Source organism: Rathayibacter sp. CAU 1779, assembly GCF_054551755.1.
In genome coordinates, this window is the sequence record NZ_JBTOLK010000001.1 from 2,271,360 (window position 1) to 2,365,691 (window position 94,332).

Sequence of the window (94,332 nt, forward strand, 5' to 3'; positions counted from 1 at the left end):
GTCGCACCTGAAACGCCGCGGCTGGATCCGGATCGCCGCGTGAAGGTACGAGTATGCACGTGGGCGCATCGGCTCAGACGGAGGGACGGGTCCGCCTCGTGTCTGTCGATCGCCGATCGACCGGGTCAGACCCCGTACTCGGCGTTGTAGCGCTCGAGAACCGAGGAGATGTCCGAGTCCAGGGCGAGGACCCCGCCCTCCAGGTACAGTCCGCGCTTGCAGAAGCGGCGCAGGTCCTTCTCGTTGTGCGACACGAAGAACAGGGTGCGCCCCTGGGCGAGCATCTCCTCGATGCGGCGGTAGCACTTCTCGCGGAAGCCCTTGTCGCCGACGGCCAGCACTTCGTCGACGATGAGGATCGGCTCGTCGAGCTGGGTGATCACGGAGAACGCGATCCGCACCTTCATGCCGCTGGACAGGTGCTTGTACGGGGTGTCCAGGAAGTTGCCGATGTCCGCGAAGTCGATGATCTCGTCGAACCGTTCGTCGATCTGATGCCTCGACATGCCGTGCAGACCCGCGGTCAGATACACGTTGTCCCGCACGCTGAGGTCGTCGACGAATCCGCCCGTGATCTCGATCAGGGGCGCCGTGCCGGCCTTCACGTCCACGGATCCCTCGTCGGCCAGGATGACGCCGGCGACGAGCTTGAGCAGCGTGGACTTGCCCTGGCCGTTGCGTCCGACGACACCGATGGCCTCTCCGGCGTTGACCGTGAACGAGACGTGGCGCAGGGCCCAGAACTCGTCCGGCTTGCTGCGTCGCTGACGGGACGAGAACAGGTCCTTGAAGCTGCGGCGGGACCGGCGATTCCGTTTGAAGCGGATGCCGACATCCTTCACCTCGATCATCGCGGTCGTCGTCAGGGTGTCGGTCATCACATCTCCTTCAGCACGCTGCGGATCGTGCGCGAGTACACGAGCCAGCCGATGACCAGGAAGATCAGGCTGCCCAGCGCGGAGACGAGCACCAGGTTCCAGTGCAGGTCAGCAGGGAAGAACCCGGAACGGTACAGGCCGAAGAGTCCCACGAGTGGATTCGCATCGATGAAGTAGCGGAAGATGCTCCCCTTCGGTACTTCGTTCACCGGATACAGAACGGCCGACGCGTAGAAGAGGAGTCGGAGCAGCAACTTCACGGCGCGTTCGAGGTCCTTGAAGAACACCACCAGAGGAGCGACGATGAGGCCGATTCCCACCAACAGCACCGCCGTGATGACGATGGCGATCGGATAGAAGACGAGCTGCCAGTGCACGTGCGCGCCGCTGAAGATGACGAAGAGCGCCAGCACGGGCAGCGAGAGCGCGAACTCGATGCCCTTGCTGAGCACGATGCGGTTGATCCAGATCGTGCGCGGGATGGCAGTGGAGCGGATCAGCTTCGCCTCGCGACTGAACGCACGCGTGAAGTCCGAGACGGCGCCATTGAACCACGTCCAGGGAAGCAGCCCCGCCAGAAGGAAGACGATGTAAGGCGACTCGCCGGCCGACTTGCCCCGGTCGAAGACCACCACGAAGACGAGGTAGTAGATGCCCGCCATGAGCAGCGGATCCAGGATGGACCACACGTACCCGAGCACGTTCGTCGTGTACCGCACGTGCAGGTCGCGCTTCGTCAGCAGCCAGAGCGAGTGACGATAGCGCGCAAACGGTGTGCGCTGAGCCGGGCGCACGTCGGCGTAGGTGGTCACCCGTCGATCGTACCGGCGCGCTGCTGAGCATCCGCCGCCTCGGTCGAGCGCACAGATGAGCTCAGAGACACGGATGCCGCCGACCGAACCCGGCCGACGGCATCCGTCACGCTGTCGCTGGCGTCACACGAAGAGGTTCGCGCGCTCCAGGTCTTCGGCGAAGTCGATCTCGACCGCGTAGAGGTCGGAGATGTCGATCGGCTCGACGAGCATGCCGTCGTTCTGGATGGCCAGCTCGATGCCGCGCTCGAAATACTCCTGGTCGTCGACGCGCTGCAGGTGGTAGAGCAGCGCGGCCTTGTCGCGGCTCGACACGTAGTTGATGCCGACCGCCTCGCCGAGGCCGCCCTTGACCGTCTTGGAGAGCTTCTCGATGTAACCCTCTGCGCCGGTCGTGTACTTGACCTCCTCGTCGGAGACCTTCGCGGTGTTGACCGTCACGAACGACTGGTCGCGTGCGACGGCCTCAGCGGCGCGCACCAGGAGACCCGGATCGAAGACCACGTCGCCGTTCATCCAGAGCACTCCGCCGTTGCCGCTCGACTTCAGGGCGCGCATCAGGCTCTTCGACGTGTTCGTCTGGTCGTACTGCTCGTTGTAGACGAAGGATGCGTCGGGGAAGGCCTCGACGATGTGCTCGAGCTTGTAGCCGACGACGATGGTGACCTTGACCTTGGGTCCGAACGCCGCGTGGATGTTGTCGAACTGCTGCTGCATGATCGTTCGACCGTCGCTCAGTTCGGTCAGCGGCTTCGGCAACGAGCGTCCGAGGCGGCTACCCATGCCGGCCGCGAGGATCACGACCTGGGGTGCGTTGGTCACGTTTCGTCTCCTGTCATTCGTGCGCATAGTCGACCTCCAGAGGTTGAACTGTGTGACTTGTGGATGACTGGATCCACGGCGAATCAGGTTCCATTGCCTGCGCCGACGATCTCTGTTCACCGAAGTGTCACTGATGCGTATATGCAATGACACCGCGTTGTGCCGTCTTCGATTTTAGGCGAGAACGAACCCCGAATGCGGGACGTTGCCGTTTCGTGATCGTTTTATGGGAGCTCTCTTAGGGTCGGATCGGGTAGGAACGGCCTCTTTCCGGCGGAATCGATGACTCGGCTGAGCTTTCCGCCGGCGGCGCACTGCACAGAACGTGTAGTCCGTGAGAGGGATGTGCCCAGGCGGCTTGGTAGGTTAGCGTAAAGAATTCGATGGCTCCGATGGGGGAGGGTGCCGCGTCGGCTCTCGCAGGCGTGATCATCCGCCTTCCGTCGATGTCATAGGTGAAGCGGGTCGGGCCGCGGTCACGCGACTCGAGTGCTTCGAGGGAACCGGTAACGGGGGTATGGCGCGTGCACGATGACCCGCAGGAATCGGTCGCCGGAGGGGCACAGATGGTGAGCGGGAGCGGGCGCACCGGCGTCACGACGGATGCGGATGAGCCGACGGCCCGAACGCGTGGCACGGCAACGGGCGCCCGCAGACAGGGTCGCGTGCGCGTCACGGGAGCGGCGGCCAACAGGTCGGTCGTCGCGGAGGCCGATGCTGCCGAGCCCGGTTCGCTCGTGGCCGCGACGGGTGTGCGGGGCTCAGGAAGCACGACCAGAGTTCGCGCGTCGAAGGGCACGGGTGTGGTCAGCGGCGCGGTCGGCGACGACGTCCGGAGCGGTGCAGCGAGCGGAGCGGATGCCGTGGCATCCGCATCCGCATCGGCGCCGACCGGCTGGGCCAAGACATCCGCTCGGCTCGCCGCGCCGACACAGGCCGCAGCAGCTTCCGGTGCTGTCGTCGAGCCCGCTGCGGCACCGGCCGGTACGGGCACGAAGGAGTCCACGCGAGGTCGGATGGACACGGATCTGAGCACAACGCAACCGGGCAACGGCGAGACGACCGGAACGACCGAGGTCGACACGGATCCGCTGCCCGAACCGGCATCCAGAGTCGACGAGAACACCGGATCCCGTCAGCGGATCACGCTGTTCGGCCGCCGCCGCAAGGCAGCTCTCGCCGCATCCGCCGTGGCGATCGAGACGCCGGCGGATGACGACCAGGGGTCGGATCTGCTTGCCGAACTGGTGCGGGAGACCGAGGCCGCGACGCCGGTCGCGACGCCGGAGCTCACGCCGCCGCCCTTGGGCGGGGGAGACGACGTGCCCGAGTGGGTGATCGAGCAGATCTACGAATCCGACGAGAGGGATGCCGCCCTGGCCGGAGCCGACGCGATGCTCCTGGAGGAGACGGCCGATCGTTCGACGCTCACTCGCGAGACCGACGACCGGCGCGGAGCGGTCGACCAGCCCGACGCGACGCCCGCGCAACCGCGTGCCCGTCGCGCTGCCGAGACGCGGGCGTTCCCACCGGCGAGGCCCGCTCCGACGTCCGCCGCGCCGGTCGTGCTCGCCGTCAACGGTCTGCACAAGCGCTACGGCGACGTCGTCGCCGTGGACGGCGTGCACCTGACAGTGCGCGCCGGATCGCTGTACGGCATCGTCGGACCGAACGGCGCGGGAAAGACGACGACCCTCTCGATCGTCACGGGTCTCCTCCGACCCGATTCCGGCGCGGTCATCGTGAACGGCGTGGATGCCCGCAAGCGCCCGCGCGACGCGAAGCGCGCCATCGGTGTGCTGCCCGACCACCTGCGTACGTTCGATCGGCTCACCGGCGCGCAACTCCTCTATTACGCCGGTACGCTCCGCGGGCTCGACGCGTCGACGACGCGCAGACGCTCGGCCGACCTCGCGGCAGCCTTCGGCATCGAGGATGCGATGGGTCGCCTCGTCGCCGACTACTCGGCAGGCATGACCAAGAAGGTCTCCCTCGCGGCAGCGATGATCCATTCGCCGCGCCTGCTTGTGCTCGACGAGCCGTTCGAGGGTGTCGACCCGGTCTCGTCCGCGACCGTGACCGGCATCCTGCAACGGTATGTGGACGCCGGCGGAACGGTTCTGCTGTCCAGCCACAGCATGGACCTCGTGCAACGCGTGTGCGACAGTGTCGCGATCATCGTGGGCGGGGTCGTGCTGGACGCTGGTCCCGTCGACCAGGTGCGCGGCGACAAGTCGCTCGAAGATCACTTCATCGAACTCGCGGGCGGCCGCAAGGCCGTGGAGGGGCTCGAATGGTTGCACAGTTTCTCCGACTGAGGCTCGCCGCGCTGGGCAGCGGGTTCCGGCGCGGCGGGTGGCACGGGTTCGGTCTCGTCGTGGGGATCCTGTACACGGTCGCGGCGACGGGCGTGGTGTGCTGGGTGCTGGCATTCGCCCGCACGGCCAGCGACACGGAGCTCGTCCGTGACATCGTGGTGATCGCCGGCGGATTCGTCGCGCTGTGCTTCCTCGTGGTTCCGCTCTTCGGACGCCACGACGGCACGTTCGACCCGCGCTCGTACGCCATCCTCGGCGTCGAGCCTCGCCGGGTGGCGCTGGGACTGGGCGTTGCGTCCCTGTTGTCCCTTCCGGCCGCGGTGCTCGCGGTGTGCGCCGTGTTCACGGTCGTGACGTGGTCCGCGCATCCGGGGGCCGCGGTGCTCGCGGTGCTCGCCGCGGTCGTCGCGGTGCCGACCTGGGTGCTGGCGGCGCGACTGACGGCATCCCTCGCCTCCTTCGCCCTGTCGACGCGTCGGGCGCGCGAGTTCAGCGCGACCATCGCCGTGCTCGTGATCGTCATGCTCTCGCCGCTGGCCTTCTTTCTCGCGACCCTGAACTGGGCGCGCGACGGGCTCCGCGTCGTGCACAGCGCCGCCGACTGGGTGAGCTGGACGCCGCTCGGTGCCGTCTGGGCCGTCGGCGGCGATGCGGCGACCGGACACTGGGGGACAGCCGTCGCCAAGCTGATCATCGCCATCGTCACGGCCGCCGTGATCGGATTCGCCTGGCGCGGGCTCTGCGCCCACATGATGGTGACGCCCGATCGCCAGGTGACCACGAAGGCGTACGTCGGCCTCGGCTGGTTCGGCAGGATGCCCGCCCGTCCGGTCGGCGCCATCGCCGCTCGCAGCCTGACCTACTGGGGCCGAGACTCGAGGTACTGGGTGCAGCTCGTGCTCGTGCCGTTGTTCCCGATCGTCATGGTGGCCGCGCTGCTGGTCTCGGGCGCCGTCTCTCCGCATGATGTCGCGCTCATCCCGCTGCCGGTGATCTGCCTGTTCATCGGATGGGTGGCGCACAACGACGTGGCGTACGACGGCACGGCAGTGTGGCTGCACATCGCCTCGGGAACGGGCGGACTCTCGGATCGCCTCGGACGCCTCGCACCGGTCGTCGGGCTCGCCGTCCCCGTCGTCGCGGTGGGCAGCATCCTGACGGTGTTGGCGTACGGAAGCTGGGCGGTGCTCCCGGCGATCACCGGGGTGAGCGTGTGCCTGGTGCTCACCGGGCTGGGACTCTCCAGCGTGTCATCCGCTCTCGCCCCGTACTCGGCTCCGCGACCGGGGGACAGCGCGTTCGCGCATCCGCAGCACACCGGCGGCGGGGCGGCGTTCGCACAGTTCATCAGCCTGCTCCTCACCGCGGTGTTCGCCGGCGTGCCGATCGCGATGATGGTGCTCGGGGTGCTGGTTGATCCCGAATGGTTCACCAGGGCGCTGTGGACCGGGCTCGGGATCGGCGTGATCGTGTTCGTGGGCGGCGTCTGGCTGGGAGCCGCGACGTTCAACCGGCGTGGACCGGAGCTCATGGCGTTCGCGCTGCGGAACGCCTGATCACGTACCTGGGACGGGCCGAAGTCCGGCTGGTGCAGCTTGGCTAGACTGGGCGGATGGTCGACAACAGCATCGCAGAGCCTGGCGGCCCGGGCGCCGCGCCCGAGGGCGGCGGTGTCGCCACGCTCGATCGTGAACTCGAGGAGCTGCTCCAGAACGAGCAGATGGAACCGGGGGATCACGAGCGTTTCTCGCACTACGTGCGCAAGGAGCAGATCCTGGAATCCGCCGTCACCGGCAAGCCCGTGATCGCACTCTGCGGCAAGAAGTGGACGCCGAACCGCGACCCGCAGAAGTTTCCGGTCTGCCCCGAATGCAAGAAGATCTACGAGGGTCTCAGCGACGAATAGCCCGAAGCGACGCACCGCCTGAACGGGTGAGACAGCCTCCCGTCGGACGACTTCCCCGACCGGGTCGCCCGACGGTGAGTGGATCGCCCGGTGGCGATGGGCGGGGCACCTTCGAGTTGGCGCGAGCCTAGACGAACTCGGTCGGCAGTGCGGGCTCCCCGCGTCCCAGGCGGAACGCCGACTCCGGGAGTTCCTCGCTCACGATGGCATGGTGGCGTCGAGCCGCCTCGACACCCGCGGCACCGAGGTGCGACGCGATCGCTGCACCGCCGGTCATGAGCGGCACATGCAGCGGACGTCCGGCCGGAACGACACCGGGCCCCTGAACGACGTGGATCTCCTCCGCCACGGCCACCCCGACGTTGTTGATCGCGCGAACCGGAACTTTCGTGCCGCCGATGGATGCCTTCCCCGCGGATGCCTTCGCGACGGGAACCCAGGTCCCCGCGGCGTCCTTGCGTGCGACGAGCTTGTAGACCATGCCGGCCGTCGGGGCGCCGGACCCGGTCACCAGTGAGGTGCCGACGCCGTACGAGTCGACGGGAGAGGCTCGAAGGGCGGCGATGGCGAACTCGTCCAGGTCGTTCGTGACGGTGATCTTCGTGTTCGTGGCGCCCAGCGAATCCAACTGAGCCCGCACGGATGCGACGAGCACGGGCAGGTCGCCGGAGTCCAGCCGCACGGCGCCGAGGTCTGTGCCTGCGACGCGCACGGCCGTCTCGATCGCCTTGTGCACGTCGTACGTGTCGACCAGGAGGGTTGTGCCGGGGCCGAGCGAGCGTACCTGCGCGCGGAAGGCATCCTCTTCGCTGTCGTGGAGCAGTGTGAACGCGTGCGCCGCCGTTCCCATCGTCGGGATGCCCCACGTGCGGCCCGCCTCGAGGTTCGACGTGGCGCCGAACCCTGCGATGTACGCGGCGCGAGCTGCGGCGATCGCCGCCTCCTCGTGCGCGCGACGTGAGCCCATCTCGGCGAGCGGACGCCCTGCCGCTGCTGAGACCATGCGCGCTGCGGCTCCCGCGATGGCCGAATCGTGGTTCAGCACGCTGAGGGCGAGCGTCTCCAGCAGCACCCCTTCGCCGAACGGCGCGTCCACGACGAGCACGGGGGATCCGGGGAAGTAGAGTTCGCCCTCGCGGTAGCCGCGGATGGTGCCGTTGAAGCGGAAATCGGCCAGCCAGTCCAGCGTCTCGTCGCGGACCACGCGGTTCTCCCGCAGCCACGTGAGTTCGGCGTCGCCGAACCGGAAGCGTTCGATGAGCTCGAGCAGCCGGCCGATGCCGGCGACCACGCCAAAGCGGCGTCCGCCGGGGAGCGACCGAGCAAAGACCTCGAAGACGCATTCGCGGTCGTGCGTGCCGGAGAGCATGGCGGCGTCGAGCATCGTGAGCTCGTAACGGTCCGTGAGAAGCGCGGATGAGGGGCGCTCGCGTGGTGGCGTCACGGAGATCAGCCTACGGCGTGAGAGTCGATGCCCGTCGGGTCGCATCGTAGGCTGGATCACCGTGACAGACGCGCCGATCGGCATCTTCGACTCCGGGGTGGGCGGCCTCACGGTGGCCCGCGCCGTGCGAGACCAGCTCCCGAACGAGTCCATCCTGTACGTCGGCGACACCGCGAACTCTCCCTACGGCCCGAAGCCGATCGCACAGGTGCGCGGCCTGGCGCTGGAGGCGCTCGACTTCCTCGTGGAGCAGGGCGTGAAGATGCTCGTCATCGCCTGCAACACGGCATCCTCCGCCATGCTGCGCGATGCCCGCGAGCGGTACGACGTACCTGTGGTGGAGGTCATCCAGCCCGCGGTGCGCACCGCTGTGGCGACGACGCGCACGGGACGTGTCGGTGTGATCGGCACGGTGGGCACGGTCAACTCACGCGCCTACGAGGACGCCTTCGCGGCAGCACCCGACCTGAAGCTGTTCACCCAGGCGTGCCCGCGCTTCGTCGAATTCGTGGAGAGCGGCATCACGAGCGGCCCTGAGCTGCTGGACGTCGCCGCCGGCTACCTGAGGCCACTGCAGGAGGCGCGTGTCGACACCCTCGTGCTCGGCTGCACGCACTACCCGTTCCTCAAGGGTGCGATCTCCTACGTGATGGGGGAAGGCGTGTCCCTCGTCTCCAGCGATGTGGAGACGGCCAACGACGTGTACCGGGTGCTGGTGTCCCAGGGCCTCGAGCGGACGGCGACCCACGAACCCAGCCTCCGCTACGAGACCACAGGGGCGGATACCGAGGGGTTCCGCCGCCTCGCGCACCGCATGCTCGGCGCGGACGTGCCCGCGGTGGACGTGGTGCGCACCGGGACGATCGACCTGAGCGAGCTGCGCGGACTCTAGGGATTGTCAGACACACCCTGACTTTCGCTTGTGCTGAGTCTTGCGCCGCCGACGGCACCTGGCACGGCTGGAAGCCGGCGGATCCGTCACCAACCCGGGCGATCAGCTGACGGGCGCTCGATAGGGTGGAGCGGTGAGCGAGATCATCCGTGCCGACGGCAGAACACCCGACCAGCTGCGACCGATCACCATCGAGCGGGGGTGGAGCGAGCAGGCGGAGGGGAGCGCCCTCATCTCGTTCGGTCGCACGCGGGTGCTGTGCACGGCATCCTTCACGAACGGCGTTCCGCGCTGGCTCGCCGGCAAGGGCAAGGGGTGGGTCACCGCGGAGTACTCGATGCTGCCGCGCTCGACCAACGAGCGAACCGACCGCGAGTCGGTGAAGGGCCGCATCGGCGGGCGCACGCACGAGATCAGCAGGCTCATCGGCCGCAGTCTGCGCGCGGTCGTCGACACCAAGGCGCTGGGTGAGAACACGATAGTGCTCGACTGCGACGTGCTCCAGGCGGACGGCGGAACCCGTACCGCCGCGATCACCGGCGCGTACGTCGCTCTGGCCGATGCTCTGGCCTGGGGCAAGGAGCACAAGTTCATCGGGCAGCGGGCGACGCCGCTGATCGACAGCGTGTCAGCGGTATCGGTGGGCATCATCGACGGCGAGCCCATGCTCGACCTGGCATACGTCGAGGATGTGCGTGCCGAGACCGACATGAACGTCGTCATGACCGGTCGCGGGCTGTTCGTCGAGGTGCAGGGCACGGCAGAGGGTGCGCCGTTCGATCGCCGCGAGCTGGGATCGCTGCTCGACCTGGCGGAGAGCGGATGCCGCGACCTCGCCGCGCTGCAGGGCAAGGCTCTCAGCCCCGACGCCGACACCAGCGCATCGTGACGGACTCTCGCGTTCGCGTGGTGCTGGCCACGCACAACCACCACAAGCTCGAGGAGTTCGCGGCGATCATCGCAGAGCGGATGCCGCAGGTGGAGCTCGTCGAGTACGACGGTCCCGAGCCGGTGGAAGACGGCGTGACCTTCGCGGAGAACGCGCTCATCAAGGCCAGGGTGGCCGCCGAGCACACCGGTCTGGTCGCCCTCGCCGACGACTCCGGCATCGGCGTCGACGTGCTGGGCGGGGCGCCCGGCGTCTTCTCGGCGCGCTGGAGCGGCAGGCACGGCGACGACGCAGGAAACCTCGATCTTCTGCTCGCGCAGCTCGGCGACGTGCCTGACGAGCATCGCGGTGCCTGGTACACGTGCGCCATCGCGCTCGTTCGCCCCTCCGCTGCAGGAATCGCGGGGGAAGAGCGTACGGTGCAGGGCGAGTGGCCGGGATCCCTCGTCCGCACTCCCCGCGGCACGAACGGTTTCGGGTATGACCCCGCCTTCGTGCCGACCGGATCAACGCTGACCGCCGCGGAGCTCGATCCCGCCGTCAAGAACGCCGACAGCCATCGCGCCCGGGCCTTCCGCGCGATGGTCCCCGTGCTGGAAGAGCTCATCTCCGCCTAGCGCGAGCAGGCACGGGCCACGTGTCATCCTCGAGGACAGCTCGTGCGGGCATGGCGCGCCGCGCGCCCCCGGACCTACCGTTGAGGTGACATGTCCCACAGCCACGATCACGACCACGGAGCCCACGGAGCCGGCAGGAGACGCCTGCTCGCCGTGATCGGCATCGTGCTCGGTGTCTTCGTGCTGGAAGTCGCGGGCGCCATACTCAGCGGATCGCTCGCTCTGCTCGCCGACGCCGGGCACCTCGTGAGCGACCTCGTCGGCCTGCTGGTGGCGCTGGCGGCCGCGACGGTGGCGGCGCGTCCGGCGACGGATCGACAGACCTTCGGCTTCCAGCGGGTCGAGGTCTTCGGGGCGCTGGTCAACTCGCTCATCCTGATCGGGGTGGCGGTGACGGTCGCCGTCGGCGCCGTGTTCCGGTTCACGGGCGGGCATCCGCACGTGCAGGGCGGCTGGATGCTCGTGGTCGCCGGGGTGGGCCTCGTCGGGAATGTCGCGGGGCTGCTGATCCTGCGCGGCGGGGCCAAGGCATCCATCAACATGCGCGGCGCCTACCTGGAGGTGCTGGGCGACACGCTCGGCTCGCTGGCGACGATCGCCGCGGCGATCGTGATCCTGACCACGGGATTCGCCTCTGCCGACGCGATCGCCTCTCTCGTGATCGCTGCGCTCATCGTGCCGCGTGCCTTCTCGTTGCTGCGGGATGTGGTGCGGGTGCTCAGCGAGTCAGCGCCGGAGTCGACCGATGTGAAGGAGATCCGTCGCCACATCCTCGGCACGGACGGCGTGGTGGACGTGCACGACGTGCACGTATGGGCGATCACGTCGGGAGCGCCGGTCTTCTCGGCTCACGTCGTGGTCGCACCCGAAGTCTTCGCCGGCGGGCGGACGGGGGCGCTGCTCGACGAGCTGGGCGGATGCCTCAACCACCATTTCGACGTCGCCCACTCCACCTTCCAGCTCGAGCCAGCCGAGCATGCCGCCCACGAGGGCGACACGCACAGATGATCCGAGGGCATCGCGCCCGTGCGCTGCAGGGTGGGGTGCCGCATCGCGGGCTGTGCGTTGCCGCAGGCGTTCGCGAAGGCCGGCTCAGTCGCTGCCGGAGGACGACGCCGTGTCGGTGCCGTGCCGTGCGCCGCCGAGGATGGTCGGCTCCGTGGCGAGGCGCTCTGTGGCATCCTTGGCGTCCTCGGCATCCCTGGATGCCGATTCCGGATCGGACGCTTCGACTTTGGCGCGGGCGCGGGCCTTGCGCAGTCCGAGAAAGTAGTGGATGAGCGCAGGGACGACCGTGACCAGCACGGCGAGGATCAGGATGAGGTCGATGTACTTCTCGACGAAGTTCGCGACCGGCGTGATGAAGCCGATCAGGTACGCGAAGAACGTGAGTCCGCCGCCCCAGAGCACGGCGCCGATCGCGTTGTACAGCGAGTAGCGGCGATAGCTCATGTGGCCGACGCCGGCGGCGACCGGCGCGAACGTGCGCACGACGGGGACGAAGCGGGCGAGGATGACGGCGAGGGGCCCGAATCGCTCGAAGAACGAGTTCGTGCGTCTCACGTTCTCGATGCTGAAGAGTCCTGTCTCTTTGCGCTCGAATATGGCCGGACCGGCCTTATGGCCGATGAGATAGCCGACTTCGCCTCCGAGGAACGCGGCGATGGCGATGAACAGGCAGACCCACCAGATCTGCAGGCCGAACACCAGGTCGGTCGCCGTCAGGATGCCGCTGATCACCAGGAGCGTGTCTCCGGGCAGGATGAACCCGACGAGCAGACCGGTTTCAGCGAAGATGATGGCGCACACGACAAGCAGGGCCCACGGACCGACGGAGTTGATGATCACGCTGGGGTCGAGCCAGGGGATGAGTGCGGTGTGGAACACGGTTCTCCTGTCGTCGGCGACCGCGAGCAAGGCGGCTGCCGGTCGTCGGCGGCGAATGCTGAGGAATGTGTGTGTGCAGGGTCAGCGTCGATGACGCGTTTGCAGTGAAGTCTAGCCAGCGGACGGTCTGCGAACCCGGGTGTTAACCCTACGATCCGAGCCTGAACGCGGCGCTGTAAGAAGCGGATAAGGAAGTGCGGGAGAGGGGACTTGAACCCCCACGCTCGAAAGCACAGGAACCTAAATCCTGCGTGTCTGCCAGTTTCACCACTCCCGCGAGGGCGCAATCAGCATAGTCGCCGCTCAGGGCGCCTAAGGGGCTGCGATCCGCAGCTCGGCGGAGACGCAGACGGAGGCGTGACCTGCAGCTCGGCGGAGACGCAGACCCGATGCAGATCCGGAAGTCGGGTGTGTGGATAACTTCGGTGCGGAAAGCCGTGCGCCCTGCATCATGACGGCATGACCGATCCCGTGCGCCTCATCGCCGACCGCGTACGAGACAGGGTGAGACGGGACGGCGTCGACCTCACGGGCGACGCATCGCGCGCCGCTGCGTACACCCACGACGAGGTGCGCCGGTACACCGAGCGAGCGCTCGGCGGATCGATGCCGCTCGTCGCCGACGAGCGACGTGCCGAGCGTGACGTCCTCGCGTCGCTCACGGGTCTTGGCCAACTGCAGCCCTACCTCGACGACCCGACGGTCGAGGAAATCTGGCTGAATGCGCCCGACCGCATCTTCGTCGCGCGTAACGGGCGCTCCGAGCTCGTCGACCTCGCGCTCACCGGTGACCAGGTGCGCGACCTCGTCGAGCGGATGCTGCAGGCATCCGGCAGACGCGTGGACGTCTCCTCTCCTTTCGTCGACGCCTCGCTGCCGGACGGATCCCGGCTGCACGTGGTGATCCCGGACGTGACGCGCGCGCACTGGGCCGTGAACATTCGCAAGTTCTCACGTCGCATACGCGATCTGGGGAGGCTCGTCGCGCTCGGATCGTTGTCCCGCCAGGCCGCCGAATTCTTGCGGATGTGCGTGCTCGCGAATCAGAACATCCTCGTCGCCGGTGCCACCCAGAGCGGGAAGACCACCCTGCTCGGAGCACTCCTCGCGTCGGTGCGGCCGGGGGAGCGGATCGTCACCGTTGAGGAGACGTTCGAATTGGATCTGGCCGCGGTCGACGTGGTCGCGATGCAGTGCAGGCAGCCCTCGCTTGAAGGGTCGGGAGAGATCACCCTCCGTCGCCTCATCAAGGAGGCACTGCGGATGCGTCCCGATCGTCTCGTCGTGGGCGAGGTCCGCGAAGCGGAGAGCCTCGACCTGCTGCTGGCTCTGAACTCCGGGCTGCCAGGTGCGTGCTCGATTCATGCGAACAGTGCACGCGAGGCCTTGTCGAAGCTCGCCACGTTGCCCCTGCTGGCCGGCCAGAACATCGACTCGGGGTTCGTCGTGCCGACCGTTGCGGCGTGCGTCGACATCGTGGTGTTCTGCGCGCTCGAGCGGGACGGCAGCCGGCGGATCACGGAGATCCTCGCCGTCACCGGGGCCGTGATGGGCGGGGTGATCGAGGCGAGCCCGGTGTTCGCGATGCGAGGCGGAGAGCTCGTCGCGACCGGCGGATACCCGGCCAAACGAGGCAAGTTCGAGGCTGCCGGCCTCGATCCGGCGCTGGTGCTCGCCCGATGATCGCCGGCATCGCACTCGGCGGAGCACTCGGAGTCGGCCTCCTGCTCGCGGCCTCGCCGTTCCTCTGGCCTCTGAGATCGCGGCGTCTCCGGACGGGCAAGGGCGATCGCCTTCGGCGCAAGCTCATCCTGGCGGGGATGCCGCGCCTTTCGCCCACAGGATTCGTCCTCAGCTGCGTGCTCGTCGCCGTCGTCTTCTTCTGCGTGGCGCAAGCCGTCTTCGGTCTCCTGGTGCTGTCCGCGGCGCTTGCCGCAGTCGGCGGATGGCTGCCCTGGAGTCTCGTCTCGTGGCGTGCAGCACAGCGCACCCGCGCTCACCGGACGATGTGGCCCGACGTCGTCGATCACCTCGTCTCCGCCGTGCGATCCGGGCTCGCACTCCCGGAGGGCGTCGCGGAACTCGCACGGACGGCGCCGGAGTCCACGCGCGCGGCCTTCGTCGCGTTCGAACGGGACTACCGCGCGAGCGGGGTCTTCGCGCCGGCCGCCGACAGGTTGAAGGCGGCACTGGCAGACCCGGTCGCGGACCGCATCATCGAGACGCTGAAGATGGCACGCGAGGTGGGCGGCGGCGAGCTCGTCTCCGTGCTGAAGGCGCTGGGCGCATCGTTGCGGGAGGATGCGGCAGCGCGTGCCGAGATCGAGGCGCGCCAATCCTGGACGGTCGGCGCCGCGCGGCTGGGCGTCGCGGCACCCTGGATCGTGCTCGGGCTGCTCGCCACCCGTCCGGAGGCGGCGCTCGCCTACAACAGTCCGATCGGCGCCGTCGTCATCGTCGGCGGACTCGTCGTGTCCCTCGTGGCGTACCGGATGATGCTGTCCATCGGACGGCTGCCGGAGGAGCGGCGGTGGTTCCGATGACGGCTCTCGCCGTGCTGTGCGGAGTTGCGCTCGGCCTCGGCCTGTGGTCGCTGATCGCCTTGCTGCCGCGGATGAGCCGCCCGCGCCTCGCCGACCGTGTTGCGCCCTACCTGATGGACGTGTCCGACGCCGCACGCACCTACAGCGAACGACGGACGGTGCAGCCGTTGCCGGTTCTGGGCTCGGTCTTCGCGCCGCTCGTCGGCGCGGTGCGCAGTGCTGCCGCGCGGACTCTCGGCGGGACGGCCGCCGTCGCGTCGCGATTGCGCCAGTCCGCGAGCCCGCTCACCGTCGAGGAGTTCCGCCTCCGGCAGGTCGCGTGGGCGCTCGGCGGCCTCGTCGGGGGCATCGGCCTCGCCGCGCTCGGGGCCGCGGCCCAGCCTCTCTCGCCCGTGGTGGTGATCGCCACGCCCGCTGTGCTTGCGACCCTCGGGTTCCTTGTGCCGGACCAGCTCCTGACCAGAAGCATCCGGCGCCGTCTGGCACGGATGGCGGAAGAGCTCCCGACGGTCCTCGAACTGATGACGCTGTCGCTGAGCGCGGGAGAGGGCATCCTCGACGCTCTGCGACGGGTCGCTCGTGTCGGATGCGGCGAACTCGCCGGGGAACTGGGGCGGGTGGTCGCTGAAACCGGCATGGGCGTGCCCTTGGCGACGGCGCTCGCCCGGGTGAGCGCGGACATCCGTCTGCCGCAGTTCACCCGATGCGTCGACGCCATCGGATCCGCTTTGGAACGCGGATCCCCGGTGGTCGAGGTGCTGCGTGCACAGGCGACGGATGCGCGCGAGGCCGCCAAGCGGGACCTGCTCGAGCAGGCGGGCAAGAAGGAGATCGGGATGCTGGTTCCCTTGGTGTTCGCAATCCTTCCCGTCACCGTGCTCTTCGCCGTGTTCCCCGGTCTCGTGGTGCTTGAGTCGGGGTTCTGAAGCAGGCAGACACGGCGGATGGAGACACGAATGAGCGGCGACAGGCGCGACCGCAGAACAGAGGCGACCGCACGACGAGGCGACTGTGTGACGGAGATGCCGCCCGGCCGAAGCGCCCGCACGGTGGAAGCCCCCGAACAACAAAAGCGCCGGGCGACACAGGCACACGACCGATCACACGCACCAGGCGAGAAGGATGAGGAGAGTCGCATGACCACTTCACGGAGGAGGCGTCCGCTCGGGCAACCGGGACGCGGCGTCTGGTCCACGGCGCTGGACGATCGGGGCGACGTCCCAGGCTGGGTCTTGATCACGCTCATGACGGCAGGCTTGGTCATCATCCTCTGGGGTGTGGCGGGACCCGCACTGAGCAACGTGTTCCAGCAGGCCATCGACCGTGTGACCTCGTTCTGAGATGATCCGCTGGCACGATGACCGCGGGTCGGCCCCTGCCGAGTTCGCGATGGTGGCCGCGCTGCTCACCGTGCTCACTCTCGCCGTGCTCCAGCTCGGCCTGGCGCTCCTCGTGCGCAACACGCTCATCGATGCAGCGGCGGAAGGGGCGCACGTGGCCGCGCTCGCCGACAACACGCTCGCGGACGGGCGCGAGCGCACGCGATCGCTGATCGGGACCGCGGTCGGCAACGGATACGCGGGCGACGTGACGGCGACGTACGGCTCCTATCTCGGGGCCCCGGCGGTCATCGTCACCGTGCGTGCGCCGCTTCCGCTGGCCGGCCTGTTCGGCCCGGAACGCGTACTGGAGGTGTCGGGTCATGCGCCGGTCGAAGTGGCTCCTTGAACGCGTGTCATTCGCGGCCGAACGTGGATCCGCCTCGCTCGAGTTCGTCACGGCTGGGCTCATCCTTCTCGTGCCGACGGTGTACCTCGTGGTCGCGCTGGCGGGCATCCAGGGCGCGCAACTGGCTGCAGCAGGTGCCGCACGCCAGGCGGCACGCGTGTACGTGCAGGCCGACAACGAGACGGATGCCGCGGCATCCGCATCCTCCGCCGTCGCGTTCGCGCTCGCCGACTTCGGTCTGACCGTCGATCAGGCGCACGTCGATATGGTCTGCACGCCGCGTCCGGATGCCTGCCTGACCCGGCTCGGAACCGTGACGGTGACCGTCCGCGTGCGAGCGGCCCTCCCGCTCGTTCCCGACGTTCTCGACCTGCGACGGGAAGCGGCCGTCTCGGTCGAGGGTGCCAGCACGCAGCGCGTCTCGCGGCTCTGGAACGCACGATGAGCCTCCGAGCTCGGTTCGCCTCGGCGCTCCGCGATGAGCGTGGTTCGACGATGCCGCTGGTCATCTTCTTCGCGTTCCTCTGCCTCGCGGTCGTGCTGCTGGCGAGTGCGGCGACATCGTTGTACCTCGAACGCGAGAGGCTCTTCGCCGTGGCCGACGGAGCGGCGCTGGCGGGTGCCGAATCGTACGACCTGGACGACGTTGCGGTGGTGGACGGTCGTCCCCGACCGACTCTCCGGTCGACGGAGGTGAGCGACGCGGTCGGCGACTACCTGGCCTCCGCAGCGGCACGCGGATTCGACGAGCTGGTGGTCGAACAGGCGTCCACCGAGGACGGCAGGAGCGCGACGGTGCGGCTGTCGGCGGTGTGGCATCCTCCCGTCGTCTCCGTGCTGGTGCCCGCTGGGCTCCGTTTCTCCGTCACGTCCACAGCGCGCAGCGTGTTTCGATAGCGCTCGCGTTGCCCGATGGGCCGGCGTGTTCCGATCAGGCTCACGCTGTCCGACGGACCAGCCTGTACCGATGGACCAGCGCGCTTCGACAGGGCCGACGTGCCCCGTGGGACGGTCTGCTCCGATATGCGGTGGCGGTCGCCGAGTACAGGCGATCAGTGCACGTTTCGGCTGCGCCGGATCGCGAAGAGCACGCCGCCCGCGCACGCCGCCAGGAGCGCCGCCACACCGACCGTGACGAGCGCAGAGCCGATCGCCGCCGGGATGCCGGAAGCGCCGTCGTTGCCGTCATCCGGTGAAGCGGCTGCCGGAGTCGGCTGAGACGAATGCTGGGCTCCGGCGCTCGGCGCCGCGGATCCCGTCGATGTGGCATCCGGCGCAGGAGTGCCGGATCCCGCGGGAGCCGGCGCACGACAGTTCGGCACCTGGTAGGAGACGATGCGGTCCGGGTCGGTCACCAGGGCACCGCCGCCGTCGTAGCCGTGATCGGGGGCGCGGGGTCCGCATCCGCCGAAATAGTCGCCGATGGTGGCGTTCACCGTGCCGCCGGAGTGTGCGTCGACGTCGACGGCAGCCTTCATCACGCCGTCGAACGAGGTGCCGATCACCGTGACGGCGTCGCTGATGCTGCCGGCCAGGATCCGCACGCCGACGCCGAAGTGGGCGAGGTTCGAGTCCTCGACATCGACGACGGACGATGGTCCGGCCGTCGCGCTCAGTTCGACGGCCGGACCGGATCCGCCTCCGCCGGCTTCCGACCCGAGTCGAGCGATCTCCGCACCCCTGGTGCCGCTGACGAGCACGGCCGGTCCGGTCAGACCCGACACCAGGGTGCCGGTGACGACGCTGTCAGTGGAGGACAAGAGGCTCACCGCGGTGCCAGTCTGGGAGAAGGTGCTGGAGTCGAGCACCGGTGCGGCGGTGTGCTCGATGACGACTCCGGAGTCGTCATCCTGGAACGTGTTGCCGAACATGGTGAGCCCGTCCGCGCCCGTCGCCCACACACCGGCGGACGGTCCCGTCGCAGAGTGGTTGCCGAGGAGGGCGTTGCCCTGGAGGTAGGCATCCTGTGCGCCGTCCAGCAGGATTCCGCGGGCGCACTGCAACACCGAGGAGTCGACGACGCGCACGTGCCGCCCCGTGACGTCGATGCCGCGTGTGTCGCCCGCCGCGCCGTTGCAGGTCGCCCCGACGGCGTTGATCGTGACGTTGTCCGCCGTGACGATCAGCGCGGACCCTCGTGGGGACGCGACCACCGTCGCCTGGAGCGACTCCAGCGTGAGCGATTTGTCAACGCGGATGGGACCGCGATATGTGCCGGGCTGCAGGGAGACCGTGTCGCCCGGCCGTGCGCCCGCGATGGCGGCGTTCACGTCATCGCCGGGATGCACGGTGATCGTGCTGGGCGCAGCAGCGAATGCGTCCGTCGTCGGTGCGAACAGCAGCGCAAGTGCGACGATCGTCCCGCTCGCCGCCACGACCGCACGCCCGCGCGCGAACCGCACTGTCCGCATCCGTCAGCCTCCTGGCCCACTCGATTCCAGCATCCTCTTCGTGCCCCGGCACGACAACGGTGGAGGGGTGGGCTCGGCGGCGCGACAAGGGTGGAGAGGAGGGCTCTGCGGCAGGACAACGGTGGAGAGGTGGTTGCGTGCGGAGCGACATCGGTCGCGACGAGTGAGGTGCCGGGTGGGCGGTGACGGATCGACGGCGAAGATCGCGAGCCGGCATGCCCGGTGATGGGCGCCGCCCCGGTCAGTCGCTGACGACCGCGCGTCGCTTCGGGATGTAGCGCGGAGCGAAGCGGAGCAGCATCCCGGCGCCGACGAGACCGAGAACGCCCATGGAGACGGATGCCACTCCCAGCGAGAACAGCGCCGTGATGCCCGACACGAGAAGCGGCGCCCCCGCCTGTCCGGCATCGTTCGTGAAGCGCCACGCGCCGAGGAACGGAGCCGGATCCCTGCGCGGCGCGAGGTCCGCGCCCAGTGTCATCAGGATGCCGCTGCCCACCCCGTTCGTCACGGCCATCGCGATGGCGACCACCGTGAACCAGGTCTGATCCACGACGAACGCGAGCGCGATATGCGTGATGCTCAGCCCCAGCATGGAGGGGAGCGCGGACCAGAGCCGGCCGAACCGGTCCATGATCTGACCGGACGTGTAGAAGAGGGCGAAGTCGACGGCACCGGCGATGCCGATGATGAGTGCCGTGTTCGTCGCGGGAAGACCGATCGCCACCGCAGCCAACGGCAGGATCACAGTGCGTGAGGACCTCAATGCGGAGATGAGCGCAGCGCAGGTTCCCATCCGCAGCAGAACGTCACGGTTGCGCCAGATGGTGCGGAAGAGGCCCTCCGTGCGCTCCTTCGCCTCGACGCGGCCGGCATCCGGAACAGCGCTCGCCTTCGTCGTCGCCGGCCCCTTCTCCACCATCGCCACGCCGCTCGGCGCGATCTTCTCCGTCGGGTCGGGGACGACGAGCAGCACGATCGTGGCGGCCACGCACATCACGATGTGCACCCAGAACACGGCGTGCGCGTTGCCGAAGATGGCGATGACGGCCGCGCTGAGGAAGGGTCCCACGAACCATCCGCCGCGGAAGACGCCGCCGAGCGTCGACAGCGCGCGCGCCCGGTAGCGGATCGGAACGTATCCGGTCATGAAGGCATGCCGCGCGAGAGCGAACACGCTCGTCGCGAGACCGATGAGGAAGACGCCGATGGTGAGCAGAACATCCCCCTGCGCGAGGAGGCACACGACGAGTCCGACGATGCAGAGCAGGGCGGACCCGATCATCGACCGACGCTCACCGAACCTCGAGACGATCCAGCCGCTCGGGATGTCACCGACCATCTCGCCGACCATGATCATGCCGCCGATGAACCCGGCGAGAGCGAGCCCGGCGCCGAGGTTGTGGGCGAGCACCGGGATGATCGGGATGACGGCACCTTCGCCGATCGAGAAGAGTGCGGTCGGCAGGAACGCGGCGAGCGCGATGTCACGGATGCTGAAGTTCGCGTCGCTCACGGTCATATCCCTTCCAGCCTAGGTGGTATACCAGGTGGCTCCGGACGGAGCTCGCACGTGGCCGCACGGATGATCCGCCCGAACACGGCCTAGGCTTGTGCGGTCATGATCGAACTGGACTTGAGCTCGCAGATCGCGGATGTGCGCGCGACTTTCGCAGAAATCCGTGCCGTCGTCGACGTCGAGCGTCTGCGCGCCGATATCGAACGTCTCAGCGAGGAGGCAGGCGTCCCCGACCTCTGGGACGACCCCGAGAAGGCTCAGAAGGTGACGAGTGCGCTCAGTCACCGCCAGACGGAGCTCACCAAGCTGACGAACATCGAGCAGCGCATCGACGATCTCGAGGTGCTCGTCGAGCTGGCGAACTCCGAGGGCGACGACGAATCCGCCGACGAGGCTCGCAACGAGCTTCAGGAACTGCAGAAGACGGTCGGCGAGCTCGAGGTGCAGACACTCCTCGACGGCGAGTACGACGAGCGTCCCGCCGTGGTCACGATCCGTGCGGGCGCCGGCGGCGTCGACGCGGCCGATTTCGCGGAGATGCTGCTGCGCATGTACCTGCGGTGGGCGGAGCAGCACGGGTACCCGGTGCAGGTCATGGACACGAGCTACGCGGAGGAAGCCGGCATCAAGTCCGCGACCTTCGAGGTGGATGCTCCCTACGCCTTCGGAACGCTCTCCGTCGAGGCCGGAACGCATCGACTGGTGCGCATGAGCCCGTTCAACTCGGCCGGAAAGCGGCAGACGTCGTTCGCCGCCGTCGAGGTGATCCCGCTCATGGAGGAGGCACAGGAGGTCGACGTTCCGGAGACGGATATCCGCGTCGACGTGTTCCGCTCGTCCGGTCCGGGCGGACAGTCCGTCAACACGACGGACTCCGCGGTGCGCATCACCCACCTTCCGACCGGGATCGTGGTGTCGATGCAGAACGAGAAGTCCCAGATCCAGAATCGCGCGGCCGCCATGCGCGTTCTGCAATCTCGCCTCTTGCTGCTGCAGCGCGAAGCGGAGGCTGCCGCGAAGAAGGAACTCGCCGGCAACATCACCGCCAGCTGGGGAGACCAGATGCGGTCGTACGTGCTTGCGCCGTATCAGATGGTCAAGGATCTGCGCACCGATCACGAGGTCAACAACCCGCAGGCCGTGTTCGACGGCGACCTCGACGGCTTCATCGCCGCCGGCATCCGGTGGCGCAAGCAGAAGCCCGAGGACTGAGACCCGGTTTCGGTTCCACGTGCGAGACCGACCACCGCGACGGCGGTCGGCGCTGGGCCTCCATCGCCGGTTCCGGCGCGCCGCGGGCGGCGTGACGGCCGTGCCGAGAGGGAGCGTCGCGGCAGAGGTCAGAAATGACCTCCGCTCTGAGCTCCAGCGCCCGGGTGAGTCGCTCGGTCGCATCCGTGGGGCGTGTGTTTAGGCTGGGCGGGTCATGATCCGATTCGAGCACGTCAGCAAGAGCTACAAGGGAACCCCCCGCCCGGCCCTCGACGACATCACGACCGAGATTCTCCGCGGAGAATTCGTGTTCGTGGTGGGCGCGTCCGGATCGGGGAAGTCGACCTTCCTTCGATTGATCCTGCGCGAGGAGAAGGTGACGCGTGGCAAGTTGCACGTGCTCGGCCAAGACCTCAGCACCATCTCGAACCGCAAGGTCCCCTATTTCCGTCGGAATGTGGGCGTGGTCTTCCAGGACTTCCGTCTTCTCACGAACAAGACGGTCTTCGACAACGTGGCCTTCACGCTGAAGGTCATCGGCAAGTCGAAGGGATTCATCCACGAGGCCGTGCCCGACGTGCTGGCCATGGTGGGGCTCGCCGAGAAGGCAGGGCGCTTCCCGCACGAGCTCTCCGGCGGCGAGCAGCAGCGCGTCGCCATCGCGCGCGCCGTGGTGAACAAACCGCAGATCCTGCTCGCGGATGAGCCGACGGGCAACCTCGACCCGGCAACGAGCGCAGGCATCACCGCCGTCCTGGAGCGCATCAACGCCGCAGGCACGACGGTGCTGATGGCCACGCACGAGGCCGGACTCGTGGATCAGATGCAGAAGCGCGTCATCGAGCTCGTCGACGGCAAGCTGGTGCGCGACGAGCGACACGGCGGCTACGGCTTCACGGCAGCGACCCCCGTGCCGGACCCTCACGAGGAGACCTCGGAGATACCCGAAGGCTATGGGCTCCCCGACGCGGGGGCTGTGCAGCCCGCTGCAGCCGCGACAGCGGCAGCGTCAGCCGCGAAGCCGAAGAAGCGACGTGGTGCCAAGTCCGCTCGCACCGCGACACGATCAGCGGATGCCACAGCCACCGCGAACAGCGCTGCTCCCGTCCCCGAGACGGCGTCCACCGAGACGTCCGCCGTGGCTGTGGCGGTGGGTGCCGCCGCGGTTTCCGCCCTGGCGGCGGACGGCAAGGGAGCCGCGGCGAACGCGGTCGCGCCCGGAGCGATTCCCGCTCGTGAATCATCGGTCGCTGTATCGCCGGTCGGCGCCACTCCGACCGGGGCGGTCACCGTCACCGGGCAACCCACGGCATACGTCCAACAGACACCCGCGAACACCGGACCAGTCGACGACGCCGACGAGCCGGCCGATGCTGCCGCGTCCGATGCCGGAACGTCCGCTCCGCACACGGATGCCGTGGTGCGCGAGCCGGTGGCGGTGTCGTCGCGAGGCGCGGCATCCGCTCCGGTGGAATCGGTCGTCGATCTCGACGGGCACTTCGCGAACCCGCCGACCGCACCCGTGCGCCGGCCGGACTCGAGCGATGTCGCCGAGCTGACCCTCGCCGAGCGTCTCGGCCTGCGAGCGCCAGGAAGGCACGACCACGACGACGACTCCAACCAGGATGTGGGACCCGTTTCATGAGATTCGCACTCGTCCTCTCCGAAGCAGGAAGCGGTCTGCGGCGCAACCTGTCCATGGTCATCTCGGTCGTGCTCGTGACGTTCATCTCGCTCACGTTCGTGGGCACGGCGATCCTCATGCAGATGCAGATCGGCCAGATGAAGAACTACTGGTACGACCGTGCGCAGGTGGCCGTCTACATGTGCACCGAGACGGACAACACCGCCACCTGCCAGGGGCAGGACGCGACTGCCGAGCAGATCGCCGCGGTGAAGGCGAAACTGGGGTCGCCGGCGCTTGCACCCTTCATCGACAAGTTCTACTTCGAGAACCACCAGCAGGCGTATGCGGACTTCAAGAAGCAGTTCAAGGGCAACCCCGTCGCCGACTACGTGACCCCCGAGCTGCTGAACCAGACGTTCTGGATCAAGCTGAAGAACCAGCAGCAGTCCGACGTGATCGCGCAGAGCCTGAGCGGCGTGGCCGGAGTGCAGGGCGTGACGGATCAGCGCAGCTACCTGGATCAGATCTTCCGCATCCTCAACGCCGCAAGCCTCACGGCCATCGCGATCGCCGCGGTGATGCTCGTCGCGGCCGCACTGCTGATCGCCACGACCATCCGGCTCTCCGCGTTCTCGCGAAGACGGGAGCTGGGCATCATGAGGCTCGTCGGGGCGTCGAACGGGTTCATCCAGACCCCGTTCGTGCTGGAGGGGATGCTCGCAGCCCTGATCGGGTCGTTGCTGTCCGTCGGTGCCGTGTTCGCCATCGTGTGGTTCTTCGTGCACGGATACCTCGCCCAGAAGATGCAGCTGACATCCTTCGTCGGCCTGGACAGCGCCTGGATCGTGGCGCCGATCCTCGTGGTGGTCGGGATAGGACTGGCCGCGCTCGCGTCGAATGTGGCGATCACGCGCTACCTGAAGGTCTGACCCGGGTCGGCGGCATCCGTCGTGTTGACGGATGCGCGAAGCGACCCGTGAACGGTGTGCGCCGCGCTATGCTGGTGGGCTGCTGTGTCCTGCCGGGGCGTGGCATCCGTCCCGCCGCATGATACAGCGGCGACGATCGGCCGACGAGGAGAACGAACCATGCCCAGGGAACGTGGTCAGAAGGTGGTGGCGACGAATCGCCGCGCCCGCCACGACTACCTCATCGAGGACACGTATGAGGCGGGGCTCGTGCTCACCGGCACCGAGGTGAAGTCACTGCGCGAGGGACGTGCGTCGCTCGTGGACGGCTACGCGTTCATCGACGGGGGAGAGGCGTGGCTCGATGCCGTGTACATCCCCGAGTACCTCGACGGCACGTGGAACAATCACGCGCCGCGCCGCAAGCGCAAGCTGCTGCTGCACAAGCAGCAGATCGTGAAGATCGCCAACAAGATCAAGGACGGCGGCTACACGCTGATCCCGCTGCAGCTCTACTTCGCCGACGGTCGGGCCAAGGTGGAGATCGGTGTCGCGAAGGGCAAGCGCGAGTACGACAAGCGCCAGGCGCTCCGCGAACGTCAGGACAAGCGCGAGGCGGACCGTGCAATGGCCGGCAGGAACCACCTCGGCGAGTAGGGCCTCAGCCGGCGGACCTGCCGAACGCGCCGATGCTGAGCGCCGCGACAAGGCGTTCCTGAGTCTCGCCGAGCCACCAGTACAGCGCGCGATCCAGGTCGTGCTCGGCTCCTGCGAGGCCATCGTCGCCGTCGTGCTCGATCGCCAGACGATCCGCGAGCAGGAGCCGCAGATCCGTCACGTTGCGCAGCAGTGCGTGCACACCCGCATCGTCGAAGGTCACCGTGCGTGCCTGCGGGCCGCGCAGCAGTGAACCGGATGACGCGGGCTCGGCGTTCGTGAATGCATCCATAACACCGCGCGCACCGCCGCTCTTCGACGTGACGAGGTCGACGTCGGTGAGGGAATGGAACTCGGCGCTGGCCTCATCGTCGTCGCGATAGGCGTCAGGGAAGAGCGGGGACGGCACGACGGCGCCGTCGGCGACGGATCGGAGGCGATCGGCGAGCGTGCCGAGCAGATCCGCCTCCATGCGGGTGAGCGCGATGAACTCGTCGCTCGACAGCGTGACGGCGATCCGGCCGTCGCGAGTGCGGCGGATGCGGGTCACGACTCGGCCCGGTCGACACTCGCCGAGAGGCCGAATCCGTGCATGGCGTGCACATGCGCCTCCATCGTCTCGCGTGCGCCCGTCGCGACGATGGCGCGGCCCTCGTGATGCACCTGGAGCATGAGCCTGGTGGCCTTCTCCTGGCTGAACCCGAAGTAGCTGCGGAACACGTACACCACGTACGACATGAGGTTCACCGGATCGTTCCACACGACGGCGCGCCACGGAGTGTCGAGGCTGTGCCGAGGCGTGAGGTCGAGGTCTTCCTCGGTGCGCTCGATCGTCGCCGGGTCGCTGATTGCGGATGCCACCCCTCCAGGTTCGCACATCCGGGCATGACATGACGGTGGTCTGTGTTGTACTCTAAAAGACCGCCGCTGCGGCGGACGTTCCTTCAGAACTCAACAGCGCGACAACAACCCGCCCATGGGGATGATCGGTTTCGACATCGTCTGCGAGATTACGAGAAGCGGGTCGAGGATGCAGGGTTATCTCGTTAACGATCTCTGCAAAAAATAAGTGCCAATTCCAACAGCACTGTCTCCGCTAAGGCCCAGGTCGCTCTCGCGGCCTAGTCGTTCTTAGCGACTTGAGAGACCGTCAGCCCGGGAATGCTCTCTACCCGGATCCTGGCGTCAGCTAGAGAGATTGCTTCTACGAATCGTCATGGGACGTAGAGGGACTCCAACCGTGACTGGGTTCGTCGGATCAGCTGCCAATGGCAAGTTCCGGAACCGAGCAAAGCGTCTTCATTGGATACGCCCGTAGAAGGCGTATGACCACAGCGATGGACGGGGGTTCAATTCCCCCCATCTCCACACGATTGAGGGTTGAGGCGCGCACGCGCCGAAAGCAACCTGGGTTGTTGTCGCGAACTGTCGAGTTCGACGTGAAACGGATGAAGGCCGCCCTCAGGGGCGGCCTTCATCCGTTTCGGCACATTCATGGTCACCTCTACGTGCCGGTCGACGTCGGATCTGCTGCCGCGGATCGACCGCGCCGCACCCGGAGGGGTTCCATGCGGCGTGCGTTCGAGTAGAACGGAAGGACACGCCCCGGCGGCCGGTCCCCGGGATGCGAACCGACGCCGACGGGAGGTGCGCAGTGCAGGACGCCGTGGTGGTCGGATCCGGACCGAACGGGCTTGCGGCAGCCGTCACGCTCGCCCGTGCGGGCCTCGAGGTCACCGTGCTCGAGGGTGCCGACCACATCGGAGGCGGCAGTTCGTCCGCGGAGCTCACGCTTCCTGGCGTCGTGCACGACGTGTGCTCCGCGGTGCATCCGATGGCGCTGGCGAGCGAGTTCTTCCGCCGGTTCGAGCTGGGGCGCCGCATCGAGCTGCTCGTTCCGGAGATCTCGTACGGGCATCCGCTCGATGGCGGTCGCGCCGCGATCGCCTACCGCGACCTGGAGCGCACAGCGCTCGAGCTCGGCCCGGACGGGATCGCGTGGCGGCGGCTGTTCGCGCCGGTGGTCCGGGATGGCGGGGCTGCGCTGGGGGAGACCATCGGGGGATCCCTCTTACGGATGCCGCGGCATCCGCTCACGCTCGCCCGCTTCGGGCTGCGCGCGCTCCGGCACGGCACCCGCCTGTGGGACGGCGTCTTCGACGACGTCGCCGCTGCCGCGTTGCTCACCGGTGTGTTCGCGCACACGATCCAGCGGATGCCCGCCCTGGGTACCGCAGCGGCCGGGCTCGCCCTCGCTGCGTTCGCCCATGCCGGCGGATGGCCGATTCCGCGCGGCGGCAGCGGCGCGATCGCGAAGGCCATGGCCGACGACCTCGCCGCGCACGGCGGACGCATCGAGACCGGCGTCTGGGTGAGCGGTCTCGATGAGCTGCCGCCGGCCCGCGTGACGCTCCTCGATGTCACCCCGCGCGCCTTCCTGCAGCTCGCGGGCGACCGGATGACGGGATCCGGACCGTATCGTCGGTTCCGCTACGGCAACGCGGCGGCGAAGGCGGACTTCGTGCTGTCCGAGCCCGTTCCGTGGGCCAACGAGGAGCTGCGCAGCGCGGTGACGGTGCACGTCGGCGGCCCGCGCGAGGCGTTGGTGCACGCGGAGGCGGCGGTGGCGGCGGGCAGCCGAGCGCGTGATCCTTACGTTCTCACCGCCCAGCCGACGCTGTTGGATCCGGATCGTGCCCCCGGCCGCCACGTCCTCTGGGCGTATACGCACGTGCCCGCCGGATCCGCCGTGGATCCGCGGGAGGCGATCGTGGAGCGCATCGAACGCTTCGCGCCGGGATTCCGCGACACGATCGTCGCGAGCAGCGGGCAGAGCGCGCAGGAGCTCGACAGACGCAATCCGAACGATGTCGCCGGCGACATCGCGTCGGGCGCCGTCACGTTCGGGCAGCTGATCGCCCGGCCGACGTTCGGACCTCATCCGTGGCAGACGCCGGTGCGCGGGGTCTACCTGTGCTCGGCGTCGACGGTGCCGGGTCCCGGAGTACACGGGCTTGCAGGCTGGAACGCTGCGCTGCGCGCGCTGCAGCACGAATTCGGCATCACGAAGGAGCCCGATCTCTCACTCGGCGCGTGACCGCGTCTCCACTCGTCCGCCCGGTTCTCACGCACACGCGCCGACCACGCGGCATGAACGGAGGGTGGCGCACCCCCATCCGGCGTGCTCGGCTGTCCGTTCGTGTCGCGTGTGAACGCCGCAGGCGACATCAAGGGACAGTGGAGTCAGGGAGTGGCGTGCGGGAGCGTGCGGGAGCGTGCGGGAGGGGGTTCGGGAGCGGGCAGCTTGGCCTGCGGGAAGCGGCGCCGGAGCGGGGCCGGATCAGTGCGCCTCGAGCGCCTTCGCGCAGTCGATGCAGAGCTCCGCGTAGGGCCGTGCGCGCAGCCTGGCAACGCCGATGGGCTTGCCGCAGTTCTGGCAGACGCCGTAGGTGCCGGCCTCGATGCGAGTCAGCGCGTGGTCGACTTCCGTGAGTTCGACGTCGAGCTCGTCGTGCAGACCGGTCAGCTGCGACCACGTCGCGGCCATGGTCGGACCCTCCGGGTCGTGCTCGTCGTCCGCCTGCCCGCCCGAACGCGCCTCTCGTGCGTCGCTCAGCGATTCGTCCAGGCGCCCCTGTCTGGCCAGCACTTCTCGCCGACGCGCATCGAGCGCATCGTGGAATTCGCGTCGCTGAGCATCCGTCAGGCTTCGTCGCACAGAAGGCACCCGCCGATAGTACGACTAAGTGCGTCCGGATGCCGTCAGCACGATCAGCGCGCCGTTCAGCCCGACGATGGCCGCCACGGTCACGATTCCCGCGATCCTGAGCGGCGTGCGGTTTGCGAAGACGCCCATGGTGGAGCGTCGCGACGTGAACCAGACGAGCGGGATCACGGCGAACGGGATGCCGACGCTGAGCACCACCTGACTGATCACGAGCGCCCACGTGGGGTCGAGCCCGAGCCCGAGCACGATGAGCGCCGGTGCGAGCGTGACAGCCCGCCGCACCAGCAGCGGGACGCGCACGTGCAGCAGGCCGGACATCACCGACGCCCCGGCGTAGCAGCCGACGGAGGTCGAGGCGAGGCCCGACGCCAGAAGGCCGATCCCGAAGACCACGCCGATCGCGGGCCCAAGTGCCTGGGTGATGGCCTGGTGAGCGCCCTCGATCGTGTCGGTGCCGTCTGCACCGGAGAGGCTCGCGGCGGCGAGGAGCAGCATCGCGATGTTCACCGATCCGGCGATGATCAGAGCGAAGATCACATCCCAGCGGTTCGCGCGCAACAGGTGACGCACCCGCGCCGGATCCTCGGATGCTCCGTGCCGGTCGAGCGCGAGTGCCGAGTGCAGGTAGACGGCGTGGGGCATGACCGTGGCGCCGAGCATGCTGGCAGCGAGCAGCACGGAACGGGATCCCTCGAACCGGGGAACGATGCCGGCGACGGCAGCACCCCAGTCGACCGGACTCACGGTGAGGGCTGCGACGAATCCGATGGTGATGACCGCGAGCAGCCCCATCATGACGAACTCGAAGGTGCGCTGCCCGCGGCGGGACTGGATCGCCAGCAGCGCCATCGAGACAACGCCGACGATGACCCCGCCTGCGAGGAGCGGCACGCCGAACAGGATCTGCAGGGCGATGGCCCCGCCGATCACCTCGGCCATGTCTGTCGCGGCGGCGATGAGCTCCGCCTGCGCCCAGTAGAGCAGTCGGCCCGTGCGCGGCATCCGATCGCCCAACAATTCGGGGAGGCTGCGGCCCGTGACGAGGCCGAGCTTGGCGGAGAGGTACTGCACGATCACGGCCATGATGTTCGCGGCGACGAGCACCCACACCAGCAGGTACTGGAACTGCGCCCCGGCCGTGAGGTTCGCAGCGACATTGCCGGGGTCGACGTAGGCGATGGCGGCGACGAAGGCCGGCCCGATCAGCCAGAGCAGGCGTCGCTCCGGCGCCTTGCCGGGCGCGAGCGTGCCCGTGCCCTCGTCCGTTGTGGATTCCCGAGTCATGCCGTCCTGCCGCCGTGATGGACCATCGAAGGGTGGGTCCTCCTGAAAAGTTAGTCCCATCTAACTTTCTCTGTATAGCAGGCTGAACGCGGGATGGCGGCCACGGCATCCGCATGGCACGGCAAAGGGGCGGAGCCCGAAGGCTCCGCCCCTCATCCGCGCCCGTGTCGCCCAGTCGGTCGGCGGCGACGGTCGGTGCGTTCCGGTCAGTAGCGGCCGGTCAGCGCCTTGCTCTTGATGGCATCGAACTCGCCCTGCGAGATCGCGCCCTGGTCGAGGAGCTCCTTCGCCTTGGCGATGTCACTGGCCGGGTTGGCTGACGCCTGCGGTCTGTACGAGTCGTCCTCAGGCACGACGCCGCGACGTCGTTGCGCTCGCTCGGCCATTCCGCGCCCGCGGGCGATCACGTAGACGAGCGCGGTGAGGAAGGGCACGAAGATCAGGAAGATGATCCACAGGGCCTTCCACCAACCGTTCAGCGACTGGTCGGCGAAGAGATCGAACAGGATGTAGAAGACGGCCACGAGGTAGGCCGCGAAGAGAAGGATGTCGATGAACATCCAGACGAAATTCGCGAAAGACATGTGTGTGTTCCCGTCTGTCAGGCGAGGATCTTGGCCTTGAGCGAGTCGTACTCAGCTTGGGTGATCGTGCCGGCGTCCAGAAGCGCCTTCGCCTTGGCGATCTCATCGGCGGGCGACGCCCCTGCAACCTGCTTGATGTACTGGTCCGTCGCCTGCTGCACCTGTCGCTGTTCCTTGGCGCTGCGCTCCGCCATGCCGCGGCCGCGCGCGATGAGGTAGACGAGTGCGGTGAGGAAGGGCACGAAGATCAGGAAGATGATCCACAGGGCCTTCCACCAGCCGTTCAGCTTGTGATCGCGGAACAGGTCCGCGACGATCGCGAACAGTGCGAACAGGTACGCGATGAACGCGAAACTCCAGAAAATGACCCAGAGCACGTTCCAGAAATTGTCCCAGAAACTCATGCGGGTTCCTCCCCTCATGCGCCGTCGGGCGCGGCACGGATGCGATCGCGAGGCTTGCGATCGCACCCCAAGCTAGGCCAGGCGATCCGTGCGAGGCACACCCAGTCCGGGTGAAGTCGTGGCCGCGATGGCGTGCGAATCCCCGGGCCACCCGGATAGGGTGGCCTTGTTCATGCTCCGGGGGGAAATTGCATGTCAACAGTGGGATCACGATCGGCCCGGTCCGAAGCCGCAGGTCAAGCCAAGCGCGGCCGAGAGGCGCTTGTCGAGCGATCCGCCATTCCGGTGGAAGCGGTCTTCGAGATCGCCAGGACGCGACTCGACGAACCGATCGAGCAATTGCTTCGCGGCACGCACACCGCGGTCGCCCTGTGGGCGGCTGCGGGCGCAGGCAAGAGCGTGCTCATGGCACGCTGGGCGCGCATCCTTCGGGATCGTGGCGAGACGGTGCGCTGGGTGCAGGGCATCGCCCTTCCCGACGTGCTGTCCGAGGCGCGCGCTGCCAGGCAGCGGATCGTGCTCTTCGTGGACGACGCTCACCTGCTGACCTCCGCCCGAGCCAAGGCGGCGCTCTCCGCGCTCCTCGAAGAGGAGTCGGACACCGTGCGCATCGTCGTGGCCGGTCGGTACCAGCCGGTGACGGGACTGGCGTTCCTGCAGGCATCCGGTCGGCTCCTCGAGGTGCGCACCGAGGACCTCGCCTTCACACGTGACGATGTGCTCATGCTGGCTGACCGACACGGAATCGAGCTGACACCGGAGGTAGCCTCGGCGCTTGCCGCACGGACGGGCGGCTGGGCGACGGCGATCACGCTCGCCATGCCGTGGCTCACCAGGAGCGCCGACCCGAACGCCTCCGTCGGCGAGTTCAGCGGAGACGACGGAGCCGTGGCCGACTTCCTCATGTCCGAGGTGCTCGCCGGCTTCGACGAGGAGACGCGTCGCGTGCTCACGTCCGTGGCGGTCAGCGCATACGTCCCGGCAGATCTGGCGGCGTTGCTCTCGGGATCTTCTGACGTTGCCGCGGTGCTCCATCGTGTTGCAGCGACGAACGCGTTGCTGACAGAGGACGCGCAGGGCTTCCGGTTCCATCCGGTGCTTCTGGCCTTCCTCGGCGCGGAGGCACGCCGGATCAGCAGGCACGCGGCATCGGAGGCGCACGCGAAGGCCGCCGATTGGTTCGCTGCGCACGAACGTCCTGCGGATGCCGTACAGCAGGCGATCGACTCTGCCGACCTCGGCGTTCTGACGGACATGCTCTCCCGTGTCGGGCTCGAGTTGGCGCTCGAGGGCCGCAGCAAGCTGATCGCGTCGGCGCTCGCGCGCTACACAACGGAAGACAGCGAGCCGCTCGTCGCCCTGGTGCTCCGCCTGCTGCTGGATGCGCCGACGTTCGCGGACCCGCGGCGTGCGCACCACCTTCTGGCGCTCGCCGATCGTGCTGTCACCGCGACCGCCCCGGCCTCGACCGCGGACGCCTGGGTCGTCGCCCTGGATGCCGTGCGCTGCTTCGTGGAGGTGAGGGACAGGCGGTCGTTCGCCGGCGCATCCCGGCTGGCGGATGTGCTCGCCGCCGAACAACGGGGAGCGAACCTCGGTCTCGATCTCTTGTGTGCCACGGCCGAGGGATGGCTGCTCGCCCGCATCGGGGAGACGTCACGAGCCCACACCGTCATGCGTGATGTGCGCGTCTCGGCGCACCGCGCCGGACTGGGCTGGCTGTTCCTCGTGGCGAGCGAGCTGTCCATCGCCATCCTGAGCGACCTCGGACGCTGGGACGAAGCCGTCGAGTTGGAAGACCGGCTCGTTCAGGCCGCTGATCGCTTCACGGCCGCGCCCCGCGACAGGGTGCGGCGCCGAGTCGAGGTGGTCGCAGCCACCCGCCGCTACCTGCGCTGCGTGGAAGGCGACCCGCTCTCGTTGCACGATGTGATGGCATCCGATCCGCTCGGTCTCGATCCCGAATTGAGCACGACCGCGCGCGTGCTCGAGCTGCTGCCCGCGCTCGACACGACTCAGAACCCGCGCCGGGCCCTCGACGACGTCGAGCGGCTGATGCGCGAGACGGGCGTCTACGTACCGCGGACGCTCGCGCTCGTCGCACCGCGGATGATCTCCGCCCGACTCGGGCTGGACGGGCGGGCCAGGGCGCGGGAGACCGCTGAGCTCGTCTTCTCCGTGCTCGGGCCGAACAGCCTCGAAGCGGCGATCGCGCGGTTCGTGCTGAGCTCGCCGCTGCGTAACACGGAACCGGCTGCCCGGCAGCTTGAGGAAGCGGCCTCGGGGGAGAAGGCGTGGCATCCGGCGTCGTTCGTCACGGCGGCACTGCTGCTCGCTCGCTCGGCGGAAGAGAACGGACGCAGCGCGGAGGCGGATGCACTGACCGTGCGTGCCGTCGAGCTCGCCGTGCGCTACCGCCTGGAGCGTCCGTTCCTCGCCCCGGCCCTCGACGGCGTCGGCCTGATCTCGCGGCGACTCGGACGCTTCGGCCATCTTGAGGAGGACGCCAGGAGGATCCTCGCTCGCGCGCCGTCGAGCGCGCGGAACACGAACTCCGACGCGCTCGTGATCGAATCGCTCACGGCGAAAGAGCGGGACATTCTGTTGGAACTGCCGGTGCACCAGTCGGTGGCGGAGATCGCGCAGCGGCACTCGTTGAGCGTGAACACCGTCAAGACGCACCTGCGGAACATCTACCAGAAGCTCGGGGTCTCGGACCGCAGCGAGGCGGTCGCCACGGCGCAGCGGCTGGGCTTGATCTGACCCGCGAGAGCGCATGAATCCTGGTGCGAGAGCGCACGAAACCGGATGCGAGAGTGCACGCTTTGGAGCGCGAGAATGCACGATTCCATGGCCGACGTGCAGCGGATGGAACGGGTCGGATCGAATCACCCGCGGTAGGTGACGCGTCGGACGACGCCCCGTACGACCCTTGAAATGCGGTCGAGGGAGGGTGCGGAATGAAGCGTTACGAGATCCGCCTTCCCTATCCGTTCTCCGAACGCCTCGCCGCCGCGTTCCCCGAGATGGAAGCGGTGCAGATCGCCCCTTCGACGACGATTCTGGTCGGGACTCTGCGTGACCAGAGCGAGCTGCACGGACTGCTGGCACGCATCGCCGACATGGGGCTGGAGATCCTCGAGGTGCGTCAGGACAACTGAGCGCTGCCCGTCGGCGTAGCGGACGACCCGCTCGGTGTGCATCTGCCCACGATCAGTCGGACGGTCGCGCACTTTCGGGAGGAGACTCGTGCACCTTCGAGTGGAGGATCGGGCACCTTCGGGAGGAAAGTCGGGCACTCTCGGCGCGGGGAGGGGAGTACGCGGGCGCGTGGTGCAGTGCGGGTCAGAACTGGCCGATGCCCTTGCCGATCACCACGACACCGATCACGAACATCAGAACGGCCATGATCGTGGCGTTGTTGTCGGTGAGCCAGCCGCGCAGGGTCTCCAGAGGTCCGCTCATCTGCTTGGAGGCAGTGAGGTAGGCGACGACGGGGATCAGGATCGAGCACGCCGCGATCAGCACGAAGACCACGATCACGATGACGATCTGCCACACGGCGATTCCGGACGAGCCGATGGCGAGCCCGGCGCTCACGGCGAGCAGGAGGTTCTTCGGGTTGACGGCCGACAGCAGGATGCCGAGCACGAATCCGCGCATGGCCGTCATGGTATCGATCGCCTTCATCCAGGCGGGAAGCTTCGGTTCCTCGCCCAACTTGGGTCGACTCCGCCACTGCCGGATTCCGATCAGGAGCAGCAGCGCACCGAGCACGATGTCGATCACGCCAACGATCGGATGCGTCGCATCCGGGTCGCTCGCCGGAAGAATCGACGACAGAGCAGTGAACACGATGACTGCGACAGTGATGCCCACCACCCAGCCCAGCAGGAAGCCGATTCCCGTGCTCTTCGCCTTCGGGGAGAGCAGCAGGAGGATGGCGGCGATCATCGGAACGGGACTGATCGCGATGCCGATCGCGAGGGGCAGGGTGCTTCCGATGACGGGTCCCATGGCAGCCTCCGATCGGCGGTCCGACTCAGTAGACGCTAATCGCGCTCTCAGCAGACGCGGTCCTCCGTTTCGGGTGATAGACACGAGCCGGCTCAGGGGTCGGAGGGGCGATCGTTAGCTTTGAGCACCGACGGAGGGGGTTCGATGTCGTGGTGGCGTAGTCGCAAGACGGAGACCGCTCCGAAGGAGCCCGCGGTCGACGACCAGGAGCTACGGCCCGCCCCGGCGCTCCCGCGTGCCGACGCCATCCTGCTCGGGCTTGCCGGCGGCGTCGTCACCGCGGTCGGCATGTACTGGCTGCGCGGATTCCTCGCCCCGGTGCTGCTCGCGCTGATCCTGACCGTGTGCGTCCATCCGCTCCGCCGCGCGCTGGAGAAGCGGGGCGTGTCGCGTGGCCTGGCGACAGGATCGGTGATCGCGACCGTCTTCGTGCTGCTCGCGGCGTTCGTCACAGCCCTCATCGTGGCCCTCGCACAGTTCGCCGCGCTGCTCCCGCAATTCGCCCCGCAGCTCGAGGAGATCGGCAAGACGATCGGATCCTGGCTCAAGTCCGTCGGATTCGATCAGGCGCAGGTGCAGGCGGTGGTCTCGGGATTCGATCCGTCGCGGCTCATCGGTGCGGTGGGCGGGATCCTCGGCAGCGTCGCGAACATCACGTTCGGGCTCGTCGTGATTCTCACCTGTCTCATCCTGATGGCCGTCGACGCCAGCGCGCTGTCCGCGATCTCGAAGCAGGTGGCGACTCACCGTCCGAACCTCGTGGCGGCGATGTCGGGATTCGCCGTCGGGGTGCGCAAGTACATGGTGGCGACGACGGGCCTCGGCATCGCCCAGGGTCTCCTCAACTGGGCCGCCCTCGCGATCATGCAGGTGCCGGGCGCGTTCCTCTGGGGAATGCTGTCGTTCCTCTGCAGCTTCATCCCGAACATCGGGTACTTCATCGCGATCATCCCGCCCCTCGTCTTCGGACTGCTCACCGGCGGCTGGGGCGTGTTCATCGCGATCATCGTCGTGTACGGCGTGATCAACTCCGTGGTGCAGTCGATCATCCAGCCCCGCGTCGTCGGCAACGCGGTCGCGCTCAGCCAGACCATCACGTTCGTCTCCGTGCTGTTCTGGGCGGTCGTGATCGGCCCGATCGGCGCGATCCTGGCGGTGCCGCTCACGCTGCTCGTGCGCACCATCCTCATCGACTCCGACCCCCGGGCACGGTGGTGGCGGCCCATCATCGGCGACCTGCGTGACACGCAGCCGTACATCGCCGAGGAGACGGCTGCGCTGAAGCGCAGCAGGCAGGAGGCCAAGGCGATCAAGCGCGGCAAGGCGCCCACCGCGTCCGCGTCCGAGAGCTCCACGGATGCGTGACCCGGCCGAGAACACCGCCTCGCGTTCTGCCCGCGGCGGCTTCGGGCCGGGAGCCCGCGTGGTGCTGGTGCTGGCAGCATCCGGTGTCGCGATCGTGTGCCTGTGGCTCGGACGCGACCTGATCGCTCCCGCCCTGACCGCGCTCGTCATCGTGGTGGCGGTGCATCCGGTGCGCCGCGGCCTCGATCGTGCGGGAGCCCCGCGCTGGGTGGGCACGACGGCCGTGATCGCCGTCGCGTACGCCGCGCTCATCGTGATCGGCGGCATGATCGTCTTCGCCGCCGTGCAGTTCGGTCACCTGGTGGGCGATCAGAGCGCCGCGCTCGGATCGGCCACAGCCTCGTTCGAGTCGTTCCTGGAGTCCATCGGCGTCGACGCGCACTCGACCTCGGGCATCGCAACGGCCGTCGATCCGAAGGCGCTTGCCACCGTGGCGGCCGGGATCGTCCACGCCGTCTTCTCGACAGCCCTCGCGTTCTTCTTCGTGCTCGCCTACCTCATCTTCATGGCGGCCGACGGATCACGCGTCTCCGAACTGCGAGACGAGTTCGGTGACAGGCACGGTCCGCTGCTCGACGCGCTCGGCGGGTGGGCGCACGGCGTGCGGGCGTACTTCGTGGTCAACTCCGTCTTCGGTGTCGTCGTCGCGCTGCTCGACGGCGTGGTGCTTTGGGCGCTCGGCGTTCCCGGCGTTCCGATTTGGATCGTGCTCGCCTTCGTGACGAACTACGTGCCGAACATCGGCTTCGTCATCGGCATGATCCCGCCGACGGTGCTCGCGCTCATCGCGGGCGGGTGGCCGCAAGCGCTCGGCGTGATCGTGGCGTACTGCGTCATCAATGTCGTGCTGCAGGAGCTCGTTCAGCCGCGCTTCGTCTCCACCACGGTCTCCCTCGGCCTGACCCTGACCTTCTTCTCGGTGCTGTTCTGGACCGTCGTGCTCGGCGCTGTCGGCGCCATCCTGGCCATCCCGATGACACTGCTGACCCGAGCGCTCGTCGTGGAGATCGATCCGGATGCGCGGTGGTCGCGGTGGATAACGGGCGACCGGCGACGCGCATCCGGGTGAGGTGCAGCGCGTGGCGCAGCATGGCGTCGCACTAATCGGGTGATTGGGCCGCAGGCAGGGCGGGGGCGGGACATCCGCTCTTAGCGTGAGCTGTGCGACGCGGGCTGCATTGCGTCGTGACACCGAGCGATCCATGCACTGGGGAGGATGCGGATGCCACGGGAATTCAGGGGCGACATCAAGCTCGACGTTCGGGACTCGACGGCCGACTGGCCCGCGTTCCTCTCGGACCAGGCGCCCACGGGGTCGCCGAACGTGTTGGTCGTGCTCTACGACGACACCGGGCAGGCCGCATGGTCGCCCTACGGGGGTCGCATCAACATGCCCACGATGGACCGTCTTGCGAAGAACGGACTCACCTACGCGCAATGGCACACGACGGCGTTGTGCTCGCCCACGCGGTCGACGTTCCTGACCGGACGCAATCACCATGCGAACGGGTTCGCATCCATCTCGGAGTCCTCGACCGGCTTCCCGGGCTACAACTCGCACATCCCGCCGACGAACGCGACGATGGCGAACGTGCTGCGGGATGCAGGCTGGTCGACGTTCTGGGTCGGCAAGAACCACAACGTGCCGATCGACGAGTGGACGGCTGGCGCGAACAAGAAGAACTGGCCGCTCGCGCAGGGCTACGACCGTTTCTACGGATTCGTCGGCGGCGAGACGAACAACTGGTATCCGTCGCTCGCCGAGGACAACCATTACATCGATCAGCCGTACCTGCCTGAGGACGGTTACCACCTGTCGAAGGACCTCGCCGACCAGGCGCTCAAGATGATCCGCGACGTCAAGCAGACCGAGCCGGATCGTCCCTGGTACCTCTGGTTCTGCCCCGGCGCGAACCACGCGCCGCACCACGCGCCCCAGGAGTACATCGACAAGTACAAGGGCGTGTTCGACGACGGATACGAGGCCTATCGCGAGTGGGTGCTTCCGCGGATGACCGAACGCGGCATCCTGCCGGAGGGCACCGAGCTCACCGAGCTGAACCCGATGCCGCCTGGGACGTTCAGCGAGACGGATCTCGTGCGGCCCTGGGCCGAGCTGAACGACGAGGAGAAGGCGATGTTCTGCCGTATGGCGGAGGTGTACGCCGGCTTCAGCGAGTACACCGATGCGCAGGTGGGTCGGATCATCGACTACCTCGAGGAATCGGGCCAGCTCGAGAACACTCTGGTGATCTATGCGGCGGACAACGGGGCATCCGGTGAGGGATCGCCGAACGGGTCGGTCAACGAGGGCAAGATCTTCGGTGGCTACCCGGATGACGAGGCCGAGAACCTGCGCATGGTCGACAAACTCGGCTCGCCGGAGACGTACAACCACTATCCGACCGGATGGGCCGCAGCCTTTTCCACCCCGTACCGCATGTTCAAGCGATACGTGTATCAGGGCGGCATCAGCGACCCGTTGGTCATCTCGTGGCCGGCGGGCATCAAGGCTCGCGGCGAGGTCCGCACTCAGTACCACCACTCGACAGACATTGTCGCGACCATCCTCGACGTGTGCGGAGTGGAGATGCCCGAGGAGTACAACGGCGTGAAGCAGCGTCCACTCGACGGGGTGTCGATGCGTTACAGCTTCGACTCGCCGGAGGCCGCCACGACGAAGCCCGTGCAGTACTACGAGATGTTCGGCAACCGCGGCATCTGGCAGGACGGCTGGAAGGCTGTCACCGAGCACGGTCCGGTGAGCGGCATGAGCGGCTTCGACCACGACACGTGGCAGCTGTTCCACACCGATGTCGATCGGTCGGAAGCGCATGACGTGGCCGACCAGTATCCCGAGAAGGTCGAAGAGCTGAAGGAGCTCTGGTTGTCGGAGGCGAAGCGCAACGACGTTCTGCCCTTGAACGACCTGCAGATCATCGGCAACCCGAAGGACTTCGAGACCTTCGTCGCCATGGAGTTCCACCAGCCGGCACCGCCGTCCGGACAGTTCATCTACTACCCGGGTACCAGCGAGGTTCCCGAGCGCAGTGCCGCGAACGTGCACGGCGGCTCGTACAAGATCGCCGCGGAGGTCGAGTTCACGCCCGACACGCAGGGTGTGATCTTCGCGCACGGCTCGCGGTTCGGCGGGCACGCACTCGTGGTCAAGGACGGTCAGGTGCACTACGTGTACAACTTCCTGGGCATCCCGCCGGAGGATCACGTCTCCGCACAGGTCCCGACATCGGGCAAGCACATCATCGGTGTGGAGTTCGTGAAGGAGGGCATCGGCCAGTACCGCGAGCCGAAGGGTCCGGTGAAGCTGTACATCGACGATCAGCAGGTGGGAGAGAAGCAGATCCGCACTGTGCTCGGGCACTTCTCGCTCTGCGGCGAGGGGCTCACGATCGGTCGTGACAGCGCCGACCCGGTGTCGGACCTGTACGGCTACGGGTTCGATTTCTCCGGGGGCACCATCGAACGCGTCGTCTTCGACATCGCGGATGACGCGTACGTCGACCTGGAGGCACATCTCGCGGCGGCGATGGCGCGCGACTGAGCCTTGTGCCGATGGCGCCGCCCTCGCGAGAGATCCGCGCGGACGGCGCCATCGCCGTATTCAGACCACTGCACCGAGGAGGATGGCGTGACCGAACTCGAATCATGGCGTGACGGGGACACCAAGAGGCGGATCGTCGAATTCGTCGAGAACGTGAGCACGGGCGACAACGCGGTGCCCGTCGAGCAGCGCATCGCCGTCTTCGACAACGACGGGACCCTGTGGACCGAGAAGCCCATGCCGACGCAGCTCATCTATGTGGTACAGCAATGGCGCAAGCAGGCCGATGCGGATCCGTCGTTGGCGCAGAAGCAGCCATACAAGGCCGCAGTGACCGGTGACCTCGGCTGGCTGGGCGGTGCCATCGACAAGCACTACGCAGGCGACGACGACGACCTCCGTCTCATCATCGCCGCCGTGGCCGGCGTCTCTTCCGATGCCAGCGTCGAGGAGTACGCGACGTCGGTGGGCGAGTTCTACGCCACGCAGAAGCATCCGATCCTTGGCACCTCGTTCGCGGATACCGTGTACCGGCCGATGGTCGAGCTGTTGCGCTACCTCGAGGCGCACGGATTCACCGTGTACATCGTCTCCGGCGGCGAACGCGACTTCATGCGCCCCATGACGCAGGAGTACTACGGGATCCCGCCGGAACGCGTCGTGGGAACCGCACTCGGCCTCAGCTATGACGAGGATTCGTCCGACGTGCGCTACACAGCGGCGCTCGACTTCTTCGATGACGGTCCGCAGAAGCCCGTGCGCATCTGGTCGCGGATCGGCCGCCGTCCCCTGCTGGCGGGCGGCAATTCGAACGGCGACATGCAGATGCTCGACTTCGCCCGCGCGAACGGCGGGCTGGCACTGCTTGTGCACCACGACGACGACTCGGGCCGCGGCGACGCGCCGTACGACAAAGGGGCCGAGAACGCGCTGGCCGGAGCGTCTGCTCGCGGCTACACGGTCGTGAGCGTGAAGGACGACTGGTCGACGGTATTCCCCGTTCCGAAGCAACGAGCATGACGTCGCTCGCCCGACCGCGCTCGACCACCGGCCGTTGGCTGTTGCCGACGCTGGCCGGATATCGCCCTGGCAACCTGGGATGGGATGTCCTCGCCGGCCTGTCCGCCGGTGCCGTCGTCATCCCCCAGGCGATGGCGTACGCCACGATCGCGAACCTGCCGGTGCAGGTCGGGCTCTACACCTGCATGGTGCCGATGCTGGTGTACGCCATGCTCGGCGGCTCACGGGCGATGAGCGTGTCGACCACCTCGACCATCGCCACGCTCACCGCCACGACGCTCGTCTCGGCCGGCGTGGCGGCGTCCACCAAGGACCCCATCTCCGATCTCTGCATGCTCACGCTGCTCGTCGGCGCCATCCTGCTTTTCGCGCGGCTGCTGCGTCTCGGCTCCGTCGTGGAGGCCATCAACAAGCCGACCATCATCGGCGTGCAGGTCGGCGTGGGGGCGACGGTCGCTGTAGGCCAGCTGCCGAAGCTGCTCGGCGAGACAGGGAACGTGAGCGGCCACGGGTTCATCCGCTCGATCATCGCCGTCGTCGAGGCGGTCCCGCACGCCAACTTGCCCACGATCATCCTCTCGGCGGCCTCGGTCGCCGTGCTCTTTCTGCTGAAGTATTTCGCGAAGCGGGTGCCAGGGCCGCTCATCGTGGTGGCCGCAGGCATCCTGCTGGCCGCATTCACACCGCTGACGGATGCCGGTGTCAAGCTCATCGCCCAGGTGCCGTACGGCGTTCCCCTGCCGACGCTGCCGTCGTTCACGCACATCGTCGGACTCATCCCCGGCGCGTTGGCCATCGCCGTGATGGCGTTCCTGGAGTCGACGGCCGTCGCGCGCGGCATCAGGGAACCGGGAGAACCGCAGATCGACTCCAATCGGGAACTCCTCGCCACGGCGGTCGCGAACGTGGCCGGCGCGTTCTTCCAGGCCATGCCGGCGGCAGGCGGGTTCTCGCAGAGCGCAGTGAACAAGAACGCGGGCGCGCGATCGCAGGTGTCCGGCCTCGTGACGCTGGTGCTGGCCATCCTCGTCGCCGTGCTGCTCGCGCCCGTGCTCAGCCTGCTGCCCCAGGCCACGCTCGCCTCGCTCGTGTTCGTGGCGGTGGTCGGTCTGATCGACGTGAGGGCACTCATCCGATTGGCCACGCTCAGCAGGCGGGACTTCTGGATAGCCATCGTCGTCGCGGCCCTCGGCCTGAGCGCCGGACTGCTCATCGCTGTCGCGGCGGGGATCGTCATCACGTTCGCCCTCGTCATCCGCGAGCTCAACAGGGTCAACGTCGTGCAGCGTGAGAAGCGCGGCGAGGTGTTGGCGCTCGCGGTGGAGAGTGCGGTGTACACGGTCAACGTGCTGGAGACCGAGAACCGCGTTCTCGCGCTCACGGCCGCCGCCCAACCCGTGCGTGCGGTCGTGCTCGGGCTCGGCCGGATGCGCATCACGACAGCGACCGTCCTGGACGGGCTCGAGGATCTCGACCGCGAGCTCGACGGGGTCGGCGTGCGTCTCCTGCTCGCGCACGTGCAGCCGGGAGCAAGGGAGCTGCTCGAGAAGACGGCGTGGTTCACGGGGCTCCTCAATGAAGGACGCGTCTACGACACGATCAGGGATGCTCTCGAGCATGGCGGCGAGACCCTGAGACCCGAGTCGGTCCCGGGGACAACGGGCGAGGGCGCGGATCCGGGTTCGGAACGGCCGACGGAATCGCGACCAGAGCCCCATTCCGAGGCAGGCCAGGAACCGCCGACAGAGTCGCGATCAGAACCACCGCTAGAACCGCCGTCAGAACCGCCGTCAGAACCGCCATCAGGGACGTCCTCCGAATCGCGCCCTGAGCCGCGCCACAGGCGCTGACGTCCGAAGGGCCGATGGGTCGTCTCGCACTCCGCCTACGCCGGAGGCGGGACCTCCGTCGTCACTCGGCGAAGAACAGGATCTGCTCCCGCGTGTACTCCCGACCGGGATGCGCGTCCCGCAGATGCTCCCGAGTCGCCTCGACGACCTCGTCCTCGCTCTCGCCCTCGAGAACGGCTCCGCATGGGCAGACGACCTGCATTCTTCTCTCCTCGCGTCTCGTGAGTGCGGTGCACCCGGTGCGCATCGCCTGCTCGGCAACAACGGATGCCGCGCTCGGCGACCGTCATACCCTCAGCATCGGCGGAACGCAGGCGACCATCATGCGCCACCGGACGCCTGAAGGCCCACAACGGCGCTCTCGACGACTCGCCCGCCGCGGTCGTAGTCGCTCAGCGTGAATCCCGGCTGCTCCGCTTCGCGCACGGTGAGCCCAGGACTCCCCGCAAGCAGGCGCCTGGCGATCATGTGGTCGCCCGGTCGGTTGACGGTCTCGACCGCGACGAGTCTGTCGTCCCTGAAGCACAGCACAGCCTTCTGCCCGGCATCCACGGCGGAAAGGTCCACCAGCCGGTCATAACCCTGGGAGAGGCCGGCGATCTGCAGTTTGTACTCGCCCTGGTCCGACCAGAACCACGGCAGTGCACCGTAGTCGTCGGCTTTGCCCATCAGACGCGCTGCGACATGTCTGGCATGGTCGGCGGCGTTCTGCACCGATTCGAGCCGGATCGGAACCCCGCCAAGGTGTCGGCAGGGAAAGCTCACGGCGTCGCCGACGGCCGAGATGTGCGGATCCGCGGTGACGAGCTTCGCGTCCACTCGGATGCCGTTTTCCACCTCCAGCCCTGCGGCCTCGGCCAGGGCGGTGTTGGGAACGACGCCGATTCCGGTCACGACGATGTCGGCATCCAGGGTGCGGCCGTCGCCCGTGGTGACGCCGGTGACCCGGCCGCCCGATCCGTCGATGCTCGTCAGGCCCTGCCCGAAGTCGAAGCGCACGCCGCGGCGCTCGTGAGCGACCCGGAAGAACTCCGCTGTGGCATCCGTGAGCGCTCTGCCCATCGGCCGGTCGGCGAGTTCGAAGACGTGTACCGTGGCCCCGAGGGCTGCGGCCACGGAGGTGAACTCCAGGCCGATGAATCCCGCGCCGACGACGATCACGTTGCTGCCGGGATGCAATCGCGCGGCCAGGGAGTCCGCGTCGGCCTTGGTGCGCATCCCGGTCACGCCGTCGAGGTCGCTGCCCGTGAGCTGCAGGTTCCTGTTGCGTGCTCCGGTGGCCAGCACCAGGTGGTCATAGGTCAGTTCGGCTCCCGACGCGGACGTCACGGTGTGAGACGCCCGTTCGATGCCGACCGCGGCGTCGTGCAGAAGAGTCACGCGCTGATCCTCGTACCAGCGTTCCTGTCGGTGGGCAAGGCGCCGCTCGTCCAGCGTGCCCAGCAGGTAGCCCTTCGACAACGGCGGACGTTGGTAGGGGAGTTCCGCCTCGTCGCTGAGGAGTGTGATGGAGCCGTCGAATCCGTGTTGCCGAAGGGACGCAGCCGTCTGGTAGCCGGCCTGCCCGGCGCCGATGATGACCACGTTCGAGATCGACACGCGACCCTCCTCCTTTGCTGCGAGGAGCAATGCGGAGGGCGATCGTCGCCACCGTGTCGCTGCTCGAAGCTCGTTGCTCGAAGTCCGTTGCCGAACCGGTGGCGGCGCCCTCGCCTCGTCTTCATCGACGGTGGCGGCTGCCACGACTATTACTAGAACATACCTCTAGAATTGCGCTCCGACAACGGTTGGTCATCGGGATGGGTGTCGGTGAAAACCGGCAGCCGGGTGCCGTCGATTCCGGATGCGGCTACCCTCGCTTGTCAGGGAACGTGAGCGCCCGCACGGCTCGCGCCCATGCAGGGTGTCTCGGCCGGAGCGGGTGCTCGGGCACGAGGGTGTTCCAGCACGAGAGGGGGCCGGCAATGGCCGAGGAGACCACATCCCACGCGCGTGCGCCGTGGAAGTGGGGCAGAACCGGGGTGACCCAGAAGGTGCTCCTCGGCGCGGCCCTCGAACTCTTCGTGGAGCGCGGCTACGCCAAGACCAGCGTGGATGACATCGTGCAGCGCGCCAGCTCGAGCACCGGTAGCTTCTACCACCATTTCGGCGACAAGAGCGGCATCTACCTGGCGCTCTGGGACGACTGGATGGACCACCAGGAGGAGGCGGTCTCCAAGGCGATCCTCGACGCGCGCGGGCAGGGCGAGACGGACACGTTGCAGCTCTTCAAGGCCGGTGCCAAGGGGTTCCTCGTCGCCAGCTGGAAGCAGCGCAGGACGGGCCGGCTGTTCAGCATCCAGGACGGCCCGCCCGGATTCGACGTCACAAGTCGCGTACGCCGTGACGAGTGGTTGGAGCAGAACACGCTGTTCCTGCACGCCTCCAGCGATCCGATCGCCCGCCTGACGGTCTCCGTCATGACCGCCGTCGTCGCGGAGGCGAGCCGCGAGGTGATGGCGAGCAAGAACCGGCAGGCGGCCGACGGGGTGATCGAGGCGACTCTGGCGATGATCGAGCGTCTGGGACTCGACGGCATGAGCGTGGACGACGACACCTACCGGTGATGCTGCAACCGGGCAGGCATGGCGTGTCTCGTCGCTTCGCATCGATGGTGCAGAATTCCTGGCGCTTGGTGCCGCTTCCGTCGCCGGAATCGGCACCAAGCGCCAGGAAATCGTCGCAGGTGAGGCGCCGGGCGACGACGAGGCGGGGTGCCACTGAACGTCGGGCGAGTGTGGCGGCTAGCGCGCGTTCAGCACGATGCGGCCTGGCACCCCGCCAGCCTTCAGCCTGGTGAGGCTCTCTTCGACGACAGCTGCCGACAGCTCCGCGCTCGTGATCGGCGGATGGGGGAGCGCGCCGCGCTTGGCGATGTCCACCAGCTCGCGCAGGTCGTCGAGGGTGCCGACATAGCTGCCCTCGATGGTCATCGCGCGCAACGGCAGGAGCGCGGTCGGGACCAGAAGGTCGCCGCCGAAGAGGCCGACCTGCACCATGCGTCCCCCCTTGCGCACGATGGCGAATCCGACGGGTGCGGTGCTCGAGCTGTTCACGAAATCGATGACGGCCGCGACCTGTCCGCCCGCGGTTGCCATGATGGTGCCGGGCAGATTCTCGGAATCGGCCGACACGGCATCCGTGGCTCCCAGCTCGCCGGCGAGCTCCAGGTTGCGCTGTTGAAGGTCGACGGCGATGATCCGTTCGTGGCCGAGCGCGCGGAGAGCGGCGATCGCCATGAGACCGACGCCTCCGGCCCCGATCACCACGACGGGTGCGGCGGGGTCGCCGGGCAGCACCTTGCGTGCTGCGCTGAACGAGGTCAGGCCGGAGCACGCGAGCGTCGCAGCCCATGCCTCGTCCAGACCTTCGATGTCGACGAGATAGCGCTCGTGCGGTACGAGGATGGTGTCCGCATATCCACCGTGTGCATCGATGCCGAGCGCTCGCGGCGACGCGCACAGATTCTCGCGCCCGGCCTGACACTCGGCGCAGGTGCCGTCGCCGATCCACGGGTAGACGAGGCGGTGGTCGCCCACCTGCACGTCGTGCACGTCTGGACCGATCGCCTCGACCACGCCAACGGTCTCGTGTCCCATGACCACGGGGTAGGTCATGCCTTCCCCCATGTCCAGGTGACCGGCTCGGCCGAGGTCGAAGTATCCGTCTCGCAGGTGCACGTCGCTGTGACACACGCCGGAATGGATGACCTTCAGCCGCACCTGCGACCCCTCGGGCTCAGGGGTGGGCAGCTCGACATCGACGATCGAGCGGTCCTGAGGGCTCAGGACGGCGAATGCATGCATGAAACCTTCTCTTTCGTGGCTGGAGACGCTCGTTCGTGACGAGGCGGCGCTTTCGTGGCTGGGTGGTGCGGCGGATATGAACGCGGGTCAGTTGCGGCGCGGGATGACGACGCGCATCTCGTCGTACCCCTTCACGAAGTTGTTGAAGCTGAATGTGGGCTCGTCGACAACGACGATCTCGGGGAACCGGGCGAGGATCTCTTCCCAGATGATCCGCAGCTGGAGCTCCGCGAGCCGGTTGCCGAGGCACCGGTGGATGCCGAACCCGAAGGACAGGTGCTGCCTGGGGTTTTTGCGGTCGACGATGTAGTCGTTCGGGTTCTCGACCTTGTCCTCGTCGCGATTGCCGGAGACATACCAAAGCGCAACGCGGTCTCCGCGGCGGATGAGCTTGCCGCCGACCTCCACGTCCCGCGTCGCCCGACGCATCATGTGCGTGAGCGGTGTCTGCCAACGGATCGTCTCCGAGACCATGGACGGGATCAGCGCCGGGTTCGCGCGCAGCTTGTCGTATTGCTCCGGCCACTTGTTCAAGGCGTAGACCGATCCGGTGATCGTGTTGCGCGTCGTGTCGTTGCCGCCGACCAGCAGCACCACGCCGTCACCGAAGAGCTCGGCGAAGGTGAAGTCCTTGGCGTGCGGGCTGTGCGCGAGCAGCGAGATGAAGTCGACGCGCGGCTCGTGCGAGACACGATCCTGGAACATGGCGAGGAATGCGTCGGTGAACTCGGAGATGACTGCCGATTTCTCCTCGTCGGTCTTCACCGGCCGGTCGGGGCCGGGCACCATGGTCATCACGTCCGACCAGAACGTGAGCTGGCGGCGATCCTCCTGCGGGTAGTCGAAGAGCGTGGCCAGTGTCATGGCGGTGAGGTCCTTCGACACCCTGTCCACCCAGTCGAACTCCTCGCCGATGGGCAGTGCGTCGAGGATGGCACCAGCCCGCTCCCTGATCAGCGGCTCGAGCGACTTGAGCGTGGCGGGCGCGACGCCGTCGGAGACCGCGCCGCGATGGATCTCGTGATCGGGCGGATCCATGCTGAGCAGCGATCGGATGGAGCGCTGCTCGCCCTCGTCGGCGGCATCCATGGGCTCCGGTCCTGACTCGTCGTCGTCGGCCAGGACCCTGCGACCGCGGTGCGGCGATGGCTCGTCGGTCTCGGATCCGGGGTGCAGCACGATGCCGGCATCGGCAGAGAACGTCTCGTGGTCCGTGTCGGCGGCGACGATGTCGTCCCATTTCGTCAGCGACCAGTAGTCGCCCTGCTCACTGAACTCGGCGGCGGTGAAGTGCACAGGGTCCTCGTTGCGGAGCCGCTCGAATTTCCACCACATCTCCTGTACGCGGAACGAAGCGGGATCGCCGGGATCCAGTTCGTTCAGCGGCAGCGAATAGATGCGCTCGCGCGCGGCGAGCTGCTCGTCGGTGAGGCCGGCAGTGGGGTTGGGCACTGCGATTGTCATAGCTCACATCCGTTCTGGCGTTGCGTAGTTGGCTCGGAGTGCGACGGGCATCGCGAGGCAGGGCACCCGCGCGACGCGCGGCGATCAGCTGTCGACGACCTCGACGATCAGGCCGTCCATGGCGTCGTCCACGATGATCTGGCACGACAGCCGGCTGGCGTCGGTGACGTCGAAGGCGTTGTTGAGCATGGCCTCCTCGGTGGGATTGCGCTGCCCCGTGACCTCACGCCATTGCGGTTCGACATGCACGTGGCACGTCGCGCACTGCGCTTCGCCGCCGCAGTCCCCATAGATGCCGGGGATGGACTCGTTGACGGCCACTTCCATGAGCTTCCAGCCGACCTCGGCCTCCACCGCTCGTTCCGTGCCGTCCTGCAGGACGAAGGTGACGCTCGCCATCGTCGCTCCTCTCACCGTTGAGACGAGGCCACCACGCGTTGTCGCGACGTAGATGAACGAGTGGCTTCGTAAGAATTCCTAGAATGTACCTCTAGAATTGCGCTCTGACAAGGGTCGGCGGGCGGCTCGGACGCTCTCGATCGCCCCGCGTGAGCGCCCCGTTCTGTTGACAGCAGAGCACCGCGAATCGTCCCGTCGGACGGACCCGTGTGCCGGCGGATTCGGCTGACGATCTGCGACTGCGCCGTGGCCGTGCCGGTAGTGGAATCGCCGCAGCGAAGCGCAGGGAAGTACCGCGGCTCGCGCTCACAAGAGCTCAGGCGAGGACCGACGCGTGCCCGGCGGGCGCAGCCGGATGAACGGTTACGCCGCCGGGGTCAGCGGCCGAGCAGCTGAAGCAACTCGTCGTGGACGGCGCCATTGGTCGCGACCGCGCTGCCGTCCCAGAGCGCCGGACCGCCGCCGGCAGCGGTCAGGCGACCCCCCGCCTCCTGCACGATCGGGATGAGCGCCGCGATGTCGTAGGGGTGCAGCCGGAATTCGGCGACCACCTCGATGAGGCCCTCCGCGAGCAGCGTGTACGCCCAGACATCCCCGTACGCCCGGTCGCGCCACACCGTGCGAGTCAGCTCGATGAGGTGGTCGAGGTGCCCAGCGTGATCCCACTGCTGGATGCTCTGGTAGCTGATCGCGGCATCCGCGAGCCTCCGGATGCCGGACACCCGTAGCCGTGACGGCTGGCCGCCGCCCTCCGACATCCAGGCGCCTTCTCCGGTCGACGCCCACCACCGCTTGCCGAGCGCCGGTGAACTTGCGACGCCGACGACAGGTTCTCCGTCGACGACCAACGCGATGAGCGTGCCCCACATGGGCAGACCGCGTTCGAAGCTGTGCGTGCCGTCGATCGGATCGATGATCCAGATGCGGTGAGCCGATCGCCCGTCCTCGCCGGATGTCCCGTATTCCTCGCCGAGCACCGCGTCGTCGGGACGCTCGGCCGTCAGGAGCTCGCGGATGGCGCGCTCGACTGCCTGGTCGGCATCCGTGACGTGGGTGCGGTCCGGCTTCGTGGTGATGTGCAGGTCGTTCGCGCGGAAACGCGTGCCGGAGATGGCGTCGGCGGCGTCGGCGAGACGCAGGGCGAGGGCGAGATCGGCGGCGTGATCGGTCACCTGCGCAAGCCTAGCGAGGCCCGCGACGCCGTCGTGCGCGTCGCGGAAAGAGGATGACGTGATCCGGGTGACCGCGTGATATTTCCGGCCGACCCGCGATCCCGATCGCAACACATATCCATATGGGTATATGATCGTTCCATGGCACGGGCAGCGACGACCTCGGACGTCTTCAACGCGATCGCCGAGCCGCGGCGTCGCGACATCCTCGTCCTGCTGCGCGATGGCGAACGACCGGTCACCGAGCTGGCGCAGGACCTGGGGATGCCGCAACCCGGCGTCTCGAAGCACCTTCGGGTGCTGAGGGAGGTCGGGCTGGTGCGTGATCGCAAGGCGGGCAAGCAACGCGTGTACGGACTCGATGCAGGAGGCCTCCGGACCGTGCATGAGTGGACCGGGGGATTCGAGCGGTTCTGGAACGAGAGCTTCGACCGGCTGGATGCCTACGTGCGAGACCTCGAGCGGCAACGACGGGAGAGTGGCGAATGAATCACACGGAACGCGCGGCACCGACATCCGCGACGTCCGACAGGGAGATCGTGATCTCGAGACGGATAGCCGCTGCGCGCGAGCTCGTGTTCGAAGCGTTCACCGACGTGCGGCACTTGTCGCAGTGGTGGGGGCCGGCGGGATTCACCACGACAACGCGATCCTTCGAGTTCCGGGTCGGAGGCGAGTGGATCTTCGTGCAGCACGGGCCGGACGGCACGGACTACCCGGAGTGGATCCTCTGGACCGAGATCGCGGACCCGGAGCGCATCACGATGCTGCACGGCGAGTTCCGCGATGACCCGGACGCCTTCGAGTCCGTCCTGACGTTCGAGACCGACGGAGCAGGGACGCACCTTCAGATGCGCACCGTGTTCCCCACCAAGCAGCTTCGCGACGAGGCGGCGGAGCAGTTCCGCGCCATCGAGGCCGGGCAGCAGACGCTGGACAAGCTGGCCGCATACATCACCGAGACCCTGTTGAAAGAAGGCGATGCCTGATGGCCGGCACAGTGTTCTTCTCCGTTTCGATGTCGCTCGACGGCTTCATCGCACCCGAATCCCCCGAGGAGCTGATGGGGCAGCAGTGGATGGAGCTGCAGCACTGGATCTTCCCCACGAGGTTCATGCGCGAGAGTCTGCAGCTCGGAGCGGGAGGCGACGAAGGTCTCGACAACGACGTCGCCAGAGCGACGTTCGAACGCACGGGCGCGAGCATCATGGGCAAGCGCATGTTCGACGCGGGCGAGCACGCGTGGCCCGACGAGGCACCGTTCCACACGCCGGTCTTCGTCGTGACGCACGAGCGGCGGGATCCGTGGGTGCGGCCGGGCGGGACCACGTTCCACTTCGTGGGGGACGGCATCCGGTCCGCGCTCGATCGGGCCCGTGACGCCGCAGGGGACCGGGATGTGCGGGTCTCCGGCGGTGGCGCGACCATCGTGGAATACCTGAACGCCGGCCTGGTCGACGAGTTCTCGGTCGCGTTGTCGCCGGTGCTGTTCGGATCAGGGATCCGGCTCTTCGAGAATGTGGACGCAGGACGGATCGCCCTGGAGCAGGTCAGCTCAGAGGCGTCCGCGAGGGCGACGCATCTGACGTACCGGGTGCGCAAGCGGTAGCCGGAAGCGTCTCGAGCGGCAGTCGTGGCGTCCTCGTCCGAGTCATCCACATCGCCCTTCGTGCGAGCTTCGTCCACAGGCAGTACCTTCGGCGGACGATTCCCGACATCCCAGGGAACAATGTCGTTGACGAGACTGGCGGAAGGACGACGGTGGCGGAAGAACAGGCGAGCAGGCCGTGGGACGAAGCCGCGTACCGGCAGCTCTTCGATGCCTTGTACGAGGGCCTCGACGACGAGGAGCTGAGCGAACGGCTCGGCCGGACCGCTTCGGCAGTGTCATCCGTGTGCAGCAGGCTGCTGACGACCCTCAGGGCGATGGATCCGGAAGCGGAGCTTCCCGGCAAAGGGCTCGACGGACTACGGGCACTCATCTCCGGTGAGTCGGAGCAGGACTGGGTGCCGCTGGCCCGCGAGATGCACAAGCGCGCCGGCCGGGTGTTCTGGGGTGCCGAGGAAGACGCCGTGCTGGCTGCAGCGTGGACAAGCGGACGGGAGACGCTCACCGGCGTCGCCTCGCAGCTCGGCACAGGCGACGGCGCCGTCCTCGCTCGCCTCGTCTGGCTCGGCCTCGCCCGCGATCGAGACGACGCGATCCAGCACCTCGGCGTCGACGCCGGATCTCTGATCGATGTGCGCCGACGACTCGCCGCCGGCGACGCGGTGGAGCAGTGGGTGCTCACGCTCACCGAGCCGGCGGGCACGACCGTTCACGTCTCCCTCCACCATGCCGAAGCGGATGCGCGAGCCGCCATCGAGCGAGAAGCCCCGCGCGCGCTGAAGCGCGGAGCACTGGAATCCGTGCGCTGGAACCTCGCGTGCCGAGTGATGGGATGGAGCAGCGACGACGCTGTCGAGACCGGCGTGGTCCAGCAGGTGGTCGAATGAGGCGTGGTTTCCTGCCCACGGGCACGGCCGTTTGGTATCCCGCGAAAACCATGGATCCCTTGGTCGGAATGACTTCCGACCAAGGGATCCGGTTGTGGTGCACCCCCAGGGACTTGAACCCTGAACCCACTGATTAAGAGTCAGTTGCTCTGCCGATTGAGCTAGAGGTGCGTGATCCGGCGTTCCCAGGGAACTTCCGAACCGAGGCTCAACGATAGCATCCACTTTGCGGTCAGGTCGAATCGACCCGGGGCTCCGGGCGTGCCGTGAGGTGCACTCGCCGCACGCTCTAGGCCGCGGGCCTCGTCGCGATCAGCAGCCGCGTCGGAAACCAAGGCCCGGTCCACCACATGCGCCAGCCGAGGCCGCGGTTCACCGCCACCGCGAGCCCGGCATCCGACACGACGGTGACGTATTCGCGCACCTTCTCGATGTCCACGATCACCAGCCGCCCTCCCGGCTTGAGCACCCGCACGGCCTCGAGCACCGCGGTGCGGCGCCCGTCGGCCGTGCGGACGTTGTGGATCGCGAGACTCGCCGTCACGAGGTCGAACGAAGCGGCAGGGTAGGGGAGCGCGGTCATGTCACCCGTGTCGAGGGAGATGCGAGCATCCACGCCGTTCGCCTGCGCGTTGCGCTGCGCGGCCTCGGCCGAATTGCCGGACTGGTCGACGCTGCGCCACAGGTCGATCCCGGTCACGCGACCGTTCGGCAACCGCTCGGCGAGCAGCACCGAGACGGTCGCATGCCCGCATCCCAGGTCGAGCACCTGCTCATCCCCGCGCAGGTGCAGCGCGGTGATCACGCGCCGCCACACCTCGAATTTGCCGACGAGCGTGGAACGAAGGTAGAAGAATGTGCCAACCGCGGCGATCACCGCGAGCACCGCGAAGTACACGGGCAGCCAGGCCGCGGCGCCGATCACCGCGAACACGACCGCGGCGATCGGCGACACAACGGTGGCGATGCCCCACCCCCAGGGCACTCCGGGTGCGTCGATCCCGTAGTTCCCTGCCGGTCGTGCAGACATCGGCGTCCCCTCTCAGACCACGCTGAGCTCCGCCTCGTGTCGCAGCACACGAGCGGCAGCCATCACGGCCGCCGCGGTCGAGTCGGGCACCGAGCGGCCGCGTCCGGCGATCCATCGAGGGCCGCCGGCACCGCGGAATTCCACCAGAGTAACGGCATCTGCGTCGTTTCCCGCCGCCACGGACGTCTGCACCAGGGACAGCACATCGAGCCGGATGCCCCGCGTGGCCAGCGCCTGCGCGATCGCCTCCACCGGTTCCCCACCCACGTGCTCACTGACGTGCTCGGCTCCGTCCACGTGCAGCGTCACGCGCATGCACGCGACGTTCCTACTGTCGGCGAGGGCCTCCTCGATGACATCGAGGGCGACCAGCTCGAGCGCCGCGGAAGCATCGGCGTCCTGCAGGTAGGCGTCCTGGAACAGCCGCCACAGCTGCTCCGCCGTCACCTCGTCGCCCGTGTCGTCTGCGTGCTGCTGCACGTGCCGCGCGAAGTCGATCTGCATGCGGCGAGGCAGTGAGAGGCCGTACTCGGTCTCGAGCAGGTACGCGATGCCACCCTTGCCGCTCTGCGAGTTCACGCGGATGACGGCGTCGTAGCTTCGTCCGATATCCGCGGGGTCGATCGGCAGATAGGGCACACGCCAGTCGAGCTCGGACTCGGGCACACCGGTGGCGGAAGCCCGCGCGCGGTGCTCAGCGAAACCCTTGCGGATGGCATCCTGATGCGTCCCGCTGAAGGCCGTGTGCACGAGGTCGCCGACGTACGGATGACGGTCGTGCACGGGCATCCGGGTACAGTGCTCGACGGTGCGGCGGATCTCGTCGATGTCGCCGAAGTCGATCATCGGATCGATGCCCTGCGCGTGCAGGTTGAGCGCGAGCGTGGCGATGTCGACGTTGCCGGTGCGCTCGCCGTTGCCGAAGACGCAACCCTCGACGCGCTGCGCACCGGCCAGCACGGCCAGTTCGGCGCACGCGATCCCGGTGCCCCGGTCGTTGTGCGGATGCACAGACAGGATCACCGCGTCCCGTCGCGCGAGATTCAGGTGCATGTACTCGATCTGGTCGGCGTACACGTTGGGTGTGGCGACCTCGACCGTGGCGGGCAGGTTGAGGATGACCGGACGCTGCGGCGTCGCATCCCAGAAGTGCGTGATCTCGTCGCACACCTCCAGCACGTAGTCGGGCTCGGTGAGGTTGAACACCTCGGGCGAGAACTCGTACCTCACGTTGGGCGCGTCTCCGGTGAGTCGGAGGATGTCAGCAGCGCCGCCCAGGATCACCCGCTTGAGCGCCTGGCGATCCTGACCGAGCACCACGCCACGCCACGTCGGTGCCGTCGCCGTGTACATGTGGATGACGACCGGATTCGGGATGCCCTGCACAGACTCGACGGTGCGCGTGATCAGCTCACGACGTGCCGGCGTGAAGACGACGATGGTGACGTCGTCGGGAGCGATCGGCTCGCCGGCCTCGGCCGTGTCGGCGATGAGCCGCACGAAGTCGAAGTCTGTCTGCGAGGCGGATGGATAGCCCACCTCGATCTCCTTGTACCCCATGGCGACGAGCAGCTCGAAGAACCGTCGCTTGCGGGCGGAGTCCATGGGCTCGGAGAGCGCCTGGTTGCCGTCGCGCAGGTCGACCGGGACCCAGAGCGGCGCTCGTTCGAGGCGGCGCGACGGCCATTCACGTTGCGTGAGGGGAACCGGGACGCGGTCGTAGACGTGCGTGTAGCGATGCGACGGCATCTGGGAGCGACGCTGTCGATTCCACGGCGCCGCGTCGGCGGGCACGGGACCGGAGGGCGTGGAGATGGTGGGAAAAGTGGTGCCGGACATGATCGTTGATCCTTTTCAGATGGTCGGATCGACCGGCACGCCGGGCCCCCACGACGGGAGGCCGGTCGCAGATCAGGCCCCGTCGTGGCGACGAAGGAGGAGGAGCCCGAAGCGCAGCATCCCTCGACCGTAGCAGCGCGGATGCCCGCGGTCGAGCGATTCGTGTGCCTCGGCACCATCCACCGCAGTCGTCACAAGCGGCGGTGGTAACGTTCCACGCCGTGCCAGAACTGAACCTCGACCCGAGTTCCACCGCGCTGCTGATCATGGATCTGCAGCCCTCCATCACCCAGAGCCTGCCCGACGCCGAGGCGTTCATCGGGCGCCTTCTCTCCGCGCGGGCAGCGGCCCGCGATGCCGGGCTCACCATCGCGTACGTTCGGGTCGCGCTCACGGGAGACGAGGCGGCCGAGGTGCCGGAGACCAACGTGCGGTTCCACGCCGCCGGCGCATCCGGGCGGATGGATGCCGACGCCCCGCACACCCAGGTCGACCCGCGGATCGCCCCCGCGGACGGCGAGCTCGTCGTGCGCAAGCGCCGAGTGGGCGCGATCGGCACGACGGATCTCGATGCCCAGCTGCGCGAGCGGGGGATCGACACGCTGGTACTGACCGGGATCGCAACGAGCGGCGTGGTGCTCAGCACCTTGCGCGACGCAGCGGATCGTGACTATCGCCTGGTCGTGCTCGAAGACGGCTGCTTCGACTCGGACGACGAGGTGCATCGGGTGCTCACGCAGAAGGTCTTCCCGAAGCAGGCGACTGTCGTGACTGTTGCGGACTTCGTCGCGTCGTTGCAGGGCTGAGCCCCAAGCTCAGTGCGTCAGGCCGCGTCAACGCCCAGCAGACGGCCGACCAGGTAGGTGGCGGCAACGGCTACCGCACCGAAAAGGAGCTGTCGGAGTGCGCCGCGCCACCACGCCTTGCCTGTGAAGTAGGCGGCGAGGCCGCCGGCGACGATGAGGCCGAGCCCGCCGATCGCGAGCCCGAGCCAGAGTTCGGACGATCCGAAGAGGAACGACAGCAGCGGAACGATCGCGCCGATCGAGAACATCACGAACGACGAGATCCCGGCGATCCAGGGCGACGGCTTGGCATCCGGATCGATGCCGAGCTCATGCGTGACGTGCACGCGAAGGGCGCGATCGGGGTTGTCGTGCACCTCTGCCGCGGCTTTCGCCGCCGTCTCCTCCGACATGCCCATGTCGCGGAACGTGACAGAGAGCTCCTGCATCTCGCCGACCGGATTGCGGTCGAGGGCGCTGCGCTCGACCGCGGCCTCCTTGTCGACCTGCTCGTTCTGCGTGGTCACCGAGGCGTATTCGCCGAGCGCCATCGAGAATGCACCGGCGACGAGCCCTGCGAGCCCGGCGAGGATGATCGTGCCGCGCGGAGCACCCGCCGCGCCGATGCCGGCGATCAGGGCGATGTTCGTGACGAGCCCGTCCATCGCGCCGAAGACCGCGGCGCGCAGCCATCCGCCCGACACGTCGGAGTGCCGGTGGTCGTAGTCGTGCGGGTCGCGATACGCGGGGACGACAGGGGAATCGGGCACCGAGATATCTTAGTCGGCGCGCCTGTTCAGGGCACAGGAGGCGACGCGGTCCACGCGCCGGTGGTCAGTCGTCGTCCTGTCCGAGCTGCCGGGAGGGGGATCCGCCACCGACCAGGGCTTCGCCATACCCCTCGGCGCGTGCGATCGCATCGGCCGCCCGGACGAGCGCCAGGTGTGAGAGCGCCTGCGGAGTGTTCCCGGCCTGCCTGCCCGACACGGGGGAGTACTCCTCGCTGATGAGCCCGACATCGTTGGCGATGCCGCACAGACGCTGCATGAGCTCGTGGGCGGCGTCGATGCGTCCGGAGCGGGCGTACTGCTCGACGAGCCAGAACGAGCACGCGAGGAACGGATACTCGCCGGCCGGCAGGCCGTCGACGTCGGCGCTCGAGCGGTAGCGCATCAGGAAGCCGTGGTTCAGGAGATCCTGCTCGATCGCGCGGACGGTTCCGAGCATCCGCGGATCGTCCGGCGCCACGAATCCCACCTGTGTCAGCTGCAGCAGGGAGGCGTCGACCTCGGCCGTCTGGAAGTGCTGGGTGAAGGTGTTGCGTCTGGGGTCGTATCCGTGGCGCTCGATCTCGCGGCGCAGCGACAGGCGTCGCCGGCGCCACTCGTCCACCGGACCGTCGAGGCCGAATTCCTCCGCTCCGCGGACGGCGCGGTCGTACGCGGCCCACACCATCACCCTGGAGTGCGTAAAGTCGCGTGCCGGGCCCCGGATCTCCCAGATCCCCTGGTCGGGACGACGTCCCACCTGATCCAGTCGCGTCATCAGTGCGCGCTGCAGCGACCAGGAGAAGGCGTTCTCTTCGAGGCCTACCAGCCTTGCGTCGTGGAGGGCGATCATCACCTCGCCGATCACGTCGGCCTGGAACTGCTTCGCTGCCGCGTTCCCGACACGCACGGGGGAGGCGCCGTGGTAACCGGGCAGCGAGTCGATCTCGTACTCCGGCAGGAACCGCTCGCCCGCGAGTCCGTACATGATCTGCACGTCGGCCGGGTCGCCGGCGATCGCCCGCAGCAGCCACCATCGCCAGTGGTCGACCTCTTCCTTGTAGCCGTGCGCGAGGAGCGCGCTCAGCGTCTGCGAGGCATCCCGCAGCCACACGTAGCGGTAGTCCCAGTTGCGCGTGCCGCCGAAGTGTTCGGGCAAAGAGGTCGTCGCAGCGGCCGCGACACCGCCGGTGTCCGCGTGGGTGAGGGCACGCAGCACGAGCAGCGAGCGCAGCACCTCCGACGAATACGATCCGCGATGTGTGAAAGTCGAGGCCCAGTCGTTCCACCACTTCTCCGTCGCGCGGATGCCGACGCTCCCGCTCACCGGCGCCGGCAGCGGTTTGTGAGACGGGTACCACGCGAGCGAGTGGTCGATCGTCTCGCCCTCGTGCACGGTGAAGACCGCCTCGTGCGCGTGATCGGATGCCGTGAGCTCGACACCGCGAATGACCAGCGCATCCGGACCGGCGACGGCCTGCAGCGTGTGGGTCGCATCGTGCAGCTGCTGCACCCACGGCACCGTCGAGGCGTAGCTGAACCTCATGCGCAGGTCCACGTGCAGTTCGACGGATCCGGAGACGCAGCGGATGCGCCGCACGATGTTCGCGGTGTGGTCGCTGCGCGGCATCGCATCGACGACTTCGACGACACCGGTGGGAGTCGTCCACGTCGTGACCAGTACGAACGATTCGCCCTGATAGTGGCGCTCGGCGGTCGCTTCGGGATCCGTCGGAGCCAGCAGCCAGCGCCCGTGATCCTCCGTGCCCAGCAGAGCGCCGAAGATGGATGCGGAGTCGTAGCGCGGCATGCACAACCAGTCGATGCTTCCGTCCTTGCCGACGAGAGCGCCGGTATAACAGTCGCTGATGAGTGCATAGTCCTCGATCGCCAACGCCATTCCGTCATCCTCGCAGGTAGCGTGGGGAACATGGCTGAGGCAGTTCAGACTCTGATCATCCTCGGGGCGAGCGGAGATCTCACCGCTCGCCTTCTTCTCCCCGCGCTCGGGCAGCTGCTCACGCACGAGGAGAACCGCCGGGTCACTCTGCTGGGTGCCGGCTCGCAGAAGTGGACCGCCGCCCATTGGCGGCACATCGTGCGCACCTCCTTCGCGACCGAGAAGGCGTCCGGTCCTGCTGTCGAGGAGCTGCTCGCCTCGACGCGCTACGTGACGACGGACGTCACCAAGCCGGACGACCTGAAGGCACTGCTCGACGAGGCGGAGGGCACTCCCGCCTTGTACTTCGCGTTGCCGCCGGCGGTCACCAAGGAGGTGTGCGCCGCGCTGACGAAGGTGGAGCTGCCGGACGGCATCCGTCTGGCGCTGGAGAAGCCGTTCGGAACGGATGTCCGCAATGCGTCAGCCCTGAACCGCCGCCTGGCCGCCCTGGTCCCCGAGGACCAGGTGCACCGCATCGACCACTTCCTGGGCAACTCGACGGTGCAGAACCTGTTCGGGCTGAGGTTCGCGAATCGGATCTTCGAGCCGCTCTGGAACGCAGAGCACGTGGCGAGGGTCGACATCGTGTTCGACGAACAGCTCGGGCTCGAGTCGCGCGCCGGCTACTACGACCACGCAGGGGCACTCGTGGACATGATCCAGAGCCACCTGCTGCAGGTGCTGGCAGTCACGGCGATGGAGCCGCCTGCGACCATGAGCGCCGCGGACCTCCGCGACTCCAAGGGACTCGTGCTCCGCGCCACGAAGGTGTGGGGCGACGACGCCGTCGCGTCGAGTCATCGCGGACGGTACACGAAGGGCAGGATCGACGGACGGATCCTGCCGTCCTACGTGGACGAGGAGGGCGTGGATCCCGAGTTGGAGACCGAGACCCTCGCCCAGGTGACCTTCACCGTCGACAACTGGCGCTGGGCGGGCGTCCCCTTTACGCTGCGGTCGGGGAAGGCGATCGGCACGGTGCGGCACGAGATCGTGATCACGTTCCGCGACGCGCAACGCCTGCCGACGGGACTGCGCGGGGCGGCGCATCCGACCAGGCTGCGGATCAAGCTGGGGCCAGACGAGATGGTCCTCGAGCTCAACACCAACGGTCCTGGCAACCCGAAGTACCTCTCGCGCAGCGACATGCACGTCGACTTCGGCCCTGGCGGCCTGCTCGCGTACGGCGAGGTGCTGGCCGGCCTGCTCGACGGCGATCCATCGCTCTCGGTGCGCGGCGACACCGCCGTGGAGTGCTGGCGGATCGTCGCACCGGTGCTCGGCGCCTGGCGTGCCGGCGACGTGCCGCTCGACGACTACGCGGCAGGTTCCGAGGGGCCGGAGAGCTGGCCGGCCATCCCGTGACCTGCTGATCCGGTGATGTCAGTCGAGCGCGGGAAGCCGCTGGATCGTGGCACAACGCCGGACTGCGGCGAGCCGTTTGGCCGCGAGATGTCGGTGGCGAGCGGGAGGCTGTCGGAGTGCTGCTGAACGAGCTCGTCGCGGTGGCCGGCGAGGTCGCCGCCACGCGATCGCGCCTGGCCAAGGTGGATGCCCTGGCCGGTCTGCTGAGGCGGCTCGCGCCCGACGAGGTCGTGCCGGCTGTCGGCCTCCTGCTCGGTTCGCCGCGCCAGGGCAGGCTCGGTGTGGGGTGGCGGTCCGTCTCCGGCATCATGGGCGATCCTGCCGGCGCACCGTCACTGACCGTTGCGAGCGTCGACGGGTCGCTCGACCGGCTCGCCGCCGCGGAGGGCAGCGGATCGGCGGCCCTCCGCACCGCGGTGCTCCGCGAGCTGATGCGCGAGGCGACTGCCGACGAACAGGACTTCATCGTGCGGGCACTGCTGGGGGAGATGCGCACAGGCGCGCTCGAAGGGGTGCTCATCGACTCCGTCGCGAAGGCGGCGGATGCGCCCGGCGAGGTGGTCCGACGGGCGGTGATGCTGTCGGGCGACCTCGGTGCCACAGCGGCGCTGGCGCTCTCCGGGGGCGTGAGCGCGCTCGAGCGGGTCGGGCTCGAGGTCGGCAGGCCTGTGCGCCCGATGCTCGCCGCGTCCGCCGCGACGGTGTCGGAGGCACTGGGGACGACCGGCGAGGCATCCGTCGAGTACAAGCTGGACGGCGCACGCATCCAGGTGCACCGCCACGGCGACGACGTCGGCGTGTACACGCGCAGCCTCGCGGACATCACCCACCGGGTGCCAGAGGTGGTGGAGGCGGTTCGCGGGCTGTCCGTGCGCGAGGTCATCCTCGACGGCGAGACCCTCACGCTCGACGAGGAAGGGGCACCGCGTCCGTTCCAGGAGACGATGTCCCGATTCGGAGCGGATGCCGCACGCGAGTCGCTGCTGAAACCGCGCTTTTTCGACGTGCTCCATCTCGACGGCCGCAACCTGCTCGACGAGCCGCTCTCGGTCCGCCGTCCGCTCCTGGAGCGCATCGCTCCCGGACTCGTCGTGCCTGGCGTGGTCACGGATGACGTAACCGAGGCGGAGGCCCTGTCGGACGAAGCACTGGCTGCCGGACACGAGGGCGTGGTCGTCAAGGCGATCGGATCGCCGTACACGGCGGGGCGCCGTGGGTCCGGCTGGGTGAAGGTGAAGCCCGTTCACACCTATGACCTCGTGGTGCTCGCGTGCGAGTGGGGATCCGGACGCCGACAAGGGTGGCTGTCCAACCTGCACCTGGGGGCCCTGGATCCGCTCGGCGAGTTCGGTGAGCCCGGCGGCTTCGTCATGGTGGGCAAGACCTTCAAGGGTCTGACCGACGAACTGCTCCGGTGGCAGACCGAGACGTTCCAACAGATCGCGGTGCGACGCACGGCGGGCACGGTGTGGGTCGAGCCGGTGATCGTGGTGGAGATCGCGATCGACGGGGTGCAGGCGTCCTCGCGGTATCCGGGTGGGGTTGCGCTGCGGTTCGCCAGGGTCAAACGGTATCGCGACGACAAGACCGCGACGGAGGCGGACACGATCCAGACGCTGCGCGCACTGCTGCGCACCTGAGATGGGCCTGCGTCAGGGGGCGAATCGATCCGGGGAAGCCGACCGTCGATCGGATCAGCGGACCCGGTCAGTCGACCGGATCGACGACGAGCGCCCTCGGCCAGGAAGCCAGGTCAGCGGACGAGCTCGCGGTTCGCGTGCTGGATGGCGATCGGACCGGTGACCGGGCGCTTGAGGTCTGTCCACACGGTGATCGGCGCCGGCTCCCATTGCAGGGCGATCGCGTCCTCGTCCAGCACCGCGTCGTCGTCGGCCTCCGGCTCGTCGGTGCGGTGGGCGGGAGCGTGCTCCGGATCGACGGCCGACTCGACCGCCGTGACGTCTTCGGGAGAGGGCGTCGGCGCGACATCCGCTCCGGAATCGAGCGTGGTCTCCGACGACGCCGAGGCTGCGGTCTCGACGTCGGCCGGTGCCGATGCGGTCGACGGGTGCGAACCGGTGACGAGAGGGGTGGCGCCCGTGCGGGTGGGAACCGTCAGCTGTTCGCCTGCCTCGAGCTGCAGCTGCGCGCTGCGCAGTGCCGCGGTGACGTCGAGCGCCACCTGGTGCGCGAGCACGGTGCGGAAGAGTTCGTCGGTGTCATCCTCGGTGCGTCGGCGAACGACCCACTCGCCGCCTTCGCCTATCGCCGCTGCGATGCGGGTGTGCACGAGTTCGAAGATCTGCTCGTCGGCGAGACGGGGGAGGACGACCACGGCAGGTGCAGCCGGGAGCGTGGGGGCCGCCGGCGCTGCGGCATGCCTCCGACGACCGAACATGATGGGACTCCTTCGTGCGTGCGGGCGTGCCACGCCCTCACAGTGTGGCGGATGCCCGGCTCGAGATCCAAAGGACACGCCGCCCTCGGACGAGGGGTAGCGCGAGCGAGCGTCGTAGGGGGCCTGCGGAGGCCGACGTCGACGGATGGGCTAGAAGTCCGCGTCTCTCTCGATCGTCTCGAGTTCCTTCGACCGGTCGTGCACCGACGTGATCGCCACGGCGAGGGACAGCGCCCATCCGGCCCAGGCCAGCAGGAGTCGCCAGTCTCGCGGGCCGTTCCGTGTCGCCTGGATCACGGCGATCACGCCGAGCGCCGTGCTGACGACACTCCAATTGAGCAGGTACTTGCGCATGCCGCCCCCTCCGGTTCGTCTTCACCGTACACAGGGATACGCGTGTGTGCGCGTGCGAACCCGAGCGTGCGCGCCAGACGCTCGGCGCGCTCGCCGTCGCCGCGGCCGTGCGACGCCACCTCGGCGACGACGGAGCCGTGCCAGTCGCGCTCGGCGAGCATTCGCAGCACCGCCTCCACGGGTTGAGTACCGTCGCCAGGCACGAGGTGCTCGTCGAACACGCCGCCGTCGAAGACCGACGTTGTCCCGTCGCAGAGGTGCACGTGGCGGAGCCGGTCATCGAGCCGGCGCGCGAGCTCGAGGCCGTCCCTGCCGGCGAGAGCCGCGTGCGAGAAGTCGAGGGTGGCCGAGTCGCAATCGATCGTCACCGGATCCCAGCCAGGCGAGTACACGGCACGCCTGCGGCCGGCCACGTTCCACGGGAACATGTTCTCGACCGCGAGGTCCACACCCGTCCTGTCGCCGAGCTCGCGGATCACCGTCGTGAACGAACGGGCGTAGTCCCCCTGCCACCGGAACGGCGGATGCACCACGACTGTCGGGGCCCCCACCTCCTGTGCGAGGCGGGCCGATCTCTCGAGCTTGTGCACGTGGTCCAGCCCCCAGACAAGCTGGGTGAAGAACAGCACGGGAGCGTGGATCGACAGGATCGGCACACTGTAGCGGGCGGACAGCGCACGAAGGGCGCCGGCATCCCTCGTGCCGGGGTCGCGCGTGACCATGATCTCGATGCCGTCGAAGCCGAGCCGGGCGGCGGTCTCGAACGCGGTCCGCGTGCCGTGCGGGTAGACGCAGGAGGTGCTCATACCGATCGCGATCATCGTCTGCGACGCTAGGCGGCGAGCGTGAACATGCGGTGTCGTCATGTGACCCTCCGCCCATGACTCCGATGGCCGGCTGGTAACGTGAGGAGACGTCGAGCACGCACCCCCTCAGGAGGCGGTCATTCTGCCGAAACAAGAGCGCGACGGGTCCGCATCCCGCGGCAACGACCCGCATCCTCCGTCCGATTCCCGGCAGTTCGATCTCGTGATCGTGTCCAACAGGCTCCCGGTCGATCACGTGTCGGGCGAGGGCACGGATGCCGTCTGGCGTCCCTCTCCCGGCGGCCTCGTCGCGGCACTCGAGCCCGTCATGAAGCGCGAGGACGGCGTCTGGATCGGCTGGGTCGGCATCCCCGATGCGCACTTCGAGCCGTTCAGGGCCGACGGCATCGACATCCTCCCCGTGTCGCTCAGCGCACAGGACGTCGAGTACTACTACGAGGGGTTCTCGAACGACACGCTCTGGCCGCTGTACCACGACGTCATCGCCCCTCCGAGCTTCCACCGCGAGTGGTGGGACTCGTACGTGCAGGTGAACCGCCGGTTCGCGGATGCCGCCATCGCGAGCGCAGCACCCGGCGCTGTCGTCTGGGTCCACGACTACCAGTTGCAGCTCGTGCCGAAGATGCTGCGGGATGCCCGGCCCGACCTCGTGATCGGATTCTTCAACCACATTCCGTTCCCGGCATACGGCATCTACGCGCAGCTGCCGTGGCGCAAGCAGGTCGTCGAGGGCCTGCTGGGTGCCGACGTGATCGGATTCCAGCGTCTGGCGGATGCCGGGAACTTCGCCCGCGCCGTGCGCCGGTTGCTCGGGTACGAGACGCGCGGGTCGATCATCGACGTCCCGCTGGCGGACGGCGAAGCCGTCGGCCACCGCCACGTCAAGACGAACCGTCGCGGCACACGCGTGCGCACCGTGCTGGCGAAGCAGTTCCCCATCTCGATCGATGCTCAGCATTACCAGGAGCTCGCGTCGCGCCCTGACATCCGGGCGCGGGCCAAGCAGATCCGCGAGGAGCTGGGCAATCCGACCACGATCATGCTCGGGGTCGACCGGCTCGACTACACCAAGGGCATCCGGCACCGCCTCAAGGCGTACGGGGAGCTGCTGCGAGACAAGTCGGTCGACGTCGACGATCTCACTCTCGTTCAGGTGGCCAGCCCGTCGCGCGAGCGCGTCGAGACGTACAAGCAGTTGCGCGACGAGGTGGAGCTCACGGTGAGCCGCATCAACGGCGACTACTCCACCATCAGCCACACGGCGATCAGCTACCTGCACCAGGGCTATCCGCGCGAAGAGATGGTGGCGCTCTACCTGGCCGCCGACGTCATGCTCGTCACGGCTCTGCGCGACGGCATGAACCTCGTCGCCAAGGAGTACGTCGCCAGCCGCATCGACAACGACGGCGTGCTCGTGCTGAGCGAGTTCACCGGCGCGTCCGACGAGCTCAAACAGGCATTGCTGGTGAATCCGCACGACATCGAGGGGCTGAAGGAGGCCATGCTGCGTGCCGTTGCCATGCCGTCGCGCGAACGCAGCCGTCGCATGCGCACCCTTCGCAAACGCGTGCTGACACACGATGTGCAGCGCTGGTCTGCCACGTTCTTCGATGCACTCACGCACGTGGCGAACGACGACGATTTCGGCACTCACGAAAGGCCGGCCGCCGGGTCTGTGCAAGGTCCGCAGGAACGGCCGGACTCCGCGCCACGAGACGACGCGGCGTTCGATAACCGATGAGCGCCGGCGACTCCTCCCTTGCCGGGGATCTGACGGATGCCGTCGGCCGGCTCGCACAGACGCCGCGGCTCCTCGTCGCACTCGACTTCGACGGCACGGTGAGCCCCCTCGTCGACAACCCGGCAGACTCGCGAGTGCTCCCAGCGGCGCGCAGCGCACTCGACGCACTCGAACGGCTGGAAGACACCTGGGTCGCCTTCGTCTCTGGGCGTCCGCTGGCCGGGCTGGTCCGCGTGACGGAGGCCGACGACTCGGCACTCCTGATCGCCTCGCACGGAGTCGAGGTGCGTCTGAGCGGTGGCGCGGTGGATGTCGGGCTCACCGACGAGGAACGCTCCCGTCTCGATGCGCTCGCCGCCGAACTCGAGCGCATCGTGGCCGGCACGCCGGGCTCCAAGGTCGAGCACAAACCGGTCGGACTCGGCCTGCACACGCGGGGCCTTCCCGCGGATGCCGCTCGCGCGGCCGCAGCGGATGCGCGTGCAGCCGCCGACGCCGTCGGAGGGGGATTCCTCGAGCGGGCGGGCAAGGACATCCTGGAGTTCGCGGTGCGCGACGCCACCAAGGGCGACGGCATCGAGCGGCTGCGCGAGCACGTCGGCGCGACGGGAGTCCTCTACGCCGGTGACGACGTGACAGACGAGGACGGCTTCGCGGTCCTCGGGCCCGATGATGTCGCTGTGAAGGTCGGGCCGGGGGAGACCCGCGCGGCCTTCCGCGTCGCGGACCCGGATGCCGTGGCCGACCTGCTGCAGCTCCTCGCCGCGCAACGGGCGAAGGGCTGAACGCGCGGCCTGGAGGGGCAGTGCGCGCCGAAGCATGTTCGGGACGGGGCGTCGCAAAACGTCGCAGCGTAGGCTCGGCGACAGGGTGTCGTCAAGTTGGCGACATGGTGTCGCATAGCCGGAGGTCCCGTGCCCAAGATCGATGCACCGACGGTGGCCGAGCACAGGGCACGCATGCAGGACCGCCTCGTGACGGCGGCCGATGAGATCCTGCAGTCCGGCGAACCCGATCGGCTGACGGCGAGTGCGGTGAGCAAGGCAGCAGGCATCGCCCGCAACAGCATCTATCGGTACGTGGACAGCATCGAGGACCTCCGCGCGCTGGTCGTCGCGCGGCATCTGCCCGACTGGATGGCCGCCGTCCGGAAGGCCACGGACGAGGCGCCGGACCCTGCAGCACGCGTCGCCGCGTGGGTGCGTGCGAACCTGCGGCTGGCATCCGGCACCGCGCACGGCTGGCTGATGGGGGCGGCCCGTTCGGCGCCGGCACCCGAGCGCACGCAGAAGATGGACGCTGCGCACGACGAGCTGCGGGAATCCATTCTGGCCGCGTGCGTCGAGGCGCTGGACGGCGATGTCGCCCGTGGCCGGGTGGCGGCATCCGTCGTCTTCGCGATCGTGGACGCCGGGTTCCGCAGCCTGGACAGAGGCGCGGATCTGACGCTCGTCGAGGCGGCGGCGGTGGGCGCGGCATCCGGCGTCCTGAACGGCCTGCGCTGAACGGCCTGCGCTGAACGGCCTGCGCTGAACGGCCTGCGCAGAACGGGCGGCGCTGACCAGGCGGCGCTGAACGGGCCGCGCCAACGGACAGCGGATCTGCCGACGGCCCCGCTCCCACCTCGCCGCGGCCGTCCGACGCCGCACGACGACTTCACGGTTCACCGCACGAGTCGGCGGCTCGCCGGACCTGGTACTGAGGGCACCAAGCATCCGTCGGGAGCGGGTACAGCGCGGTCCTAGACTCGAGGGCATGCCAGAGATCGACATCAAACCGCGCAGCCGCGTCGTCACCGACGGGATCGAAGCCACCACCAGCCGCGGGATGCTCCGGGCTGTCGGCATGGGCGACGAGGACTGGGACAAGCCCCAGATCGGCATCGCGAGCTCGTGGAACGAGATCACGCCCTGCAACCTCTCCCTCGACCGGCTCGCCCAGGCGGCGAAGGAGGGCGTGCACTCCGGCGGCGGATACCCGCTCGAGTTCGGCACCGTCTCGGTCTCCGACGGCATCTCCATGGGCCACGAGGGCATGCACTTCTCACTCGTCTCCCGTGAGGTCATCTGCGACTCCGTCGAAACCGTGATGATGGCCGAGCGGCTGGACGGATCCGTGCTGCTCGCCGGCTGCGACAAGTCGATCCCCGGCATGCTCATGGCCGCGGCTCGGCTCGATCTGGCATCCGTCTTCCTGTACGCCGGTTCGATCGCTCCCGGATGGGTCAAGCTCAGCGACGGCACCGAGAAGGACGTCACGATCATCGACTCGTTCGAGGCGGTCGGTGCCTGCAAGGCCGGCACCATGAGCCTCGAGGATCTCAAGCGCATCGAGTGCGCGATCGCCCCTGGCGAGGGCGCCTGCGGTGGCATGTACACGGCGAACACCATGGCGTCCGTCGCCGAAGCGCTCGGCATGAGCTACCCGGGATCCGCTGCGCCGCCCTCGGCCGACCGTCGCCGCGACTACTACGCCCACCGCTCGGGCGAGGCCGTCGTCAACATGCTGCGCACGGGGCTCACCGCACGCGACATCCTCACCAAGAAGGCGTTCGAGAACGCCATCACCGTCGCCATGGCGCTCGGCGGCTCGACCAACGTCGTGCTGCACCTGCTGGCGATCGCCAGCGAGGCCGAGGTCGAGCTCACGCTCGACGACTTCAACCGCATCGGCGACAAGGTGCCGCACATCGCGGACATGAAGCCGTTCGGCAAGTACGTGATGAACGACGTCGACCGGCACGGCGGCATCCCGGTGCTGATGAAGGCGCTGCTCGACGCCGGGCTGCTGCACGGCGACTGCATCACCGTGACCGGCAAGACCGTTGCGGAAAACCTCGCCGAGATCAACCCCGAGCCGCTCGACGGCGAGGTGCTGCACACGCTCGACAACCCGCTGCACCCGACAGGTGGTCTCACCATCCTCAAGGGCTCCTTCGCTCCCGACGGCGCGGTCGTGAAGACGGCCGGTTTCGACGCAGCGGTCTTCGAGGGCCCGGCCCGCGTGTTCGAGCGGGAGCGGGAGGCCATGGATGCGCTGACCCGCGGCGAGATCGATCACGGCGACGTCGTGGTGATCCGCTACGAGGGACCGAAGGGCGGCCCCGGCATGCGCGAGATGCTCGCGATCACCGCCGCCATCAAGGGCGCGGGCCTCGGCAAGGATGTACTACTCTTGACAGACGGACGATTCTCAGGCGGCACAACCGGCCTGTGCATCGGCCACATAGCACCCGAAGCAGTGGACGCTGGTCCCATTGCATTCGTGCGCGATGGTGATCTGATACGGGTCGATATCGCTGCTCGCTCGCTCGACCTACTTGTCGACGAGTCCGAGCTGGCCTCCCGCCGGGAAGGCTGGGAGCCTCTTCCTCCGCGCTATACCCGTGGCGTTCTCGCGAAGTACTCCAAGCTCGTGCACTCCGCTGCGGAGGGCGCGGTCACGGGGTAACTCGCGTCTCATCAGTTCCTCATCGACGCATTCGAAGGAAAATCGTCCCCCATGACAACGGATCCCAGAGCCGTGCCGGCTTCGGCAGCGCGTGCTGCCGGGGCCGATGGCACTTCGGCCACGCCAGCCAATCCACACAGATCAGACCTCATCACCGGGTCGGCCGCCATCCTGCGGTCCCTCGCCCACCTCGGCGTCAAGGATGTCTTCGGCATCCCGGGCGGCGCCGTCATCCCGTTCTACGACGAGCTCATGGCTCAGGACGCCATCAGGCACATCCTGGTGCGCCATGAACAGGGCGCCGGCCACGCCGCCGAGGGCTACGCAACGGCGAGCCGCGGCGTCGGCGTCGCCATCGCCACCTCCGGTCCCGGCGCAACCAACCTCGTCACGGCAATCGCCGACGCGCACATGGACTCGGTGCCCACCCTGTTCATCACCGGGCAGGTGTTCTCGACCCTCATGGGGACGGACGCCTTCCAGGAGGCCGACATCGTCGGCATCACCATGCCCATCACGAAGCACTCCTTCCTCGTGAGGGATGCCGCGGACATCCCGTCCACGATCGCCGCCGCGTACCACATCGCCTCGACCGGCCGCCCCGGTCCGGTGCTCGTGGACGTGACCAAGGACGCGCAGCAGAACCTCATGGAGTTCTCCTGGCCGCCTGTCGTCGACCTGCCCGGCTACCGCCCGGTGACCAAGGCGCACGGCAAGCAGGTGCACGCTGCGGCACGACTCCTCGCGGAGGCGTCGAAGCCGGTGCTGTACGTCGGTGGCGGGGTCGTGCGGGCGCAGGCATCCGACGAGCTCCTCGTGCTGGCGGAGACGACGGGGGCTCCCGTCGTGACCACGCTGATGGCACGCGGCGCTTTCCCGGACTCCAACAAGCAGCACCTCGGCATGCCGGGCATGCACGGCACTGTCGCGGCCGTGCTGGCGCTGCAGGATGCCGACCTCATCGTCTCGCTCGGTGCACGCTTCGACGACCGGGTGACCGGCAAGGTGTCGGAGTTCGCGCCGCACGCGAAGATCGTGCACGTCGACGTCGACCCGGCCGAGATCTCCAAGATCAGGCACGCCGACGTTCCGATCGTCGGCGATGCCAAGGACGTCATCGCCGATCTGACCAATGCCTACGAGCACGAGGTCGCCGAGGTCGGTGCTCCCGATCTGAGCGACTGGTGGGCAAGGCTCGACGGGCTGCGCACTGAGTTTCCGCTCGGCTACACGCCGACCAGCGATGGGCTGCTGTCGCCGCAGGCGATCATCCAGCGCATCGGGGAGCTCACCGGACCGGAAGGCGTGTACGTCGCCGGCGTCGGACAGCACCAGATGTGGACCGCGCAGTTCATCAAGTACGAGCGGCCGAATGCGTTCCTCAACTCGGGTGGCGCGGGCACGATGGGATACGCCGTGCCGGCGGCCATGGGCGCGAAGGTGTCGCAGCCGGACCGCGTCGTGTGGGCGATCGACGGCGACGGATGCTTCCAGATGACCAATCAGGAGCTCGCCACCTGCACGATCAACGACATCCCGATCAAGGTCGCGATCATCAACAACTCGTCGCTCGGCATGGTGCGTCAGTGGCAGACGCTGTTCTACGACGGCCGCCACTCGTTCACCGACCTCAACACCGGGCACGAGACGGCGATGATCCCCGACTTCCTCAAGCTGGCGGAGGCATACGGTGCCCTTGGCATCCGCGTCACCAAAGAGGAGGAGATCGACGACGCCATCAAGCTCGCGCTGGAGACGAACGACCGGCCGGTCGTCATCGACTTCATCGTCAGTCGTGACGCGATGGTGTGGCCGATGGTCCCGCAGGGGGTCAGCAACTCGAACGTGCAGTACGCCAAGGACAACGCACCGACCTGGGGAGAGGAGTAAACCATGTCGACACACGTGCTGTCGCTGCTCGTCGAAGACAAGGCGGGTCTGCTCACCAGGGTCGCCGGGCTGTTCTCGCGGCGCGGGTTCAACATCTCCTCGCTCGCCGTCGGCGTGAGCGAGGTGCCGGGGCTGTCGCGCATCACCGTCGTGGTGGACGTCGAGGATGCCCCGCTCGAGCAGGTCACCAAGCAGCTGAACAAGCTCATCAACGTGATCAAGATCGTCGAGCTGGACCCCGACCAGTCCGTGCAACGCGAGCACCTGCTCATCAAGGTGCGCGTGGACCACACCACCCGCTCGCAGGTGCTGGAGGCGGTGAACCTGTTCCGCGCTCGCGTCGTCGATGTGGCGACGGATGCCCTCGTGATCGAGGTGACGGGAGACACCGGCAAGACCGAGGCGCTGCTGCGGGTTCTGGAGCCCTACGGCATCAAGGAGATGGCCCAGTCCGGACTGCTCGCCATCGGCCGCGGATCGAAATCCATCACGGACCGCGTCTTCAAGAACTGACAACCTCGCTCACCGCGCCATGAGCCTGTCGAAAGGCCGGGAGCACACCACCAACGGACCCTTCGACAAGCTCAGGGGACGATTCACAAGGAGAGAAACACAGCTATGGCTGAGATCTACTACGACAACGATGCTGATCTGACGATCATCCAGGGCAAGAAGGTCCTCGTCGTCGGCTACGGCTCGCAGGGTCACGCCCACGCGCAGAACCTGCGCGACTCGGGCGTCGAGGTGCGCATCGGTCTGCAGGAGGGCTCGAAGTCCACGCAGCGCGCACAGGAGGCCGGCTTCCAGGTCGTCTCGCCCGCCGAGGGCACATCGTGGGCCGACGTCATCGTCATCCTCGCGCCCGACCAGGTTCAGCGTCACCTCTACGCGAACGACATCGCGCCGAACATCTCGGACGGCAAGGCGCTCGTCTTCGGACACGGCTTCAACATCCGCTTCGGCTACATCAAGGCGCCGGAGGGCGTCGACGTCGTCATGGTCGCCCCGAAGGGTCCCGGCCACACCGTGCGCCGCGAGTACGTCGCCGGCCGTGGCGTTCCGGTGATCGTCGCCGTCGAGAACGACGCGACGGGCACCGCATGGCAGCTCGCCCTGAGCTACGCGAAGGGCATCGGCGGCCTGCGTGCCGGCGGCATCAAGACCACGTTCACCGAAGAGACCGAGACCGACCTCTTCGGTGAGCAGGCCGTGCTGTGCGGTGGCGTTTCGCACCTCATCCAGGCCGGTTTCGAGACGCTGACCAACGCCGGCTACCAGCCGGAGATCGCGTACTTCGAGGTGCTCCACGAGATGAAGCTCATCGTGGACCTCATCTGGGAGGGCGGCATCTCCAAGATGCGCTGGAGCGTCTCCGACACGGCCGAGTACGGCGACTACGTCTCCGGCCCGCGCGTCATCGACGAGGGCACGAAGGAGCGCATGCGGGGCATCCTCGCGGACATCCAGTCCGGCGCCTTCGCGGAGCGCTTCATCGCCGACCAGGATGCCGGCGCTCCGGAGTTCCTCGCCGACCGCAAGGCGGGCGAAGAGCACCCGATCGAGTCGACCGGTCGCGAACTGCGCAAGCTCTTCGCGTGGAACTCGTCGGATGACGACGACTACGTGGACGGCGAAGTAGCTCGCTAGCTCGTACTTCGCCATCCACGTAGTCGCGGGCGACTGTGCTTATTGGGCGCCGTCCCCTGGCCGGCGCCGTGTGGATGGCGAAGTAGCTCGCTAGCCACTGGCGAGACCCTCAAGACACCGCCGGTCGGACCGTGCGTCGCAGTGCGACGCCGTCCGACCGGCGGTGTTCTCGTGCGTCACGGATCGGCGACGGATCGCGTGCCCTTCGGGGGTCGTCGCGCAGAAGTGCAGACACGGGGAATTCACCCGATTGTCCCTTGTTCGGGGGGCGTCGCTGTGGTCGCATGAGGTCTCATGAGCGAATCCTCAGGACCCAACGACCACACCCACTACAACGAACCGTCACCGCGCTGGTGCTCCTGCGCCGTGCCCGATGAGCCGCCGCAGAAGCACGGCATCTCCCGACGCGGCCTGATCACCGGCGCATCCGCGACGGCCGTGCTCACGGCGGCAGGATGGCCGGGCATCGCCCAGGCAACGCAGCCGGGCAAGCACGACAAGTCCGTGACCATCACGATCATGGGCACGTCGGACATCCACTCCAACGCGATCAACTGGGACTACTACCAGGACGCAGCATTCAGCGATGCCCAGGGCGACGTCGTCGGGCTTGCGCGCGTGTCCAGCGTGGTGAAACAGATCCGCAAGAGCCGCGGTCGGGACAACACGCTGCTGTTCGACGCGGGGGACATCATCCAGGGAACCCCCCTCGGGTTCTACTACGCCACGGTCGAGCCGACCACCAAGACCGGCGCCATCCACCCGATGGCGATCCAGATGAACGCGCTCGACTACGACGCGGTCGTGCTGGGCAATCACGAGTTCAACTACGGTCTCGACTTCCTCGACCACTGGGTATCGCAGATGCACGCGCCGGTGCTCGCGGCCAACGCCGTGCACCCGGGGACGAAGATCCCGAAGTACAAGCCGTACGTGATCAAGACGATGAAGTTCAAGGGAAAGCCGCCGCTACGCGTCGGCGTGCTCGGCCTGACCAACCCGGGCGTCGTCATCTGGGACAAGGCGAACGTGAGCGGCAAGCTGGACGTGCTCGATGTGATCGAGACGGCGAAGAGCTGGGTTCCCCGGATCCGTCGCGACGGCGCGGACGTCGTCGTCGTCAGCGTGCACGCCGGCGACAGCGGCCTGTCGTCCTACTCGGGGGATCTCCCCGTTGAGAACGCCGCGGCCCTGCTCGCCGAACAGGTGCCCGGCATCGACGCCATCCTGTTCGGCCACGCGCACATCGACGTGCCGCAGCGATTCGTGACCAACAGCACGACCGGCAAACAGGTGGTGATGAGCGAGCCGAAGTGCTGGGGCGAGCGACTCAGCGTCTTCGATCTGACGGTCGAGTTCGAGCGGGGCCGGTGGAGTGTGTCGTCCGGATCCGCGACGACGATCAACACCAACACCGTCGAAGACGACCCCGCGATGGTCGCGCTCGTGGGGCCGCAGCACGACGCCGTGGTGAAGTACGTCAACACGGCGGTCGCGACCTCCACGGAGGAGATGTCGGCAGCCGAGGCGTGCTGGAAGGACACGGCGATCCTCGACTACATCAACGTCGTGCAGACCGCCAAGGTCACCGAGGCGATCGCCGGCACCTCGTACGCGAACCTGCCTGTCGTGTCGATCGCCGCTCCGTTCAACCGGGCGGCCACGTTCCCGGCCGGATCCGTGACGATCAAGGATGTCGCAGGTCTCTACATCTACGACAACACGCTGCTCGCCTCGGTGCTCACCGGCGCACAGGTCAAGGACTACCTCGAGTACTCCGCGCACTACTACGACCAGGTGGCGGCGGATGCTGCCGTGGATCCGGCGTCGTGGACCAACAACCACGACCTGCCGGACTACAACTACGACCAGTTCTCCGGTGTCGACTACGACGTGGACATCGCACAACCGGAGGGATCCCGCATCACCTCGCTCACGTTCAACGGAAGCGCAGTGACAGACGATCAGCAGTTCGTCGTCGCCGTGAACAACTACCGGCAGTCGGGCGGCGGCGGATTCCCGCACATCGCCGACGCCCCCGTCGTGTACAACGCGCAGGTGGCGATCCGCGAGGCGATCGTGTCATACGCCACCGAGCAGGGCACCATCGATCCGGCAACGTTCCACGTGGAGAACTGGAGACTGGTGCGCGACGGCGTGCCCGTCTTCTGATCCGTCCCATGACCCTGACGGGCGGCGCGAGACCTCCTGGCCTTCGTCAGCCGTCCGTCGGGGTCATGTCGTACACGACCCACTCGACGGATGCCACGCTGTCGTAGAGCGCGCGAGCCCGCGTGTTCGTCTCGGCGGTGATCCAGCGCACCTTCGTCGATCCCTGCGCATCGGCGAGCCTGCCGACGGCATCGAGGAGTGCGCGTCCGACGCCTCTGCCGCGCACCGCAGGATCCGCGAACAGGTCGTCGAGGAAGAGCCCCGTCGAGGCGGTGCTCGGTCGGACGAAGGTGCGAACGTGTGCGAGACCGACGGGACGATCGGTGTCGTCGACCGCCACGAGTCCGCGCACCTCGTGGTCGGCATCCGTCAGCCAACCCCACACGGTGGACAGCACCGCATCGTCCGGGGCGAGTTCGTAGAAGTCGCGGTATCCGGCGAACAGCTCCCGCCAGCGCTGCTGATCCCGTGGTTCGACGCCGCGCACGGTCCAGGTGCTCATGCCACACCGCCTTCCTGCGAGGTGAATCCCGTGCGCCAGCTCGCGAACCTCGGTTTCCACCCTCGGCTGCGCGCGAGCGTGTTGGAGACGGGGCGTCCCGGTGGGAGATCCCTCGGGATGACGGGTGCAGGTGCGCCGACGGCGGCGGCGAACACCGGCATCCAGTCCTCTGCGCGCGCCGGCTCGTCGTCGACGATGTTGACCACGCCGCGCGGCCAGTGGAGCGCGAGAACGGTCGCGGATGCTGCATCCGCCACGTGCACGAAGTCCACTACCTGCGCCATCGGCCGCAGCGTTCCTTCGCGAGCTGCCACGGCATCCATCGCGCCGCGGGCGCGCCAGGTGCCGGGACCGTAGAACTGCCCGTAGCGCAGCACGACGCCGTTCGTCAGCTCGAGCACGGCGGCCTCGAGTTCCGGAACGCCGGGCGTCACGCCCGGGCGGTACGGGTCCGACTCGGTGGCGAGCGTCTCGCCGTCCGGCACGATCCAGCTGATGCTCTGCGCGACCATGCGGTCGACGCCGTGCCGGCGCGCGGCATCCACCAGCGCGCGCGTTCCCTCGACGCGCACGCGTGCGTTCGCCGCAAGGTCGTACCGCGAGAGATCCGTGAGCTCATGGATGACGGCATCTGGTCGGGCAGCGAGGAAGGCCGCCTCCACGGAGGCGTCGTCGTACGCGTCCATGACGAGCGGATGCCCGCCGGCCTCGGCGATGACTGTCGCCTTCTCCGCCGAGCGGCTGGTCGCCCACACCTCGTGCCCGGCAGTGACCTGGGCGGGCGTCAGCTGTCGGCCGATGGCGCCGGCACCGCCGGCGAGCAGGATGCGCATGTCTCTGTCGTCTCCTCGATCGGTCAGGGTGCACTCGTTCGCACCTCACCAAGACAAGCGGCGAGGCCGCGAGCGGTACCAGGCCAATCGTCGCGGAGACGAATGGGCCGCCTGCTCATGTGCGCGAAGGGCACCCGCACGCCCACTATCCTTGAGGTGACCTCGCTCCGATGGCCGTGGCGTGCGGGCGCATCAGCCCACGCCTCCCCACCACTCGTTCCTATTCGAAGGGTCCCTTCCGTGTCGAAACCGGTCGTCCTGATCGCCGAAGAACTGTCGCCAGCCACCGTCGAGGCCCTGGGACCCGACTTCGAGATCCGCAACGTGGACGGCACCGACCGTCCGGCACTGCTGGAGGCGCTGTCCGACGCGGACGCCGTACTCATCCGCTCCGCGACGAAGATCGACGGGGAAGCGATCGCCGCGGCACCCAAGCTCAAGGTCGTCGCGCGCGCAGGCGTCGGCCTGGACAACGTCGACATCAAGGCATCCACCGAAGCCGGCGTCATGGTGGTCAATGCGCCGACCTCGAACATCATCTCGGCGGCCGAGCTCACGATCGGCCACATCCTGTCGCTCGCCCGCCACATCCCGGCGGGCAATGCGTCGCTGAGCGCAGGGGAGTGGAAGCGCTCGAAGTACACCGGAACCGAGCTGTACGAGAAGACCATCGGCATCATCGGCCTCGGCCGCATCGGCGCCCTCATCACGGCGCGCCTGCAGGCCTTCGGCACGCAGATCATCGCCTATGACCCCTACGTCACCTCCGCTCGTGCGCAGCAGCTGGGCGTGCAGCTGGTCACGCTCGACGAGCTGCTGCAGCAGGCGGACTTCGTCACCATCCACATGCCGAAGACGCCGGAGACGCTCGGCATGATCGGCGACGACCAGTTCGCGCTCATGAAGAAGAGCGCCTACATCGTCAACGTCGCCCGCGGAGGTCTGATCGACGAGGACGCGCTTCACCGCGCCCTCACGACGGGCACCATCGCCGGCGCGGGGCTCGACGTGTTCGTGAGTGAACCGCCCCTCGAGTCGCCGCTCATCACGCTCGACAACGTGGTCGTCACGCCGCACCTGGGCGCCTCGACCGCCGAGGCACAGGAGAAGGCCGGCGTCTCGGTCGCGCGGTCCGTGCGTCTCGCCCTGTCTGGCGAGCTCGTGCCCGATGCCGTGAACGTCGCGGGCGGTGTCATCGATCCCTACGTGCGCCCCGGCATCCCGCTGCTCGAGAAGCTCGGTCAGGTGTTCAGCGGACTGGCAAGGAACAGCCCGATCACGAGCGTCGACGTGGAGATCCGCGGCGAGCTCGTCGACTACGACGTCAGCGTGCTCAAGCTCGCTGCGCTGAAGGGCATCTTCACCAACATCGTCAGCGAGAACGTCTCGTACGTGAACGCGCCGCTGCTGGCCGAGCAGCGCGGCATCGAGGTGCGCCTGCTGACGGATGCCGCCAGCGAGGACTACCGCAACGTCCTGACCCTGCGCGGCGCGCTCGCCGACGGATCCCAGGTCTCGGTCGCCGGAACGCTCACGGGCCCGAAGCAGATCGAGAAGATCGTGGGCGTGAACGGATACGACGTCGAGGTTCCGCTCGCAGAGCACCTGATCGTCATGGTGTACGACGACCGTCCGGGGATCGTCGCGGTGTACGGCCGCGAGTTCGGCGAGGCCGGCATCAACATCGCCGGCATGCAGATCGCCCGCACCACAGCTGGCGGCAAGGCGCTGAGCGTGCTGACGGTCGACTCGCCGGTGCCGGACGGCATCCTCGAGTCGGTGCGCTCCGCGATCGACGCCGACGTGATGCAGGCCATCGACATCACCGAGTCGTAGACCGATCACCGCCGAAGGACCGAGGGTGGACATGGCAGAGGAACGCCGCTTCGCGCAGGTCGACGTGTTCGGCGCGGAGGCCATTCTCGGGAATCCGGTCGCCGTGGTGGTCGACGCTGAGGGGCTCACGGATGCCGAGATGGCGAGGTTCGCCCGCTGGACGAACCTCTCCGAGACGACCTTCCTGCTGCCGCCGACCGATCCGGCCGCGGATTACCGCCTGCGCATCTTCACGCCGGGTGGTGAGCTGCCGTTCGCCGGGCATCCGACGCTCGGCAGTGCGCACGCCTGGCTGCGTTCGGGCGGCGTGCCGCGTTCGCCGGATGCCGTGGTGCAGGAGTGCGGCGTCGGTCTCGTCCAGCTGCGCACCGACGGCGATCGGCTCGCGTTCGCCGCTCCGCCGCTCGTGCGCTCGGGCGCGGTCGACGAGGAGACGACGGCGCGCGCCGCACGAAGCCTGCGCATCCGAGACGACGAGGTGCTCGCCGCTGAGTGGGTCGACAGCGGCCCCGGCTGGCTGGTCGTGCTTCTTCGCTCGGCGGAAGAGGTGCTCGCGCTGCAGCCCGACTTCGGGCTGATGAAGGGCCTGAAGGTCGGAGCCGTCGCGCCGCAATCCGACGACCACGACGCGGACTTCGAGGTGCGCGCCTTCGTGCCCGACTTCGGCATCCCAGAGGATCCGGTCACGGGAAGTCTGAACGCTGGGCTCGCGATGTGGCTCATCGGATCCGGACGCGCTCCCGACAGCTACGTCGCCTCCCAGGGGACCGCCCTCGGTCGGAGCGGCCGCGTCCACGTGGAGAGGCTCGGCGACGCGATCTGGATCGGCGGGGCCACGCGTACGATCGTCGAGGGAACCGTCACGCTCTGACGCGACGGCGAAGGGGCGGCGCGGGCGGGGCATCCGCCATTTCGTGGTGACGATTTCGCGGCGCCGGCCGTCGACGCTCGGACTCAGTCCTGTTCGTCTCGTCGCGTCGAGTCGATCTTCTGTCCGGTCCTCGGGTCGATCGTGGTGCTGCGGGTGACCTTGGACGTGCGTTTGCGCGTCATCAGCACGATCCCGAGGATCGTCACGACGACTCCGGCGACCAGCAGGATCCAGCCCACCATGTGGAGGTCGATCCAACTGGGACTGACGTTGATCGCGAACGCCAGGATGGCGCCCACGACGATCAGGAAGATTCCGCCACCGAGACTCACGACTTTCCCCTTTCGTCGTTCGTCACAGCCTACGTTGAGGCTCCGGCGCTGGAGGTGGCGCGCGGCGAGTGCGGGGGAGTAGCTCCCCGCGCCGGATCGGGCGACTGAGGAGGATTCGACGCCCGAGAGGGATCAGCGAGCAAGCCTGTCACGTACGAGATGACCGCATCCAGGTCCTTTTCACCGATGCTGTCGCCGCCCTCTCGAAGCACGGAGTTGAAGTAGAGGCCGTCCGAGACGAGGGCGATGACCCTGGCGAGCACCGGATCCGGCACGGACTCGCGCACGACGCCGAGCCAGGCATCCTGCATCTGCCGCAGCGCGGTGCGGACACGTTGGTCTTGTCCGCCCGCGAGCGCGAAGCAGGCCATCGCGCTCCGCTCGAGCGGCGTGCCCGAGGAGACCGAGGTGCGCAGCAGGTATTCGATCGGGCCGGTCGAGGCGGAACGGATGTCGTCGACATCCTGCTCCACAAGCGCATGCAGCCGTTCGACGAGGCCGGCGACCAGCGCGTCCTTCGACGCGAAGTGGTAGAGCAGGCCGCCCTTGGAGACGTCGGCGCGCGCGGCGACGGCATCCAGCGTCGCAGCACGTTCACCCTCGGTCGTGAGGATGGCCTCGAACGCGTCGAGGATGCGCTCACGGGTTCTCTCACGCACGCTCATGACGACCTCCACTGCCCAGGAAATGCTCGGCTTCCTCGTTTAGTGTACCGGCTGGACGGTAAAGAAACCTGGGTGCAGAAGAAACCCGGACGCGACGCAGAGGGGAGACGACGCGATGACGACCATGACCACCGAGGTGCGCACGCCTGCGCGCCGTGCGGGCGCCAGGCAGTGGGCGGCGCTCGCCGTGCTCATGCTTCCGGTTCTGCTGGTGTCGATCGACAACACCGTGCTCAACTTCGCGCTGCCTGCCATCTCCACCGCGCTGGAGCCCAGCGGCGTCGCCCTGCTCTGGATCATCGACGTGTACCCGCTGGTGCTCGCAGGGCTGCTGGTGGCGATGGGATCCCTCGCGGACAGGATCGGCCGCCGCAAGCTCCTCATGATCGGGTCGATCGGATTCGCCCTGGTCTCGGTGCTCGCAGCCTTCGCGCCCACCGCCGGCTTGCTCATCGCCGCACGGGCCCTGCTCGGATTCTTCGGCGCCATGCTCATGCCGTCCACGATGTCGCTGCTGCGCTCGATCTTCACGGATCGCGATCAGCGCCGGCTCGCGATCGCGATCTGGTCGGCCGGGTTCGCCGCCGGATCGGCGCTCGGTCCGATCGTCGGCGGTCTGCTGCTTGCGCATCTGTGGTGGGGGTCGGTGTTCCTGATCGCCCTGCCACTGCTCATTCCGATGCTGATCCTGCTGCCGGTCCTCGTGCCCGAGTCGCGGGATCCGCATCCGGGTCCGGTGGACGTCGTGAGCATCGTGCTTGCGCTGGGCACGATGGCCCCGCTCGTGTACGGCGTCAAGACGCTGGCGACGGAGGGGATCGGCATCCCGGGGATCGTCGCCGTGCTGCTGGGCGCGCTCTGCGGCTGGATGTTCGTTCGTCGTCAACTGCGGCGACCGAACCCGATGCTCGATGTGCGTCTGTTCACGCGTCCCGCATTCAGCGGAGCGGTGCTGGTGAATCTGCTCAGCGTGGTCGCGCTCGTCGGCGGGCTCTTCTTCGTCTCGCAGCACCTGCAGCTCGTGCTGGGACAGGATCCGGTGCAGGCGGGCCTCACCCTCCTCCCCGGGCTCATCACGATGATCGTCGCCGGACTCGCCGTCGTGCCGATCGCGCGGCGCGTGCGGCCGAGCATCGTCATCCCGGTCGCCCTCGCGTTCTCCGTGTTCGGCTACGGCTTCGTGGCAGTGATGGCCCACAACCTGACGGTGCCGGCGTTCATGGTCGCGTTCGTCGCGCTCGGGATCGGGATCGGCGCCGCGGAGACCGTCTCCAACGAGCTGATCATCGCCACGGCGCCTGCGGAGAAGGCAGGAGCCGCATCGGCCGTTTCGGAGACCGCCTACGAGCTCGGCGCCGTGCTCGGCACGGCCATCCTCGGCACGATCATCACGGTGTTCTACCGGACGTCGATCGTGCTGCCCGACGGGCTGAGCGCCTCCCAGGCGGATGCCGCGAGCCAGACGATCGGCGGCGCGGCGGCCGTGGCCGAGCAGCTGCCCGCCGCGCAGGGACAGGCGCTGATGGCCTCGGCCGGCGCCGCGTTCGACAGCGGCGTCACGGTGACGGCAGCTATCGGAGCGGGCCTCGTCGTGCTGGCTGCCGTCATCGCGGCGGTCAGCCTGCGGCGCGAGCGGGCGCACTGAGTCCGGTCGTCGAATTCGGGGGCTACGCCCGCTGACGCGGCTCATGGGTTCAATCGGGCTGGCCCCGCGAGCGCGAGCTCGCGCGTCCAACGCTCAATCGCCTCTAGGCTTGGTATCCCACCCGAATCACGTTGTAGGAGCGCCATGTCATCGGTCGTCAAGCTCGCCGTCATCCCCGGCGACGGCATCGGTCCCGAGGTCGTCGCGGAAGCCGTCAAGGTTCTCGACGCCGCCACCGACCCCGCCGAGGTGATCTTCGACACGACGTACTTCGAGCTCGGTGCCGCCCGGTACCTGGCGACCGGCGACACCCTGACGGACGAGGACCTGGCGTCGATCGCCGGGCATGACGCCATCCTGCTGGGCGCCGTAGGCGGCAAGCCGGGCGATCCGCGCCTGGCAGGCGCGAACATCGAGCGCGGACTGCTGCTGAAGCTGCGGTTCGCGCTCGACCAGTACGTGAACCTGCGTCCGACGACGATCCTGCCCGGCGTGACAAGCCCGCTGGCCGATCCGGGATCCGTGGACTTCGTCGTCGTCCGCGAGGGCACCGAGGGACCGTACGTGGGCAACGGCGGCGCGATCCGCGTCGGCACGCCGCACGAGATCGCCAACGAGGTCTCCGTGAACACGGCGTTCGGGGTCGAGCGCGTCGTCCGCTACGCGTTCGAGAAGGCGCAGCAGCGCCGCAAGAAGCTCACGCTCGTGCACAAGACGAACGTGCTGGTGCACGCCGGGGGTCTCTGGAAGCGGATCGTTGACGAGGTGGCGGCCGAGCATCCGGATGTCGAAGTGGACTACCTGCACGTGGATGCCGTGACCATCTTCCTCGTCACCGACCCTGCTAGATTCGATGTCATCGTCACGGACAACCTCTTCGGCGACATCCTGACCGATCTCGCGGCCGCGATCAGCGGCGGCATCGGTCTCGCGGCATCCGGCAACATCAACCCGGACGGCGCGTTCCCGAGCATGTTCGAGCCGGTGCACGGCTCGGCGCCCGACATCGCCGGGGAGGGCAAGGCAGACCCCACCGCCGCCATCCTCTCCGTTGCGCTGCTGCTCGACCACCTGGGCTTCACGGATGCCGCCCACCGCGTGCGCGCGGCCGTCACCTCCGACCTCGCCGAGAGGTCGAGCGGAGACGGGCGACCGCGCACGACGAGCGAGATCGGCGACGCGATCGCCGCCCGCGTGTCCGCGTAGCAGGCGCAGAGACGTAACCTTTTTCACAGGCGCGATGCCACGCATCCGCCACCTTTCGCCAAAGGGGTAGCAATGACCATTCCGCTCACGGATATCTCCAACCCGCCCGCCACGGATCGCGCACTGCTCTGGCAGATCACGCGCAACGCGGATCCGGTTGCCGAGGCCGAGCGCGAGGCCATTCTGGCGAACCCGGGCTTCGGCCAGAAGTTCACCGACCACATGGTGGACATCTGCTGGTCGGAGAAGGGCGGCTGGCACCGGCCGCGCGTGAGCCCGTACGGCCCGATCCAGCTGGATCCGGCCGCCGCCGTGCTGCACTACGCGCAGGAGGTGTTCGAGGGGCTCAAGGCGTACCGTCACGCGGACGGCTCGATCCACACCTTCCGTCCGGACCAGAACGCGGCGCGGCTGCAGCGGTCGGCGCGCCGGCTGGCGTTGCCCGAGCTGCCGACCGACTACTTCGTGGAGTCCATCAGGCAGCTCATCGCCGTCGACGGCGCGTGGGTTCCGGGAGCGGCCGAGACGAGCCTGTACCTGCGTCCGTTCCTGTTCGCCAAGGAGGCGTTCCTCGGCGTCCGCGCGGCCAAGAAGGTGGCCTACTACCTCATCGCCAGCCCGGCCGGCGCGTACTTCGCACACGGTGTGCAGCCGGTGAGCATCGCGCTGACGCAGAGCTACGCCCGCGCAGGCAAGGGCGGCACGGGCGCGGCCAAGACGGGCGGCAACTACGCATCGAGCCTGCTTCCGCAGGCAGAGGCGTACGAGAAGGGCTGCGAGCAGGTGCTCTACCTCGACGGGGAGTACCTCGAGGAGCTCGGCGGCATGAACATCGTGCTCGTGCGCCGCGACGGATCCCTCGTCACACCGGAATCGGACTCGATCCTCGAGGGCATCACGCTGAAGTCGATCCTGCAGCTGGCGGAGGACCGCGGACTCGGCATCGAGCAGCGGCCGGTGACGATCACGGAGTGGCGCGCCGGGGCGGCATCCGGCGAGATCGTCGGCGCGTTCGCCTGCGGGACCGCTGCCGTTCTCGTGCCGATCGGACGCCTCATCGCCGACGACTTCGAGATCGTGCACGAGGGGCCAGAGTCGTCGGAGCTGGCGTTGTCGCTGCGCGAGGAGCTCACGGACATCCAGTACGGGCGCCGCGAGGACCGACACGGCTGGCTGGTCCGTCTCGACGCCGAGACCCCGGCCGCATAGTCGTGAAGATCGCGCGCTTCAGCCACGACGGATCGATCGCGTTCGGCATCCTCGACGAAGACGACCGCGAGTGGGTCGTGCTCTCCGGAGATCCGATGTACGCGGGGTTCGACACGACAGGCGAGCGGGTGAAGCTGACGGATGCCACACTTCTGGCACCGGTTCTCCCGCGTTCCAAGGTGATCGGCATCGGACGCAACTACCGCGACCACGCCGAGGAGATGGGATCCGAGCCGCCGGCGGCACCCCTGATGTTCCTCAAGCCGAACACCTCGGTGATCGGACCGGATGACGCGATCGTGCTCCCTCCGCAGTCCGAGCGCGTGGAGCACGAGGGCGAATTGGTGGTCGTGATCGGACGCATCGCGAAGGACGTCTCGGTCGAGAACGCCCTCGACTACGTGTTCGGCTACACGGTCGGCAACGACGTGACGGCGCGCGACCTGCAGCGCGCGGACGGGCAGTGGGCGCGCGGCAAGGGATTCGACACGTTCGCACCGCTGGGCCCCGTGATCGAGACCGAGTTCGACGTGGCCTCCGCCACGATCGAGACGCGGGTGAACGGGGAGGTGCGCCAGTCGGGACGTACGGCGGATCTCATCCACGGCATCCCAGAGCTCGTCGCGTACGCGTCCAGCGTCTGGACGCTGCTGCCGGGTGACGTCATCATGACCGGCACACCGGCCGGCGTCGGACCGCTCGTGGCCGGCGACCGCGTCGACGTGTCGATCAGCGGTCTCGGCACCCTGTCGAACCCGGTGCGCGCCAAGGGCTGATCCGGACCGGGCGTTGGCGCCGTGCGGCCGTAGACTTCCGCCATGTCTGACGGCTGGGGGGACTTCTTCGTTGCGGTGGCCGGTGCTTCCGCGGCGTTGGCGGGTCTGATCATCGTGGCGATGAGTGTGACGATCAAGGAGATCCTGGCGTCGCGCACCCTCCCGTCGCGGGCCGCGGCGACCGTGAGTGCGCTGGTGCTGATCCTCGTGCTCGCCGTGGTGGGCCTCATCCCGCATCAGTCTGACACGGCACTCGGCATCGAGATCGTGGTCGCGAGCGTCATCGGGCTGGCCCCGCCGCTGCTCATGTCGCAGCGAGTGCTCACCGACACGACGTACCACGCCGCCGTCGCGACCCGGGTGTTCCGGGTCGCCGTGGGGCTGCTTCCCGTGCTGCTCGCGTTGCTCGGTGGCGTGCTGGTGACCGCGGGGGCGTCATCCGGACTCTTCGTGGTCGCTGCCGCCATCGCCCTCGTGTTCGTGACGTCCATGCTCAACGCGTGGGTGCTGCTGGTCGAGATCCAACGCTGATCGACCTGTGACGGGAGCGGGAAGAGGTCGTGGGTTCAAGCCCCGTCACTCACTCAGCGCCCGAGCGCCCGGAGCGCTCGCTCGACATCGGCGTCGTCGTTCCATACGTGGAAAGCCACGCGGGCTCGGCCCGCACGACCCGAGGCCACCATCCCGGCGGCCGTGAGCCGTGCGAGCGCGTCGCCGTCGTGATCTTCCCAGGTGACGATGGCGCTGCCGCGCGCCGGAACGCCGAGCCCGTCGGCCAGCGCATCCGCAAGCGCGACGTCGTGGTCGTGGACCGCGCGGATGTCGGTGCTCGCGAACACCCGCAGCGCGGGCGCGCCCACGTGCATCGCCTGCCACGCCGGCGACACGTCGAAGCGCCGTGCGGATGCCGCCAGCGGCGCGGACGGTCCATAGCAGGACACCCACGGATCCTCGCCTGCGTACCAGCCCGCGTTGACCGGGATGAGGTCCTCCGCGAAGTCGGGGGAGACGGCCATGAAGCAGACGCCGCGCGGCGAGCACAGCCACTTGTAGGTGTGGCAGATCATGGCATCCGCGGTCCACGCCTCCAGCGGAAGCCAGCCGGCGGCCTGCGTCACGTCGCACAGCACGCGGGCTCCGACCTCGTCTGCAGCGGCGCGGATGCCACGTGCGTCGGCGATCGCGCCCGTCGCGGACTGCACGAGCGAGTACACGACAACCCAGGTGTCCTCGGCGATCGATTCGGCGAGGGCGGACAGCGGAACGTGTCGCACCCGCACGCCGCGGCGCTCGTGCTGCAGGAACGGGAAGACGACGGAGCTGAAGTCGCCGTCGACGCAGAGCACCTCGGCGCCGTCGGGCACCGAGGAGGCCACCATGCCGGCAAAGACCGAGGTCTGCGATCCGATCGCGACGCGGGCCGGGTCGACTCCGGCGATGCGGGCGAAGTCGGCGCGCGATGACGTGACGGCGTGGTCGTAGTGCGCGGGGCTCGCCTCACCGCGCTGCCAGAGCTCCAGATCGGCTCGGGCTGCGGCGACGGACGCCGCAGGCGGAAGGCCTCCGGTGCAGGCCGCGAGATAGCCGACGCCGATTCCGGCGAACTCGTCGCGCAGTCGCGTGAGCCCCGCGTTGGCGGACCTCGCCGCGGCGGATGTCGTGCCGTCGACGGTGCGGGCCGATGCCGATGCCGATGGAGCTGGGGACGGGGGAGCGAGATTCACCCCACCAGCCTGCGCGCGGCACCGGTATTCGACAATCGCAGGTGTTCGATGCATCGCATAACGGGCGCTTATGATTGCGGCGTGACACTGCAGCAGGATCCGAACCCGTCGCTCGAACTCGACGCGCACACGCTGCGCATCGTGCGCGCCATCGTCGAGCACGGCTCGATCACGGCCGCGGCCGCTGCCCTCGGATACAGCCAGCCCGCCGTCAGCCAGCATCTGCGCCGCACGGAGGCCAGGATCGGGATGCCCCTCGTGGCGCGATCCGGACGCGGAGTGCGCCTCACCGAGGCGGGCCGCGTGCTGGCACGTCACGCCCGCACGATCACGACGGCGCTGGATGCGGCCGCCGGCGAGCTCGCCGAGCTGTCCGGACTGCGTGCGGGCCGCGTGCGGCTCGCCGCCTTCCCGACGGCGTCGTCCACGCTGGTGCCGCAGGTGTTGCGCCAGCTGGCGGCGGCGCATCCGGGAATCGGCATCACCTACCTCGAGGCGGAGCCGCCGGAGGCGGTCGAGGCGGTGCGGGCACAGCAGGCGGACCTCGCGATCACGTTCAGCTATCCGGGCGACCGGGTGGACCCGCACGGCGAGAGCGCCCGCGGCCTCGTGGTGATCCCGCTGTGGGAGGACGAGATGATGGTCGCGGTACCGGCCGGGCATCCCGCCGCGAAAGGCAGGCGCGTCGACCTGGAGTCGCTGAGCGGGGAGAACTGGATCGCCGGATGCCAGCGGTGCCGCGGCCACCTGCTCCAGCTCGCCGAGACATCCGGTTTCCAGCCGTCGATCTCGTACGAGACGGACAACTTCACCGCCGTTCTCGGCATGGTCTCGGCGGGGCTGGGCGTCGCGATCCTGCCGTCGCTGGCACTCGCACTCTCGAACGTGCCGTCGGATGTCGCCATCCTGCCGACCGCGAACCGTGACCGGCGCACGATCAACCTGGTCGCGGCGCAGGGCAGCGACCAGATTCCCGCCATTGCGGCGACCGCCGCGGCCGTTGTCGAGCTCGATGGTGCCGCGTGGTCGCTGCGGCCGGCATCCTGACGCCGTCGCTCGGCATCCGCTGCCTGAGCATCGCCGCCTGAACATCGCTGCCTGAACGTCGCCGCCTGAGCCGCTGTTGTCCGAGCCCTCACCGAAAGACTCGACCGCCGCCCCGTAGAATCGAGGGCGATGTCCGAGACCTCTGCACCGGCCGCGTATCCGTTCACCACCGCAACCGGAAGCGACGTTCGCGTGCGCTTCTGCCCCTCGCCCACCGGCACACCGCACGTGGGCCTCATCCGCACGGCGCTGTTCAACTGGGCGTACGCCCGGCACAACGGCGGCAAGCTGATCTTCCGCATCGAAGACACGGATGCCGCGCGCGACTCCGAGGAGAGCTACGAGCAGCTGCTCGACGCGCTGTCCTGGCTCAACATCGACTGGGACGAGGGCGTCGTCAAGGGCGGCCCGGACGGCCCGTACCGGCAGTCGCAGCGCTCCGAGATCTATGCGGCCGTGCTCGACCGGCTGATCGATTCCGGACACGTCTACGAGAGCTACTCGACTCCCGAGGAGATCGAGGCGCGCAACGAGGCGGCCGGCCGTCCCAAGCAGCACGGATACGACAACGGCGACCGCGACACCACCCAGGAGCAGCGGGAGGCGTACCGCACCGAGGGCCGTCAGCCAGCACTGCGGCTTCGTGTCCCCGACGAGGCGCTCGACTTCGACGACCTGGTGCGCGGTCCCATCACGTTCCCCGCCGGATCCTTCAGCGACTTCGTGGTCGTGCGCCCCAACGGCCAGCCGCTCTACACGTTCGTCAACCCGATCGACGATGCGCTCATGCGGATCACGCACGTGCTGCGCGGGGAGGACATCCTGCCCTCCACTCCGCGCCAGATCGCCCTGTACCGGGCGCTGATCGACGTCGGGATGACGGACTTCGTGCCCCGCTTCGGACACCTGCCCTCCGTGCTCGGCGACGGCAACAAGAAACTGTCCAAGCGGGATCCGCAGTCCAACCTGTTCCACCACCGCGACCGCGGCTTCATCCCCGAGGGCCTCGACAACTACCTCGCCTTGCTCGGCTGGGGATACTCGCACGACCGCGACGTGTTCTCGCTCGATGAGATGGTCGAGAAGTTCGATGTTGCCGACGTGAATCCGAATCCGGCGCGCTTCGACCAGAAGAAGGCGGAGGCGATCAACGCCGACCACATCCGCCTGCTGGACACCGCGGACTTCGCACAGCGCACGGTGCCGTATCTCGTGCGGGCGGGCATCCTGTCCGAGCCGCTGACCGACGAGCAGCGCTCGATCCTGGATGCCGCAGCCCCGCTCGTGCAGGAGCGCGTGCAGCTCCTCGGCGAGACGCCCGGCATGCTGGGCTTCCTCTTCACGGATGCCGCGGCGCTGCACTACGACGACGACGCGCTCGGCACGCTCCCGGAGAACGCCGAGGAGGTGCTCGCCTCCTCGATCGAGGCCCTCGACCACCTTGCAGAGCACCTGTGGCAGCACGAGGCCATCGAGGTCACGCTGCGCGCCGCCCTAATCGAGGTGCTCGGTCTCAAGCCGCGCGTGGCCTTCGGCCCGCTGCGCGTCGCGATCTCCGGACGCCGCGTGTCGCCGCCGCTGTTCGAGTCGATGGAGATCCTGGGCAAGGCGGAGTCGCTGGCGCGACTGCGGCGGCTGCGGGAGCACGTCGCCGCGGCGTGAGCGTTGAGTTCCGGTCTCGAGTCGCGCGCGCTAAGCCTGGGCGCCGAGCCTCGAGGGGCGAGTCCAGACCGCTCAGTCCAGGCCGCTGAGTCCCGATTCCTGGTGGTCCACGCCGTGAGACCTGCCGAAAATCGGAGTTGCGGCACGGCGCGCCGTCTTGCAGCCCTGACACGCTGGACGCAGCGCCCGAACTCCGATTTCCGGCACGACGCGCGTCACGAGGCGACACCGCACGCAGCAGGCTCGTTGCGTGAGACGGCGCGCCCGGGACGGACGCTCCCGTTTTGGATCCGCTCGATCGGTCCGGTAAAGTAGTCACTCGTGCCGCTTACCGCGGTGCAGACCCAGGGCTCGCCCCGGGCATCGGCAATACGCCGGTGGGGTATGGTGTAATTGGCAACACGGCTGATTCTGGTTCAGTTGTTCTTGGTTCGAGTCCAGGTACCCCAGCAACGAGATCGTTGAGAATCCGCGGCTAAACAGCCCATTCGCAACATTGACCAATCGGCCTGTTTCCGGGCAGGTCACCACTTTGGTCACCAGATTGCCCCTCACACCGGCGTCGGTCCGCCTGACCTGCGGGCTGCTGCCGGTCGTCTCCGGCCAGGCACGGCTGCGCCGGAACGGCCTCGTGCACCTGCCCGGCATGAACGAGCAGAGAGCCGCCGAGCCGGTCTTCCTCACCAGCCGCCAGGTCGCCGACCTCCTGCGCGTGCCGCTGCGCACCGTCGAGGACTGGCGGCTCACTCGCAGCGGGCCGCCGTGGCTGAAACTTGGCCGCCACGTCCGCTACGAGCAGGCTGCGCTCCTCGCCTGGGTCCGGGAGCACCAGCATGGCTAGGACCGCGATCCGCGCCGGCGAGCTCGGCACCGTCCAGATCACCCGTCTCGCCCGCGGCCGCTACCGCGCCCGGGCACGTACCAGAGACGACGCCGGGGAACTCCACCAGATCGTCGCCGTCGCCGCCACCGAGGAGTCCGCCCGCCTTGCACTGAAGCGCAAGGCCGAGATCCTCAGCAGCACGCTGCTGGCCGGTCTCACCCCGGACAGCACCATCGCCGAGGCCGCGGCCGCCTGGCTCCAGCAGATCCACGCTCGCGCGATCGCCGGGTCGCTCTCGTTCTCCACCTACGAGTCCTACGAGACCACCGCGCGATGCTTGCTCGTGCCCCGGTGCGGCGGGATCACCCTGGACGCGCTCACGGTCGGCCGCTGTGACCGGATCATCCAGGCCATCCTGCTCGGCAGATCCGTCTCCGCAGTCCGCCGCGCCCGCGCCGTCCTCGGCCTCATCTGCGGCTACGCCGTGCGACGACGCCATCCCCTTCAACCCCGTCCGCGACGTCCAGCGCCTTCCCCTGCCGGAGAAGAAGACCTCCATCCTCACCTCCGCCCAGATCGCCGGCAGATCTCTTGTGGTCACTGTTCGGGGTTGTAGTCGCCTCCGTACCAGGGGTGGTCAGTGAAGATGTCGCGCACGGGTTCTCGTTCCCCTTGGGGGCGTGGGTGGTGTGAACAGTCAGAATCCTTCGGCAGTCATGGCCCACCCGGGTGGCAGCTCGGCGCCGGTGTTGACGGCGTGGACGAGGTGCGCGATCGCCGCGAGCAGGCCGCCGTTGGAGGGAAGGTAGAGGGGGAGGAATCCGGGGCGTTGCGGGTTGTGCCCGTTGGTCAGGTAGTGGTTCTTGGGAGTGTCGCGCAACAGGTGGGCCAGGGCGCGGTCGATGCAGCCGAGACGAGACGCGGTCATCGACATGACGGGGTAGTCCCATCCCCACGTGGATTGGAAGTCCCAATGCTGTTCAACCTCGGTGAGGGTGTCAGCCATGGTCGAGGCATCGATAGCGGGGGTGGGGGGCAACCAGCCGTGGGCCATCAGCATCGAGGGGTGGTCTTCACGGATGAGGTAGGGCGGTTCGGAGACGGCTGCGTATGTGCCGTCGACCGTTCGGGTCGGTGGTCGCATGTGCTCTGCGACATCTCGCCACCGGCGGTTCTCCGCCAGACCAGCCAGCCGCCGCCACTGGTTGGCGGTGTTGAGTGCCCACGCCCAGTAGGCGAGTTCGAAAGTGGGATTGGCAGTCCTGGCGCGGTCGGGGAAGTAGCTTTCCTGTGCGGGGACGAGGGGTGGAGGAAGTTCGAACCCGTCGGGGCCGTCGGCCACGAAGTCTGCCATGAAGTCCGCGGTGGCGTCCACCAGGGGCAGGTGCTGGCGAACGAACGTCGTGTCGCGTCCGGATGATCGGATCAGCTCGAGCAGGTAGATGATGTGGGGTTGCTGCCAGATGATGAACGCTCCGATCTGGCTGGGTGATTCTGCGCCAGAGGGGTCGGTCTGTTTGGGCCAGCGTGCTCCCTTGTAGCCCTGTTTGCGGGCGTGTTCTCGTGCCGCGGGGAGGATGGAGTGGTACCAGGAGATGCTGCGTTCCAGGAACTCGGATCGTCCCCAGAGGGCGAAGTGTGCAGCGTGCCACCAATGCATCTCCAGGTGGAACTTTCCCGACCAGGAGTTCAGGGTGAGCCCGGTCTCCTGCGGCGGCGTTGATCCTGCGCAGTTGACTGCGGTGAGGTATTGCGACAGCACGACGCGTCGCTCCAGCTCGGTGGCCTCTGCTGCCTGACTGCCGTCGAAGCTGACCGCTGCTCCGTCGTTCCAGAACCGGGCCCACCATTGCTGTGCGTCATGGAGGATGTCATCGGCGGTGGGGATTGGGTTTGAAGTGGGTGGGGTCGTGTCGGGTCCGGTCAGCTGCACGACGACATCCAGGACGGGCGCTGTGGTGCGGGCAGCGACGGCGTGTGCCTGCCTGCTCAGCTCGAGGCTGCCGGAACTGGTGATCGTGGCGGTGTATGACGTGGCGCCGACGCGACGGTGTGCGCTGGCGTGATGAGGACTCATTTCCCAACGGGTTGATGTCTCCGGTGCTGTCTCGAAGGACGCGATGGCATCCTTCTGCTGGTCGAAGATCCACTCCACGGCCAGTCCCCGTGTCAGGAGGTCGGATTCAACCCGGGTGGCGATGATGTCGGCGGTGGGGTGGACGGTCGTGGTCACCCGGACCGGGGTCCCGTCGTATTCGTACTGCGCGGTGACTGTCCCGGAGAACATGTCGAGGGTCAGCTGCTTGTTGTGGAGTTCGCTCGGGTGTTGGGGCGGGGTGTAGGTGCCGTGTCCGCCGAGTGCGATCCGGCCCAGGTGGAGGCGGCGCGGGTTGAAGTGCAGCCATGCCGCGGCCTGCAGGTCGACGGGAATGTCGTCCTCGGGTCGGTGCAGGCCCATCCGGTCCAGATAGGGCACCATGCGGTGCCCGTTCGAATAGTTGCTGGTTGCCTGGGCAGGGTGGAAGCGTTCCCTGTCGGGTGTCTCGTACCAACCCCAACTGGACTGGGTGCGCAACGGGATCTGGTAATCGTCTTTCCGGAAGTGCCGCACCGGCTGGTGCGGCAGCCCCTCGCCCGACTCGCCTGGTGGGACTCGTGCCGGGTCCGGGCGCAGTTCGTGGAAGTCGGGGAAGGTCTGCAGGCCCGAGCTGTCCAGTGTGGTGGCGAGGTTGCCGTTGCCAACCGTGAGCGTGTCGGCGGGGTGGGCGTCGGTGAACCGGGGGTTGTGGCGCCTCACCATAGACACTCGGTCGATGCGTTCTGGGTTCATGGTCCTGTCTTGCTGTTTCCCGGCGTGCGGTGTCGGGCTGCTCATCGGCTGGCACAGATCGTGCCGATGGATGGAGGTTGGGCGTGGTGGTCTATTTGATGGCGCCGGCGCTGATGCCGTCGACGATCTGCCGCTGAGCGATCAGGTAGAAGATGACGACGGGGATGATGGAGATCATGGTCGCCGCCAGCAGGATCTGCGGTTGCGGGGTCTCGGCAGACACGAAGCTGGTCAGTCCGCGTTGAACGGGCATCAGCGAGTTGTCGTTGAAGATCACCAATGCCATCAGGTACTCGTTCCAGACCGCGAACGCTTGGATCACGGCTACGGCCGCCAGCCCGGGCCGGGCTAGTGGGAGCATGACGCTGAAGAAGATCCTCAGCGCTGAGGCACCGTCCAGTTCCGCGGCCTCTTCCAAGTCGACCGGTTGGGAGGCGAAGAAGCTGCGCATGATGAGGGTGGAGATCGGGATCCCTGAAGTGATCAGGATGAAGACGTATCCCTGTCGTGTGTTGGCCAGGTCGAGGGCGATCAGGACCTTGTATTGGGCGAGGAACATCGCCGGCGCCGGGATGATCATCACCGCCAGGATCAGGCCGGTGAAGAAGGCTTTGCCTTTGAACGCGATCCTGGCCAGGGCATATCCGGCGAGGCTGGAGACGAGAAGGATGCCGAGCACGGCCGTGAGTGTGTAGATCACACTGTTGGTGAGGTAGACGGCGAGATTCCCTTTCACCCATGCGGTGACGTAGTTGTTCCAGGCCGGCGACAGCGGGATGAGGGTGTCGCCCGTCAGGAGTTGCTGCAGGGATTGCAGCGACCCGGAGAGCATCCACACGATGGGAAAGAGGGCGCTGATTGCGGCGACTGTCAGGAGCGCGTAGATGCCGGCGCGTGCAGGGCTGATGCGTCGGCGGCGGCTCTGCGGAGTCGTGCCCGCCGGAACGGCCCGGACTTCGTGGGTGGTCTCGGATGTAGTTGTCATGGTCGTCGTCGGGGAACTCATGCGGTGGCTCGCCGTCGGGACAGGGCGAGTTGCAGGACGGACAGGAGGATGAGGGCGCCGCCGAAGATCACGGACATCGCTGCGGCCAGGCCGTAGTTGTTGTAGGTGAAGGCCTGGGTGAAGATCTGAAGCGTGGGCACCATGGTGGCGTAGCCGGGGCCACCGTTGGTCAGCACCTGCACGGTGCCGAAGATCTGCAATGCAGCCAGCAGGGTCAGAAGGCTGACGATCGTGGTCACGGGCGCCAGCTGCGGCCAGGTGATGTAACGGAACTTCGCCCACCCGCGGGCACCGTCGAGCTCGGCGGCTTCGTAGAGGTAGCGCGGGATGTCCTGGAGGCCGGCGAGGAAGAGGATGAACCCGAACCCCCAGTGCAACCACAGGAAAACACCGATCACCGCCAGCAGCGCGACATCCGGGTCGTTGAGCCAGTCGTGTTCCATCCAGCTGAGACCGATCGCGCCCAGGATGCGGTTGATGATTCCGGACTGCGGGTCGAGCATTGCCGAGAACACCATGCCGACGACAACCACGGACAGCACACTGGGCAGGTAATAGACGGTGCGGAAGAACGAGCGCCCCTTGGTGACTGCGTGGACTGCCAGCGCCATGATCATGGAGATGCCGTTGCCGACGACGAAGCCGACCACCCCGAAGATCAGGACGTTCTTCATCGAGGCCCAGAACGGGGCGTTATGGAACGCTGCGGTGAAATTCGCCAGACCCACCCAAGGGGTGTCCGGGCTGACACCGTCCCAGGACTGGAAGCTGAGGAGGATGGCCTCCACGAACGGAACCAGGGTGAAAACGGCGATCAGAGTGAGCGCGGGCAGCAGGAACAGGTAGCCGGTGATGCTGCGGCGGCGCGCCAGGCGCCGGGGGGGGGGGGGGGGGGGAGG

88 protein-coding genes, 3 tRNA genes and 1 other RNA gene are annotated in these 94,332 nt (G+C 68.0%); 55 read left to right on the top strand and 37 right to left on the bottom strand.

Annotated elements, in window-relative coordinates:
* Positions 1–125: 125 nt before the first annotated feature.
* From ACX9R5_RS10375 to ACX9R5_RS10385, 3 genes are all read right to left on the bottom strand, one after another.
* Entirely contained in the window at positions 126–878 is a 753-nt protein-coding gene (locus tag ACX9R5_RS10375) for an ABC transporter ATP-binding protein (protein WP_459408896.1), read from the bottom strand.
* Complete coding sequence (locus tag ACX9R5_RS10380) at positions 878–1,690, bottom strand: ABC transporter permease (RefSeq protein WP_459408897.1); 813 nt, start codon at positions 1,688–1,690, stop codon at positions 878–880. Before ACX9R5_RS10380 ends, ACX9R5_RS10375 begins: the two co-directional genes overlap by 1 nt.
* A 123-nt stretch (positions 1,691–1,813) precedes the next feature.
* Entirely contained in the window at positions 1,814–2,512 is a 699-nt protein-coding gene (locus ACX9R5_RS10385; RefSeq protein ID WP_459408898.1) for a phosphocholine cytidylyltransferase family protein, read from the bottom strand.
* 566 nt (positions 2,513–3,078) lie between these two features.
* Between ACX9R5_RS10385 and ACX9R5_RS10390 the strand changes: the two genes are divergently transcribed.
* From ACX9R5_RS10390 to ACX9R5_RS10400, 3 genes are read left to right on the top strand one after another with little or no spacing between them, the layout of a single operon-like run.
* Positions 3,079–4,830: an ABC transporter ATP-binding protein gene (locus tag ACX9R5_RS10390; RefSeq protein ID WP_459408899.1), complete on the top strand. Its 1,752-nt coding sequence runs from the start codon at positions 3,079–3,081 to the stop codon at positions 4,828–4,830.
* On the top strand, positions 4,806–6,386 hold the full coding sequence (locus ACX9R5_RS10395; protein WP_459408900.1) for a hypothetical protein: 1,581 nt from the start codon (positions 4,806–4,808) through the stop codon (positions 6,384–6,386). The genes ACX9R5_RS10390 and ACX9R5_RS10395 overlap by 25 nt, the downstream gene beginning before the upstream one ends.
* A 56-nt stretch (positions 6,387–6,442) precedes the next feature.
* A complete protein-coding gene (locus ACX9R5_RS10400; RefSeq protein ID WP_459408901.1) occupies positions 6,443–6,736 on the top strand; it encodes a DUF3039 domain-containing protein in 294 nt (97 codons plus the stop codon).
* A gap of 127 nt (positions 6,737–6,863) precedes the next feature.
* On the opposite strand, the gene ACX9R5_RS10405 is transcribed toward ACX9R5_RS10400, so the two are convergent.
* A complete protein-coding gene (locus ACX9R5_RS10405; protein WP_459409072.1) occupies positions 6,864–8,120 on the bottom strand; it encodes a nicotinate phosphoribosyltransferase in 1,257 nt (418 codons plus the stop codon).
* A gap of 121 nt (positions 8,121–8,241) precedes the next feature.
* On the opposite strand from ACX9R5_RS10405, the gene murI reads away from it, so the two are divergent.
* From murI to ACX9R5_RS10425, 4 genes are all read left to right on the top strand, one after another.
* Positions 8,242–9,072 carry a glutamate racemase gene (gene murI / locus ACX9R5_RS10410; protein WP_459408902.1) on the top strand — a complete coding sequence of 277 codons (831 nt, stop codon included), beginning with the start codon at positions 8,242–8,244 and terminating at the stop codon, positions 9,070–9,072.
* 133 nt (positions 9,073–9,205) lie between these two features.
* Positions 9,206–9,961, top strand: a complete 756-nt coding sequence (rph, locus tag ACX9R5_RS10415; protein WP_459408903.1) for a ribonuclease PH — start codon at positions 9,206–9,208, stop codon at positions 9,959–9,961.
* Positions 9,955–10,578 carry a non-canonical purine NTP pyrophosphatase gene (locus ACX9R5_RS10420; protein ID WP_459409073.1) on the top strand — a complete coding sequence of 208 codons (624 nt, stop codon included), beginning with the start codon at positions 9,955–9,957 and terminating at the stop codon, positions 10,576–10,578. Before rph ends, ACX9R5_RS10420 begins: the two co-directional genes overlap by 7 nt.
* Positions 10,579–10,668: 90 nt before the next feature.
* Positions 10,669–11,586 (top strand): cation diffusion facilitator family transporter, encoded by a 918-nt coding sequence (locus ACX9R5_RS10425; RefSeq protein WP_459408904.1) that lies wholly within the window; start codon positions 10,669–10,671, stop codon positions 11,584–11,586.
* 84 nt (positions 11,587–11,670) lie between these two features.
* Here ACX9R5_RS10425 and ACX9R5_RS10430 read toward each other — a convergent pair whose 3' ends face one another.
* Together ACX9R5_RS10430 and ACX9R5_RS10435 are read right to left on the bottom strand one after the other, a co-directional pair.
* The gene (locus tag ACX9R5_RS10430; protein ID WP_459408905.1) at positions 11,671–12,465 is read right to left on the bottom strand and encodes a DedA family protein; all 795 of its coding nucleotides are present in this window, start codon (positions 12,463–12,465) and stop codon (positions 11,671–11,673) included.
* Between the two features lie 195 nt (positions 12,466–12,660).
* Positions 12,661–12,742 (bottom strand) — tRNA-Leu (locus tag ACX9R5_RS10435).
* Between the two features lie 182 nt (positions 12,743–12,924).
* Between ACX9R5_RS10435 and ACX9R5_RS10440 the strand changes: the two genes are divergently transcribed.
* The 7 genes from ACX9R5_RS10440 to ACX9R5_RS10470 all read left to right on the top strand — a co-directional run bounded on the left by ACX9R5_RS10440 (position 12,925) and on the right by ACX9R5_RS10470 (position 17,633).
* Positions 12,925–14,148, top strand: coding sequence for a CpaF family protein (locus ACX9R5_RS10440; protein WP_459408906.1), 1,224 nt, complete (start codon positions 12,925–12,927; stop codon positions 14,146–14,148).
* Positions 14,145–15,008: a type II secretion system F family protein gene (locus ACX9R5_RS10445; RefSeq protein ID WP_459408907.1), complete on the top strand. Its 864-nt coding sequence runs from the start codon at positions 14,145–14,147 to the stop codon at positions 15,006–15,008. The genes ACX9R5_RS10440 and ACX9R5_RS10445 overlap by 4 nt, the downstream gene beginning before the upstream one ends.
* Positions 15,005–15,934, top strand: a complete 930-nt coding sequence (locus ACX9R5_RS10450; protein ID WP_459409074.1) for a type II secretion system F family protein — start codon at positions 15,005–15,007, stop codon at positions 15,932–15,934. The genes ACX9R5_RS10445 and ACX9R5_RS10450 overlap by 4 nt, the downstream gene beginning before the upstream one ends.
* 210 nt (positions 15,935–16,144) lie before the next feature.
* Positions 16,145–16,348 carry a hypothetical protein gene (locus tag ACX9R5_RS10455; RefSeq protein WP_459408908.1) on the top strand — a complete coding sequence of 68 codons (204 nt, stop codon included), beginning with the start codon at positions 16,145–16,147 and terminating at the stop codon, positions 16,346–16,348.
* 1 nt (position 16,349) lies between these two features.
* Positions 16,350–16,736: a TadE/TadG family type IV pilus assembly protein gene (locus ACX9R5_RS10460; protein ID WP_459408909.1), complete on the top strand. Its 387-nt coding sequence runs from the start codon at positions 16,350–16,352 to the stop codon at positions 16,734–16,736.
* On the top strand, positions 16,711–17,181 hold the full coding sequence (locus tag ACX9R5_RS10465; RefSeq protein WP_459408910.1) for a hypothetical protein: 471 nt from the start codon (positions 16,711–16,713) through the stop codon (positions 17,179–17,181). Before ACX9R5_RS10460 ends, ACX9R5_RS10465 begins: the two co-directional genes overlap by 26 nt.
* Entirely contained in the window at positions 17,178–17,633 is a 456-nt protein-coding gene (locus tag ACX9R5_RS10470; protein WP_459408911.1) for a pilus assembly protein TadG-related protein, read from the top strand. The genes ACX9R5_RS10465 and ACX9R5_RS10470 overlap by 4 nt, the downstream gene beginning before the upstream one ends.
* Before the next feature lie 155 nt (positions 17,634–17,788).
* Here the strand turns inward: ACX9R5_RS10470 and ACX9R5_RS10475 are convergent, their stop codons facing one another.
* On the bottom strand, positions 17,789–19,147 hold the full coding sequence (locus tag ACX9R5_RS10475; protein ID WP_459408912.1) for a right-handed parallel beta-helix repeat-containing protein: 1,359 nt from the start codon (positions 19,145–19,147) through the stop codon (positions 17,789–17,791).
* A 241-nt stretch (positions 19,148–19,388) separates the two neighbouring features.
* Entirely contained in the window at positions 19,389–20,669 is a 1,281-nt protein-coding gene (locus ACX9R5_RS10480) for an MFS transporter (RefSeq protein ID WP_459408913.1), read from the bottom strand.
* A gap of 99 nt (positions 20,670–20,768) precedes the next feature.
* Between ACX9R5_RS10480 and prfB the strand changes: the two genes are divergently transcribed.
* The 4 genes from prfB to smpB all read left to right on the top strand — a co-directional run bounded on the left by prfB (position 20,769) and on the right by smpB (position 25,070).
* Complete coding sequence (gene prfB, locus ACX9R5_RS10485) at positions 20,769–21,878, top strand: peptide chain release factor 2 (RefSeq protein WP_459408914.1); 1,110 nt, start codon at positions 20,769–20,771, stop codon at positions 21,876–21,878.
* A 214-nt stretch (positions 21,879–22,092) separates the two neighbouring features.
* On the top strand, positions 22,093–23,523 hold the full coding sequence (ftsE, locus tag ACX9R5_RS10490; RefSeq protein ID WP_459408915.1) for a cell division ATP-binding protein FtsE: 1,431 nt from the start codon (positions 22,093–22,095) through the stop codon (positions 23,521–23,523).
* A complete protein-coding gene (gene ftsX, locus ACX9R5_RS10495; RefSeq protein ID WP_459408916.1) occupies positions 23,520–24,434 on the top strand; it encodes a permease-like cell division protein FtsX in 915 nt (304 codons plus the stop codon). Before ftsE ends, ftsX begins: the two co-directional genes overlap by 4 nt.
* Positions 24,435–24,593: 159 nt before the next feature.
* Positions 24,594–25,070, top strand: coding sequence for an SsrA-binding protein SmpB (gene smpB, locus ACX9R5_RS10500; protein WP_459408917.1), 477 nt, complete (start codon positions 24,594–24,596; stop codon positions 25,068–25,070).
* 4 nt (positions 25,071–25,074) lie between these two features.
* Here smpB and ACX9R5_RS10505 read toward each other — a convergent pair whose 3' ends face one another.
* Both ACX9R5_RS10505 and clpS read right to left on the bottom strand, forming a co-directional pair.
* Complete coding sequence (locus tag ACX9R5_RS10505; protein ID WP_459408918.1) at positions 25,075–25,620, bottom strand: DUF2017 family protein; 546 nt, start codon at positions 25,618–25,620, stop codon at positions 25,075–25,077.
* A complete protein-coding gene (gene clpS / locus ACX9R5_RS10510) occupies positions 25,617–25,901 on the bottom strand; it encodes an ATP-dependent Clp protease adapter ClpS (RefSeq protein WP_459409075.1) in 285 nt (94 codons plus the stop codon). The genes ACX9R5_RS10505 and clpS overlap by 4 nt, the downstream gene beginning before the upstream one ends.
* A 147-nt stretch (positions 25,902–26,048) precedes the next feature.
* Between clpS and ssrA the strand changes: the two genes are divergently transcribed.
* Positions 26,049–26,441, top strand: a transfer-messenger RNA (tmRNA) gene (gene ssrA, locus ACX9R5_RS10515).
* A 283-nt stretch (positions 26,442–26,724) separates the two neighbouring features.
* Positions 26,725–28,167 carry a phytoene desaturase family protein gene (locus ACX9R5_RS10520; protein WP_459408919.1) on the top strand — a complete coding sequence of 481 codons (1,443 nt, stop codon included), beginning with the start codon at positions 26,725–26,727 and terminating at the stop codon, positions 28,165–28,167.
* 243 nt (positions 28,168–28,410) lie between these two features.
* On the opposite strand, the gene ACX9R5_RS10525 is transcribed toward ACX9R5_RS10520, so the two are convergent.
* The 4 genes from ACX9R5_RS10525 to ACX9R5_RS10540 form a co-directional block, all read right to left on the bottom strand.
* On the bottom strand, positions 28,411–28,797 hold the full coding sequence (locus ACX9R5_RS10525) for a TraR/DksA family transcriptional regulator (RefSeq protein WP_459408920.1): 387 nt from the start codon (positions 28,795–28,797) through the stop codon (positions 28,411–28,413).
* 15 nt (positions 28,798–28,812) lie between these two features.
* Positions 28,813–30,081: an Nramp family divalent metal transporter gene (locus ACX9R5_RS10530; RefSeq protein WP_459408921.1), complete on the bottom strand. Its 1,269-nt coding sequence runs from the start codon at positions 30,079–30,081 to the stop codon at positions 28,813–28,815.
* A 206-nt stretch (positions 30,082–30,287) separates the two neighbouring features.
* Positions 30,288–30,665, bottom strand: coding sequence for an SHOCT domain-containing protein (locus ACX9R5_RS10535; RefSeq protein WP_459408922.1), 378 nt, complete (start codon positions 30,663–30,665; stop codon positions 30,288–30,290).
* Between the two features lie 17 nt (positions 30,666–30,682).
* Positions 30,683–31,069: an SHOCT domain-containing protein gene (locus tag ACX9R5_RS10540; protein ID WP_459408923.1), complete on the bottom strand. Its 387-nt coding sequence runs from the start codon at positions 31,067–31,069 to the stop codon at positions 30,683–30,685.
* A 192-nt stretch (positions 31,070–31,261) separates the two neighbouring features.
* Here ACX9R5_RS10540 and ACX9R5_RS10545 point away from each other — a divergent pair, with 192 nt between their 5' ends.
* A complete protein-coding gene (locus ACX9R5_RS10545) occupies positions 31,262–33,832 on the top strand; it encodes a helix-turn-helix transcriptional regulator (protein ID WP_459408924.1) in 2,571 nt (856 codons plus the stop codon).
* Between the two features lie 197 nt (positions 33,833–34,029).
* Positions 34,030–34,230 carry a hypothetical protein gene (locus ACX9R5_RS10550; RefSeq protein ID WP_459408925.1) on the top strand — a complete coding sequence of 67 codons (201 nt, stop codon included), beginning with the start codon at positions 34,030–34,032 and terminating at the stop codon, positions 34,228–34,230.
* Positions 34,231–34,414: 184 nt separating this feature from the next.
* Here the strand turns inward: ACX9R5_RS10550 and ACX9R5_RS10555 are convergent, their stop codons facing one another.
* On the bottom strand, positions 34,415–35,086 hold the full coding sequence (locus ACX9R5_RS10555; RefSeq protein WP_459408926.1) for a GAP family protein: 672 nt from the start codon (positions 35,084–35,086) through the stop codon (positions 34,415–34,417).
* A gap of 144 nt (positions 35,087–35,230) precedes the next feature.
* Here ACX9R5_RS10555 and ACX9R5_RS10560 point away from each other — a divergent pair, with 144 nt between their 5' ends.
* The 5 genes from ACX9R5_RS10560 (at position 35,231) to ACX9R5_RS10580 (ending at position 42,883) form a co-directional block, all read left to right on the top strand.
* Positions 35,231–36,451 (top strand): AI-2E family transporter, encoded by a 1,221-nt coding sequence (locus ACX9R5_RS10560; protein ID WP_459408927.1) that lies wholly within the window; start codon positions 35,231–35,233, stop codon positions 36,449–36,451.
* Positions 36,444–37,520 (top strand): AI-2E family transporter, encoded by a 1,077-nt coding sequence (locus tag ACX9R5_RS10565; protein ID WP_459408928.1) that lies wholly within the window; start codon positions 36,444–36,446, stop codon positions 37,518–37,520. The genes ACX9R5_RS10560 and ACX9R5_RS10565 overlap by 8 nt, the downstream gene beginning before the upstream one ends.
* Before the next feature lie 153 nt (positions 37,521–37,673).
* Positions 37,674–40,013 (top strand): arylsulfatase, encoded by a 2,340-nt coding sequence (locus ACX9R5_RS10570; RefSeq protein WP_459408929.1) that lies wholly within the window; start codon positions 37,674–37,676, stop codon positions 40,011–40,013.
* An 87-nt stretch (positions 40,014–40,100) separates the two neighbouring features.
* The gene (locus ACX9R5_RS10575; protein ID WP_459408930.1) at positions 40,101–41,033 is read left to right on the top strand and encodes an HAD family hydrolase; all 933 of its coding nucleotides are present in this window, start codon (positions 40,101–40,103) and stop codon (positions 41,031–41,033) included.
* On the top strand, positions 41,030–42,883 hold the full coding sequence (locus ACX9R5_RS10580) for a SulP family inorganic anion transporter (RefSeq protein WP_459408931.1): 1,854 nt from the start codon (positions 41,030–41,032) through the stop codon (positions 42,881–42,883). Before ACX9R5_RS10575 ends, ACX9R5_RS10580 begins: the two co-directional genes overlap by 4 nt.
* Positions 42,884–42,944: 61 nt before the next feature.
* Here ACX9R5_RS10580 and ACX9R5_RS10585 read toward each other — a convergent pair whose 3' ends face one another.
* Positions 42,945–43,085, bottom strand: coding sequence for a DUF1059 domain-containing protein (locus ACX9R5_RS10585; RefSeq protein ID WP_459408932.1), 141 nt, complete (start codon positions 43,083–43,085; stop codon positions 42,945–42,947).
* A 119-nt stretch (positions 43,086–43,204) separates the two neighbouring features.
* The gene (locus tag ACX9R5_RS10590; protein ID WP_459408933.1) at positions 43,205–44,482 is read right to left on the bottom strand and encodes an NAD(P)/FAD-dependent oxidoreductase; all 1,278 of its coding nucleotides are present in this window, start codon (positions 44,480–44,482) and stop codon (positions 43,205–43,207) included.
* 365 nt (positions 44,483–44,847) lie between these two features.
* On the opposite strand from ACX9R5_RS10590, the gene ACX9R5_RS10595 reads away from it, so the two are divergent.
* Positions 44,848–45,489, top strand: coding sequence for a TetR/AcrR family transcriptional regulator (locus ACX9R5_RS10595; protein WP_459408934.1), 642 nt, complete (start codon positions 44,848–44,850; stop codon positions 45,487–45,489).
* A 177-nt stretch (positions 45,490–45,666) separates the two neighbouring features.
* Here the strand turns inward: ACX9R5_RS10595 and ACX9R5_RS10600 are convergent, their stop codons facing one another.
* The 4 genes from ACX9R5_RS10600 to ACX9R5_RS10615 all read right to left on the bottom strand — a co-directional run bounded on the left by ACX9R5_RS10600 (position 45,667) and on the right by ACX9R5_RS10615 (position 49,763).
* The gene (locus ACX9R5_RS10600; protein WP_459408935.1) at positions 45,667–46,728 is read right to left on the bottom strand and encodes an alcohol dehydrogenase; all 1,062 of its coding nucleotides are present in this window, start codon (positions 46,726–46,728) and stop codon (positions 45,667–45,669) included.
* A gap of 87 nt (positions 46,729–46,815) precedes the next feature.
* Positions 46,816–48,192 carry a cytochrome P450 gene (locus ACX9R5_RS10605; RefSeq protein WP_459408936.1) on the bottom strand — a complete coding sequence of 459 codons (1,377 nt, stop codon included), beginning with the start codon at positions 48,190–48,192 and terminating at the stop codon, positions 46,816–46,818.
* An 84-nt stretch (positions 48,193–48,276) separates the two neighbouring features.
* On the bottom strand, positions 48,277–48,591 hold the full coding sequence (locus ACX9R5_RS10610) for a 2Fe-2S iron-sulfur cluster-binding protein (protein WP_459408937.1): 315 nt from the start codon (positions 48,589–48,591) through the stop codon (positions 48,277–48,279).
* A 377-nt stretch (positions 48,592–48,968) separates the two neighbouring features.
* Complete coding sequence (locus tag ACX9R5_RS10615) at positions 48,969–49,763, bottom strand: inositol monophosphatase family protein (protein WP_459408938.1); 795 nt, start codon at positions 49,761–49,763, stop codon at positions 48,969–48,971.
* Between the two features lie 141 nt (positions 49,764–49,904).
* Here ACX9R5_RS10615 and ACX9R5_RS10620 point away from each other — a divergent pair, with 141 nt between their 5' ends.
* The 4 genes from ACX9R5_RS10620 (at position 49,905) to ACX9R5_RS10635 (ending at position 52,259) form a co-directional block, all read left to right on the top strand.
* Positions 49,905–50,252 (top strand): ArsR/SmtB family transcription factor, encoded by a 348-nt coding sequence (locus ACX9R5_RS10620; RefSeq protein WP_459408939.1) that lies wholly within the window; start codon positions 49,905–49,907, stop codon positions 50,250–50,252.
* Entirely contained in the window at positions 50,249–50,752 is a 504-nt protein-coding gene (locus tag ACX9R5_RS10625; protein WP_459408940.1) for an SRPBCC family protein, read from the top strand. The genes ACX9R5_RS10620 and ACX9R5_RS10625 overlap by 4 nt, the downstream gene beginning before the upstream one ends.
* Complete coding sequence (locus tag ACX9R5_RS10630; protein ID WP_459408941.1) at positions 50,752–51,372, top strand: dihydrofolate reductase family protein; 621 nt, start codon at positions 50,752–50,754, stop codon at positions 51,370–51,372. Before ACX9R5_RS10625 ends, ACX9R5_RS10630 begins: the two co-directional genes overlap by 1 nt.
* Positions 51,373–51,524: 152 nt before the next feature.
* On the top strand, positions 51,525–52,259 hold the full coding sequence (locus tag ACX9R5_RS10635; protein ID WP_459408942.1) for a hypothetical protein: 735 nt from the start codon (positions 51,525–51,527) through the stop codon (positions 52,257–52,259).
* Between the two features lie 95 nt (positions 52,260–52,354).
* On the opposite strand, the gene ACX9R5_RS10640 is transcribed toward ACX9R5_RS10635, so the two are convergent.
* From ACX9R5_RS10640 to ACX9R5_RS10650, 3 genes are all read right to left on the bottom strand, one after another.
* A tRNA-Lys gene (locus tag ACX9R5_RS10640) sits at positions 52,355–52,430 on the bottom strand.
* Positions 52,431–52,548: 118 nt separating this feature from the next.
* A complete protein-coding gene (locus tag ACX9R5_RS10645) occupies positions 52,549–53,289 on the bottom strand; it encodes a class I SAM-dependent methyltransferase (protein WP_459408943.1) in 741 nt (246 codons plus the stop codon).
* A 12-nt stretch (positions 53,290–53,301) separates the two neighbouring features.
* Complete coding sequence (locus tag ACX9R5_RS10650) at positions 53,302–55,128, bottom strand: 2-isopropylmalate synthase (protein ID WP_459408944.1); 1,827 nt, start codon at positions 55,126–55,128, stop codon at positions 53,302–53,304.
* Positions 55,129–55,349: 221 nt separating this feature from the next.
* On the opposite strand from ACX9R5_RS10650, the gene ACX9R5_RS10655 reads away from it, so the two are divergent.
* Positions 55,350–55,934, top strand: a complete 585-nt coding sequence (locus ACX9R5_RS10655) for a cysteine hydrolase family protein (protein ID WP_459408945.1) — start codon at positions 55,350–55,352, stop codon at positions 55,932–55,934.
* Between the two features lie 17 nt (positions 55,935–55,951).
* Here ACX9R5_RS10655 and ACX9R5_RS10660 read toward each other — a convergent pair whose 3' ends face one another.
* Positions 55,952–56,683 carry a VIT1/CCC1 transporter family protein gene (locus tag ACX9R5_RS10660; protein ID WP_459408946.1) on the bottom strand — a complete coding sequence of 244 codons (732 nt, stop codon included), beginning with the start codon at positions 56,681–56,683 and terminating at the stop codon, positions 55,952–55,954.
* Between the two features lie 64 nt (positions 56,684–56,747).
* Entirely contained in the window at positions 56,748–58,580 is a 1,833-nt protein-coding gene (locus ACX9R5_RS10665; protein ID WP_459408947.1) for a glycoside hydrolase family 15 protein, read from the bottom strand.
* A gap of 30 nt (positions 58,581–58,610) precedes the next feature.
* Here ACX9R5_RS10665 and ACX9R5_RS10670 point away from each other — a divergent pair, with 30 nt between their 5' ends.
* Together ACX9R5_RS10670 and ACX9R5_RS10675 are read left to right on the top strand one after the other, a co-directional pair.
* A complete protein-coding gene (locus ACX9R5_RS10670; RefSeq protein WP_459408948.1) occupies positions 58,611–59,987 on the top strand; it encodes a glucose-6-phosphate dehydrogenase in 1,377 nt (458 codons plus the stop codon).
* 116 nt (positions 59,988–60,103) lie between these two features.
* Positions 60,104–61,627 carry an ATP-dependent DNA ligase gene (locus ACX9R5_RS10675; protein ID WP_459408949.1) on the top strand — a complete coding sequence of 508 codons (1,524 nt, stop codon included), beginning with the start codon at positions 60,104–60,106 and terminating at the stop codon, positions 61,625–61,627.
* A 113-nt stretch (positions 61,628–61,740) separates the two neighbouring features.
* Here the strand turns inward: ACX9R5_RS10675 and ACX9R5_RS10680 are convergent, their stop codons facing one another.
* The 3 genes from ACX9R5_RS10680 to ACX9R5_RS10690 all read right to left on the bottom strand — a co-directional run bounded on the left by ACX9R5_RS10680 (position 61,741) and on the right by ACX9R5_RS10690 (position 63,560).
* Positions 61,741–62,385 (bottom strand): hypothetical protein, encoded by a 645-nt coding sequence (locus ACX9R5_RS10680; RefSeq protein WP_459408950.1) that lies wholly within the window; start codon positions 62,383–62,385, stop codon positions 61,741–61,743.
* 150 nt (positions 62,386–62,535) lie between these two features.
* Positions 62,536–62,739, bottom strand: a complete 204-nt coding sequence (locus ACX9R5_RS10685) for a hypothetical protein (protein WP_459408951.1) — start codon at positions 62,737–62,739, stop codon at positions 62,536–62,538.
* Positions 62,688–63,560 (bottom strand): sugar phosphate isomerase/epimerase family protein, encoded by an 873-nt coding sequence (locus ACX9R5_RS10690; protein WP_459408952.1) that lies wholly within the window; start codon positions 63,558–63,560, stop codon positions 62,688–62,690. The genes ACX9R5_RS10685 and ACX9R5_RS10690 overlap by 52 nt, the downstream gene beginning before the upstream one ends.
* Positions 63,561–63,774: 214 nt before the next feature.
* Here ACX9R5_RS10690 and ACX9R5_RS10695 point away from each other — a divergent pair, with 214 nt between their 5' ends.
* From ACX9R5_RS10695 to ACX9R5_RS10730, 8 genes are all read left to right on the top strand, one after another.
* Entirely contained in the window at positions 63,775–65,307 is a 1,533-nt protein-coding gene (locus ACX9R5_RS10695) for an alpha,alpha-trehalose-phosphate synthase (UDP-forming) (protein ID WP_459408953.1), read from the top strand.
* Entirely contained in the window at positions 65,304–66,092 is a 789-nt protein-coding gene (otsB, locus tag ACX9R5_RS10700; RefSeq protein ID WP_459408954.1) for a trehalose-phosphatase, read from the top strand. The genes ACX9R5_RS10695 and otsB overlap by 4 nt, the downstream gene beginning before the upstream one ends.
* Before the next feature lie 129 nt (positions 66,093–66,221).
* Complete coding sequence (locus ACX9R5_RS10705) at positions 66,222–66,812, top strand: TetR/AcrR family transcriptional regulator (RefSeq protein WP_459408955.1); 591 nt, start codon at positions 66,222–66,224, stop codon at positions 66,810–66,812.
* Between the two features lie 250 nt (positions 66,813–67,062).
* Positions 67,063–68,757 carry a dihydroxy-acid dehydratase gene (ilvD, locus tag ACX9R5_RS10710; RefSeq protein WP_459408956.1) on the top strand — a complete coding sequence of 565 codons (1,695 nt, stop codon included), beginning with the start codon at positions 67,063–67,065 and terminating at the stop codon, positions 68,755–68,757.
* Between the two features lie 51 nt (positions 68,758–68,808).
* Positions 68,809–70,647, top strand: coding sequence for an acetolactate synthase large subunit (locus ACX9R5_RS10715; protein WP_459408957.1), 1,839 nt, complete (start codon positions 68,809–68,811; stop codon positions 70,645–70,647).
* 3 nt (positions 70,648–70,650) lie between these two features.
* A complete protein-coding gene (gene ilvN / locus ACX9R5_RS10720; protein WP_170024247.1) occupies positions 70,651–71,160 on the top strand; it encodes an acetolactate synthase small subunit in 510 nt (169 codons plus the stop codon).
* Positions 71,161–71,265: 105 nt separating this feature from the next.
* The gene (gene ilvC / locus ACX9R5_RS10725) at positions 71,266–72,294 is read left to right on the top strand and encodes a ketol-acid reductoisomerase (protein ID WP_459408958.1); all 1,029 of its coding nucleotides are present in this window, start codon (positions 71,266–71,268) and stop codon (positions 72,292–72,294) included.
* Positions 72,295–72,588: 294 nt separating this feature from the next.
* The gene (locus ACX9R5_RS10730) at positions 72,589–74,466 is read left to right on the top strand and encodes a 5'-nucleotidase C-terminal domain-containing protein (protein WP_459408959.1); all 1,878 of its coding nucleotides are present in this window, start codon (positions 72,589–72,591) and stop codon (positions 74,464–74,466) included.
* A gap of 46 nt (positions 74,467–74,512) precedes the next feature.
* On the opposite strand, the gene ACX9R5_RS10735 is transcribed toward ACX9R5_RS10730, so the two are convergent.
* Together ACX9R5_RS10735 and ACX9R5_RS10740 are read right to left on the bottom strand one after the other, a co-directional pair.
* A complete protein-coding gene (locus ACX9R5_RS10735) occupies positions 74,513–74,968 on the bottom strand; it encodes a GNAT family N-acetyltransferase (protein ID WP_459408960.1) in 456 nt (151 codons plus the stop codon).
* Positions 74,965–75,801 carry an NAD-dependent epimerase/dehydratase family protein gene (locus ACX9R5_RS10740; protein ID WP_459408961.1) on the bottom strand — a complete coding sequence of 279 codons (837 nt, stop codon included), beginning with the start codon at positions 75,799–75,801 and terminating at the stop codon, positions 74,965–74,967. Before ACX9R5_RS10740 ends, ACX9R5_RS10735 begins: the two co-directional genes overlap by 4 nt.
* Positions 75,802–76,041: 240 nt before the next feature.
* Here ACX9R5_RS10740 and serA point away from each other — a divergent pair, with 240 nt between their 5' ends.
* Entirely contained in the window at positions 76,042–77,637 is a 1,596-nt protein-coding gene (gene serA / locus ACX9R5_RS10745; protein WP_459408962.1) for a phosphoglycerate dehydrogenase, read from the top strand.
* Positions 77,638–77,668: 31 nt separating this feature from the next.
* On the top strand, positions 77,669–78,508 hold the full coding sequence (locus tag ACX9R5_RS10750; RefSeq protein WP_459408963.1) for a PhzF family phenazine biosynthesis protein: 840 nt from the start codon (positions 77,669–77,671) through the stop codon (positions 78,506–78,508).
* An 83-nt stretch (positions 78,509–78,591) separates the two neighbouring features.
* On the opposite strand, the gene ACX9R5_RS10755 is transcribed toward ACX9R5_RS10750, so the two are convergent.
* Positions 78,592–78,840, bottom strand: coding sequence for a DUF6458 family protein (locus tag ACX9R5_RS10755; RefSeq protein ID WP_459408964.1), 249 nt, complete (start codon positions 78,838–78,840; stop codon positions 78,592–78,594).
* Between the two features lie 29 nt (positions 78,841–78,869).
* Positions 78,870–79,505: a TetR/AcrR family transcriptional regulator gene (locus ACX9R5_RS10760; protein WP_459408965.1), complete on the bottom strand. Its 636-nt coding sequence runs from the start codon at positions 79,503–79,505 to the stop codon at positions 78,870–78,872.
* A gap of 115 nt (positions 79,506–79,620) precedes the next feature.
* Here ACX9R5_RS10760 and ACX9R5_RS10765 point away from each other — a divergent pair, with 115 nt between their 5' ends.
* The 5 genes from ACX9R5_RS10765 (at position 79,621) to ACX9R5_RS10785 (ending at position 84,872) form a co-directional block, all read left to right on the top strand.
* Complete coding sequence (locus tag ACX9R5_RS10765; protein ID WP_459408966.1) at positions 79,621–81,150, top strand: MFS transporter; 1,530 nt, start codon at positions 79,621–79,623, stop codon at positions 81,148–81,150.
* Between the two features lie 144 nt (positions 81,151–81,294).
* Positions 81,295–82,356, top strand: coding sequence for a 3-isopropylmalate dehydrogenase (locus tag ACX9R5_RS10770; RefSeq protein ID WP_459408967.1), 1,062 nt, complete (start codon positions 81,295–81,297; stop codon positions 82,354–82,356).
* Positions 82,357–82,428: 72 nt separating this feature from the next.
* Positions 82,429–83,565 (top strand): branched-chain amino acid aminotransferase, encoded by a 1,137-nt coding sequence (locus tag ACX9R5_RS10775; protein WP_459408968.1) that lies wholly within the window; start codon positions 82,429–82,431, stop codon positions 83,563–83,565.
* Between the two features lie 2 nt (positions 83,566–83,567).
* Positions 83,568–84,341, top strand: coding sequence for a fumarylacetoacetate hydrolase family protein (locus ACX9R5_RS10780; RefSeq protein WP_459408969.1), 774 nt, complete (start codon positions 83,568–83,570; stop codon positions 84,339–84,341).
* Between the two features lie 42 nt (positions 84,342–84,383).
* Positions 84,384–84,872, top strand: coding sequence for a hypothetical protein (locus tag ACX9R5_RS10785; protein WP_459408970.1), 489 nt, complete (start codon positions 84,384–84,386; stop codon positions 84,870–84,872).
* Between the two features lie 53 nt (positions 84,873–84,925).
* Here ACX9R5_RS10785 and ACX9R5_RS10790 read toward each other — a convergent pair whose 3' ends face one another.
* On the bottom strand, positions 84,926–85,957 hold the full coding sequence (locus ACX9R5_RS10790) for an aminotransferase class V-fold PLP-dependent enzyme (protein ID WP_459409076.1): 1,032 nt from the start codon (positions 85,955–85,957) through the stop codon (positions 84,926–84,928).
* 195 nt (positions 85,958–86,152) lie between these two features.
* Between ACX9R5_RS10790 and ACX9R5_RS10795 the strand changes: the two genes are divergently transcribed.
* From ACX9R5_RS10795 to ACX9R5_RS10815, 5 genes are all read left to right on the top strand, one after another.
* Positions 86,153–87,112 (top strand): LysR family transcriptional regulator, encoded by a 960-nt coding sequence (locus ACX9R5_RS10795; protein ID WP_459409077.1) that lies wholly within the window; start codon positions 86,153–86,155, stop codon positions 87,110–87,112.
* Positions 87,113–87,241: 129 nt separating this feature from the next.
* On the top strand, positions 87,242–88,774 hold the full coding sequence (gene gltX, locus ACX9R5_RS10800; protein WP_459408971.1) for a glutamate--tRNA ligase: 1,533 nt from the start codon (positions 87,242–87,244) through the stop codon (positions 88,772–88,774).
* Between the two features lie 378 nt (positions 88,775–89,152).
* Positions 89,153–89,224: transfer RNA gene (locus ACX9R5_RS10805), tRNA-Gln, on the top strand.
* 94 nt (positions 89,225–89,318) lie between these two features.
* Positions 89,319–89,615, top strand: coding sequence for a helix-turn-helix domain-containing protein (locus ACX9R5_RS10810; protein ID WP_459408972.1), 297 nt, complete (start codon positions 89,319–89,321; stop codon positions 89,613–89,615).
* Positions 89,608–90,213, top strand: a complete 606-nt coding sequence (locus tag ACX9R5_RS10815; protein WP_459408973.1) for a hypothetical protein — start codon at positions 89,608–89,610, stop codon at positions 90,211–90,213. Before ACX9R5_RS10810 ends, ACX9R5_RS10815 begins: the two co-directional genes overlap by 8 nt.
* Before the next feature lie 81 nt (positions 90,214–90,294).
* Here ACX9R5_RS10815 and ACX9R5_RS10820 read toward each other — a convergent pair whose 3' ends face one another.
* The 3 genes from ACX9R5_RS10820 to ACX9R5_RS10830 form a co-directional block, all read right to left on the bottom strand.
* On the bottom strand, positions 90,295–92,427 hold the full coding sequence (locus tag ACX9R5_RS10820) for a hypothetical protein (RefSeq protein WP_459408974.1): 2,133 nt from the start codon (positions 92,425–92,427) through the stop codon (positions 90,295–90,297).
* Between the two features lie 91 nt (positions 92,428–92,518).
* Positions 92,519–93,412 carry a carbohydrate ABC transporter permease gene (locus tag ACX9R5_RS10825; protein ID WP_459408975.1) on the bottom strand — a complete coding sequence of 298 codons (894 nt, stop codon included), beginning with the start codon at positions 93,410–93,412 and terminating at the stop codon, positions 92,519–92,521.
* 17 nt (positions 93,413–93,429) lie between these two features.
* Positions 93,430–94,332 (bottom strand): carbohydrate ABC transporter permease (locus tag ACX9R5_RS10830; RefSeq protein WP_459408976.1); only part of this gene is annotated, 903 nt, incomplete at its 5' end.

Bases quoted from the DNA above. Each gene is read 5' to 3' on its own strand.
- ACX9R5_RS10680 (WP_459408950.1), bottom strand. From the start codon at position 62,385: ATGTTCGGTCGTCGGAGGCATGCCGCAGCGCCGGCGGCCCCCACGCTC.
- ftsX (WP_459408916.1), top strand. From the start codon at position 23,520: ATGAGATTCGCACTCGTCCTCTCCGAAGCAGGAAGCGGTCTGCGGCGC.
- ACX9R5_RS10685 (WP_459408951.1), bottom strand. From the start codon at position 62,739: ATGCGCAAGTACCTGCTCAATTGGAGTGTCGTCAGCACGGCGCTCGGC.
- ACX9R5_RS10630 (WP_459408941.1), top strand. From the start codon at position 50,752: ATGGCCGGCACAGTGTTCTTCTCCGTTTCGATGTCGCTCGACGGCTTC.
- ACX9R5_RS10595 (WP_459408934.1), top strand. From the start codon at position 44,848: ATGGCCGAGGAGACCACATCCCACGCGCGTGCGCCGTGGAAGTGGGGC.
- ACX9R5_RS10610 (WP_459408937.1), bottom strand. From the start codon at position 48,591: ATGGCGAGCGTCACCTTCGTCCTGCAGGACGGCACGGAACGAGCGGTG.
- ftsE (WP_459408915.1), top strand. From the start codon at position 22,093: ATGATCCGATTCGAGCACGTCAGCAAGAGCTACAAGGGAACCCCCCGC.
- ACX9R5_RS10820 (WP_459408974.1), bottom strand. From the start codon at position 92,427: ATGAACCCAGAACGCATCGACCGAGTGTCTATGGTGAGGCGCCACAAC.
- gltX (WP_459408971.1), top strand. From the start codon at position 87,242: ATGTCCGAGACCTCTGCACCGGCCGCGTATCCGTTCACCACCGCAACC.
- ACX9R5_RS10570 (WP_459408929.1), top strand. From the start codon at position 37,674: ATGCCACGGGAATTCAGGGGCGACATCAAGCTCGACGTTCGGGACTCG.
- ACX9R5_RS10605 (WP_459408936.1), bottom strand. From the start codon at position 48,192: ATGACAATCGCAGTGCCCAACCCCACTGCCGGCCTCACCGACGAGCAG.
- ACX9R5_RS10530 (WP_459408921.1), bottom strand. From the start codon at position 30,081: ATGACTCGGGAATCCACAACGGACGAGGGCACGGGCACGCTCGCGCCC.
- ACX9R5_RS10475 (WP_459408912.1), bottom strand. From the start codon at position 19,147: ATGCGGACAGTGCGGTTCGCGCGCGGGCGTGCGGTCGTGGCGGCGAGC.
- ACX9R5_RS10775 (WP_459408968.1), top strand. From the start codon at position 82,429: ATGACCATTCCGCTCACGGATATCTCCAACCCGCCCGCCACGGATCGC.
- ACX9R5_RS10480 (WP_459408913.1), bottom strand. From the start codon at position 20,669: ATGACCGTGAGCGACGCGAACTTCAGCATCCGTGACATCGCGCTCGCC.
- ACX9R5_RS10470 (WP_459408911.1), top strand. From the start codon at position 17,178: ATGAGCCTCCGAGCTCGGTTCGCCTCGGCGCTCCGCGATGAGCGTGGT.
- ACX9R5_RS10560 (WP_459408927.1), top strand. From the start codon at position 35,231: ATGTCGTGGTGGCGTAGTCGCAAGACGGAGACCGCTCCGAAGGAGCCC.
- ACX9R5_RS10440 (WP_459408906.1), top strand. From the start codon at position 12,925: ATGACCGATCCCGTGCGCCTCATCGCCGACCGCGTACGAGACAGGGTG.
- ACX9R5_RS10825 (WP_459408975.1), bottom strand. From the start codon at position 93,412: ATGACAACTACATCCGAGACCACCCACGAAGTCCGGGCCGTTCCGGCG.
- ACX9R5_RS10550 (WP_459408925.1), top strand. From the start codon at position 34,030: ATGAAGCGTTACGAGATCCGCCTTCCCTATCCGTTCTCCGAACGCCTC.
- ilvN (WP_170024247.1), top strand. From the start codon at position 70,651: ATGTCGACACACGTGCTGTCGCTGCTCGTCGAAGACAAGGCGGGTCTG.
- ACX9R5_RS10395 (WP_459408900.1), top strand. From the start codon at position 4,806: ATGGTTGCACAGTTTCTCCGACTGAGGCTCGCCGCGCTGGGCAGCGGG.
- ACX9R5_RS10390 (WP_459408899.1), top strand. From the start codon at position 3,079: ATGGTGAGCGGGAGCGGGCGCACCGGCGTCACGACGGATGCGGATGAG.
- ACX9R5_RS10445 (WP_459408907.1), top strand. From the start codon at position 14,145: ATGATCGCCGGCATCGCACTCGGCGGAGCACTCGGAGTCGGCCTCCTG.
- ACX9R5_RS10770 (WP_459408967.1), top strand. From the start codon at position 81,295: ATGTCATCGGTCGTCAAGCTCGCCGTCATCCCCGGCGACGGCATCGGT.
- ACX9R5_RS10400 (WP_459408901.1), top strand. From the start codon at position 6,443: ATGGTCGACAACAGCATCGCAGAGCCTGGCGGCCCGGGCGCCGCGCCC.
- ACX9R5_RS10425 (WP_459408904.1), top strand. From the start codon at position 10,669: ATGTCCCACAGCCACGATCACGACCACGGAGCCCACGGAGCCGGCAGG.
- ACX9R5_RS10555 (WP_459408926.1), bottom strand. From the start codon at position 35,086: ATGGGACCCGTCATCGGAAGCACCCTGCCCCTCGCGATCGGCATCGCG.
- ACX9R5_RS10765 (WP_459408966.1), top strand. From the start codon at position 79,621: ATGACGACCATGACCACCGAGGTGCGCACGCCTGCGCGCCGTGCGGGC.
- ACX9R5_RS10565 (WP_459408928.1), top strand. From the start codon at position 36,444: ATGCGTGACCCGGCCGAGAACACCGCCTCGCGTTCTGCCCGCGGCGGC.
- ACX9R5_RS10405 (WP_459409072.1), bottom strand. From the start codon at position 8,120: ATGCTCGACGCCGCCATGCTCTCCGGCACGCACGACCGCGAATGCGTC.
- otsB (WP_459408954.1), top strand. From the start codon at position 65,304: ATGAGCGCCGGCGACTCCTCCCTTGCCGGGGATCTGACGGATGCCGTC.
- ACX9R5_RS10740 (WP_459408961.1), bottom strand. From the start codon at position 75,801: ATGCGCATCCTGCTCGCCGGCGGTGCCGGCGCCATCGGCCGACAGCTG.
- ACX9R5_RS10535 (WP_459408922.1), bottom strand. From the start codon at position 30,665: ATGTCTTTCGCGAATTTCGTCTGGATGTTCATCGACATCCTTCTCTTC.
- ACX9R5_RS10465 (WP_459408910.1), top strand. From the start codon at position 16,711: ATGCGCCGGTCGAAGTGGCTCCTTGAACGCGTGTCATTCGCGGCCGAA.
- ACX9R5_RS10540 (WP_459408923.1), bottom strand. From the start codon at position 31,069: ATGAGTTTCTGGGACAATTTCTGGAACGTGCTCTGGGTCATTTTCTGG.
- smpB (WP_459408917.1), top strand. From the start codon at position 24,594: ATGCCCAGGGAACGTGGTCAGAAGGTGGTGGCGACGAATCGCCGCGCC.
- ACX9R5_RS10815 (WP_459408973.1), top strand. From the start codon at position 89,608: ATGGCTAGGACCGCGATCCGCGCCGGCGAGCTCGGCACCGTCCAGATC.
- ACX9R5_RS10730 (WP_459408959.1), top strand. From the start codon at position 72,589: ATGAGCGAATCCTCAGGACCCAACGACCACACCCACTACAACGAACCG.
- ACX9R5_RS10715 (WP_459408957.1), top strand. From the start codon at position 68,809: ATGACAACGGATCCCAGAGCCGTGCCGGCTTCGGCAGCGCGTGCTGCC.
- ACX9R5_RS10620 (WP_459408939.1), top strand. From the start codon at position 49,905: ATGGCACGGGCAGCGACGACCTCGGACGTCTTCAACGCGATCGCCGAG.
- ACX9R5_RS10690 (WP_459408952.1), bottom strand. From the start codon at position 63,560: ATGATCGCGATCGGTATGAGCACCTCCTGCGTCTACCCGCACGGCACG.
- ACX9R5_RS10760 (WP_459408965.1), bottom strand. From the start codon at position 79,505: ATGAGCGTGCGTGAGAGAACCCGTGAGCGCATCCTCGACGCGTTCGAG.
- ACX9R5_RS10545 (WP_459408924.1), top strand. From the start codon at position 31,262: ATGTCAACAGTGGGATCACGATCGGCCCGGTCCGAAGCCGCAGGTCAA.
- ilvD (WP_459408956.1), top strand. From the start codon at position 67,063: ATGCCAGAGATCGACATCAAACCGCGCAGCCGCGTCGTCACCGACGGG.
- ACX9R5_RS10460 (WP_459408909.1), top strand. From the start codon at position 16,350: ATGATCCGCTGGCACGATGACCGCGGGTCGGCCCCTGCCGAGTTCGCG.
- ACX9R5_RS10785 (WP_459408970.1), top strand. From the start codon at position 84,384: ATGTCTGACGGCTGGGGGGACTTCTTCGTTGCGGTGGCCGGTGCTTCC.
- ACX9R5_RS10450 (WP_459409074.1), top strand. From the start codon at position 15,005: ATGACGGCTCTCGCCGTGCTGTGCGGAGTTGCGCTCGGCCTCGGCCTG.
- ACX9R5_RS10625 (WP_459408940.1), top strand. From the start codon at position 50,249: ATGAATCACACGGAACGCGCGGCACCGACATCCGCGACGTCCGACAGG.
- ACX9R5_RS10645 (WP_459408943.1), bottom strand. From the start codon at position 53,289: ATGTCTGCACGACCGGCAGGGAACTACGGGATCGACGCACCCGGAGTG.
- ACX9R5_RS10665 (WP_459408947.1), bottom strand. From the start codon at position 58,580: ATGGCGTTGGCGATCGAGGACTATGCACTCATCAGCGACTGTTATACC.
- ACX9R5_RS10585 (WP_459408932.1), bottom strand. From the start codon at position 43,085: ATGCAGGTCGTCTGCCCATGCGGAGCCGTTCTCGAGGGCGAGAGCGAG.
- ACX9R5_RS10580 (WP_459408931.1), top strand. From the start codon at position 41,030: ATGACGTCGCTCGCCCGACCGCGCTCGACCACCGGCCGTTGGCTGTTG.
- ACX9R5_RS10650 (WP_459408944.1), bottom strand. From the start codon at position 55,128: ATGTCCGGCACCACTTTTCCCACCATCTCCACGCCCTCCGGTCCCGTG.
- ACX9R5_RS10375 (WP_459408896.1), bottom strand. From the start codon at position 878: ATGACCGACACCCTGACGACGACCGCGATGATCGAGGTGAAGGATGTC.
- ilvC (WP_459408958.1), top strand. From the start codon at position 71,266: ATGGCTGAGATCTACTACGACAACGATGCTGATCTGACGATCATCCAG.
- ACX9R5_RS10455 (WP_459408908.1), top strand. From the start codon at position 16,145: ATGACCACTTCACGGAGGAGGCGTCCGCTCGGGCAACCGGGACGCGGC.
- ACX9R5_RS10750 (WP_459408963.1), top strand. From the start codon at position 77,669: ATGGCAGAGGAACGCCGCTTCGCGCAGGTCGACGTGTTCGGCGCGGAG.
- ACX9R5_RS10600 (WP_459408935.1), bottom strand. From the start codon at position 46,728: ATGCATGCATTCGCCGTCCTGAGCCCTCAGGACCGCTCGATCGTCGAT.
- ACX9R5_RS10735 (WP_459408960.1), bottom strand. From the start codon at position 74,968: ATGAGCACCTGGACCGTGCGCGGCGTCGAACCACGGGATCAGCAGCGC.
- ACX9R5_RS10670 (WP_459408948.1), top strand. From the start codon at position 58,611: ATGGCTGAGGCAGTTCAGACTCTGATCATCCTCGGGGCGAGCGGAGAT.
- prfB (WP_459408914.1), top strand. From the start codon at position 20,769: ATGATCGAACTGGACTTGAGCTCGCAGATCGCGGATGTGCGCGCGACT.